This is a genomic window from Streptomyces sp. NPDC017448, assembly GCF_044330565.1.
Lineage (GTDB): Bacteria > Actinomycetota > Actinomycetes > Streptomycetales > Streptomycetaceae > Streptomyces.
This window is the reverse complement of record NZ_JBIRLM010000007.1, coordinates 212,187-300,457: the sequence shown is the minus strand read 5'-3', so window position 1 is coordinate 300,457 and position 88,271 is coordinate 212,187. Positions and strand designations below refer to the sequence as shown.

The 88,271-nt window shown below is 72.2% G+C and carries 72 protein-coding genes and 1 pseudogene (1 of these 73 only partly in view); 15 read left to right on the top strand and 58 right to left on the bottom strand.

Features of this window, described 5'->3' with window-relative positions:
• Positions 1-134: 134 nt before the first annotated feature.
• Entirely contained in the window at positions 135-1,508 is a 1,374-nt protein-coding gene (locus ACH4K1_RS15190; protein WP_398089655.1) for an NAD-dependent succinate-semialdehyde dehydrogenase, read from the bottom strand.
• Between the two features lie 239 nt (positions 1,509-1,747).
• Here ACH4K1_RS15190 and ACH4K1_RS15185 point away from each other — a divergent pair, with 239 nt between their 5' ends.
• Genes ACH4K1_RS15185 through ACH4K1_RS15175 form a run of 3 tightly spaced genes read left to right on the top strand, consistent with a single transcriptional unit; the run spans position 1,748 to position 5,279 of the window.
• Complete coding sequence (locus ACH4K1_RS15185; RefSeq protein ID WP_398089653.1) at positions 1,748-3,013, top strand: lycopene cyclase family protein; 1,266 nt, start codon at positions 1,748-1,750, stop codon at positions 3,011-3,013.
• Positions 3,010-3,726, top strand: a complete 717-nt coding sequence (locus tag ACH4K1_RS15180) for a class I SAM-dependent methyltransferase (protein ID WP_398089651.1) — start codon at positions 3,010-3,012, stop codon at positions 3,724-3,726. Before ACH4K1_RS15185 ends, ACH4K1_RS15180 begins: the two co-directional genes overlap by 4 nt.
• Positions 3,726-5,279, top strand: coding sequence for an FAD-dependent oxidoreductase (locus tag ACH4K1_RS15175; RefSeq protein WP_398089649.1), 1,554 nt, complete (start codon positions 3,726-3,728; stop codon positions 5,277-5,279). The genes ACH4K1_RS15180 and ACH4K1_RS15175 overlap by 1 nt, the downstream gene beginning before the upstream one ends.
• A 185-nt stretch (positions 5,280-5,464) precedes the next feature.
• Here the strand turns inward: ACH4K1_RS15175 and ACH4K1_RS15170 are convergent, their stop codons facing one another.
• The 4 genes from ACH4K1_RS15170 to ACH4K1_RS15155 are packed head-to-tail and all read right to left on the bottom strand — an operon-like array spanning position 5,465 to position 10,258.
• Positions 5,465-6,469 carry a DUF5914 domain-containing protein gene (locus tag ACH4K1_RS15170; protein ID WP_398089648.1) on the bottom strand — a complete coding sequence of 335 codons (1,005 nt, stop codon included), beginning with the start codon at positions 6,467-6,469 and terminating at the stop codon, positions 5,465-5,467.
• On the bottom strand, positions 6,466-7,476 hold the full coding sequence (locus ACH4K1_RS15165; protein WP_398089646.1) for a phytoene/squalene synthase family protein: 1,011 nt from the start codon (positions 7,474-7,476) through the stop codon (positions 6,466-6,468). Before ACH4K1_RS15165 ends, ACH4K1_RS15170 begins: the two co-directional genes overlap by 4 nt.
• Entirely contained in the window at positions 7,473-8,990 is a 1,518-nt protein-coding gene (locus ACH4K1_RS15160; protein ID WP_398089645.1) for a phytoene desaturase, read from the bottom strand. Before ACH4K1_RS15160 ends, ACH4K1_RS15165 begins: the two co-directional genes overlap by 4 nt.
• A complete protein-coding gene (locus ACH4K1_RS15155; RefSeq protein ID WP_398089643.1) occupies positions 8,987-10,258 on the bottom strand; it encodes a polyprenyl synthetase family protein in 1,272 nt (423 codons plus the stop codon). Before ACH4K1_RS15155 ends, ACH4K1_RS15160 begins: the two co-directional genes overlap by 4 nt.
• Before the next feature lie 439 nt (positions 10,259-10,697).
• Here ACH4K1_RS15155 and ACH4K1_RS15150 point away from each other — a divergent pair, with 439 nt between their 5' ends.
• Complete coding sequence (locus ACH4K1_RS15150) at positions 10,698-11,408, top strand: DUF5995 family protein (protein WP_398089642.1); 711 nt, start codon at positions 10,698-10,700, stop codon at positions 11,406-11,408.
• A gap of 139 nt (positions 11,409-11,547) precedes the next feature.
• Here the strand turns inward: ACH4K1_RS15150 and ACH4K1_RS15145 are convergent, their stop codons facing one another.
• The 5 genes from ACH4K1_RS15145 to ACH4K1_RS15125 all read right to left on the bottom strand — a co-directional run bounded on the left by ACH4K1_RS15145 (position 11,548) and on the right by ACH4K1_RS15125 (position 17,945).
• Positions 11,548-13,239 carry a flavin monoamine oxidase family protein gene (locus ACH4K1_RS15145; RefSeq protein ID WP_398089640.1) on the bottom strand — a complete coding sequence of 564 codons (1,692 nt, stop codon included), beginning with the start codon at positions 13,237-13,239 and terminating at the stop codon, positions 11,548-11,550.
• Between the two features lie 42 nt (positions 13,240-13,281).
• Positions 13,282-14,079 carry a carbon-nitrogen hydrolase family protein gene (locus ACH4K1_RS15140; RefSeq protein ID WP_398089638.1) on the bottom strand — a complete coding sequence of 266 codons (798 nt, stop codon included), beginning with the start codon at positions 14,077-14,079 and terminating at the stop codon, positions 13,282-13,284.
• A 183-nt stretch (positions 14,080-14,262) separates the two neighbouring features.
• Positions 14,263-14,721, bottom strand: coding sequence for an Lrp/AsnC family transcriptional regulator (locus ACH4K1_RS15135; RefSeq protein WP_073769908.1), 459 nt, complete (start codon positions 14,719-14,721; stop codon positions 14,263-14,265).
• 124 nt (positions 14,722-14,845) lie between these two features.
• Positions 14,846-16,303, bottom strand: a complete 1,458-nt coding sequence (locus tag ACH4K1_RS15130) for an aldehyde dehydrogenase family protein (RefSeq protein WP_398089636.1) — start codon at positions 16,301-16,303, stop codon at positions 14,846-14,848.
• Positions 16,304-16,478: 175 nt separating this feature from the next.
• Positions 16,479-17,945: a GuaB1 family IMP dehydrogenase-related protein gene (locus ACH4K1_RS15125; protein ID WP_398089634.1), complete on the bottom strand. Its 1,467-nt coding sequence runs from the start codon at positions 17,943-17,945 to the stop codon at positions 16,479-16,481.
• A 299-nt stretch (positions 17,946-18,244) separates the two neighbouring features.
• Between ACH4K1_RS15125 and ACH4K1_RS15120 the strand changes: the two genes are divergently transcribed.
• Positions 18,245-19,318, top strand: coding sequence for a terpene cyclase (locus ACH4K1_RS15120; RefSeq protein WP_398089632.1), 1,074 nt, complete (start codon positions 18,245-18,247; stop codon positions 19,316-19,318).
• Between the two features lie 61 nt (positions 19,319-19,379).
• Here the strand turns inward: ACH4K1_RS15120 and ACH4K1_RS15115 are convergent, their stop codons facing one another.
• The 4 genes from ACH4K1_RS15115 to fmt form a co-directional block, all read right to left on the bottom strand.
• Complete coding sequence (locus ACH4K1_RS15115) at positions 19,380-20,375, bottom strand: sugar-binding transcriptional regulator (protein WP_398089721.1); 996 nt, start codon at positions 20,373-20,375, stop codon at positions 19,380-19,382.
• 133 nt (positions 20,376-20,508) lie between these two features.
• Positions 20,509-21,192, bottom strand: a complete 684-nt coding sequence (rpe, locus tag ACH4K1_RS15110; RefSeq protein ID WP_398089631.1) for a ribulose-phosphate 3-epimerase — start codon at positions 21,190-21,192, stop codon at positions 20,509-20,511.
• A 221-nt stretch (positions 21,193-21,413) separates the two neighbouring features.
• Entirely contained in the window at positions 21,414-22,847 is a 1,434-nt protein-coding gene (locus ACH4K1_RS15105; RefSeq protein ID WP_398089629.1) for an RsmB/NOP family class I SAM-dependent RNA methyltransferase, read from the bottom strand.
• 125 nt (positions 22,848-22,972) lie between these two features.
• Entirely contained in the window at positions 22,973-23,905 is a 933-nt protein-coding gene (gene fmt / locus ACH4K1_RS15100) for a methionyl-tRNA formyltransferase (RefSeq protein WP_398089627.1), read from the bottom strand.
• Between the two features lie 267 nt (positions 23,906-24,172).
• Here fmt and ACH4K1_RS15095 point away from each other — a divergent pair, with 267 nt between their 5' ends.
• On the top strand, positions 24,173-24,739 hold the full coding sequence (locus tag ACH4K1_RS15095; protein ID WP_398089625.1) for a hypothetical protein: 567 nt from the start codon (positions 24,173-24,175) through the stop codon (positions 24,737-24,739).
• A 131-nt stretch (positions 24,740-24,870) separates the two neighbouring features.
• Here the strand turns inward: ACH4K1_RS15095 and ACH4K1_RS15090 are convergent, their stop codons facing one another.
• The 14 genes from ACH4K1_RS15090 to pyrR all read right to left on the bottom strand — a co-directional run bounded on the left by ACH4K1_RS15090 (position 24,871) and on the right by pyrR (position 41,513).
• On the bottom strand, positions 24,871-27,015 hold the full coding sequence (locus ACH4K1_RS15090; RefSeq protein ID WP_398089624.1) for a primosomal protein N': 2,145 nt from the start codon (positions 27,013-27,015) through the stop codon (positions 24,871-24,873).
• A 109-nt stretch (positions 27,016-27,124) separates the two neighbouring features.
• Positions 27,125-28,333, bottom strand: coding sequence for a methionine adenosyltransferase (metK, locus tag ACH4K1_RS15085; RefSeq protein WP_228992623.1), 1,209 nt, complete (start codon positions 28,331-28,333; stop codon positions 27,125-27,127).
• Between the two features lie 235 nt (positions 28,334-28,568).
• The gene (gene coaBC / locus ACH4K1_RS15080; protein WP_398089623.1) at positions 28,569-29,777 is read right to left on the bottom strand and encodes a bifunctional phosphopantothenoylcysteine decarboxylase/phosphopantothenate--cysteine ligase CoaBC; all 1,209 of its coding nucleotides are present in this window, start codon (positions 29,775-29,777) and stop codon (positions 28,569-28,571) included.
• Between the two features lie 174 nt (positions 29,778-29,951).
• On the bottom strand, positions 29,952-30,224 hold the full coding sequence (gene rpoZ / locus ACH4K1_RS15075) for a DNA-directed RNA polymerase subunit omega (RefSeq protein ID WP_003970369.1): 273 nt from the start codon (positions 30,222-30,224) through the stop codon (positions 29,952-29,954).
• Positions 30,225-30,288: 64 nt separating this feature from the next.
• On the bottom strand, positions 30,289-30,882 hold the full coding sequence (gmk, locus tag ACH4K1_RS15070) for a guanylate kinase (protein ID WP_398089622.1): 594 nt from the start codon (positions 30,880-30,882) through the stop codon (positions 30,289-30,291).
• A 38-nt stretch (positions 30,883-30,920) separates the two neighbouring features.
• Positions 30,921-31,244, bottom strand: coding sequence for an integration host factor (locus ACH4K1_RS15065; RefSeq protein ID WP_003970367.1), 324 nt, complete (start codon positions 31,242-31,244; stop codon positions 30,921-30,923).
• A gap of 236 nt (positions 31,245-31,480) precedes the next feature.
• On the bottom strand, positions 31,481-32,326 hold the full coding sequence (gene pyrF, locus ACH4K1_RS15060; protein ID WP_398089621.1) for an orotidine-5'-phosphate decarboxylase: 846 nt from the start codon (positions 32,324-32,326) through the stop codon (positions 31,481-31,483).
• Complete coding sequence (locus tag ACH4K1_RS15055) at positions 32,323-33,435, bottom strand: quinone-dependent dihydroorotate dehydrogenase (RefSeq protein WP_398089620.1); 1,113 nt, start codon at positions 33,433-33,435, stop codon at positions 32,323-32,325. The genes pyrF and ACH4K1_RS15055 overlap by 4 nt, the downstream gene beginning before the upstream one ends.
• Before the next feature lie 81 nt (positions 33,436-33,516).
• Positions 33,517-36,825 carry a carbamoyl-phosphate synthase large subunit gene (gene carB, locus ACH4K1_RS15050; protein WP_398089618.1) on the bottom strand — a complete coding sequence of 1,103 codons (3,309 nt, stop codon included), beginning with the start codon at positions 36,823-36,825 and terminating at the stop codon, positions 33,517-33,519.
• Positions 36,818-37,957 (bottom strand): glutamine-hydrolyzing carbamoyl-phosphate synthase small subunit, encoded by a 1,140-nt coding sequence (gene carA / locus ACH4K1_RS15045; RefSeq protein WP_398089617.1) that lies wholly within the window; start codon positions 37,955-37,957, stop codon positions 36,818-36,820. The genes carB and carA overlap by 8 nt, the downstream gene beginning before the upstream one ends.
• On the bottom strand, positions 37,954-38,562 hold the full coding sequence (locus tag ACH4K1_RS15040) for a hypothetical protein (RefSeq protein WP_398089614.1): 609 nt from the start codon (positions 38,560-38,562) through the stop codon (positions 37,954-37,956). The genes carA and ACH4K1_RS15040 overlap by 4 nt, the downstream gene beginning before the upstream one ends.
• Positions 38,559-39,845, bottom strand: coding sequence for a dihydroorotase (locus ACH4K1_RS15035; RefSeq protein ID WP_398089612.1), 1,287 nt, complete (start codon positions 39,843-39,845; stop codon positions 38,559-38,561). The genes ACH4K1_RS15040 and ACH4K1_RS15035 overlap by 4 nt, the downstream gene beginning before the upstream one ends.
• Positions 39,846-39,847: 2 nt before the next feature.
• Positions 39,848-40,834, bottom strand: coding sequence for an aspartate carbamoyltransferase catalytic subunit (locus ACH4K1_RS15030; RefSeq protein ID WP_398089611.1), 987 nt, complete (start codon positions 40,832-40,834; stop codon positions 39,848-39,850).
• Positions 40,835-40,928: 94 nt separating this feature from the next.
• Positions 40,929-41,513, bottom strand: coding sequence for a bifunctional pyr operon transcriptional regulator/uracil phosphoribosyltransferase PyrR (pyrR, locus tag ACH4K1_RS15025; RefSeq protein WP_228992602.1), 585 nt, complete (start codon positions 41,511-41,513; stop codon positions 40,929-40,931).
• Positions 41,514-41,735: 222 nt separating this feature from the next.
• Between pyrR and bldD the strand changes: the two genes are divergently transcribed.
• On the top strand, positions 41,736-42,236 hold the full coding sequence (bldD, locus tag ACH4K1_RS15020) for a transcriptional regulator BldD (protein ID WP_006123181.1): 501 nt from the start codon (positions 41,736-41,738) through the stop codon (positions 42,234-42,236).
• 519 nt (positions 42,237-42,755) lie between these two features.
• On the top strand, positions 42,756-43,493 hold the full coding sequence (locus ACH4K1_RS15015) for an IS110 family transposase (protein ID WP_398089609.1): 738 nt from the start codon (positions 42,756-42,758) through the stop codon (positions 43,491-43,493).
• A 256-nt stretch (positions 43,494-43,749) separates the two neighbouring features.
• On the opposite strand, the gene ACH4K1_RS15010 is transcribed toward ACH4K1_RS15015, so the two are convergent.
• From ACH4K1_RS15010 to ACH4K1_RS14995, 4 genes are all read right to left on the bottom strand, one after another.
• Complete coding sequence (locus tag ACH4K1_RS15010) at positions 43,750-44,592, bottom strand: MerR family transcriptional regulator (RefSeq protein WP_398089607.1); 843 nt, start codon at positions 44,590-44,592, stop codon at positions 43,750-43,752.
• A gap of 440 nt (positions 44,593-45,032) precedes the next feature.
• Complete coding sequence (locus ACH4K1_RS15005) at positions 45,033-45,866, bottom strand: alpha/beta fold hydrolase (protein ID WP_398089606.1); 834 nt, start codon at positions 45,864-45,866, stop codon at positions 45,033-45,035.
• Positions 45,867-45,973: 107 nt separating this feature from the next.
• The gene (locus tag ACH4K1_RS15000; protein ID WP_398089604.1) at positions 45,974-46,813 is read right to left on the bottom strand and encodes an alpha/beta fold hydrolase; all 840 of its coding nucleotides are present in this window, start codon (positions 46,811-46,813) and stop codon (positions 45,974-45,976) included.
• Between the two features lie 486 nt (positions 46,814-47,299).
• Positions 47,300-48,445 carry a serine hydrolase domain-containing protein gene (locus ACH4K1_RS14995; protein ID WP_398089603.1) on the bottom strand — a complete coding sequence of 382 codons (1,146 nt, stop codon included), beginning with the start codon at positions 48,443-48,445 and terminating at the stop codon, positions 47,300-47,302.
• 622 nt (positions 48,446-49,067) lie between these two features.
• Between ACH4K1_RS14995 and ACH4K1_RS14990 the strand changes: the two genes are divergently transcribed.
• On the top strand, positions 49,068-52,169 hold the full coding sequence (locus ACH4K1_RS14990; protein ID WP_398089602.1) for an AfsR/SARP family transcriptional regulator: 3,102 nt from the start codon (positions 49,068-49,070) through the stop codon (positions 52,167-52,169).
• A gap of 245 nt (positions 52,170-52,414) precedes the next feature.
• Positions 52,415-52,663: pseudogene (locus tag ACH4K1_RS14985) on the top strand (ricin-type beta-trefoil lectin domain protein); the annotation flags it as partial.
• A 147-nt stretch (positions 52,664-52,810) separates the two neighbouring features.
• Here the strand turns inward: ACH4K1_RS14985 and ACH4K1_RS14980 are convergent.
• Together ACH4K1_RS14980 and ACH4K1_RS14975 are read right to left on the bottom strand one after the other, a co-directional pair.
• Positions 52,811-53,284, bottom strand: coding sequence for a Dps family protein (locus tag ACH4K1_RS14980; RefSeq protein WP_398089600.1), 474 nt, complete (start codon positions 53,282-53,284; stop codon positions 52,811-52,813).
• Positions 53,285-54,312: 1,028 nt separating this feature from the next.
• Positions 54,313-54,894: a sigma-70 family RNA polymerase sigma factor gene (locus ACH4K1_RS14975; protein ID WP_398089598.1), complete on the bottom strand. Its 582-nt coding sequence runs from the start codon at positions 54,892-54,894 to the stop codon at positions 54,313-54,315.
• A gap of 529 nt (positions 54,895-55,423) precedes the next feature.
• On the opposite strand from ACH4K1_RS14975, the gene ACH4K1_RS14970 reads away from it, so the two are divergent.
• Positions 55,424-55,765 carry a beta/gamma crystallin domain-containing protein gene (locus ACH4K1_RS14970; RefSeq protein WP_398089596.1) on the top strand — a complete coding sequence of 114 codons (342 nt, stop codon included), beginning with the start codon at positions 55,424-55,426 and terminating at the stop codon, positions 55,763-55,765.
• Positions 55,766-56,912: 1,147 nt separating this feature from the next.
• Here the strand turns inward: ACH4K1_RS14970 and nusB are convergent.
• The 13 genes from nusB to ACH4K1_RS14905 all read right to left on the bottom strand — a co-directional run bounded on the left by nusB (position 56,913) and on the right by ACH4K1_RS14905 (position 70,259).
• Positions 56,913-57,344 carry a transcription antitermination factor NusB gene (gene nusB, locus ACH4K1_RS14965; RefSeq protein WP_228992600.1) on the bottom strand — a complete coding sequence of 144 codons (432 nt, stop codon included), beginning with the start codon at positions 57,342-57,344 and terminating at the stop codon, positions 56,913-56,915.
• Between the two features lie 2 nt (positions 57,345-57,346).
• Entirely contained in the window at positions 57,347-57,913 is a 567-nt protein-coding gene (gene efp / locus ACH4K1_RS14960) for an elongation factor P (protein WP_073769886.1), read from the bottom strand.
• Positions 57,914-57,963: 50 nt separating this feature from the next.
• Positions 57,964-59,070, bottom strand: a complete 1,107-nt coding sequence (locus ACH4K1_RS14955; RefSeq protein WP_398089594.1) for a M24 family metallopeptidase — start codon at positions 59,068-59,070, stop codon at positions 57,964-57,966.
• A gap of 102 nt (positions 59,071-59,172) precedes the next feature.
• A complete protein-coding gene (locus ACH4K1_RS14950; protein ID WP_398089592.1) occupies positions 59,173-60,078 on the bottom strand; it encodes a Pro-rich N-terminal domain-containing protein in 906 nt (301 codons plus the stop codon).
• A 141-nt stretch (positions 60,079-60,219) separates the two neighbouring features.
• Positions 60,220-60,660, bottom strand: a complete 441-nt coding sequence (aroQ, locus tag ACH4K1_RS14945; protein WP_398089590.1) for a type II 3-dehydroquinate dehydratase — start codon at positions 60,658-60,660, stop codon at positions 60,220-60,222.
• The gene (gene aroB, locus ACH4K1_RS14940) at positions 60,657-62,294 is read right to left on the bottom strand and encodes a 3-dehydroquinate synthase (RefSeq protein ID WP_398089588.1); all 1,638 of its coding nucleotides are present in this window, start codon (positions 62,292-62,294) and stop codon (positions 60,657-60,659) included. The genes aroQ and aroB overlap by 4 nt, the downstream gene beginning before the upstream one ends.
• A complete protein-coding gene (gene aroC / locus ACH4K1_RS14935) occupies positions 62,291-63,475 on the bottom strand; it encodes a chorismate synthase (RefSeq protein ID WP_398089587.1) in 1,185 nt (394 codons plus the stop codon). The genes aroB and aroC overlap by 4 nt, the downstream gene beginning before the upstream one ends.
• Before the next feature lie 146 nt (positions 63,476-63,621).
• A complete protein-coding gene (locus tag ACH4K1_RS14930) occupies positions 63,622-64,452 on the bottom strand; it encodes a shikimate dehydrogenase (RefSeq protein WP_398089586.1) in 831 nt (276 codons plus the stop codon).
• Positions 64,445-66,199 carry an endolytic transglycosylase MltG gene (gene mltG / locus ACH4K1_RS14925; protein ID WP_398089584.1) on the bottom strand — a complete coding sequence of 585 codons (1,755 nt, stop codon included), beginning with the start codon at positions 66,197-66,199 and terminating at the stop codon, positions 64,445-64,447. The genes ACH4K1_RS14930 and mltG overlap by 8 nt, the downstream gene beginning before the upstream one ends.
• Before the next feature lie 101 nt (positions 66,200-66,300).
• Positions 66,301-66,774, bottom strand: coding sequence for a Holliday junction resolvase RuvX (ruvX, locus tag ACH4K1_RS14920; protein WP_199876455.1), 474 nt, complete (start codon positions 66,772-66,774; stop codon positions 66,301-66,303).
• Positions 66,775-66,782: 8 nt separating this feature from the next.
• Positions 66,783-69,452 (bottom strand): alanine--tRNA ligase, encoded by a 2,670-nt coding sequence (gene alaS / locus ACH4K1_RS14915; RefSeq protein WP_398089582.1) that lies wholly within the window; start codon positions 69,450-69,452, stop codon positions 66,783-66,785.
• The gene (locus ACH4K1_RS14910; RefSeq protein WP_398089580.1) at positions 69,452-69,796 is read right to left on the bottom strand and encodes a DUF6167 family protein; all 345 of its coding nucleotides are present in this window, start codon (positions 69,794-69,796) and stop codon (positions 69,452-69,454) included. The genes alaS and ACH4K1_RS14910 overlap by 1 nt, the downstream gene beginning before the upstream one ends.
• A gap of 7 nt (positions 69,797-69,803) precedes the next feature.
• The gene (locus ACH4K1_RS14905; protein ID WP_398089719.1) at positions 69,804-70,259 is read right to left on the bottom strand and encodes a DUF948 domain-containing protein; all 456 of its coding nucleotides are present in this window, start codon (positions 70,257-70,259) and stop codon (positions 69,804-69,806) included.
• Between the two features lie 220 nt (positions 70,260-70,479).
• Between ACH4K1_RS14905 and ACH4K1_RS14900 the strand changes: the two genes are divergently transcribed.
• Positions 70,480-72,711, top strand: a complete 2,232-nt coding sequence (locus ACH4K1_RS14900) for an ATP-binding protein (protein ID WP_398089578.1) — start codon at positions 70,480-70,482, stop codon at positions 72,709-72,711.
• 17 nt (positions 72,712-72,728) lie between these two features.
• On the opposite strand, the gene rpsD is transcribed toward ACH4K1_RS14900, so the two are convergent.
• A complete protein-coding gene (gene rpsD, locus ACH4K1_RS14895) occupies positions 72,729-73,343 on the bottom strand; it encodes a 30S ribosomal protein S4 (protein WP_003970343.1) in 615 nt (204 codons plus the stop codon).
• Between the two features lie 191 nt (positions 73,344-73,534).
• On the opposite strand from rpsD, the gene ACH4K1_RS14890 reads away from it, so the two are divergent.
• Positions 73,535-74,236 (top strand): DUF2470 domain-containing protein, encoded by a 702-nt coding sequence (locus ACH4K1_RS14890; protein ID WP_398089576.1) that lies wholly within the window; start codon positions 73,535-73,537, stop codon positions 74,234-74,236.
• Between the two features lie 59 nt (positions 74,237-74,295).
• Here the strand turns inward: ACH4K1_RS14890 and ACH4K1_RS14885 are convergent, their stop codons facing one another.
• From ACH4K1_RS14885 to ACH4K1_RS14870, 4 genes are all read right to left on the bottom strand, one after another.
• Positions 74,296-75,666, bottom strand: a complete 1,371-nt coding sequence (locus tag ACH4K1_RS14885) for a replication-associated recombination protein A (protein WP_398089575.1) — start codon at positions 75,664-75,666, stop codon at positions 74,296-74,298.
• Positions 75,667-75,741: 75 nt separating this feature from the next.
• A complete protein-coding gene (locus ACH4K1_RS14880) occupies positions 75,742-76,380 on the bottom strand; it encodes a vitamin K epoxide reductase family protein (RefSeq protein ID WP_398089574.1) in 639 nt (212 codons plus the stop codon).
• Positions 76,381-76,754: 374 nt separating this feature from the next.
• Complete coding sequence (hisS, locus tag ACH4K1_RS14875) at positions 76,755-78,017, bottom strand: histidine--tRNA ligase (RefSeq protein WP_228992573.1); 1,263 nt, start codon at positions 78,015-78,017, stop codon at positions 76,755-76,757.
• 17 nt (positions 78,018-78,034) lie between these two features.
• Positions 78,035-78,724: an MBL fold metallo-hydrolase gene (locus ACH4K1_RS14870; RefSeq protein WP_398089572.1), complete on the bottom strand. Its 690-nt coding sequence runs from the start codon at positions 78,722-78,724 to the stop codon at positions 78,035-78,037.
• A 149-nt stretch (positions 78,725-78,873) separates the two neighbouring features.
• Between ACH4K1_RS14870 and ACH4K1_RS14865 the strand changes: the two genes are divergently transcribed.
• Together ACH4K1_RS14865 and ACH4K1_RS14860 are read left to right on the top strand one after the other, a co-directional pair.
• Positions 78,874-79,665: a peptidylprolyl isomerase gene (locus ACH4K1_RS14865; RefSeq protein ID WP_398089571.1), complete on the top strand. Its 792-nt coding sequence runs from the start codon at positions 78,874-78,876 to the stop codon at positions 79,663-79,665.
• 210 nt (positions 79,666-79,875) lie between these two features.
• Positions 79,876-81,105, top strand: a complete 1,230-nt coding sequence (locus ACH4K1_RS14860) for a DUF349 domain-containing protein (protein ID WP_398089570.1) — start codon at positions 79,876-79,878, stop codon at positions 81,103-81,105.
• A gap of 67 nt (positions 81,106-81,172) precedes the next feature.
• Here ACH4K1_RS14860 and ACH4K1_RS14855 read toward each other — a convergent pair whose 3' ends face one another.
• From ACH4K1_RS14855 to ruvB, 6 genes are all read right to left on the bottom strand, one after another.
• On the bottom strand, positions 81,173-83,719 hold the full coding sequence (locus ACH4K1_RS14855) for a RelA/SpoT family protein (RefSeq protein WP_398089717.1): 2,547 nt from the start codon (positions 83,717-83,719) through the stop codon (positions 81,173-81,175).
• Between the two features lie 217 nt (positions 83,720-83,936).
• Positions 83,937-84,488 carry an adenine phosphoribosyltransferase gene (locus ACH4K1_RS14850; RefSeq protein WP_398089569.1) on the bottom strand — a complete coding sequence of 184 codons (552 nt, stop codon included), beginning with the start codon at positions 84,486-84,488 and terminating at the stop codon, positions 83,937-83,939.
• Between the two features lie 3 nt (positions 84,489-84,491).
• Complete coding sequence (secF, locus tag ACH4K1_RS14845; protein ID WP_228992564.1) at positions 84,492-85,580, bottom strand: protein translocase subunit SecF; 1,089 nt, start codon at positions 85,578-85,580, stop codon at positions 84,492-84,494.
• Between the two features lies 1 nt (position 85,581).
• The gene (gene secD, locus ACH4K1_RS14840; protein ID WP_398089568.1) at positions 85,582-87,360 is read right to left on the bottom strand and encodes a protein translocase subunit SecD; all 1,779 of its coding nucleotides are present in this window, start codon (positions 87,358-87,360) and stop codon (positions 85,582-85,584) included.
• Positions 87,361-87,510: 150 nt separating this feature from the next.
• Complete coding sequence (yajC, locus tag ACH4K1_RS14835) at positions 87,511-87,981, bottom strand: preprotein translocase subunit YajC (protein ID WP_398089566.1); 471 nt, start codon at positions 87,979-87,981, stop codon at positions 87,511-87,513.
• A gap of 166 nt (positions 87,982-88,147) precedes the next feature.
• A protein-coding gene (gene ruvB / locus ACH4K1_RS14830; RefSeq protein ID WP_398089564.1) for a Holliday junction branch migration DNA helicase RuvB crosses the window boundary here: on the bottom strand, positions 88,148-88,271 show its final stretch. It continues 965 nt past the right edge of the window; 124 of the gene's 1,089 nt are visible here — the last part of the coding sequence; the start codon falls outside the window, past its right edge; it ends in the stop codon at positions 88,148-88,150.

Here is an 88,271-nt window from a genome sequence, read left to right as displayed (position 1 = left end):
GGCGCGGGGGGGGGGGGGGCGGGCGCCGCCCCGCCCCGCGCCCGGGGGGGGGGGGGGGGGGGGGGGGGGGGGGGGGGGGGGGGCGGGCGGGGGCGCCCCCCCCCCCCCCCCCCGCCGCTCCACCGCACGAGGCGTCAGCGCACCAGCCTGACCAGCTTGTGGTTGGCGAACTCCTCCATGCCGAACCGGCCCAGCTCCCGGCCGAAACCGGATCGCTTGACCCCGCCGAACGGCAGCTCCGCCGCGGTGCCGGAGGGCGCGCCGATGAACACCATGCCCGTCTGCAGCCGCTGGGCCACCCGCTCGGCCTGGGCGTCGTCGTCGGTCTGGACGGAGGCGCTCAGGCCGTAGGGCGAGTCGTTGGCGAAGTCGACCGCCTCCTCCTCGGAGCCGACCTTGAACAACAGGGCCACCGGGCCGAACAGCTCCTCCTTGTAGGCCCGCATGTCGGGGGTGATCCCCGCCAGCACGGTGGGCTCGTACCAGGCGCCGGGGCGGTCGATGCGCTTGCCGCCGGCCAGCACCGTGGCCCCCTTGGAGATCGCGTCCTGAACCTGTTCGTCCAGGGTTTCGAGCGCCTTCTCGGAGGAGAGCGGCCCCATGAAGGTGCCGGGGTCGGCGGGGTCGCCGACGGCGATGGAGCGGACCGCTTCGGTGAAGGCGGTCGAGAACCCTTCGTAGTGCTCGTCCAGGGCGATGATGCGCTTGGCGGCGTTGCACGCCTGGCCGGCGTTGCCCATCCGGCCGATCAGCGCGTTCTTCACCACCTGCTCCATGTTCGACGCGCCGAGGATCAGGTACGGGTCGGAGCCGCCGAGCTCCAGCACCACCTTCTTCAGGTTGCGGCCCGCGATCTCGGCGACGGCCGCTCCGGCCCGCTCCGAGCCCGTCAGCGAGACGCCCTGGATCCGGTCGTCCCCGATCACCGTCTCGATCTGCTCGTTGGTGGCGAAGATGTTGACGTAGGCGCCCTCGGGCAGGCCCGCGTCCCGGAACAGCCGCTCCATCGCCAGCGCCGACTCCGGGCACTGCGGGGCGTGCTTGAGCAGGACGGCGTTGCCCAGCATCAGGTTCGGCGCGGCGAACCGGGCCACCTGGTAGTACGGGAAGTTCCACGGCATGATCCCCAGCAGGGTGCCGACCGCCTCCTTGCGGACGACGGCCCGGCCGCCGGAGGCGACGTCGAGCTCCTCCGCCTCCAGGAAGCCCTCGCCCCGTTCGGCGTAGTAGCGGTAGATCGAGGCGACGGTGGCCAGCTCCCCGAGGGCCTGCTTGACGGGCTTGCCCATCTCGCGGGTGATGATGGCGGCGAGCCCGTCCTTGCGCTCCTCGTAGAGGTCGGCGACGCGTCGCAGGACGGCGGCCCGTTCCGCGGGCGCCCGGCCGGCCCAGGCGCGCTGCGCTTCGTCGGCCAGGGCGAGAGCCTCCCGCAGCTCCCCGTCGGTGGCGGTGGGGTACTCCTTCTCGGTCTCGCCGGTGGCGGGGTTGACGACTCGGTAGATGCTCATGGGTTCCTTCCGTGCGAGGCCCGGACGGGGCACGTGCGAGGGGGGGACGGGCCGCCGGGCGTCCGGGCGGACATTCGGGTACCCATCCGGCAGATGGGCACACCTCGACCATCCCTCTCTCCGCGGACGGCCCGCGGACCGGGCCGGTCCGCGCCGTCACGCCCCGAAGAGGCGACGGTCCGGAGTGTGCGGGCCGTCCGGGGGTACGGTCCTGCCAGTGGTGGAGCGCGCCCCACCCGATGTCCGACCGAGAGGGAGCCGTGCCGACCGACGTACCCGACTTCGATGTCGTCATCGTCGGCGCCGGAGCGGCGGGGCTGAGCCTGGCCCACCACCTGTGCGCGCCGGGCGGCCGTACGCCGCTGTCCGTCGCCCTCGTCGACGCGCCGCCGGGTCCGCTGAGCCCTCCCCGGCGGACCTGGTGCTTCTGGGAACGCGGTACGGGCCCCTACGACGGGTCGCTGACCGCCTCCTGGTCCCGGCTGCGGGTCCGCACGGCCGAGGGGGAGACCGTGACGGCGCGCCTGCCGGAGCTGCGTTACAAGATGCTGCGCTCCGACGACTTCGAGGCCCTCGTCGGCCGCCGGCTCTCCGGCTCCCCCGGGGTGCGCCGGACGACGGCGACGGTGGAGTCCGTGCGCGACCTGCCCGGCGGCGGGGCCGAGGTCCTCGGCCGGGACGCGGTGGGCGAGCGCGTCCTGCTCCGCGGGCGGCACGTCTTCGACTCCCGCCCGCCCCGGCTGCTGCCGCCCGCCCGCACCACCCTCCTCCAGCACTTCTCCGGCTGGTTCGTCCGGACCGAGCGACCCGTGTTCGACCCGGCCGTGCCGGACCTGATGGACTTCCGCACCCCGCGGCCCGCCCGGGGGCTCTCGTTCGGCTACGTCCTGCCCATGGACGCGCACACGGCGCTCGTCGAGTACACGGAGTTCTCCCCCGCGCCGCTGGACGCCGACGGCTACCGGCGGGCGCTGGAGCACTACACGCGGGAGGTCCTGCGGCTGGGCGCGTTCGAGGTGACGGCGCGCGAGTCCGGCGTCATCCCGATGACCGACGGCCGTTTCCCGCGCCGCGCCGGGCGGTCGGTGTACCGCATCGGCACCGCCGGAGGCGCGACCCGCCCCTCGACCGGCTACACCTTCGCCGCGGTGCAGCGGCAGAGCCGTGCCGTCGCCGCCCGGCTCCGGGCCGGGCGCCCCCTCAGGGTGCCGCCCGCCCACAGCCCCCGGTCGCGCGCGATGGACGCGGTCATGCTGCGGGCGCTGGACACCGGCCGGATCGACGGATCGGACTTCTTCGGCCGTCTCTTCCGCGGGGTGCCCGCCGAGCGGCTGCTGACCTTCCTGGACGGCGGCTCCCGCTGGTACGAGGACCTGCTCATCGGGGTGCGGACCCCGGTCGCCCCCATGGTGCGGACCGTCGCCGAACTCCCCTTCATCCCCCGCCGTCCCTCCTCCCGCCCCCTGCCTCCCCCGCCCTCCCGTCCGGAAGAAAGCAGCTCATGACCCTGTTGCGCGGCGCCGCACTGTCCGAAGCCTTCGACCAGGGCTCCGGGGCCTACGACCGCCTCGTCGCGGCCAGCCCCGGCTACCACGCGCATCTGCGCCGCTCCGCACGGCGGCTCGGGCTGCCGGACGGCGGGGCGGGGCTGCGCGTCCTGGACCTGGGATGCGGCACGGGCGCCTCCACCGAGGCGCTGCTCGCCGCCGCCCCGCTCGCCCGGATCACCGGCGTCGACGCCTCCGCGGGGATGCTGGAGCGGGCGGCGGACAAGCCCGGGCTGACCCATGTGGAGTTCGTCCACGCCCCGGTGGAGGAGCTGGCCGAGCGGCTGGCGCCGGGCTCCTTCGACGCGGTGTTCGCCGGCTACCTCTTCCGCAACCTGCGGGACGCCGACACGGCCCTGCGCCTGGTGCACCGCCTGCTGGTCCCGTCCGGCCGCCTGGCCGTGCACGAGTACACGCTCGGCGGGTCGCCGGTGCACCGCGCCGTCTGGAACGCGGTCTGCTCCACGATCATCCGGCCGGCCGGACGTCTCACCGGGGACGCGCGGCTCTACCGGCACCTCCAGGACAGCGTGAACACCTTCGACACCGCCCCCGAGTTCGCCGAGCGACTGCGCCGCGCCGGGTTCCGGGACGTACGCACCCTGCCGCTGCCCGGCTGGCAGACCGGCATCACGCACACCTTCGTCGGCCGCACCGCGAAGGAGGCGTGATGCCGCCGAAGAGGCACGGTGGAGCCCACCGGCACGGCCGGGACCGGCGGGCCGCCGTGGTCCGCGCCCCCGGAGGCCGGGACCGGTTCACCGGGGAGGCCCCCGCCGCCGCGGTGGTCGGCGGCGGCCTCGCCGGCATCGCGGCGGCCACCGGGCTGGCCGAGCGGGGCGTACGGGTCACCCTCTACGAGGGCGAGCGGAGCCTGGGCGGACGGCTGGCGGGCTGGCCGGCCCGGCTCGCCGACGGCACGAACGTCACCATGAGCCGCGGCTTCCACGCCTTCTTCCGCCAGTACTACAACCTGCGCGGCCTGCTGCGCAGGGTCGACCCGGCACTCGCCGGGCTCACCCCGCTGCCCGACTACCCGCTGAGGCACAGCTCCGGACTCCACGACAGCTTCGCCCGTATCCCGCGTACGCCTCCGCTCAGCGCCCTCGGGTTCGTCGCGCTGAGCCCGACCTTCGGCGTCCGCGATCTGGTCGGGATGAACCCCCGGGCCGCCCTGCCGCTGCTGGACGTGCGGGTGCCCGACGTCTACGAGCGGCTGGACGGCGTCAGCGCCCACGACTTCCTCGCCCGCATCCGCTTCCCCGAGGCGGCGCACCACCTGGCCTTCGAGGTCTTCTCCCGCAGCTTCTTCGCCGACCCGCGCGAACTGTCCGCCGCCGAGCTGGTCCTGATGTTCCACATCTACTTCCTCGGCTCCAGCGAGGGGCTGCTCTTCGACGTCCCCGCCGAGCCCTTCCCCACCGCCCTGTGGGACCCCCTCGCCGGCTACCTGGAGAGCCACGGCGTGGAGGTGCGCACCGGCACGCCCGTCCGCCGGGTGCGGCCGCTGCCCGACGGCGGCCTCGACGTCGCCACGGAGGAGCGCACCTCGCGTCACGACGCCGTCGTCCTCGCCCTGGACAGCGCCGGGCTGCGCGGACTGGTGCGCGCCTCCCCCGGACTGGGGGACGCCCCCTGGCGCGCCACGATCGACCGGTTGCGCTCCGCCCCGCCGTTCCTGGTCTCACGGCTGTGGCTGGAGAAGCCCGTGGCACGCGACCGCCCCGGCTTCCTCGGCACCAGCGGCTACGGGCCCCTGGACAACGTGAGCGTCCTGGAACGCTGGGAGGGCGAGGCCGCACGGTGGGCGCGGCGCACCGGCGGCTCGGTGGTCGAACTCCACGCCTACGCCGTCTCCCCGGACGCCGACCGGGCCGCCGTGCAGAGCGAAGCACGACGCCAACTGCACCGGATCTACCCGGAGACGCGCGGGGCCCGCGTCGTCGACGAGCGCCACGAGTGGCGGGCCGACTGCCCGATGTTCCCCGTCGGCGGCTACGGGGACCGGCCCGGGGTGCGCAGCCCCGACCCGGCGGTCACGGTGGCCGGGGACATGGTCCGCACCGGACTGCCGGTGGCGCTGATGGAGCGCGCGGTCACCAGCGGGTTCCTGGCCGCCAACGCGCACCTGGAGCGGTGGGGGGTGCGCGGGCAGACCCTGTGGACCGTCCCGCGCACCGGGCGGTCCCTGCCCCTGCGGAGGCTCGCCGCGCTCGGTCGCTGACCCCCGGGGCCGGGGGCTCGCCGCGCACGGCAGCGGGCGCCCGGGGCCGGGGGCTCGCCGCGCACGGCAGCGGGCGCCCGGGGCCGGGGGCTCGCCGCGCTCGGCAGCGGGCGCCCGGGGCCGGGGGGCCGCCGCGCACGGCAGCGGCACCCGGACCCGGAGGTCCGCCGCACCCCCGCGGCGCGTCAGCCGGGGAACCGCCCCTCGGCCCGCAGCTCCCAGCGCCGTTCCGCGTACGCCAGGTCGTCGCGCCACAACCGGCCGGCCGATGCCCGCATCAGCGGCCGGAGCAGCGGCGCGGCCGCCCGGGCGACCGCGAACCCCCGGCGGTCCGAGGCCGCGACGAGCGCCTCGACGACGGCGGTGCGGGGCCGCCCCCGCTCGTCCGGGGCCAGCGGGGTGGCGTGGGTCTCCACCACGGACCCCGCCCCCTCGCCCTCGACGATGTGCATGACGACCGTACGGGGCTCGGGCGCGGTGAACCGGGCCACGACCGGCACGACCAGCCGCCCGGCCACCTTGAAGGACACCTCCACCAGGAACCCGTCGTCCTCCCCCGCGCCGTCGTCCGGCGCGTCGGTCACGGTCAGGTCGACGAAGGAGTACGGGTGGAACCAGGCGCCGTGCCACGGGTCGAGCCGGTTGGCCACCACGTCCTCGGGCTCGCAGCGCCCCACACCGGCGTAGACCGCGTCGACGCCTTCCTCCCGGCGCGGCCGCACCGGGACGCGGGGCCGCTCGGTGGGGACCTCGCCGCCCGTGCGGTCCAGCCGCACCCAGAGCAGCACGCCGTCGTCGAAGGCCGGGTAGGGCTCCCAGCCGGCGAAGGCCCCGCCGTCCAGGGCGAGACCGTGCCAGTGGCAGACGAGCGTGCCGCAGCGCACGGGGCTCTCCCGCAGCGGCGCCCCGAGGTGGGGGCAGGCGCCCGGGCCGGCGCGCAGCCTGCCGTCGCCGTCGCGCCAGGCGACGATCTCCGTGGAGCCGACCGTGAGGCCGAGCGTCCGCCCCGGGGGAAGCGCGCGGGAGGCGCCGATGACGTACCAGTTTCCGGAGGGGCGGCTCTGCGCCCGCTTGAGGGCCTGGGCGATGAGGGAGGGCTTCGCGGCCCGCCAGGTCGGTTCCTGCCGGTCCCACGGCACGGGTGCGCGCCGCAGGCTCAACGGGATGCGCCGTCGTGCGAACGGGCTCATGCCGCCTCCTCCCGGACGGCCATGGCGGGGGCGGGGGCGGCGGGGCGCGGCCCGGCCCCGGTCCCCGTCCGGCGGTCCGCCCGGGCGCGGGCGGCGAGCGCGCGGGCCAGTCCGTCCAGCGCCACGGCCGCCCGGCGTCGGCGCGGGACGACGGCGCGGCGGTGCAGGACCGCGTAGCCGTCGGCCTCGATCGCGTCGAGGATGCCGCTGTAGAGGACGAACGCCGTACGGATGCAGGGCCGGGAGACCGGGTCCAGCATCCCGAGGCCGGGCAGGGCCTGCCGGTAGACCGCCCGGGTGTGGGCGGCGAACGCGCGCAGGGCGGCGGTGATCCCCGCGTCCCGCACACCGGTGCGCCGGCTCCACTCCAGGCGCGCCCGGTCCACGCCGTGGGCGCCGAGCAGGTCGGCCGGGAGGTAGACCCGGCCCCGGTCCAGGTCCTCGCCGACGTCCCGCAGGAAGTTGGTCAGCTGGAAGGCGACGCCCAGCGCGGCGGCGGGGCCGGCGGCCTCCTCGCGCCGGACGACGGTCCCGAGCACCGGCAGCATCTGGAGGCCGATCACCGCGGCCGACCCGTGCATGTAGCCGCCCAGCTCCTCGAACGAGGCGTATCCGGTGACGGTCAGATCGGCGCGCATCGAGGCCAGGAAGTCGGTGAAGTGCCGGGGGTCGATGCCGTGGCGTCCGGCCGTGTCGGCGAGCGCGCGGATCACCGGCTCGGTGGCCCGCCCGCTCCGCAGCCCGCTCTCCAGCTGCTGCTCCAGGGCCGCCAGTGCGGCGGCCCGCTGCCCGGTGGTGGCGGTGGAGGCGAGGTCGTCCACGATGTCGTCGGCGAAGCGGGCGAAGCCGTACAGGGCGTGGACGGCCGCCCGCCGGTCGACGGGCAGCAGCCGCGTCGCGAGGAAGTACGTCCTGCCGTGCCGGGCGTTGAGGTCGCGGCAGCGGGTGTAGGCGGCACGGAGGCCGGGCTCGTGGACGCCTGCGGCGTCCAGCTCACGGGCGGTCATACGGCGGTGCCTCTCGTGCGTCGGGACGGGGCGGCGGGTGGGCCGGTGATCCTCTGCGCCGCCAGCTTCCCGGAGATCAGCACGGTCGGCACGCCGACGCCCGGAGTGGTGCCGCACCCGGCGAGGACGGCGTTGGCGGTGCCCCGCACCAGGTTGCGCGGGCGGAACGGGCCGGTCTGGGGGAAGGTGTGGGCCACGGCGAACGGTGTGCCCGCGGCGTGCCCCTGGGCGGTCCAGTCGACCGGGGTGACCAGCCCCTCCTGCTCGATGGCCGCGCCCAGACCGGGCATCTCACGCCGCTCCAGCCAGGCGAGCAGCTCGTCCCGGTAACGCGGGCCCAGCTCCCGCCACTCCCTGACGCCGGGCCCGACCGTGGTGTTCGGGCAGGGCGCCAGGACGTAGTGGAGGTGTTTGCCGGGCGGGGCGAGGGAAGGGTCGGTGGCCGTGGGGCGGGTGATCAGGAGCGAGGGGTCCGACATCAGCTCGCCGGTGCGGGTGAGCTGGCGGAAGGTGCTCTTCCAGGCCGCGCCGAACGAGATGGTGTGGTGCGCGAGATCCGGCCAGGTACGGTCCGTGCCCGCGTGCAGGATCACCGCGGACGGCGAGTGCCTCAGCGGCAGCGGTCGGCGCGGCGCGTGGCCGAGGAGGCGGTAGGCGACCGGCAGGTCGGGCGTCAGGACCACCGCGTCGCACGGGATGCGCTCCTGGTCGGTGACGACCGCGGTGACCCGGTCGCCCGACCGCTCCAGCCGGGTCACCGCCTGCCCGTGGCGGAACTCGCCTCCCGCGTCGGCGGCGGCCCGGGCCATCGCGGTGGGCAGGGCGTGCATGCCGCCGCGCGGGAAGTAGACCCCGGCGACCGTGTCCATGTAGGCGATCACGGCGTACGCGGCCAGGGCCCTGGCCGGCGGGACGCCCGCGTACAGCGCCTGGAAGGAGAAGACCCGGCGCAGCCGCTCGTCGGAGACGAAGCGCCCGATCCGGGCGTCGAGCCGGCCGAACCCGCCGAGCGCGGCGAGCCGGGCGAGGTCGGGGTGGAGGAGTTGGAGGGGCGAGTCGAAGTTGGCGTCGATGAAGCGGCGCATCTGCACCCGGTACAGGCGCTCCAGCCAGCTCCGCAGCCGCCGGTAGCCGACCGCCTGGCGGGCTCCGGCGAACTGTTCCACGGCCGCCTCCATGGCCGCTCCGTCGGTGTGCACGTCGAGCTGGGAGCCATCGGCGAAACGGGCCCGGTAGGCGGGGTCCAGCCGGACGAGCTCCAGGCGGTCGGCCATCCGTTCGCCCACGGCGGCGAAGGCGTCCTCCACCAGGTCCGGCATGGTCAGCACGGTCGGTCCGGTGTCGATGCGGTAGCCGTCCCGCGCCAGCAGTCCGGCGCGCCCGCCGGGCAGCGGATCCCGTTCGACGACCGTCACCCTGCGGCCCGCGCCGAGCAGGTGCAGCGCGGCGGACAGGCCGGACAGCCCTGCCCCGACCACCACCACGTGGTCGGTACGCCCCTTGATCGTGATCACGGGAAACGGCCTCCTTCGGGTGTGGCCGGAGCGGAGGACGCCGCGGCTCCTGGGTACGGGGGGTGCGTGGCGACGGGAGCGGGGGGCGCGGCCGGCCGGCTGCCCGCCACCGTGCGCAGGAGGCCCAGCAGCCGGCCGCCCGCGTGCGTGTCGACGTCGACCGTCCGGGCCAGGCGCCGCGCCGCCCGCTCCCCCAGCCGTCGCGCCCTGTCCTCGACCTGGGCGCGAGCACCGGTGGCCTCCAGGACGGCGCGGACCTCCGCGAGGTCGTCGTCGCCGAGCTCCGGGTCGCCCACGGCACGGTCCAGCACGGCCAGGGCGCGGTGGTCGCCTGCGGCTGCGGAGCGGGCACGGGCGACCGCCAGCAGGTAGGTGGGCTTGCCCTCGCGGATGTCGTCCCCGGACGGTTTGCCGGTGGCCGCCGGGTCGCCGAAGACCCCGAGCAGGTCGTCCCGCAGTTGGAAGGCCGTTCCGGCGTACCGGCCGGCCGAGCGCAGCCCTTCGGTGGTCCGCTCGTCCGCTCCGGCCAGGGCGGCTCCCAGCGCCATGGGCCGCTCCACCGAGTACAGGGCGCTCTTGAGGCAGGCGGTGCGCAGCGCGCTCGCCGCCGAAGCGGTGCCGTCCGCCTGGCCGCGCAGGTCCAGGTACTGCCCGGCGACCATCTCGCCCCGCAGGGCCCGCCACAGGGCGCTGATCTGCCGCCGCCGGGAAGGCGGCAGGGACGTCTCGGCGACCGTGTCGTCGGCCCACACCAGTGCGAGGTCCCCCGCGAGTACGGCGGCCGAGGCGCCGAACGCCTCCCCCCGCCCGGAGCCGGCCGCACGGCCCAGGCGCTCGGCCAGGGCGAGGTGGACGGCGGGCCTGCCCCGCCGTGTGCGCGACCGGTCCATCACGTCGTCCTGGATGAGAGCGCAGGTCTGGATCAGCTCCAGGCCCACGCCGAGCCGCAACGCCGCCTCGGTCTCGGCCGCACCGCAGGCGCGCATGGCCCACCAGAGCAGGCGGGGCCGCATCCGCTTGCCGCCCCGCAGCGTGAAGTCGGCGACCCGGCGCGCCACCTCCTCGGAGAACACCGGGTCGTACGCGGTGGCCTCGGCGATCCGCTCCGCCAGAACGGCTTCGGCCATCTGCCGGACACCGCCGACCACGTCGTGGTCGACGACCTGTGCCTCCGCGGGGGAGGGATCGGAGCCCCGGGGTCCGGTCCGGACGGCGTCCCGTGGCACGGACTCGGCGGACGGGTGGCCCGCGGGCAGCGAAAGGCCCATCTCACGCCCTTGTCAGAGAAGAAGATGACCCATCTGGTCATCTGCAGCCACTGGTACCCCGTCAGCCCGTTTGCTACCGGCCGGACCGGCCTGAGGGATCGACGGCCGCGGGTCGCCTCCGGCAGGCGGCAGCGGCCCCCTCGTGAGCTGCGGCCCGTAGCCGGGGCCGGCCCGGCGGGAGGCGGGACCGGAATGTCCGGGGCCGGGTCGGCCTCACGCCGGGCCGGCCCGGCGTGAGGCCGGCCGGGCCGCCCGTGCGGCGGCCGGCAGGGCGTGACGGCCGCGGCAGCGGGTGGCGGCGGCGTGCGCGGTGAGCGGTACGGCGTTGGGGGGCGCCCGGCGCTGCTCGACCCCCTCCTCCGGCGCCGTCGTTCGTCCGTTCCGATGAATCTCCAGCCGGCCGGCGCCGCGGCGGACCCGTGGCTGGGACGCTCCGCGCATGACGCAGATCGAGCAGCCCCCGGCCCCGGCCGGGCCCGGCCACCCGCCTCCGGGCGGTCTCCCGGTGATCGAACGTATGCGGGAATGGCGCTCCCGCTGGCCTGCGGGCGGCGGGGCGGCCGTCTTCCACACGGTCTATCTGGACATCGTCGAGCGGCTGGCCCCGGCCCCCGGCCGGGTCGGCTTCGGCGACCGGGAAACCGCCGCCCTGCTGGGCGTGCGCTGCGCGGAGCGCTATCTGTGGGCGGTGGAGACGGCGGCGGCGGGCGGCCGGCCGCCCCTGTGCTGGCGCCCCCTCCTCCCGTACCGCCGGCATCCCGGCGTACGCCCCCTGCAGTTCGCGCTCAGCGGTCTGCAGGCGCACGTGGGCCACGACCTGGTGCTGGCGGTGGTGGACACCTGTCGCACGCTCGGTTGCGATCCGCCGGAGCTGGAAGGGGAGTTCGAGCGGGTGGGCGATCTCCTGGCGGTGCTGGAGGAGCGCGTCCACGAGGAGCTGATGCCGGACCCCGACGCCCTGGGGATCACGGACCCGCTGACCCACCTGGTGAGTTCCTGGAGTCTGGACCGGGCCCGGGAGGCGGCCTGGTCGGCGGCCCGGGTGCTCTGGCGGCTGCGGGCGTTTCCCGCGCTGGCCGAGGAGTTCAGGCAGCGGACCGACGCGGGAGCGGGCCTGGTGGGGCGGATGCTGCTCACCCCCTGCCGCTGACGCCCGCGACGGCGCCGGGGCCTCCCGCCGCCCCGCCGTCGTCGCCCGAAGAGCGGCCGGTCGCCGGTCGGCAGGCGAAAGGCGGCAGGCGGTAGGCGGCAGGCGGCAGGCGGCAGCTGGACGAGAGGCTCGGCCCGGGTCAGTCCTCCGGGAGCTCGACCGGTGCGATCTCGTCGAAGACGTCGCCGGGGCCGGGGTTGGTCGCGTCCGTCGCCCCGCCGAACTGGTGCATGACGCCCCACACCGCGTTCAGCGCGGTCTGCACGGCGCCCTCGGCCCAGCCGGCCGTCCAGGAGATGTCGTCCCCGGCGAGGAAGATGCCCCGCTTGTCCTCCGGCAGCCGGTCCTGCATGAAGTGGGTGAACAGCCGCCGCTGGTAGCGGTAGTGGCCGGGCAGGTTGGCCTTGAACGCGCCCATGAACCAGGGCTCGTTCTCCCAGGAGACGGTGACCGGGTTGCCGATGACGTGGCTGCGGATGTCGACGTTCGGGTAGATCTCGCCGAGCGACTTGAGCATGACCTCCATGCGCTCCTTCGGCGAGAGCGGCAGCCACTTCAGGCTGTCGTCGCACCAGGTGTAGGAGAGGCAGATGACGGCGGGCTTCTCCGGCCCGTCGTCCAGGAGGTACGTCCCCCGGGTCATCCGGTCGGTGAGCGTCATCGACATGGTGTCGCGGCCGGTGGTCTCGTCCTTGTCCAGCCAGAACGGCCGGTCGACCGGGACGAACAGCTTGGACGACTCCATGTAGTGGGTGCGCTCCATCGCCGTCCAGTGGTCGATCGGGAAGAGTGCGTCGTCGCAGTCGATCTTGGAGAGCAGCAGCCAGGACTGGCCCGTGAAGACGGCGGCCCGGAAGGTGCGGATGTCCCCGGTGGCGTCGGTGACCGTGATGCGGTTGCCCGCCGTACGGGTCAGCCGGGTCACCGCTCCGCGCGGCTCGCCCCCGTGCAGGGAGGAGAGCGAGGTGCCGAGCGGCCAGTGGACGATCTTCTGCGGCTCGCGCTCCCACAGGCGGAGCGGGAGCTGCTGGCTGCCGCCCACGATGCCGCGGTGGTGGTCGTCGGCCTCGGTGTAGACGACGCGCAGGATCTCCAGGATGGAGTTGGGGAAGTCGGTGTCCCAGCCGCCGGTGCCGAAGCCGACCTGGCCGAAGATCTCGCGGTGGCGGAAGGACTTGAAGGCCTCGGAGTCGCAGAGGAAGCCGTAGAAGGTCTGGTTGTCGAGCCGTTCGACGAGCTGGGACCAGATCTCCCGGATGCGCGGGACGTCGCGCTCGCGCAGCGCCCTGTTCATGTCGGAGAAGTCGGCCCCCTCCTCCAGGCAGGCCGCCCAGGCGTCGGCCACGTCGCGGTAGACCTGCGGCAGGTCGTCGATGGTCTCGGCGTAGTGCGACTCGCCCTTGAGGTCCACGACGGTGGAGGGCGTGGCCGGGGAGAGCGGGTTGGGGAAGGGCCGGGTCTCCAGGCCCACCAGGTCGATGTAGTGCTGGAGCGCGGTGGAGGAGGGCGGGAAGCGCATCGCGCCCATCTCGGCGGTGAGGCCGGGGTCGCAGCCGTCGAAGCCGACGGTGCGCAGCCGGCCGCCGATCCGGTCGGCCTCGTAGACGACGGGCCTCAGCCCCATCTTCATCAGCTCGTACGCGGCGATGATCCCCGAGAGCCCGCCGCCGATGACGGCGACCTCCTGGCCGTGCTCGGTCGCCGGTATCTGCCCGATCCCCGCCGGGTGGGCGAGGAAGTCGTCGTACGCGTAGGGGAAGTCCGGCCCGAACATGGTGATCGGCGGGGCGGCGTCGGTGTGCTGGACGGCGTTGGGCACCGTGGACGTCATGGGGTACGGACTCCTTGCGCGGTACGGGTGGGGGGGGCGGGCTCAGGCCAGGGAGCCGTACAGGCCGGGGCGGCGGTCGTGCAGATAGGGGTTGGCTTCGCGCGAGGCGGCCAGGAACTCCGGGTCCACCTCGCCGATCACCAGTTCCTCGCCGCGTCCGGCGCGGGCGCGCACGGTGCCGTCGGGACCGGCCAGGCAGCTGAGCCCGACGAACTCGAACTCCCCTTCGGGGCCGACCCGGTTGACGTACGCCACGTACATCTGGCTCTCGAAGGCCCGTACGGGGACGACGGATTCGGCGACGAACTGGAAGGGGTGCATCTGCGCGGTGGGCACCAGCAGCAGATCGGTGCCGGCCAGGGCGTGCGCCCGGACGTTCTCCGGGAACTCGACGTCGTAGCAGATCAGCAGGCCGATCCGGACGCCGTCCAGGTCGGCCTGGACGACGCTCTGCTCGCCGGGGGTGAACCACTCCTGCTCGAAGCAGCCGAAGAGGTGGGTCTTGCGGTAGTTCGCGAGCCGTGCGCCGTCGGGGCCGATGAGCTGGGAGGCGTTGAAGATCCGCTCCCCCTCGCGCTCCGGGTAGCCGTACAGGACGGCGAGCCCGTGGCGCCGGGCGATCTCCGCGACGGCCTCGGCGCCGGGCCCGTCGGCGGGCTCGGCCAGTTCGGGGACGGCGTCGCCGATGGCGTACCCGGTGAGGAACAGTTCGGGCGAGACCAGCAGCCCGGCCCCCGCCCCGGCGGCGCGCGCGGCGGCCTCGTCCAGCGCCTTCAGGTTCTCCTGGACGGCGCCGGGCCGTCCGGAACTCTGGAGCAGGGCGGTGCGCAACGACGGCATGGCTGACCTCGGGCGGTGCGGGCGGGGTGGGGAGACGTATCGAAGGTACGCGGCCCCGATCGACCCGGACAAGGCGCGAGTGTTGCGCATCGACCGTCGATTCGTTGCGCGGGAAGCCCCTCCGGCGACGAATCGTTGCGTCCGGCATCACCGCAGGTCAGCGGGGTGATGTGAGCCACTTCCTCAGACCGGCGGGGCCTCCGCCGAGTAGCGGCGCAGCAGCGGGGAGAGCACCAGGACGGACTTGGTGCGCTCGACGTACGGCTCGCCCGCGATCCGTTCCAGGACCTGTTCGAAGTGGCGCATGTCGGCGGCGAAGACCTGCACCACCGCGTCCGCGTCGCCGGTGACGGTGGAGGCGGAGGCGATCTCCGGGTAGCGGGCGAGGCCCTGCTTGATGGCGTCCGGCGAGGTGTTGCGGCTGCAGTAGATCTCGATGAACCCCTCGGTCTCCCAGCCGAGCGCGGCCGGGTCGACCCGCACGGTGAAGCCGGTGATCGCGCCCTCGGCGCGCAGCCGGTCCACGCGGCGCTTCACGGCGGGGGCGGAGAGGCCGACGACGGCGCCGATGTCGGCGTAGGAGCGCCGGGCGTCTTCGGCGAGGGCGTGGACGATGCGTTCGTCGAGGTCGTTCAGGCGCACGTCGGGCGGTTCACTTCTCTGCGGTGGGTCTGCTGCGGGAGGCGGCGCGTGCCGCCTCCCGCAGTAGACCACGAGCCGCCGGGCGGGCGTGCCCCGCGCAGTGCGGTGAACGGGTCGGAGGGGATCAGAAGGGGAACTGCGAGCGGCCGTGCTGGATGGAGATCCACTTCTGGGTGGTGAACGCCTCGATCATCGAGTCGCCGTTCAGCCGGCCCAGGCCGGAGCTCTTCTCCCCGCCGAAGGGGACGATCGGCTCGTCGTGGACGGTGCCGTCGTTGATGTGGATCATGCCGGTGTGGATGCGCTGCCCGATCCGCACGCCGCGCTCGATGTTGCCGGTGTGGACGGCGCCGCTGAGCCCGTACGGGGTGTCGTTGGCGATGCGGACGGCCTCGTCCTCGCCGTCGAAGGGGATCAGCAGGGCGACGGGCCCGAAGATCTCCTGCTGGAGGACGGGCGAGTCGGGGGCGAGGCCGGTGAGCACCGAGGGGCTGACCAGGTTGCCGTCGGCGCGGCCGTGCAGGAGGGCGGTGGCGCCGGCCGCCACGGTCTGGTCGACGAGCTTGGAGACGGACTCGGCCTGCGAGGAGTTGATCAGCGGGCCGATCTGGGTGGCCGGGTCGGCGGGGTCGCCCACGGTGAGCGAGGCGACCTTGGCGACGAACTTCTCGGTGAACTCCGCCTCCACGGCGCGGTCGACCAGGATGCGGTTGGCGGCCATGCAGACCTGGCCCTGGTGGACGTAGCGGCTGAAGACCGCCGCGTCGACGGCGTAGTCCACGTCCGCGTCGTCGAGGACGATCAGGGCGCTGTTGCCGCCGAGTTCGAGGACGGCGCGCTTGAGGTTGGTGGCGCAGACGGTGGCGACGTGGCGGCCGACCTTGTCCGAGCCGGTGAAGGAGATGACCTGCGGGACGGGGTGCTCCAGCAGGGTGTCGCCGATCTCCGCGATGTCGGTGATCACCACGTTCAGCAGGCCGGCGGGCAGCCCGGCGTCCTCGAAGACCTTGGCCAGCAGGGTGCCGCCGCAGATCGGGGTGTTCTGGTGCGGTTTGAGGACGACGGCGTTGCCGAGGGCCAGCGCGGGCGCGACCGACTTGAGGGAGAGCAGGAAGGGGAAGTTGAACGGGCTGATCACGCCGACGACCCCGACGGGCACCCGGTAGACGCGGTTCTCCTTGCCCTCCGTCGGGGAGGGGAGGATCTGTCCGGCGGGGCGCAGGGCCAGCTGGATCGCCTCGCGGAGGAACTCCTTGGCCAGGTGCAGTTCGAAGGCGGCCTTCAGCCGGGTGCCGCCGAGTTCGGCGACGATCGCCTCGCCGATCTCCGGCTCGCGCTCCTCGACGATGCGCAGCGCCTTCTCCAGGACGGCCCGCCTGCTGTACGGGTTGGTGTCGGCCCACGCCTGCTGGGCCCGCTCCGCCGCGCGGTACGCCTGGTCGACCTCGCCCGCGGTGGCCACCGGGATCGAGGCGAGCTTCTCCCCGTCGAACGGGTTGAAGTCGATGATGTCCCAGGAACCCTTCCCCGGCCTCCACTCGCCGTCGATGTACTGGTGGGCCAGGTCAGTGAAGAAGGACATGAGATCCCTTACCGCAGAGAGGGCGGGCAGCTGAGTGCGCTTCATATTACTTATATCGCACCAGAGTTGTAGCGCCTCCCCGGCCACCCGGGGCGCCGGGGGAAGCATCCGAAACGGCCCTGCCTCCCCCGGTGCGGAACACCGGCGGAGACAGGGCCGTCGAGGCCGGGCGGGATCAATTCCAGCTGGCGTGCAGCGGCTTGCCCTCGGCGTAACCGGCGGCGCTCTGCACACCGACGACCGCCTTCTCGGCGAACTCCGCGAGGGAGCCGGCGCCGGCGTAGGTGCAGGAGGAGCGGACCCCGGCGATGATCGAGTCGATCAGGTCCTCCACACCCGGGCGCGCCGGGTCGAGGAACATCCGCGAGGTGGAGATGCCCTCCTCGAACAGCGCCTTGCGGGCGCGGTCGTACGAGGACTCCTCCGAGGTGCGGTTCTTCACGGCGCGGGCCGAGGCCATCCCGAAGGACTCCTTGTAGTAGCGGCCGTCCGCGGACTGCTGGAGGTCGCCGGGCGACTCGTACGTGCCGGCGAACCAGGAGCCGATCATCACGTTGGACGCGCCGGCGGCCAGTGCCATGGCGACGTCGCGCGGGTGCCGGACGCCGCCGTCCGCCCAGACGTGCTTGCCGTGCTTCTTCGCCTCGGCCGCGCACTCCAGGACGGCGGAGAACTGCGGGCGGCCGACGCCGGTCATCATCCGGGTGGTGCACATGGCACCGGGGCCGACGCCGACCTTGATGATGTCGGCGCCCGCCTCGATCAGGTCGCGCACGCCCTCGGCGGCGACGATGTTGCCCGCCACGATCGGCACCCGCGGGTCGAGCGCGCGGACGGCCTTCACGGCGCTGATCATGGACTCCTGGTGGCCGTGTGCGGTGTCCACGACGAGGACGTCGGCCCCCGCCTCCAGCAGCTGTGCGGCCTTGCCGGCCACGTCGCCGTTGATGCCCACGGCGGCGGCGATGCGCAGCTTGCCCTCGGCGTCGGTGGCGGGGGTGTAGAGGGTGGCGCGCAGGGCGGCCTTGCGGGTGAGGATGCCGACGAGGCGGCCGTGCGCGTCGACGGCGGGAGCGAGCTTGCGGTTGGCGCCGTCGAGCTTGTTGAAGGCGTCGCGCGGGTCGATGTCCGCGTCGAGCACCACCAGGTCCTTGGACATGACCTCGGAGAGCTGGGTGAAGCGGTCGACGCCGGTGAGGTCGTGGTCGGTGACGACGCCCACGGGGCGGCGGTCGGCGTCCACGACGACGCCCGCGCCGTGCGCGCGCTTGGGCAGCAGCGACAGGGCGTCGGCGACGGTCTGGCCGGGAGCCAGCTCGATCGGGGTGTCGAGGACCAGGTGGCGCGTCTTGACCCAGGAGATGACGTCGGTGACGACCTCGATCGGGATGTCCTGGGGAATGACGACGAGGCCGCCGCGGCGGGCGACGGTTTCGGCCATCCGGCGGCCCGCGATCGCGGTCATGTTGGCGACCACGAGCGGGATGGTGGTGCCGGTTCCGTCGGGCGACGAGAGGTCCACACCCTGCCGGGAGCCGACCGCGGAGCGGCCCGGCACCATGAAGACGTCGTCGTACGTGAGGTCGTACGGGACCGCGGGGGACTCTGTGTAGCGACCGGTGCCCGGCTCAAGAAAGCGCATAACACTCATTTTTTCATACGAAACGGCGCAGGACGTTTCCACGAAGACACAGCAAAAGACCCCCGCGTTCGTATGTTCCTCCGAAGAGGCGGCCGGGGGCCCCGGGCAAGTGGAACCTGCCTTACCCGCGGACCTTACCCGAACGGGATTCGGATCATTCGTGATCACCATCCCTGGACCAGGTGACAAGGGCTCAGGTAGCTTCAAAGTCGCAGGTCTCGGGGGTGCCGGAAGCGTCGACGCCGACTCGTCGGATCCCCCGGGCACACCGTTTGACCGGAGAGGATCCCGATCCGCCTGTGGACAGCGAACTGCCGGACATCTACTGCCCGTTCCCGCAGCGGACCAACCCGCACGTGGCCCACACGCGGGAGCATCTGGACGCCTGGACCAGAGAGACCGGCCTGGTCCACCGCGAGTCCGCGAGGCGCCGGTTCGAACAAGCCGATTTCGGGGCGTTCGTCGGCATGGTCTACCCGACCGCCGACGCGGAGCACCTCGATCTGGTGGCGGACTGGTTCGTCTGGCTCTTCCTCGTCGACGACCAGCTCGACGACGGCCACCTCGGCCGGTCGCCCGAGCGGGTGCGGGACGTGGTGGAGCGGATGCGCGCGGTGGTCGACGGCTCCGCCCCCGAGCCGCTGCCCGGGGAGGAGGTCCCGGCCGCCGTGACCGCCCTGGCCGACCTGTGGAAACGTACGATCCCGAAGGCCGCCCCCCACTGGCGGACCCGGTTCGCCTGGCACCTGGTCTCCTACCTCACGACCACCACGACCTGGGAGGCGGGAAACCGCGCCGACGAGGTGGTGCCCTCGGAGGAGACGTACATCGCCAAGCGGCGGCACACCGGGGCCATTCACGTCTGCATGGACCTCATAGAGATCGTGGCGCGGATCGAGGCCCCGGAGTCGATCCACAACGACCCCCGCTTCATCACCGCCCTGGAAGCCGCCTGCAACCACGTGTGCTGGGCGAACGACGTCTACTCCTTCGAGAAGGAGCAGGTGCTCGGCGAGATCCACAACCTGGTCCACCTGGTCCGCCACCACCGGGGCCTCGGGGAGCAGCAGGCGCTGGACCACGTCGCGGAGCGCCTGGCGAGGGAGACCGAGCGGTTCCTGACCGCCGAGGACGAGCTGCTGGAGCTGTACCCGGAGCTGGCCGGGCTGCTGGTGCCCTACCTCGACGGGATGCGGAGCTGGATGCGGGGCAACCTGGACTGGTCGCGCCAGACGCCCCGGTACAACCCCGCCGACGTGGGCCAGTACGAGGAGCCCGAGGAGTACCTGGAGGAGACCGTGCTGGGCATCCCGCCGGCGCGCGGCGAGGCCGTCTCCGCTCCGTGCGCGGCCAAGGCGCCGCCGGCCGGCTGAGGGACCGCGTGCTGAGGGCCGGGCCCCCCCGGGGGGCCCGGCCCTCAGCACGTCCGGGACGTCACTCGCCGTCGGGGTCGGCGCGCTCCAGCGCCGGGCGGACGCCCGCCGGGGACTCGGTGAGCAGGTAGTCGGCCGCGGCCGTGTCGGTCACCAGGCTGGTGACCAGACCGGAGCGCAGCACCGCCCCGATCGCCGCCGCCTTGCGCTGGCCGCCCGCGATCGCGACCACCTCGGGGATCCGGCGCAGCCGGTCCGCCTCCACGGTGATGCAGCGCTCCCCCAGATCGCGGCCGACCCGGCGGCCCTCGGCGTCGAAGAGGTGCGCGGACATCTCGGCGGCGACGCCGAGCGAGGCGTAATGGGCGCGCTCCGCGTCCGAGAGCATGTCGTGGACGGTGGAGATGCCCGGCTCCCAGGAGCCGATGGAGACGGCGGCGACCGTCACCTTGTCGAAGTACTCGAAGGCGCGGGCGATCCCCGTCTGATCGCGCAGCGCGGCGGCCGTCGCGGGGTCCGGCAGCAGCATCGGGGCGTAGATGGGGTGCGCCTCCCCGCCGGAGACCTGGGCCGCCCTGCGGACCGCCTCGACCGAGCCGCGCTCGGCGGTCCCCGCGTCGTACACCCCGGTCAACTGGACCACCGTGCACGGCGGAAGCCTGTCCAGCGCGGCGGCCATGTGGATGGTGGAGCGGCCCCAGGCCAGGCCGAGCACATCGCCCTCGGCCACCAGTTCGCCCAGGAGGTCGGCCGCGACCTCGCCCAGGTTCTCCGGGTCGGCGGCGTCGTCCTGCTCCTCGGCCGGGGACTCCACGACCACTGCGTGGCGCAGCCCGTAGCGGGCGCGCAGGGCGTCGGAGCGTTCGGCGTCCAGCTCGGCCGGAACCCGGATCTCGATCCGTACGAGATCGCGTTCGAGCGCGGTCTCCAGGACCCGGGCCACCTTGAAGCGGCTCACGCCGAACTCCTCGGCGATCTGGATCTTGGACTTGCCCTCCAGGTAGAACCGGCGGGCCATGGCCGCCGCCTGCACCAGCTCCGCGGGCCCCATCCGCATGGCTGACCGACCCGCCGAGATGCCAGACACCGCGATCTCCTCACTGCTGTTCACACACCCGATACGCCGCTCATCCTGTCAGATCCGGCGGCCCTTGACCGGCCCTGTCGGACCGCGTTCATCTGCCCTTGGTTCAGTGGTCGCACGCCCAGGGGGCGACGGCCGTGACCGCCTCCGCCTGCGCCCGCAGCCCCCGTACCGCCGCCGCCGGGTCCGCCGCCCCGTAGACCGCCGATCCGGCCACGAAGACGTCCGCACCCGCCTCGGCGCACCGCTCGATGGTGGAGGCCGAGACCCCGCCGTCGACCTGGAGCCACATTTCGAGTCCGTGCTTGCCGATCAGCTCCCGCGTGCGGCGGATCTTCGGCAGCATGATGTCGAGGAACGCCTGGCCTCCGAAGCCCGGCTCGACCGTCATGATCAGCAGCATGTCCAGCTCGGGGAGCAGGTCCTCGTACGGCTCGATCGGCGTCGCGGGCTTGAGCGCCATCGAGGCGCGCGCCCCCTTCGCCCGGATCTCGCGCGCGAGGCGCACCGGCGCGGCCGCGGCCTCCGCGTGGAAGGTGACGGACCCGGCCCCGGCCTCCACGTACTGCGGCGCCCAGCGGTCCGGGTCCTCGATCATGAGGTGGCAGTCCAGCGGGGTGTCCGTGGCCTTGCCGAGCGCCTCCACGATCGGCACGCCGAGGGTCAGATTGGGCACGAAGTGGTTGTCCATGACATCGACATGGAGCCAGTCCGCGCCTTCGACGGCCTTCGCCTCCTCGGCGAGACGCGCGAAATCGGCGGACAGGATGCTGGGGTTGATCTGCGCCATGACCCAAGCCTGCCACGTTCGGACCCGGTTCCCCGCCTCGATGCGCCACGAAAACGCGCCCGGCCCTCACAGTCCGCGCATTCTGGGCATTTTGCCAGCGCTTTGCCGTTCTTTTCGCCCTCGGCGGGGCCGGGCCCGCGCGGCCTCCCGCCGGAGGCGCGACGAGATCCGGCCGTCCGGAAGGAAAGGACGGACGAGCGCGGCCCGGGACGGCCGGGGGCTCAGCCGGTCCGGCGCAGCAGGGCCAGGTACATCGCGTCGGTGCCGTGCAGATGCGGCCAGAGCTGGACGTCGGGCCCCTCCCCCAGGGCGGGCACGCCGGGGAGCAGCGGCCGGGCGTCGATCCACTCCGCCTCCACCGGCTCCCCGCCCCGCCCCTTGAGCACGTCCTCGACCACGACCCGGGTCTCCGCGAGATGCGGCGAGCAGGTCGCGTAGCCGACCGCGCCGCCGACCCGTACGGCCTTCAACGCCTCGCGCAGGAGGCCGCGTTGGAGCGGGGCGAAGGCTTCCAGATCCTCGGGCCGACGCCGCCAGCGCGACTCGGGCCGCCGCCGCAGCGCACCCAGGCCCGAGCAGGGAACGTCCATCAGGATCCGGTCGAAGCTGCCGGGCAGCCACGGCGGGCGGGTGCCGTCCGCGGTGATCACCTGGTACGGGCCGGGGTTGCCGGCGAGCGCCCGCTCGACCAGCCGGGCGCGGTGCGGCTGCTTCTCGGCGGCCAGCAGGACGGCGCCGCGTTCGGCGGCCAGCGCGGCGAGGAGCGCGGCCTTGCCGCCGGGGCCGGCGCAGCCGTCCAGCCAGCGGGTGTCGCTCCCCTCGACGGGGGCGGCGGCCAGCGCGGCGGCGACGAGCTGGCTGCCCTCGTCCTGGACGCCCGCCCGGCCCTCCTGGACCGCCGCCAGCGCGCCGGGCTCACCGCCCTCGGCCATCCGCACGGCGTACGGGGACCAGCGGCCCGGCAGGGAGTTGTCCTCCCCCAGCGCCGTGGCCAGCTCCTCGGTGGTGGCGCGGCCGGGGCGGGCGACCAGGGTCACCTCGGGGCGCTCGTTGTCGGCCTCCAGCAGGTCCTCGACGCCCGCCCGGCCGCCGCCCAGCGCGTCCCAGAGCGCGGAGACGATCCAGCGGGGATGGGAGTGGACGACGGCGAGGTGGTCCTCGGCGTCCTCGTCGTAGGGCGGGGCGACCTTCTCCACCCAGCCGTCGAGGTCGTGCGCGCTGACCTTGCGCAGGACCGCGTTGACGAACTTCGCACGTCCCTCCCCCAGCACCACCCGGGCCAGCTCCACGCTGGCGGAGACCGCCGCGTGGGTGGGGATACGGGTGCCGAGCAGCTGGTGGACGCCCATGTTCAGGACATCGAGGACCGGCGGGTCCACCTCGCGCAGGGGCCGGTCGATGCAGGCCGCCACGATCGCGTCGTACGTGCCCTGACGGCGCAGGGTGCCGTAGACCAGCTCGGTCGCCAGCGCCGCGTCCCGGCCGTCGAAGTCGCCCTTGGCGCGTGCCTTCTTCAGCAGCGGCGGCAGCACCAGGTTGGCGTACGCGTCGCGCTCGTCCACGGCCCGCAGCGCCTCGAAGGCGAGGAAGCGGACCGGGTCCTTCTTGGGCCGGCGGTGGGGCTTGGCGGGACGGCGACGCGGCTGGTCGTTCACGTGAAAGGTGCTCCGCTGGAGGTGAGGGGGCGAACGCTCCCAGCGTACGTCGCCGCTCCCGGCCCTTCGAACGAGAGGGGCCGGCGCCCGCCCGGGCGGGCGCCGGCCCCGGGGACCGCAGGCGGCTACGCCCCCAGCAGTTCGCCCTGGGCGATGCGGACGCCGCGCGCCCAGTCGGCGGCCCGCATCGGCTTCTTGCCCTGCGGCTGGACCCAGAGCAGCTCGACGGCGTGCGACCCGGTGCCCGCGTACACGTTGTTCTTGGCGGCCGACAGCTCGCCCGGCGCCAGATCGGTGCGCTCCAGCACCGGGACGGCCTGGACGAGCTTGAGCCGCTCGCCGCGGAACAGCGTCCACGCGCCGGGGGCCGGGGTGCAGCCGCGCACCACCCGGTCCACCCGCAGGGCGGGCGCGGACCAGTCGACCTGGGCGTCCTCCACCGTGATCTTCGGAGCCAGGGTGACGCCCTCGGAGGGCTGGGGCACGGCGTGCAGCGTGCCGTCCTCGATGCCGTCCATGGTGGCGGCGAGCAGCCCCGCACCGGCGAAGGCGAGCCGGGTGAGCAGATCGCCGCTGGTGTCGGTGGGACGGACCTCCTCGGTGAGGACGCCGTAGACCGGGCCGGAGTCCAGCCCCTCCTCGATCAGGAAGGTCGAGGCGCCGGTCACCTCGTCCCCGGCCATCACCGCGTGCTGGACCGGCGCCGCGCCCCGCCAGGCGGGCAGCAGCGAGAAGTGCAGGTTGACCCAGCCCCGGGCGGGCACGTCGAGGGCGACCTTGGGCAGCAGGGCCCCGTAGGCGACGACCGGGCAGCAGTCCGGGGCGATCTCGCGCAGCCGGGCGAGGAACTCCTCGTCCCGGGGCCTGGCGGGTTTGAGCACCTCGATCCCGGCCTCCTCCGCCCGCTCGGCCACCGGGCTCGCGACGAGCCTGCGGCCCCGGCCCGCCGGGGCGTCCGGACGGGTCACGACGGCGGCCACCTCGTGGCGGTCGGAGGCGATCAGGGCGTCCAGGGCGGGGACGGCGACTTCGGGGGTGCCGGCGAAGACGAGCTTCATGGGTGGCTGACTGCCTCTCGGGCCGAGACGTACGGTGACGAGCAGCACACCAGTCTAGGGTCTTCGGACGGACCGGACCCGGGCAGCCCTGCGGGCCGGCGACGACCCCGGGGGCGTACGCGCGCCGCGCGCGCCCCGCGCATATGTGCATACGCCCCGACAGCGTGACCACATACCCGGCTCGGGCGTTGGTCAAAGGAGATTGACCGAAGCGGGCCGCCCCGACGCGGCCCGATCCCTTTCAACGCCGGTTCGAGAGGCTTCTTCATGGCCGACCACGCAACGCACGACGCCCAAGCGCGGGCCAGTCTGCATCTTCTGGTGCGGGACATCGAGCGGGTCCGGCGGCAGGTGGACGCGCTGCGCACCCTCACCGCCCAGCTGGGCAACGTCTACCGCCCGCGCCGCTCCGGCCCCTCCGCGGGCTTCGTCGTCTACGGCAGGGCCCCGGCCCCCACCGTCCGTCTCGCGCAGGAGCTGCGGGACAGCGTCGAGACCCTGGTCACCGCCGCGGTGGACTTCGACCGTTCGCTGGGCTTCTCCTGGGACGCGGTGGGCTCCGCCCTCGGCGTCACCAAGCAGGCGGTGCACCGTCGTTACGGGGCGCGCCGCGCCACCCCTCAGCCCGCCGCCGAGGCGGGCGGCGAGACGGCGCCCGCGACGCGCCCGGTATCCGTCGCCACCGGTCTCTCCGGGACCTCCGCCGGGGCTCCCGGCTCCCCGGCGCCCTCGGTCCCCGCCGCCCGCTCGATGCCGCCGCAGCCTTCGACGGGCCAGCAGGCCGCCCGCGAGGAGCTGCGCCCCGGCGCCTTCCCGGGCCCCCGCAACGGCTGACCCCGTCCCCCTTTCCCTCCTGACCCGCCGTGCCGGTCGCGCGGCGGGCAGTCGTCTGTCCGGGGCCGGGGGGGGGAGAGCCGTCTCGGGCAGAGGGAGCCCTCCGGGGCGTCCGCTCCACCGCCTGCGCCTCAGCCGATGTCGGGCGGGTCGATCCTGATGCGGACCGGGTCCGTGGCGCCCTTGGCCATCCGGGCGGCGAGCGCGGTCTTCAGGGCGCGGGCGAGCGCTGCCCCCCGGCCCGGGACCACCCGGACCAGGGCGCGTTCCCAGCTCTCGCCCGGCGGGGCGTCGCCCGGTCTGCGGGGCCTGCCGGGCTCGGCCGCGGGGACCGGCACCGGCCCCAGGACCTCGGCCTCCGGGGGCAGTCCCGCGGCCTGGAGGAAGGCGGCCAGGGCCTCGGCCGGGCCGGTCACCGAGGCCATGCGGGAGACCGGCGGGAAGCCCAGTTCGGCCCGCTCGGCCAGCTCCCGCCGGGCGAACCCCGCCGGATCCCAGCGCACCAGCGCCTGCACCGCGCGCTCCGTCGGCTCGGCCACGATCACCACCGTGCCCCCCTCGTCCTGGCCGCGTACCAGGGCCGCCGCTGCCGTCCACCGGCGCAACGCCTCCTCCCCCGCCCGCAGATCGGGGCGGCCGAGCATGGCCCAGCCGTCCAGCAGCAGGGCCGCCGCGTAGCCGCCCTCGGCGACGGGCTCCGCGCCCGGCGTGGAGACGACCAGGGCCGGGGCGTCGGGCACCGCCTCCAGGATGTGGTCGCGCCCCGACGTGCGGACGGGCACGGCGGGGAAGGCCCGCCCCAGCTCCTCCGCCGTGCGACGGGCCCCGACCACCTGGGCGCGCAGCCGGGGGGAGCCGCACTCCGCGCACTGCCAGGCCGTCTCGGCCCGGCCGCACCACACACAGTCCAGATCCCGCTGGTCCGGAGCCTGGAGGGGCCCGGCACAGCGCCGGCACCGGGCGGGCGTACGGCAGCGTTCGCAGGCCAGGCGGGGGGCGTACCCCCGGCGGGGCACCTGGACCAGCACCGGACCGCTGCGCAGCCCGTCCCGCACGGTCCCCCAGGCGAGGCTGGGCAGCCGGGCCGAGCGGGCGGCCCCGTCCCGGGCCAGCTCGCCGTCCCCGACCGTACGGATCAGGGGCGCGGCCCGGCGCAGCCGCTCGCGGTCGGCGAGGAGGGGCAGCGCCCAACCGCTCTCCACGAGCTGGGCGGCCTCGACCGTGCAGCTGGTCCCGCCGAGCAGGAAGCCGCAGCGGCCCTGGGCCGCCCGCAGCTCCAGGACCTCCCGGACGTGCGGGAAGGGGGCGTTGTCGTCGCTGTGGCTGGAGTCTCCGTCGTCCCAGACGACCACGAGCCCGAGGTCGCGGACGGGGGCGAACATGGCGGCCCGGGTTCCCACGACCGCCCGTACCGAGCCCCGGCGCACCGCGAGCCACTGGCGGTAGCGCTTCTCGGGGCCGGACTCGGCGGTCAGCAGGGCGTGTCGGCCCGGGCCGAGGGCTTCGGCCAGGGCCGCGTCGACCCGTGCGGCGGCCCGTCCGTCCGGGACGACGACGAGGGCGCCGCGCCCCGAGGAGAGGGCCGCCGCGACGGCCCCGGCGATCTCGGCGGGCCAGTGCGGTCCCGGCAGGGCGGTCCACACGGCGCGCGGCGCCCCGCCCTCCGCCAGGGCGCGCAGGAAGGCCGGGCCCTGCGCGTACCGGCCCCAGGTGCCCGGCTCCGGGGGCGGGGGCGGCGGCAGCGGCTCCGGGGAGGGCTTGGACTCGGCACGGGCGTTGCGGGGCGGGACGGCGAGCTGGACCACGTCGGCGAGGCTGCCCGCGTACCGGTCGGCCACGGCGCGGCAGAGGGCGAGCAGGTCGGGTCCGAGCACCGGCTCCGGGGAGACCACGGAGGCGAGGGCGGCCAGCGCCCCCCGGTAGTCGGAGTCGGCGCGGCGCTCGACGATGAAGCCGTCGATCAGCCCGCCGCCCTCGCGCCGCCCGCCCTGGACGTTGCGCCCGCCGGCGCCGAAGCGGACCCGCACCCGGACGCCGGGCCGGGCGTCGGCGTCCAGCTCCTCGGGGACCGCGTAGTCGAAGAACTGGTCCAGGTGGAGCACGCCCTTGTTCACCAGGACGCGGGCGACGGGCAGTTCGCCGGCGAGGGCCGCGCCGCGCCAGGTCCGCGGCTTGGCGCGCGGCGCCTTCGCCCGGCGGACGGTCTCGCGGATCAGCGCCAGCTGTTCCGGCGCCCCGGCTCCGGGCTCGGCGGACGGCTCGTTCTCGCTGCTCACAGCTGCATTCCTACCAGAGGGGACGGACAGCGCCGGGGGACGGCAGCGGGGCCCGGACACCGCGTTCGGTGTCCGGGCCCCGCTGCCGTGTCCTGCCGGGGAGGCTCCCCTACAGCCCGGCGGCGGTGCGCAGGGCGTCCACGCGGTCGGTGCGCTCCCAGGTGAAGTCGGGCAGCTCACGGCCGAAGTGGCCGTAGGCGGCGGTCTGGGCGTAGATCGGCCGGAGCAGGTCGAGGTCCCGGATGATCGCGGCCGGGCGGAGGTCGAAGACCTCTCCGATCGCGTGCTCGATCTTCTCGGTGTCGACCGCGGCGGTGCCGAAGGTCTCGACGAAGAGCCCCACGGGCTCGGCCTTGCCGATCGCGTACGCGACCTGGACCTCGCAGCGGGCGGCGAGGCCGGCGGCGACGACGTTCTTGGCGACCCAGCGCATCGCGTAGGCGGCGGAGCGGTCGACCTTGGACGGGTCCTTGCCCGAGAAGGCGCCGCCGCCGTGGCGGGCCATGCCGCCGTAGGTGTCGATGATGATCTTGCGGCCGGTGAGGCCGGCGTCGCCCATCGGGCCGCCGATCTCGAAGCGGCCGGTCGGGTTCACCAGGAGGCGGTAGCCCTCGGTGTCCAGCTTGATGCCGTCCTCGACCAGCTGCGCGAGCACGTGCTCGACGACGAACTCGCGGATGTCGGGGGCGAGCAGCGAGTCCAGGTCGATGTCGGAGGCGTGCTGCGAGGAGACGACCACCGTGTCCAGCCGGACCGCCTTGTCGCCGTCGTACTCGATGGTGACCTGGGTCTTGCCGTCGGGGCGCAGGTAGGGGATGGTCCCGTTCTTGCGCACCTCGGACAGCCGCCGCGAGAGGCGGTGCGCGAGGTGGATGGGGAGCGGCATCAGCTCGGGGGTCTCGTCGCAGGCGTACCCGAACATCAGGCCCTGGTCGCCCGCGCCCTGCTTGTCGAGCTCGTCCTCATCGCCCTCGACCCGCTTCTCGTACGCGGTGTCGACGCCCTGGGCGATGTCCGGCGACTGCGCGCCGATCGACACCGAGACGCCGCAGGAAGCACCGTCGAAGCCCTTTTTGGAGGAGTCGTAACCGATCTCCAGAACCTTGTTGCGCACGAGGGTGGGGATGTCGGCGTAGGCCTTGGTGGTGACCTCGCCCGCGACATGCACCAGACCGGTGGTGATCAAGGTTTCGACGGCGACGCGCGAGGAGGGGTCCTCGGTCAGGAGCGCGTCGAGAATCGTGTCGCTGATCTGGTCAGCGATCTTGTCGGGGTGACCCTCGGTGACGGATTCCGAGGTGAAGAGACGGCGGGACACATCGCTCCCTGGGGTTGCAGCGGCTGCTGGCTGATCATGGGTGGCACGTCCGAGAGCTGCGCTCGGCGCGTGCCGTCCGCCAGCTTATCGGTCGCATCCGACGACCGGGCCAGGTGTCTCGCCCTTTGGGAGGTTCGTGACGTGTGCCACGCCTCGCACCGGTAGGACGATCCGTCCGCTCCGACCGCCGATTTGCACGGTACGGGAGGGTTTCGCTCGCCCGGAGGGGGGAGGGTCACCTCGTCCGGAACCTCTCCGAAACCAGATCCCACACCGTGTCGGCGAGGGCTTCCTTGGGGCCGTACGGCACCGGCGTCTCCCGGCCGTCGGCGGCGAGGACGACCGCCTCGTTCTCCTCCGCGCCGAAGGTCCTGCGCTCCCCCACCTCGTTGACCACGAGGAGGTCGCACCCCTTGCGGCGCAGCTTCGCCCGGCCGTTGGCCAGGACGTCGTCGGTCTCGGCTGCGAATCCGACGACCAGCTGCCCCGGCCGGGCCCGCTCGGCGGAGACCTCGGCGAGGATGTCGGGGTTGCGGACGAGGGTGACGGCGGGAGCCTCCTCGCCGTCCTTCTTCTTGATCTTGCCGGTGGCGTACTCGGCGGGGCGGAAGTCGGCGACGGCGGCGGCCATCACCACGACGTCCGCCCCGGGGGCGGCCTTCAGCACGGCCTCGCGGAGCTGGACGGCCGTGCCCACACGCACGACGTCTGCCCCGGCCGGGTCGGCCAGGCCGGTGTTGGCCTCGATCAGGGTGACCCGGGCGCCCCTGGCCACGGCGGTCCGCGCCAGCGCGTACCCCTGCTTGCCGGAGGAGCGGTTGCCCAGGAAGCGGACCGGGTCGAGCGGTTCACGGGTGCCGCCGGCGCTGATCACCACGTGGCGGCCCGCGAGGTCGGGCTCGGCGACCCCGCGCGTCAGCACCCGGCGGCAGACCTCGAAGATCTCGCCGGGGTCGGGGAGCCGGCCCTTGCCGGTGTCGACACCGGTGAGCCGGCCGACCGCGGGCTCGATGACGACCGCGCCCCGGCGGCGCAGGGTCGCCACGTTCTCCTGGGTGGCCGGGTGCTCCCACATCTCCGTGTGCATCGCGGGGGCGAAGACCACCGGGCAGCGCGCGGTCAGGAGCGTGTTGGTGAGCAGGTCGTCGGCGAGCCCGTGGGCCGCCTTGGCCAGCATGTCCGCGGTGGCCGGGGCGACCACCACGAGGTCGGCCTCCTGCCCGATCCGCACGTGCGGGACCTCGTGGACGTCCTGCCAGACCTCGTCGGAGACCGGGTGGCCGGAGAGCGCCGACCAGGTGGCCGCCCCCACGAAGTGCAGCGAGGCGGCGGTCGGCACGACCCGTACGTCGTGGCCGGACTCGGTCAGCCGCCGCAGCAGCTCGCACGCCTTGTAGGCGGCGATGCCCCCGCTGACCCCCAGGACCACCTTCGGCTTGTCCACTGCGTCTCCCCGCACTCGGCGCCGTCACGGCGACATGAGGGCGCAACGTCCTGTTGCGCCTGCCGGTCCATGCTGCCTCACCGCCCGCGGCGCGCTCATCCGGCCCCGGACACACCTCAGGCCCGGCGGACGGGCCGCCGGGCCTGGAGTGGGAGTGCGGTGGTGCCGAGGCGCTTACTGCGCGGGGCCCTCGATGGCCTCGGAGGTCAGCAGACCGGCGTTGATCTCGCGGAGCGCGATCGACAGCGGCTTCTCGTGCACGTGGGTGTCGACGAGCGGACCGACGTACTCGAGGAGGCCTTCACCGAGCTGCGAGTAGTACGCGTTGATCTGGCGGGCGCGCTTGGCCGCGTAGATCACCAGGCTGTACTTCGAGTCGGTGGCCTCGAGGAGCTCATCAATCGGCGGGTTGATGATGCCCTCGGGCGTGGTGATGGAAGAGGACACTCTCTGCCTTCCGAAGGGGGTGTAGATCAAAGATCAAGGAGATCGGAGAACGACCGCACGAGATCTAGGCCTGAAGCATCAAGGCTAGCAGCTCGCGTGCGACATCCTCGACGGAGGTGTTGACGAGCGTCGTATCGAACTCCGCCTCGGCGGCCAGCTCGACCTTGGCGGCGGCGAGCCGGCGCTCGATGACCTCGGGAGCCTCGGTGCCGCGGCCGGTGAGCCGGCGCACCAGCTCCTCCCAGCTCGGCGGGGCCAGGAAGACCAGGCGCGCGTCGGCCATCGACTGGCGGACCAGGCGCGCGCCCTGGAGGTCGATCTCCAGGAGGACCGGCTCGCCGGCCTCCAGGCGGTCCAGCACGGCGCGGCGCGGCGTGCCGTAGCGGTTTCCCGCGAACTCGGCCCACTCCAGCAGCTCGCCGTTGGCGATGAGCTTGTCGAACTCCTCGTCGTCCACGAAGAAGTAGTGAACGCCGTCGCGCTCCCCGGGGCGCGGCTTGCGCGTCGTCGCCGACACGGAGAGCCAGACCTCGGGGTGCACGGAGCGCATATGGGCGACGACCGTGCTCTTGCCGACCCCCGAGGGGCCGGAGAGCACGGTCAGCCGCGGACGTACGTCCGGGGGTGCGGGGGACGTCCCCCGGGATGTTGCAGCCATGGGGCGATTATCCAGGTTCTCAGGGGTGCCTGAGAACGTCAGGCGGGGCTGCCGCCGAACTCACGCTCCAGGGATGCGATCTGGTTGGAGCCAAGACCCCTGACCCGGCGGCTCTCGGAGATGCCGAGCCGCTCCATGATCTGCTTGGCGCGGACCTTGCCGACGCCGGGCAGGGACTCCAGCAGTGCGGAGACCTTCATCTTCCCGATGACGTCGTTCTCCTGGCCCTGCTTGATGACCTCGTGGAGGGAGGCGCCGGAGTGCTTGAGTCGATTCTTGACCTCGGCCCGCTCCCGGCGAGCCGCGGCGGCCTTTTCGAGCGCGGCTGCGCGCTGTTCAGGGGTAAGGGGCGGAAGAGCCACGCCTACGTCACCTCGGATGTCGATCTGTCGGATACGGACCGGCGGGAAGCTGGACGCCCCCACCAGGTGAGCGGAGAACACGCTGTGCTCCGCCGCTCTCGACGGAGACTAGCGCCCAGGGCCGCCGTAGTCAGCGAGAACAGGCGAAAAGTCCTGGTCAGCTGTGGCCGACCAGGATTTTTCCGACATATCAACCAGGTTTGCCGTCAGTAATTCGTCAACGCGTTGTAAACATGTCAGGGTCGGCTGCCGGAGACGGCGTCGCGGACCTCGTCCGCGAACCGTTCGGCTGCTTCGCGCAGCCCGGACACGTCCGGACCGTGGCGGAGCACGCCCCGGCTCACGCTGGGCACCACGTTGCCCACCGCGTCGCCGAAGACCGCCGGGAGATCCGCGGGGGTCGCTCCCTGGGCCCCGATGCCGGGTGCGAGGAGCGGACCGTTGACGGCCAGGTTCACCCCGGCGTCGCCGAGGGTCGCTCCGACCACCGCGCCGACCGAGCCGAGCGGGGTCGCCCCGGCGTTCTCGGCGGCCAGCTGGTCGAGCATCAGCTGGGCGAGCGAGCGGCCGTCGGCGGCGGTGGCCCGCTGGACCTCGGCGCCCTCCGGGTTGGAGGTGAGGGCGAGGACGAAGACGCCCGCGCCGGAGGCGGCGGCGGCGTCCAGCGCCGGGCGCAGCGAGCCGAAGCCCAGGTACGGCGAGACGGTGACCGCGTCCGAGAAGAGCGGCGAGTCCTTGTCCAGGTAGGCCGCCGCGTACGCGCCCATGGTGGAGCCGATGTCGCCGCGCTTGGCGTCCATCAGGACCAGCGCCCCGGCCGCACGCGCCTCCTCGACGGCCTTCTCCAGGACGGCGACGCCGCGCGATCCGAACCGCTCGAAGAACGCGGACTGCGGCTTGAGGACGGCGACCCGGTCGGCCAGCGCCTCCACGACGGTCCGGGTGAAGCGCTCCAGGCCGGCGATGTCGTCGTCCAGCCCCCAGGAGGCGAGCAGGGAGGCGTGCGGGTCGATGCCGACGCAGAGCGGCCCGCGGGTGTCCATGGCGTGGCGCAGACGGGCGCCGAAGGGGGCGGGGGTCACGGGGCGGCCTTCTTCCGGGTCTCGGCGCCGACGGCCTCGGCGAGGGTGGCGTACGGGGAGGCGGCGAGCCGGGCGGCGAGCCCCTTGTGGATCGCGCGGGCGTAGCAGGGGCCCTCGTAGATGAAGGCGCTGTAGCCCTGGACGAGGGTGGCCCCGGCGAGGATGCGCTGCCAGGCGTCCTCGGCGTTCTCGACGCCCCCGACGCCCACGAGTGTGATCCGGTCCCCCACGCGGGCGTACAGGCGGCTCAGGACCGCCAGCGAGCGCTCCTTGAGGGGCGCGCCGGAGAGTCCGCCGGCCTCCCCCACCAGCTCCGGGCCGGACTTCAGGCCCAGCCCCTCGCGGGCGATGGTGGTGTTGGTGGCGATGATGCCGTCCAGGCCCAGCTCCACGGCGAGGTCGGCGACCGCGTCGACGTCCTCGTCCGCGAGGTCCGGGGCGATCTTGACGAGCAGCGGGACGCGCCGGGTGGTGACGGTGCGGTCGGCGGCCTCGCGGACGGCGGTGAGCAGCGGGCGCAGCGACTCGGTGGCCTGGAGGTTGCGCAGGCCGGGGGTGTTGGGCGAGGAGACGTTGACGACCAGGTAGTCGGCGTGGGCGGCCAGCCGCTCGGTGGACTTCACGTAGTCGGCGGCGGCCTCGGCCTCCGGGACGGTCTTGGTCTTGCCGATGTTGACGCCGACGGTGGTGCGGAAGACCGGGTTGCGGGCGGCGAGGCGGGCGGCGACGGCGGCGGAGCCCTCGTTGTTGAAGCCCATGCGGTTGATCAGGGCGCGGTCGGCGACCAGCCGGAAGAGGCGCTTCTTGGGGTTGCCGGGCTGCGGTTCACCGGTGACGGTGCCGATCTCGATGTGGCCGAAGCCGAGCATCGCCATGCCGTCGATCGCGACGGCGTTCTTGTCGAAGCCCGCGGCGAGCCCGAAGGGGCCGTGCATCCGCAGGCCGAGGGCCTCGGTGCGCAGTTCCTCGTAACGGGGCGCCAGGGCGGCGGCGACGTAGGTGCGCAGGACGGGGACGCGGGCGGCGAGGCGGATCCAGCGGAAGGCGGCGTGGTGGGCCCGCTCGGGGTCCATCCGCCGGAAGACGAGCCGGAAGAAGAGCTGGTACATGGGGAGGTGTCCTCGGGTGCTGGGTGGCTCGGGGGCTCGCGGACAGGGGGACACCGTTTCCGGTGTCCCCCTGTCGGGCGGCTAGTCGCGGGCCGCTGTCAGACGCTCGGCGTGTTCCTGGAGGGAACGGACCCCCACGCCGCCGTGGTTGAGGGCGTCGATGCCCTGGACGGCGGCGGCGAGCGCCTGGACCGTGGTCAGGCACGGTACGGAGCGGGAGACGGCCGCGGTGCGGATCTCGTAGCCGTCGAGCCGGCCGCCGGTGCCGTACGGCGTGTTGACGATGAGGTCGACCTCGCCGTCGTGGATGTGCTGGACGATGGTCTTCTCGCCGTTGGGCCCGGGGCCCTCGGACTGCTTGCGCACGACGGTGGCGTTGATGCCGTTGCGCTTGAGGACCTCGGCGGTGCCGGAGGTGGCCATCAGCTCGAAGCCGTGGGCGACCAGCTCGCGGGCCGGGAAGATCATCGAGCGCTTGTCCCGGTTGGCGACCGAGATGAACGCGCGGCCCGAGGTGGGCAGCGGCCCGTAGGCGCCGGCCTGCGACTTGGCGTACGCCGTGCCGAAGACCGAGTCGATGCCCATGACCTCGCCGGTGGAGCGCATCTCCGGGCCGAGGACCGTGTCCACGCCCCGGCCGTGGATGTCGCGGAAGCGCGACCACGGCATCACGGCCTCCTTGACGGAGATCGGCGCGTCCAGCGGCAGGGTGCCGCCGTCGCCGGTCCTCGGCAGCAGGCCCTCCTCGCGCAGCTCGGCGATGGTCGCGCCCAGCGAGATGCGGGCGGCGGCCTTGGCGAGCGGGACGGCGGTCGCCTTCGAGGTGAAGGGGACCGTGCGGGAGGCGCGCGGGTTGGCCTCCAGGACGTAGAGGATGTCGCCGGAGAGCGCGAACTGGATGTTGATCAGCCCGAGCACGCCGACGCCCTTGGCGATGGACTCGGTGGAGGCGCGCAGCCGCTTGATGTCGAAGCCGCCGAGGGTGATCGGGGGCAGGGCGCAGGCCGAGTCGCCGGAGTGGATGCCGGCCTCCTCGATGTGCTCCATGACGCCGCCGAGGTAGAGCTCGCGGCCGTCGTAGAGGGCGTCCACGTCGATCTCGATGGCGTCGTCGAGGAAGCGGTCGACCAGGACCGGCCGGGTGGGGCTGATCTCGGTGGACTCGGAGATGTACGACGCCAGGCGCGTCTCGTCGTACACGATCTCCATGCCGCGTCCGCCCAGCACGTAGGACGGGCGTACGAGGACGGGGTAGCCGATCTCGTCGGCGATGGCCTTGGCCTCGCCGAAGGTGGTGGCGGTGCCGTGCTTGGGCGCGGGCAGTCCGGCCTCGGCCAGGACCCGGCCGAAGGCGCCGCGGTCCTCGGCGGCGTGGATGGCCTCCGGGGAGGTGCCGACGACGGGGACGCCGTTGTCCTTGAGCGCCTGGGCGAGGCCGAGCGGGGTCTGGCCGCCGAGCTGCACGACGACGCCGGCGATCGGGCCGGCCAGCGATTCGGCGTGCACGATCTCCAGGACGTCCTCCAGGGTGAGCGGCTCGAAGTAGAGCCGGTCGGAGGTGTCGTAGTCGGTGGAGACGGTCTCGGGGTTGCAGTTGACCATGACGGTCTCGTAGCCGGCGTCGCTCAGGGCGAAGGAGGCGTGCACGCAGGAGTAGTCGAACTCGATGCCCTGGCCGATGCGGTTGGGGCCCGAGCCGAGGATGATGACGGCCGGCTTGGTGCGGGGCGCGACCTCGCTCTCCTCGTCGTAGGAGGAGTAGAAGTACGGCGTCCTCGCGGCGAACTCGGCGGCGCAGGTGTCGACCGTCTTGTAGACCGGGCGGATGCCGAGTGCGTGCCGGACCTCGCGGACGACGTCCTCGCGCAGCCCGCGGATCTCGCCGATCTGGGCGTCGGAGAAGCCGTGCCGCTTGGCCTCGGCGATCAGGTCGGCGTCCAGGCGCTCGGCGGCGGCCAGCTCGTCGGCGATCTCCTTGATCAGGAAGAGCTGGTCGACGAACCAGGGGTCGATCTTCGTGGCGTCGAAGACCTCCTCCTGGGTGGCTCCGGCGCGGATGGCCTGCATGACGGTGTTGATGCGGCCGTCGGTCGGGCGGACCGCCTCGGCCAGCAGCTCGGCCTTGTCGCCGACCGGGCCGGTGAAGGCGAACTGGGAGCCCTTCTTCTCCAGCGAGCGCAGGGCCTTCTGGAGGGCTTCGGTGAAGTTCCGGCCGATCGCCATGGCCTCGCCCACCGACTTCATGGTGGTGGTGAGGGTGGAGTCGGCGGAGGGGAACTTCTCGAAGGCGAACCGCGGGGCCTTGACGACGACGTAGTCGAGGGTCGGCTCGAAGGAGGCCGGCGTCTTCTCGGTGATGTCGTTGGGGATCTCGTCCAGGGTGTAGCCCACGGCCAGCTTGGCGGCGATCTTGGCGATCGGGAAGCCGGTGGCCTTGGAGGCGAGCGCCGAGGAGCGGGAGACGCGCGGGTTCATCTCGATGACGATGACCCGGCCGTCGGCGGGATCGATGGCGAACTGGATGTTGCAGCCGCCGGTGTCGACGCCGACCTCGCGGATGATGGCGATGCCGACGTCGCGCAGCCGCTGGTACTCGCGGTCGGTGAGCGTCATGGCCGGGGCGACGGTGATGGAGTCGCCTGTGTGGACGCCCATCGGGTCGAAGTTCTCGATGGAGCAGACGACCACGACGTTGTCGTGTCGGTCGCGCATCAGCTCCAGCTCGTACTCCTTCCAGCCGAGGATGGACTCCTCCAGGAGGACCTCGGTGGTCGGGGAGAGCGTGAGGCCCTGTCCGGCGATGCGGCGCAGCTCCTCCTCGTCGTGGGCGAAGCCGGAGCCGGCGCCGCCCATGGTGAAGGAGGGCCGGACGACGACGGGGTAGCCGCCGAGGGTGTCGACGCCGGCGAGGACGTCGTCCATGGAGTGGCAGATCACCGAGCGGGCGGACTCGCCGTAGCCGATCTTCTCCTTGACGGCCTCGACGACGCCCTTGAAGAGGTCGCGGTCCTCGCCCTTGTTGATCGCCTCGACGTTGGCGCCGATCAGTTCGACGCCGTACTTCTCCAGGACGCCGTTCTCGTGCATGGAGATCGCGGTGTTCAGCGCGGTCTGGCCGCCGAGGGTGGGCAGGAGGGCGTCGGGGCGCTCCTTGGCGATGATCTTCTCGACGAACTCGGGGGTGATCGGCTCGACGTAGGTGGCGTCGGCGATCTCCGGATCGGTCATGATCGTCGCCGGGTTGGAGTTCACCAGGATGACGCGCAGGCCCTCGGCCTTCAGGACGCGGCAGGCCTGGGTGCCGGAGTAGTCGAACTCGGCGGCCTGGCCGATGACGATCGGACCGGAGCCGATGACCAGGACGGACTGGATATCGGAGCGCTTAGGCACGCTGGTCCTCCATCAGGGATACGAAGCGGTCGAAGAGGTAGGCGGCGTCGTGCGGGCCGGCGGCGGCCTCGGGGTGGTACTGGACGCTGAAGGCCGGCCTGTCCAGGAGCCGGAGGCCCTCGACCACCTGGTCGTTCAGGCAGACGTGGGAGACCTCGGCGCGGCCGAACTCCGTGTCGGAGACCTTGTCCAGCGGGGCGTCGACGGCGAAGCCGTGGTTGTGCGCGGTGACCTCGACCTTGCCGGTGGTGCGGTCCTGCACCGGCTGGTTGATGCCGCGGTGGCCGTACTTCAGCTTGTAGGTGCCGAAGCCGAGGGCGCGGCCGAGGATCTGGTTGCCGAAGCAGATGCCGAAGAGCGGGGTGGAGCGCTCCAGGACGCCGCGCATGAGGGCGACGGGGTGGTCGGCGGTGGAGGGGTCGCCGGGGCCGTTGGAGAAGAAGACGCCGTCCGGCTCCACCGCGTACACCTCCTCCAGGGTGGCGGTGGCGGGCAGCACGTGGACCTCGATGCCGCGCTCGGCCATCCGGTGCGGGGTCATGCCCTTGATGCCGAGGTCGATCGCGGCGACGGTGAACTTCTTCGTGCCGATCGCGGGGACGACGTAGCTCTCCTTGGTGGCGACCTCGGCGGAGAGGTCGGCGCCGGTCATCTCGGGGGCCTGGCGGACCTTGGCGAGCAGGGTGCCCTCGTCGGGGATCGCCTCGCCGGAGAAGATCCCGACGCGCATGGCGCCGCGCTCGCGCAGGTGGCGGGTGAGGGCGCGGGTGTCGACGCCGCTGATGCCGACGACGCCCTGGGCCGCCAGCTCCTCGTCGAGCGTGCGCCGCGAGCGCCAGTTGGAGGGCTTGCGGGCGGGGTCGCGGACGACGTAGCCGGAGACCCAGATGCGGGCGGACTCGGGGTCCTCGTCGTTGACGCCGGTGTTGCCGACGTGCGGGGCCGTCATGACGACGACCTGGCGGTGGTACGAGGGGTCGGTCAGCGTCTCCTGGTAGCCGGTCATGCCGGTGGAGAACACCGCCTCGCCGAAGGTCTCCCCCACGGCCCCGTAGGCGCGGCCGCGGAAGGCGCGGCCGTCCTCCAGGACGAGTACGGCAGGGGTGCGGGCCCCCCGGGTGGAGATCGTCATCGTGCGGTGCCTTCCGTAGTGGTGCTGGTGAGTTCCGTGGCGGCCGGGGCGCCGGCGATCCGGCCGACGGCGTCGACCCAGGCCTGGTGCTCGGCGGCGCGGTCGGAGCGGAAGCCGGAGTCGATCAGCGTCCCGCCGTGCGCCCAAGTGATGATCAGCAGGCCGCCCTCGGGGAGGACCTTGCCCGCGAGCGCCTTGTCGAGGCGGGCCTCGCGCAGGGCGTCGGCCGGGACGAAGAAGTCGGTGGCCCCGGGGCGCTCGACGCGCAGGCCGCGGGCGGTGAGCGTCAGCTCGGTACGGCTGCGGGTGCCCAGCCCGTGCGCGACGATCCGGTCGAGCCACTGCCCGGCGGTGGTGGAGGCGTGGTAGCGCCCCTGGAGCGTCAGCAGCGGCTCGTCGGAGGCGAAGTCCTCGGGGGCCTGCGGCAGCTCCGGCAGATCGGACTGGAGGCTGGCGCGCCACTTCCAGCCCTGGCGCATCAGCCAGTAGACGAGTGCGATGAGGACGAGCAGGCCGATCACCCAGGCGATGCGGGCGGCCCAGTCCGTCACTTCCGCCGACTTCTGCTCGGCGGCCAGGTGGTACAGGGGGGTCAGAGTAGTCACGCGAGCTTCCCGTCGACGACCGTGGCACGGCCCCGCAGGAAGGTGTGGGTGACGCGGCCCGGCAGCTCACGGCCCTCGTAGGGGGTGTTGCGGCTGCGGGACGCGAAGCCCGCGGGGTCCACGGCTCCACGGTATGCCGGATCGACCAGGGTGAGGTTGGCGGGCTCACCCGCCGAGACGGGGCGGCCGTGTCCCTCCAGCCGGCCGATGGCTGCGGGGCGGAAGGACATGCGGTCGGCTACGCCCGCCCAGTCGAGCAGTCCGGTGTCCACCATCGTCTGCTGGACGACCGAGAGCGCGGTCTCCAGCCCCACCATGCCCATGGCGGCGGCGGCCCACTCGCAGTCCTTGTCCTCGTGCGGGTGCGGGGCGTGGTCGGTGGCGACGCAGTCGATCGTGCCGTCGGCGAGCGCCTCGCGCAGGGCCAGGACGTCGGCCTCGGTGCGCAGCGGCGGGTTCACCTTGTAGACCGGGTCGTAGGTGCGGACCAGTTCGTCGGTGAGGAGGAGGTGGTGGGGGGTCACCTCGGCGGTGACGTTCCAGCCCTTGGACTTGGCCCAGCGGACGATCTCCACGGAGCCGGCGGTGGAGAGGTGGCAGATGTGGACGCGGGAGCCGACGTGGGCGGCGAGGAGGACGTCGCGGGCGATGATCGACTCCTCGGCCACGGCGGGCCAGCCGCCGAGCCCGAGTTCGGCGGAGACGACGCCCTCGTTCATCTGGGCCCCCTCGGTGAGGCGGGGCTCCTGGGCGTGCTGGGCGACGACGCCGTCGAAGGCCTTCACGTACTCCAGGGCCCGGCGCATGATCACCGCGTCGTCGACGCACTTGCCGTCGTCGGAGAAGACCTTCACCCCGGCGGCGGAGTCGTGCATGGCGCCCAGCTCGGCGAGCTGCTTGCCCTCCAGGCCCACGGTGACGGCGCCGACGGGCTGGACGTCGCAGTAGCCGGACTCCCTGCCGAGCCGCCAGACCTGCTCGACGACGCCGGCGGTGTCGGCGACGGGGAAGGTGTTGGCCATGGCGTGCACGGCGGTGAAGCCGCCGATGGCGGCGGCCCGGGTGCCGGTGAGGACGGTCTCGGAGTCCTCGCGGCCGGGCTCGCGCAGGTGGGTGTGGAGGTCGACCAGGCCGGGCAGCAGGATCCGCCCCTCGGCCTCGACGACGGTGGCGCCGTCGGCGTCGAGGCCGGCGCCGACCTCGGCGATGGTCTCGCCGTCGATCAGGACGTCCGCGGGCTCGCCGCCGAGGATCCGCGCACCGCGGATGATGGTCTTGCTCATGGTCACTTGTTCTCCTCGGTACGGGCGGGGGCGGCGGACAGCGCGGTGTCGGAGCCGCCGAGCAGCAGGTAGAGCACGGCCATGCGGATGGAGACGCCGTTGGCGACCTGCTCGACGACGGTGCAGCGGTCGGAGTCGGCCACCTCGGCGGTGATCTCCATGCCGCGGACCATCGGGCCGGGGTGCATGACGACGGCGTGGTCGGGCATCCTCGCCATCCGCTCGCCGTCCAGGCCGTAGCGGCGGGAGTACTCGCGCTCGGTCGGGAAGTAGGCGGCGTTCATCCTCTCGCGCTGCACACGCAGCATCATCACCGCGTCGGACGCCGACAGCACGTCGTCCAGGCTGTAGCTGACGTCGCAGGGCCACTGCTCGACGCCCACGGGCACGAGGGTGGGCGGGGCCACCAGGGTGACGTGCGCGCCGAGGGTGGTGAGGAGGTGGACGTTGGAGCGGGCGACGCGGCTGTGCAGGATGTCGCCGACGATGGTGATGCGGCGGCCTTCGAGGTCGCGGCCGAGGCCGGCGTCGGCGCCGATGAGGCGGCGGCGCACGGTGAAGGCGTCCAGCAGGGCCTGGGTGGGGTGCTCGTGGGTGCCGTCTCCGGCGTTGACCACGGCTCCGTCGATCCAGCCGGAGGTGGCGAGGCGGTAGGGGGCGCCGGAGGCGCCGTGCCGGATGACGACGGCGTCGGCGCCCATCGCCTCCAGGGTCAGCGCGGTGTCCTTCAGGGACTCGCCCTTGGAGACCGAGGAGCCCTTGGCGGAGAAGTTGATGACGTCGGCGGAGAGCCGCTTGGCGGCCGCCTCGAAGGAGATGCGGGTACGGGTCGAGTCCTCGAAGAAGAGGTTGACGACGGTACGGCCGCGCAGGGTGGGGAGCTTCTTGATCGGCCGGTCCGCGACCCGGGCCATCTCCTCGGCGGTGTCGAGGATCAGGACGGCGTCGTCGCGGGTGAGGTCGGCGGCCGAGATGAGGTGGCGCTTCATCTGGGGTACTCCGGGTGGCTGGAGGGAGTTTCAGGCATGCGGGCGCGCGGGAGCCGCCGTACGGCCCCCGGAAGGGCGTACGGGAGGGTTCGGGCTACCGCGGGTCCGCGGGGGCGGCCTGCTTGACGCCGAGCAGCACGGCGTCGCGGCCGTCCTCCTCGGCGAGCTGGACCTTGACCGTCTCCCGCAGCGACGTGGGGAGGTTCTTGCCGACGTAGTCCGCGCGGATCGGGAGTTCCCGGTGGCCGCGGTCGACGAGGACCGCGAGCTGCACCGCGCGCGGGCGGCCGATGTCGCCGAGCGCGTCGAGGGCGGCGCGGATGGTCCGGCCGGAGAAGAGCACGTCGTCGACCAGGACGACCAGGCCGCCTTCGATCCCCTCGCCGGGGATGTCGGTGCGGGCCAGGGCGCGCGCCGGGCGGAGCCGCAGGTCGTCGCGGTACATGGTGATGTCGAGCGATCCGACCGGCGTCTTCCGGCCGGTGATCTGCTCCAGCTTGTCGGCCAGCCGGCGGGCGAGGAAGACCCCGCGCGTCGGGATGCCGAGGAGCACCACGTCGTCGGCGCCCTTGGCGCGTTCGACGATCTCGTGGGCGATCCGGGTCAGGACACGGGCGATGTCGGGGGCCTCGAGAACGGGGCGCGCCGCGTTGCCGGTGTCGTCGTGCTGTGCGTCCATGGGAACGGACCTCCTTCTCCGCCTCACGGGACGGATCGTTAAAGGACGTCGAAATTGCGTCATCCACGCTACCAGGGCTTGTGCCCGGCCCTGGCACCGCCCCCGGGAGGCCGCCGGTCCGGACCATTCGGCTTGACGCATCCAAGTAACGCTGCGTAACCTCACAGTGAGTTACCAGCCACGCGGCGGAGCCGCACACTGTTCCAGCGTCCGGGGAGCCATATGTCCAGCGAATACGCAAAACAGCTCGGGGCCAAACTCCGTGCCATCCGCACCCAGCAGGGCCTCTCCCTCCACGGCGTGGAGGAGAAGTCCCAGGGCCGCTGGAAGGCCGTCGTGGTCGGCTCGTACGAGCGCGGTGACCGTGCCGTGACCGTGCAGCGCCTCGCCGAGCTGGCGGATTTCTACGGGGTTCCGGTGCAGGAGCTGCTGCCCGGCACGACGCCGGGCGGGGCCGCCGAGCCGCCGCCGAAGCTCGTCCTGGACCTGGAGCGCCTCGCCCACGTCCCGCCGGAGAAGGCCGGTCCGCTGCAGCGCTACGCGGCGACCATCCAGAGCCAGCGCGGTGACTACAACGGCAAGGTGCTCTCGATCCGCCAGGACGACCTGCGCACCCTCGCCGTGATCTACGACCAGTCGCCGTCCGTTCTGACGGAGCAGCTCATCAGCTGGGGCGTGCTGGACGCGGACGCGCGCCGCGCGGTCTCCCACGACGAGAGCTGAGCGAGCGGGGAGAGCCCCCTCGCAGAAACGTGCCGCCGGGTGGGCGGGGCCTCCGGGCCCCGCCCACCCGGCGTTTCCGTGCCCGATGCCGCGGCGGTGGGGCCCGCTCCCCCGCCCGAGGGATGACGAGTCCTGAAACGGACGCGCCGGAGGCTGACGCCTGATGCCGGAACGCCCCGTTTCGCCTGTTCAGAGGGCGCGTCCGCCCTCGCCCCCGTGCGGGCCCCGCACCGGCCCGTTCCGGTGCGTCCGTGACCACCGCTGTGACCCCGTGGCCGTCGGAACACTCCTTGCCTTGTGGGCGGGTGGATTCCGGTCCTTCGTACGATCGGGAGACCCAGGGGCCTGGGTGTGGCCAGGAGCGCTCATGCCGTGGTTGTGGCTTTGACTGGTTGGCCGCCCAGTGCCCCGCGACGACACGGCCACTCATGGGGATGAGCGAACACAGATCGCTTCGTAAGGACACGTTGGCGTGGTCGCCTGCAGGGACCAGTCAACCGGACGACGAGGGAAGCTCGGGTGCCCGAGCTCTGGGCGGGAACGGATGCCGGCAAGGCCGCGCACCACTGCCCGGTGATCGACACGGGCGGGGCGAAGGTGCTCTCGCGCCGGGTGCCGAACAACGAGCCGGAGCTCCTGGAGCTGATGGGCGGCGTCCTGGCACTGGCCGAGGACGGCCCGGTGACCCGGGCCGTCGACCTGAACGCCGGCGGGGGCGCACTTCTGATCGCTCTGCTCACCGGCCATGGTCAGCGGCTGCTCTACATTCCCGGCCGCACCGTCCACCACGCCTCCCGTGGCTACCGCGGAGACGGCAAGACCGACGCGAAGGACGCCTACGTCATCGCCGACCAGGCCCGGATACGTCGGGACCTGCAGCCCTTGCAGGAGTGGGACGAGATCGCGGTGGACCTGAAGATCCTCACCGGCCGCCGCTGCGACCTCGTCGCAGAACGAACCCGCGCCATCAACCGGATGCGGGCACAGCTGCCGGAGTACTTCCCTGCCCTGGAACGGACCTTCGACTACGCCGCCTCCAAGTCCGCACTCATCCTGCTGACCGGCTACCGGACTCCGGCTGGTCTGCGCCGGGTCGGCCCAAGCCGCCTCGCGACCTGGCTGAAGAACCGTAAAGTTCGTGGTGCCCAGGCCATCGCCGATGGACAGCCCAGCCGCCTCAACCGGAACCGGCCGCGGCATGACGACCACGTGCTTGTCAGCGGACGCGGAACGCACACCCGTCGGAGTCGTTCCTGAGAGCCTGCCGTAGGTTCCCGGCCATGGAGACGAACACACTGCCCGAGGCGATTGAACTGATCCGTCGACGTGGCTAGGCGTCGGGGGCGCCTCCTTCCCGCTGCTGCTCGGCGGCGAGGGTGAGCAGCAGGCGGCGGATGCCGTCGGGTTCCTCGGGGGGCCAGACGGTTGATCGTCACGAGGAGGATCACGACGTAGCTCCCCCGGCGCAGCGTCCCGGGCAGCTCCCGCAGGGACAGCGACGGCGGTCCTGGGGTCACTCGACGGCGTCCGGCTCACGGAACTCGCACACGGCCGTGGCGGTTTCGACCCCGTCGGGGTGAAGCAGGTGACGCATACGGGAGGTGTCGACGTAGGCGGCGTCCAAGGGGTGCGCGAGGAGACGCGAGAGCGCAGTGCCGTGCTTGACCATCGAGCTCTTGCCCGGCATGAAGATCGACAGCTCGTCCCGGGGTTCGAACGTCTCCACCTCGATGTCGGCAGGTAGAGACGTCAACGTCCTTTCGTCCGCCACAACGGGGACTTTGACCAGCCATTGCGGCTCCTCGCCCGCGAGGATTCGGCTCTTCTGCTCCGGGGTCTCGGCGGCCAGGGTTCGCCAAGACGTCCCGGCCACCACGGCTCCGTACGACTCCACGGTTTTCACCACATCCTGAACAGCGGCGGTGACCGCGGCGTCGGCCGCATGCCAGTCGTACCGGTTGCGCCCGGAGGGCGGGCGCGGTACCGCCTTCGACGCCACGGTCATCTTGTCCACGCGGCGCAGGACCGCCTCGGGGGGTGAGGTGAGCAACTCGCGTGCGTCTCTCATGGCCTCGTCCTGGGTTCGGCGCTGTTGTCGGACCTCCGCCACGTGCTGCCGCAAGAGGACCAGCGCCTCGTCAGGTTGGTCGAGAGCCCGTCGGACGAGCGTCACGCTCATACCGGCGCCGCGCAGGACAGTGATCAGCATGGCCCGTTCGACCTGCCCGAACGTGTAGGAGCGGTAGCCGGTCCGCTGATCGACATCGGCCGGAACGAGCAGGCCTTCGGCGTGGTAGTACCGAAGTGTCTGCGGCGGCAGGTCACACATCTCGCTGAAATCGCTGATCGACAACATGCTGCCATCCTCGGCCTTGCAGCAACTGCAAGGTCCAGCACCGAGCCCGTGCCATGGGGAACGTGCACGGGCCTGTCGGCCCGCCACGTCGAAGTCCCACGGGCGAACGGGCCCTCTCCCGTGGCCCCCGTTCCGAGACCTGCTGTTCTGTGCGGCGCCCGCTGCGGTACCCCGCCCGCGGCTGGCGCCGTCCCCGGCGAGACGCCCGCCCAGCCGCGTGGGCGGGCATCTCGTGTCGGAGAGTCCGGCAGGACAAAGCCCCTGCCCGGCTGCCCGGTCGTGCTGCTGCCGCGATGTGCGGCGACCACTGTCGTCGGCTCGACGGCATGTTCCGCGCGGCTCAGGCTCCTGCCTGCGGCAGCGCGGGTACGGCTCGGCTTCCCGCCCGGTACGTAGCCGTCCGGGCGCCACCTCGCGACAGGTGAGGCATCAGCCGCTGGTCACTTGGCGAGGAAGGCGAGGAGGGCGTCGGTGACTTCCTGGGCATGGGTCCACAGCAGGCCGTGGGGGGCGCCGTCGATGACGACGTAGTCGGCCTGCGGGAGCGCCTGGTGGAAGCGTTCTCCGGTTGCTTCGATGGGCAGGATGCGGTCGGCGGTGCCGTGCAGGATCAGCGCCGGGACGTCGATCTTGGACACGTCAGCACGGAAGTCGGTCGACCAGGTGGCCACGCAGGCCAGCGAGGCGTACGAGGAGGCCCCGGCGGCGACGTTCCAGCTGTTACGGACGGCCTCCTCGCTGATGCGGGTGCCCAGGTTCTCGTCGAGGTTGTAGAAGTTCTCGTAGAACTCGGTGAAGTAGGCGTAGCGGTCGGCGGTGACGGCACCTTCGATGTCCTTGAAGATGGTGCCGTCGACGCCGCCGGGGTTGTCATCGGTCTTGAGGAGGAAGGGTTCGAGGGAGGCGAGGAAGGCGGCCTTGGCGATCCGGTCGGAGCCGTAGGTGCCCAAGTAACGGCCGACTTCACCGGTGCCCATGGAGAAGCCCACCAGGACGGCGTCGTTGAGGTCGAGGGTCTCCAGTACCACGTTCAGGTCGGCGGCGAAGGTGTCGTAGTCGTAGCCGGTGGTGGGCTGGCTGGAGCGGCCGAAACCGCGCCGGTCGTACGTGATCACTCGGTAGCCGGCCGACAGGAGTGCGGCGGACTGCTTCTCCCAGGAGTGGCCGTCGAGCGGGTAGCCGTGAATCAGCACGACCGGCTGCCCCGTGCCGTGGTCCTCGTAGTACAGCTCGATGCTGGTGGAGTTTTCCTGGTCGACGGTGATGAACGCCATGGTGGTTTCTGCCTTCCGGTGTGAATGCGTCTGGTGGTGCGGTGCACGATCGGGCACGGCTGTGCGGGTGCGGTGAGGTGTGTCGGGTGACAGGCCGGGACCGTCGGTCATCGGACCGTGCGGGCCGCCTGCTCGACGATGCGGGTGACTGCGTCGGGGCGGGACACGGATACCGCGTGCGACGCGTCGATGGTCGTCGTGCGGGCCTTGGCGCGGGCCGACATGAAGCGCTGGGCGGCCACGGGGATGTTGCGGTCCTCCGTAGTGACCAGCGACCAGGAGGGGATCCTCTTCCATGCGGCCTCGGTGGACTTCTCCTCCAGGGCGGCGGCGGCGACCGGGCGCTGGCCGGCAGCCATGAGCCTTGCCTTGCCCGCCGGCACGTCCGCGGCGAACTGGTTGCGGAACTTCTCCGGCTTGATGTACACGTCCGCGCCTTGACCGCCTTCGGGCAGGGCGTAGTTGACGGACTCGACGGCCTCGCCGAGGGTGCTGCCGGGGAACTTGTTCGTCAGTCCGATCGAGCTCTCGCCCGTGTCCGGCAGGAACGCCGCGATGTAGACCAGGGCCTTCACCTTGTCCTCGAGGCCCGCGGCGGCCTGGCTGATGACGGTGCCGCCGTAGGAGTGGCCGACCAGGACCACGGGCCCGTCGACGTGATCGAGGACGCTGCGCAGGTAGGCGGCATCGGTCGCCGGACCGCGCAGGGGGTTGGCGGCGGACACCACCGGATAGCCGGCGCGCTGAAGCCGGGCGACGACACCGTCCCAGCTCGCGGCGTCGGCGAACGCTCCGTGTTCCAGGACGATCGTCGGGCGTACGGGCGGGTGGGGAGCCGCTCCTGCTGAGGTGGGCAGGGTGACGGCAGCGACGGAAAGTCCTACGGCCGCGGTGACACCGAGGAGCGCGGATCTGCGGCTCGGACGGACGAGGCGGGTGTTGCGCATGCGTGAAATCCCTCTTGGCTGGTTGATGGCCCTGGACGGACCGTGCAGGCGATGGGGGCGGGTGAGTTCCAGGAACGGGGCACCGCGCCACTTCGCCGGTGGCTGAGTTGACGTGCGTCCGTCGGCGCCGTGCGCGGAACGGAACTGGTGCGGGCCAGATGCGGCAGCGGCCCGAAGAGGCCGCCGGGCCGCCGCCCGACGTGGTTCTGAAGCAACGCCTCCACCCGGCTGTCGGGGGCGGAGCGTCCTTCGTCCTGTCCTACGGTGAGGAGACCGGACCGGTTCACCCGATAACCGGCCACTCACGTTCACCCGATGACGGGCTGTTCCCGGACTGCCCGTACACGGACGTTGGATGACGTCCGGGGCCGCGCCGCGAGCACCCTGCAGCCCGGACTCACGTCATGGTCTGCGGCGGGGGTTCGCCGTAGCGCTCCGCACCGTCTCCGAGGGGCACAGGGCGCCTCCGACCGGGCCGAGACGGGCTCAGGAGGTGGATTCGAGGACGTCGTAGACATGCTTGATGTAGCTGTGGGTGCGCTCGGAGCCGAGAATTCCGTCGCCCACCCGGTTCATCGTGTACGAGAACGTCACGCGCCGGTCGAGGTCCATCATGACGATCGAACCGCCCCGACCGACCCAGAAGCAGATCTTCCCGGTGGGCATGTGCGGCATCGTCCTCGGGTCGGCGAGCGCGTAGCCCATGCCCCAGCGGACAGGTACGCCCAGGAACAGATCGATGCCGTCGGCCTGTACGTCGAACACCTTCTCCACCGTTTCCGCGGAAAGAAGCCGGGAACCGTTCACCAGGCCGCCCCGCGAGATGGCCGAGAGAGCACGGGCCATGCCTCGGGCGTTGCCGTGTCCGTTGACGGCTCCAAGTTCGGCGGAGCGCCACTGCGGGGTGTCCACGTGCTCGTCACGGGCGGGGCTCCCGAGCAACGTCCTGGTGAAGATCCCCTCGGGGTCGAGGCCGGTGGGTATACCGGAGAGCTGCGAGGGGGGCACCAGTCCAGCGATCCGCGGCCAGTCGCTTCGGCGCGCACCGATCTGGACATCGGCGGCTGCCGGTTCGGCGATCTCGGTGTCGACGAACTCCTTCAGAGTACGACCGCTGACGCGCCGGACGAGCTCCCCCACCAGTTGCCCTTGGGTCTGCACGTGGTAGCCCGAAGCGGAGCCCGGCTCCCACCAGGGCGCCTGCGCGGCCAGCCGGGCACTCGCGGTAGACCAGTCGTAGAGACCCTCCATGGAGAAGGGCTGCTCCCAACCGGAGAGTCCCGACGTGTGGGCCAGGACGTGCCGCACCTCGATGTGCCCCTTTCCCCGGGCGGCGAACTCTGGCCAGTAGTGCGCGACCGGCCGGTGCAGATCCAGTGCGCCCCGGTCGACGAGGACGAGGGCCGCGAGGTTGGTGAGGGTCTTCGTGGTCGACCACATGCTCACCAGCGTGTCCCGGTCCCACGGCACGGTACGCGCCTGGTCCGCGTGACCGCCCCACAGATCGACTTCCATGACCCCGTCCACATCGACGGCGATCGACGCTCCCAACTCCTCGCCGGTTTCGAGGTGCGCTGCCAGCGCCGCTCGTACCGGTTCGAACCGGGCAGTGCTGGTTCCCTCGACGACCATGTTCTTCTCCCCTCCAGACGACAACCGTTCGATCACTCAACGGGCCGGACGTCACAGCGGTTCACGCATCCCCGCACGTCATGACATTTGTTCACATGCCGCTCCCCCACAGCCCGGAAACGGATCCCGTGCGCACGTCCTCTCGCTCCGCCGTACCGGACGGGTGCTGGACGTGCCGGGCGCGAGCCGTCGGACCCGGACGATGCGGACGCCCGGTCTGCGGGGTGGAGAGCGGCCGCGCCGGACCGGGGCACCCGGTACGTCCAGACGATGGCGACGGCACGGGACCGGGAACGGTGTTCCTGCCCACGCCGCGACCCTCCACTTCACCCCCCTGCCCCGGGGCCGGGTGCGCCCTTGTCCGGGCGGCCCGTCGCGCAGCTGACGAAGGCTGCCGCCGGACAAGGCCCTGCTAATGTCCTGTCCGATATGCGGGAAGTGGACAACGGTGTCCTCGTCACTCCTGGACCAGGGCCGCCGCGACACGATTCCTGTCGGCGCCCGGTGGGTCGAGACCCCTTTCGATCGCTGCGCGAACAGGTCATCCGTGTGCCGGGCCCTGGCCAGGTGTGCACCAGGAGTGACGCCGTGAAGTGAGATTCGGCTGGGTACGGTGAGAGCTGTGGGGCAAGGCCTTGACTTCGGAGTGCTGGGCCCGCTGGAGGTGCGACGGGCGGGGACCGTACTGGACCCGGGTCGACGGAGGCAGCGGCTGCTGCTGATTCGCCTGCTGCTCGCCGACGGCCGGGCGGTCTCGCCGCAGACGCTGTACGAGGAACTGTGGCCGCAGCAGCCGGGGCGGGCACCGGGCGCAGCGCTGGGTTCCCTGCACGCCCACATCAGCAAGGTACGCGCGGTCCTGGAACCTCAGCGTCTTCGCCGACAGGGCGCCTTCGAGACGCTGGTCACCGAACCCCTGGGCTATGCCCTGCGTGTGGCGCCCGAGAACCGTGACACTGCGCGCTTCGAGCGCTCCGCCGCCCAAGCACACCGGTTCCTGGACCAAGGCAGACCTGATCGCGTCGTGGACGAGTCCGACAGGGCCCTGGCCATGTGGCGCGGCGCGGCGTTCGCCGACGCCGCGCACCACCTGTTCGCCGCCCAGGAGACAGCACGGCTGGAAGAGCTTCGGCAGACCACTCGCGAAATCCGTGCCACCGGCCTCCTTCTGCTGGGCCGGATCACCGAAGCCCTCCACGCGGCGCAGGAGATGGTCGCACAGCACCCCCTACGGGAAACCGGCTGGGCCCTGCTGCTGCGAGCCCTGTACCTGGCCGGAAGACACCCCGAAGCGCTGCAGTGCTACAACGACGTGCGCCGACACCTGGCCGACGAGCTCGGCCTCGAACCGGGTCCGGCACTGCGCGCCCTGCACCAGGGCATCCTCCACCACGACCTGCCGCCCCTGCTCCCGGACGACCGGACGACCGGCACGGCGCCCCAGGACGGTCGCCACCTGAGCGGGACCATCACGACCGGGGCGCCGGACGCAGGCGAGGCAACCTCGCCGACCGTGCCGGGCGCCGACCGGCCCGACGACGTGGAGGGCGGATCCGGCGCACGTGGGGCAGCGGACGCGGACGGCGGGAGAACAGCGTCCCTCCCTCTGCCCTCGGCACGTCCGTCCCAACTACCGCGTAGCCTGCCGGTGTTCGCGGGACGGGCGGCCGAAGGTGCGTGGCTGTCCGCCGTCAGCGGTGCACCGGGCCGCCCCGGGCCCGCCGCTTCCCCCGCCGTGGTCATCAGCGGTACGCCCGGCGTCGGCAAAACAACTTTCGCCGTGCACCACGCACACCGCGTCGCCTCCTCTTTCCCCGACGGGCAGCTCTTCGTCAACCTGCGCGGTTTCCACCCGCACGCGCCCGCCGTCGAACCCGGTGCCGCCCTGCACGGCTTCCTCACCGCCTTGGGCGTCCCCGCCCCGCGCATCCCCGAAGACACCGCCGACCGCAGCACACTCTTCCGCAGCCTCCTCGCCGACAGGCAGATCCTCCTCGTCCTCGACAACGCCCGCGACGAGCAGCAGGTACGCCCTCTGCTTCCCGCAGGAGCGGGCTGCCTCACCCTGATCACCAGCCGCAACCAACTTCCCGGTCTCATCACCACCGACGGCGCCAAGCCCCTCCGGCTCGCGCTGCCCTCACCTACCGAGGCGCACGAGGCACTCGAACGACGTCTGGGAACCGAACGGCTCGCCGCCGAGCCCACCGCCGCAGCCGACATCATCCGTCTGTGCGGACGGCTTCCCCTGGCCATGGCCGTGGTCGCGGCCCGGGCCGAACTCGACCCCTCGCTCCCCCTCCACGCGGTGGTAGACGACCTCCACCACGCCCACGGTGGACTCGAAGCTTTCACCGGCTTCGACACCACCACCGACGTGCGGGCCGTCTTCTCCTGGTCCTACCAGTCACTGGATGAGCACGCCGCCCGGCTCTTCCGCCTGCTGGCCCTGCATCCCGGCCCCCACATCACCGTCCCCGCCGCCGCCAGCCTCGCCGGCCTTCCCCCGGCCCGGACCCGCCGTGCACTCGCCGAACTGCTCAGCTCGTGCCTCGTGGAACAACCGCTGCCCGGTCGCTACAGCCTGCACGACCTCCTACGCGGCTACGCCACCGAGCTCGCCCACACCCACGACACCAGCGAGGGGCGTCATCACGCCGCCCTCCGGGTCCTGGACCACTACATGTTCACCGCCTGCGAGGCCAACCGGTTCCTCAAGCAGGACATATCGCATGATCTCGAACTCGATACCCCCCACCCGGGTGTCAGGCCGGAAGAACTCACCACCCTCACGCAGGCGGCCCGATGGCTCACCGCCGAGCAGGCCGTACTGACCGGCCTGCTCCACACCGCGGTCGGTCAGAAGCTCGACGATCACACCACCGGGCTCGCCTGGTCGCTCAAGGAGCACCTCAACCGCCAGGAGTTCTGGCCCGAAGCCATCAGCGCCCTGACCCCCGCCCTCGAAGTGGCCCGACGTCGCAACGACCTCCTCGAAGAGGCCCGCTGCCTGCGGCACCTGGGTGGCATCCACGGCTACCTCGGCCATCAGGAGCAAGCCCTGCACCAACTGCACCAGGCGAAAACGATCTTCGAGAAGCTCGGCGACATCGGTGAACAGGCACGAGCCCACTACGTCACGGCGTGTGCGCTGTTTCTGTTCGGGCGGACGGCGGAAGCTGTGGCGGCCTCCGAGCGGGGACTGGAACTCTCCCGAGAGGCAGGGGAAGAGTTGTGGCTGGCCGAGTGCCTCCTCGAGCTCGCCTGGTTCCACTCCAACCTGGGAAACCTCGACAAGAGCCTTCTGTACAGCGAGGAGGGCATCGCCTTGTTCCACCGTCTCGACGCCCCCTGGCAGCTCGCCCAGGGGTGGGACATCCTGGGACACAACCTTCGCCTGCTCGGCCGTTACGAGGACTCGGTGACGACGTACCAGCGGGCCTCAAGGGCGTTCGGGGAACTCGGAGACCACAGGAATGCCATCGGCACGCTGATGCGGCTCGGCGACACCCGGTTTTCCATGGGCGACCGGGAAGGCGCACGGACGGACTGGGCCGACGCCCTCGAAGACGCGGAGGCACGGAAGATGACACACAGCGCTCAGCAGGTCCGTGACCGGCTCACCGCCCTCGACATGGATGAGGACCCCACGCCCACCGTGCCGGAGCGAGCGGTCGGGAAGCACAAGCTCCCCGTTCCGAGGAGCAAGGGCCCTGCGCTCTGAGCCCTGGCATTGATCGCGGAGACTCCTCATTCGTCGCGTCACCGGCGCACTCGCCGGGGCGGCGGGTTCGGGCCCTCCCGGGGGGCGGAGCGTCCGGCGCGGAGCTGCGCGCCAGGGTCACCGAACGTGTGCCCCTCTGCTGTGACCAACCGGGACAAGGAACCGGTTCACCTGCGCGTGGGGACTCCCTTGACCATCCGGGCCTGTGAGGGGCCCGCCGGTCAGCGGGGGAGTTCCGCCCGGACGGGACGGTCCGTTCGCAGGGACTGTGCATGGATCTCGTCGGCGCCTCGAAGGACAACGGCACGGCCGTCCGGATGGCGTCCTGCACTGGAGCGGCCGCTCAGCGGTTCCATCCGAACGCGACCGACGGCCTGGTGTCCCGCTTCGCCGCCCCGTGCGTGAATGTCCACGACAGCCGGTCCGGCGACGGAACCCGAGCCGTCCTGTGGCCATGCACCGGCGCCGCGACCCGGACCTGGACCCGCTCATGACCCGGACCACGAAGCGACCTCCGCCCGACACCAGGTGCGCAGGGCGAGGGCCGCCTCGCAGGAACCACCCGCGGGCCGCGTGCGGATGCCACGCCGTGCAGGCCCGGCTCACGGAACGGTACGCCGGGCGGTCAGCCGCAGGACCGGTCAGGCTCGGTTCTCCGCCTGGAACATCCAGCTCTGCTTCTCCAGATCGGCCGTGAGTCCGATGAGGAGGTCCTCGGTGACGACGTCCACCGGGCCGATCTCGACGAGGCGCTTGCGCAGCCTCCCGGTCACTGCCGAGAGCGCGTGTGCCAGGGCCTCCACCGCGTCGCTGTCCTTGGTCCAGCCCGGCGGGAAAGCGGGCACCCCGCTGGTTCCCGCTACGGTCGCGGCCCGTCCGTCCGGGCTGCTGCCCAAGGCGGCCGCACGCTCGGCCACCGTGTCGGCGTGGTTCCTGGCGATGGTGGCGGCCTCGTCGAGCTGGACGTGAACCGAGCGGAAGCGCGGGCCGTACAGGTTCCAGTGGGCCTGCTTGGCCACCAGGGACAGGTCGAGAAGGTCGGCCAAGGTCGCCTGCAGCACCGCACCGGCGGTCTCGCGGTCGCGCTTCGGCAGAGAGTTGTTGATGACCGGCATGAAGGTGCGGTCCTTTCGTGAGTGGCACCGGCGCCCCGGGCGCGGACGTCGGTGGGGCGTGAGGAGCCCGAGGCTAGGAACGGCGGGAGCCCTCCGTGGGTTCAGCTCGTCCGACACGTGATTCCGGATCGAGCACGCGGGGTTCTGCCGGCGGGAGTGCCGGGCCCGGCTCGGGCCCGAACGTATCCGCATCGACACCGTCGACACCGGCGCCCTCGCGGGAGACCTGGACGAGGTCGCCGTGAGGGCGGGAGAAGACGCGGGCAAACCGCCCGTCTTCTCTCCTCGATAACACACGCGGTACGCGGCGACAGTCACCTCGCGAGGCGTACGCCTCCCACGAGAACCGCGCTTACCTGCGCCGCCGTGGCATCCGCCGCACCCTCCCGGACAAAGCCGACCAGGCGCACAACCGCAAGAAACGTGGCTCCCGCGGTGGCCGGCCACCCGAGTTCAAAGCCGAGGACCACCAGGCTCGGCATGCCGTCGAGTGCGGCATCGACCCTCCCAAAAGGAACCGGGCCGTGGCCACGAGATACGGCAAGCTCGCGAACCCCTACGAGACCGCTTTCCTTATCGCGGTCATCAACGAGCGGCTGTGACCGGCCCATTCAGGAATGGCGGACGAACAGTCCGTGGCGCCTTGGCGGTTCAGGGGGTGGTGGGACTGCCGTGCTGCCGGTGTTCCATAATCCGCGCCAGCCCTCCAGCAGGCGTCGGGCTTGACCAAAGCGCCAGGTCACCATCCATTCTGGAGAGAAGCGAGGTTAAATCCCGAGCTAAGGGCTGTCCGGCAATCCCCGGTGGATCAGCGCGCGGCGCCGGATGCGGTGCATCGCAAGGCGGAGGGACGTCCGCATACTGGATGTATTCGGGCGTTCCGACAACGCGGCGAGGTGCCGTAGCTGTCGTCGTGCGCCCGCCGGGGATGGTGGGACAGCCCTTGGGCGCGTACTTCAGGCCCGTCGTGCTTCCCAGCCTGGACTACAGGCCTTCTTGACGACCGTACGTCCGGGGCCGCGCCGTGGTCACACTCCCAGGATGCCTTGCTTCTCCAGCGCTTTGCGCAGCGCCCGTACGGCGTAGAAGGCACGGCTCTTGACGGTGCCGGCCGGTATGCCGAGGTGCTCGGCCGCTTGGGCAACGCTGCATTCCAGGTAATACATGAGACCGATGACGGATCTCTGCTGCTCGTTCAGATCCGCCAGGGCCTTCGACACCGCGTGGGCGTCGATCGCGGATGCCGTGCTGTCTCTTGAGGCGTCCAACTCCTCGACGGCCATGTGCTCCGCCGGTCTCACCTGGCGTGCCCGGTGGTGGTCGATGACGAGATTCCTCGCCACGGTGAACAACCACGGTCGAAGGCTCTCGTGGCGGGTGCCAAGGAACCGGGCGTGTTTCCAGGCGCGGGCCGCGGTCTCCTGGAAGATGTCCTCCCCCTTGTGCCAGTCACCATCCAGCAGGCGCGCGGCGTACCGGACGAGCAGCGGACCGTACTGGTCGTAGATGTCTCTGACGAAGGCCTCGCAGTCGACATCGGATGCGGGGTTCCGGTCATGCGACCCAGCCGGAGCGGAGGCGGTGGTCCGCGTTTCCATGATCTCGTTCATGCGTGGCGCTCGATCCTGTCCGAGTGTTCCGTGGCGCGTTCGGCCGCGTACGCGGCCGAACGGCTCACACACTCGCCGGAAGCCCTTGGCGAGACCTTGTCGCTTTCTTGCCGTTCCGTAAGGGCCGGAGCGCTGCTCCGGTCCCGGAAAGAGTGGGATGACCACTCGGGATACGCCTTACGCCGTGTCGGCACTGCGGGAATCCCGTGGCCGCCGACAGCGGCCGAGGAACCACGTTGCTCGGCAGGACGGTCCCGCCGATCAGGGTGCTGGAGCCGCCCGGATGCAGCCGCCCTCCCACCGCAGGAGCACGACACCCAGCGTTCGCTGGGGCCGATCCTGCCTGTCTGGATCGGGCGCGTGAACGGCTGAGGAAGATCGCGACCGCGTCCGAAGTGAGGAGCTCAAGTAGTGAACGGGAGCACCCTTTTCCACGTTGCGCTGATCGGACGTGCATGCGTCCCTGCGATGCCGCCGTGCGCTGCGGCCCTCGGCGGCACCACACCACCATGGAAGGAACAACTCACCAGTGAAGCGCTTCATCACACGTCTCGCGGTAGTCGCGGCGGCCGGGGCCATGGCCGCCGTGCTGCCTGCCTCGTCGGCGTCCGCCATCAACCGCACTGATTGCAATGGACTGGGTCTCCTGTCGCTTCACAACGCAGGCGGCTCCCTCTGCTTCGCCAACGCGGGCGTGCAGAGCGTGGCCATCTACGGCGTGGACCGGATCTGGACCGGAGACAACAAGGTCACCTTGGAGTACGTGCCGAGGCTGGGTGCGCCGGCGACCAGCGCGACCGTGGACAAGTGGCATTTCGGCAACGTCCCCGGCGAGCCCATCCACAAGATCACGAAGATCAGGATCTGGTAGGCCCGCCGGTTGCGAACGCCATGACAGCGGGCCCTCGCCAGTGAGGACGTCGCTGCGCCGGGTCCATTGAGGCTCTTCGGCGTCGCCTCTCCAGGGCGGGCGCCGTGGCGGCGATGTCCGTCGCGCGGCTCGGGCTGCGGCAGTTCCGGTCGGGAAACCGCCGGGGCTTCCGGCGGGCGACGCGTCGTTTCGACAGGAGTGCGGGCTTGGGCGAGTGCTCGGTTCAGCGTCCTTTCGGTCGGTGGCAGTTCACCGTTGAGCGGGCGGAGGCGGCCCGGGAGTCGGCACCGGTGCAGGTGCGGTCGCCAACGATCGGGCCGCCCTGGCGATCACAGTTCCGGACGAGGCGGTGCATGCGCGCGGCGGTCAGTCGGTGAGCGCGGCCCGGCAAGGTCTGCGAGATCCGCGGAAGGCCGGTCTTCGGGACCGGTGACGATCCGCGCGCCCACGCCGTGGCGCCGGTGCTCGTGGGCGCGATCGGCGCGTCCGTCGCCCAGGCGGTCGCACCCGCCGAGGGCGTCGTCCGGCAGCACGTAGTCCGGGTCGTGCTCGCGCGATATCTGAGCAGGGCCGGCGTCCGATCGGCGAGGAGCCGCAGGACGGCGGTGGCATATCCGTGGGCGGTGCCCACGGATATGCCGAAGCCGGCGGCGCTCTGTGCGAGAGCGTCGTGCTGCGCAGGTGGGCGAGAGCACGAGGGCTCGCTTGTACGGAGGGATCCCGCCGCGGCGTTCACCCTCGCGGGTGCGATAAGCGACGCCTCCCCCTTAGGCGCTACTTCGCTGCGCCAAAACCGGACAGCCGCGGCCTGGCGGGCCGGTGGACGGATCCGGGTGATGTCGCCACAGGCGGTGCGTCTGAGGCGTAGGCCCTGCCAAGGGCGGGATGAGGGGCGCAATGGCGAGGTCGACTCGATTCCCCTCATCGACCGCGACGCCTTCGACCACCACAACGCCTTCCGCGCCCCGGCGCCGCTACGCACGACACTCTGCGGGAACGCCCCCTGAAGGCCGGGGGGACTCGAACCCACAGCCGACGGATGATGAGTCCGCTGCTCCGACCGGCCCGGCACCCGGGTACCCCGAAGGGCCCGCGGTCGACCGCGGGCCCTTGGGGTGTCCGTGCGACCGAACCGTCGCGGCCGGGGCTACTGGGCCCGGCGCAGGTTCGGCTTGAGGTCCTTGAAACGGGCCAGCAGGCCGTTCACGAAGGACGGGGAGTCATCGGTGGAGAACTCCTTGGCGAGCTGGACGGCCTCGTCGATCACCACGGCGTCCGGGGTCTCGTCCAGCCAGATCAGCTCGTACGCGCCGAGCCGCAGGATGTTCCGGTCGACGACCGGCATGCGGTCGATCTCCCAGTCCACGGCGTAGGTGACGATGAGGTCGTCGATCCGGTCCGCGTACTGCGCGTACCCCTCGACCAGCTCCATCGTGAATTCACCGACCGGCGGCTGACGGTCGTCGGTCCGCGAGAGCCGAACCCAGTCCGCGAGCACGGTCTGCACGGACTCACCGCGCTGGTCGGCCTCGAAGAGGATCTGGAAGGCGCGCTTGCGGGCCTTGTTCCGGGCAGCCACGGTTAGCTGTTCACCCGGCCGAGGTAGTCGCCCGTGCGGGTGTCGACCTTGATCTTCTCGCCGGTGCTGATGAAGAGCGGCACGCCGATCTCGTAGCCGGTCTCCAGAGTGGCGGGCTTGGTGCCGCCGGTGGAGCGGTCGCCCTGCACGCCGGGGTCGGTGTGCTGGATCGTCAGCTCGACGGCCGCGGGCAGCTCGACGTAGAGCACCTCGCCCTCGTGCTGCGCGACGGAGGCGGTGAAGCCCTCGATCAGGAAGTTGGCGGCGTCGCCGACGGCCTTGCGGTCGACCATGAGCTGGTCGTACGTGTCCATGTCCATGAAGACGAAGTACTCGCCGTCCATGTACGAGAACTGCATGTCGCGCCGGTCGATGGTGGCCGTCTCGACCTTCACGCCGGCGTTGAACGTCTTGTCGACGACCTTCCCGGAGAGCACGTTCTTGAGCTTGGTGCGCACGAAGGCAGGGCCCTTGCCGGGCTTGACGTGCTGGAACTCGACGACGGACCAGAGCTGGCCTCCGTCGAGCTTGAGCACCATGCCGTTCTTGAGGTCGTTCGTGGAAGCCACGGTTGCGGAATCTCCTGGACTGAAGCTGGTGGAACGACCGAGGATCCGCGCTAGAGCGCGAGCAGCTCCTTGGTCGTCATGGTGAGTAGCTCGGGTCCGCCGTCCGCCTCGGGGCGCACGACGAGCGTGTCATCGATCCGGACACCGCCCCGGCCCGGGAGGTGGACCCCCGGTTCGACGGTGACCGGCACACAAGCGTCCAGTTTACCCATGGCCGCCGGTGCCAGTTGCGGGTCCTCCTCGATTTCGAGCCCCACCCCGTGCCCGGTCCTCGGCTGAAGGCCCTCCGCGTACCCCGCCGCCTCCAACGGCTGGCGGGCGGCGCGGTCCACCTCCCGGTAGGCGGCACCCGGCGCCAACGCCTCCCGGCCGGCCCGCTGAGCGGCGAAAACAAGGTCGTACAGCTCGATCTGCCACTCGGCGGGGGCGGTTCCGATGACGAAGGTGCGGCCGATCTCGCAGCGGTAGCCGCGGTAGCTCGCGCCGAGCCGGACGGAGAGGAAATCCCCCTCCTCCACCCTGCGGTCCGAGGGCCGGTGGCTCCCCCGGCCGGAGTTGGGGCCGGTGCCCACGGAGGTGGCGAAGGCGGGGCCGTCAGCGCCGTGGTCGACCAGGCGGCGCTCCAGTTCGAGGGCGAGGTGCCGCTCGGTGCGGCCGACCAGGATCGATTCGAGGAGTTCACCGAGGGCCTGGTCGGTGATCTCGGCGGCGATCCGGAGGCAGCCGATCTCCTCCTCGTCCTTGACGATCCGCTGCTGCTCCACGGTGAAGCCCAGATCGGCCAGTCTCAGACGCGGCGCGGCCTCCCCCATGGCGCGGTGCCGGGCCACGGTCAGATCGTGCTCCTCGACGGCGAGCGACTCCGCTCCCGAGGCGGCGGCGAGGCCGGCCGCGACGACCACCGGGTCGCCGTCCGGCGGGGGCAGCAGATCGACCCTGAGCGCCTCGTCGGGCCGCGCGTGGGCGGACTCCCCGGCCGGGGCGGGGGGGCAGAGCAGAACGTCCTCCCCGGGGCCGAGCAGCAGCACGGCGCCGGGGGGCGCTCCGCCCGCCAGGTAGCGGACGTTGGCGGGGCGGGAGACCAGGGCGGCCGCGGAGCCCGCGGCGGCGCACCGGTCCCGGAGCAGCCCGCGTCGGACGGCGTGCACCTCAGACATGGTCCGAGCGTACGAGCGGGAGCGGCGGGCCGCCCGGCGGGCGCATCCGACCGGGGCACCGCGGGCGGCGGAGCGTACGCCGAGGCCGGTGGGGCCGGGCGGCTACCAGGCGGGCGGGCTCGCGATGGAGCGGGCCAGCACGTCGTCCAGGACGCGGGCGGTGGTCTCGACGTCGTACGTGGAGTTGTCGATGATCGGGAGGCCGGAGCCGTACCAGCCGGCCATCCTGCCGTGGATGCGGGCGACCTCCTCGTCGGAGAGCCGGCGGTTGCCGCTGCGTTCCGCGTTGCGCTCCAGGACGACCTCCAGGCCGGGCAGCAGGACCACGGGCAGCAGGCCGGGGCCCACGTGGCGCTTCCAGCCGCCGAGGCCGACGACCGGGCGGTCGGGGAAGACGGCGTCGTCGAGGATGCAGGAGATGCCGTTGGCGAGGAAGTTGCGGGCGGCGAAGCCGCAGGTGCGGCGGGCCAGCCGGTACTGGGCCTCGGAGTGGTCGTTCCAGCCGGCCTGCGGGTCGGCGAAGCCGGAGCGGACCCACTCGCGCACGTCGTCGAGGGAGACATGGGCCGTGGGCACCCGGCGGCGGGCCGCCCAGAGCTTGGCGACGGTGGTCTTGCCCGCCCCGGCCGGGCCGATGAGCAGGACGGCGAGCGTCGCGCCGCCGGTGCCGGCCTCGGCGGGCGGCGCGGGCAGCGGAACGGGGCCGCCCGGGGGCAGCTGGACGTGTCCGGTGCGGCCGGCGGCCTCCCCGGCGGGGGGCGTGGGGCCGGTGCCGCTCCAGCCGGCGCCGGGGGGCCGGCCGTGCGCGGGGGGCGGCTGCTGGGCGTGGCCGGGAGGCGGGGCCTGGCCGTGCGGGGGCGGAGGCGGGGCCTGGCCGGGGGCCGGGTGCGGCGGGGGTATCGGGGGCGGGCCGGGGTGGCCGGGGTGCTGGGCCTGGTACGGCCGTCCGACGTGCCCGATGCCGGGTCCGTGGGGCGGTGGCAGCGGGGCCCCCACTGCGTGCTGCATCCGGTGCCACTCCGTCTCGTAACCGCGACTGACGCTGATGGGAGGGCTACCGTACCTTCCCGGGCCCTCCCGGGGTGAACGGCCCGGAAGGCCGCGACGTGCCCGTCGGCCGCGAAAAGGCCGACGGGCGCCGTCCCGGTGTCAGCCCGTCAGTTCGTCGGCCAGGGCCCGCAGGGCGAGCCGGTAGGAGCCGACGCCGAACCCGGCGACCGTGCCCGTGGCCACCGCGGCGACCACGGAGGTGTGCCGGAACTCCTCGCGGGTGTACGGGTTGGAGATGTGCACCTCGATCAGCGGGGCGGTGCGCTGGGCCGCCGCGTCCCGCATGCCGTACGAGTAGTGCGTGAAGGCGCCCGGGTTGAGGACGACCGGGGTCGCTCCGTCCGCGGCCTCGTGGAGCCAGCGGATCAGCTCGCCCTCGTCGTTGGTCTCCCGCACCTCGACGTCGAAGCCGAGCTCCTTGCCGAGGGCCGTGCAGCTCTCGACGAGTCCGGCGTAGGAGGTGGCCCCGTAGACGTCGGGCTCGCGCGAGCCGAGCCGGCCGAGGTTGGGGCCGTTCAGGACGAGGACCCTGCGGGTCACGCGGAGACCTCCCCGTACGCGGCGAGCAGGACGGCCGGGTCGGGGCCCTCCAGGACGGTGGGCTTGCCGATGCCGTCCAGGACGATGAAGCGCAGCAGGTCGCCGCGCGACTTCTTGTCGACCTTCATGTTCTCCAGCAGCTTGGGCCACTGGTCGCCGCGGTAGGCCAGCGGCAGGCCCACCGACTCCAGGACGGTGCGGTGCCGGTCGGCGGTGGCGTCGTCGAGGCGTCCGGCGAGCCGCCCCAGCTCGGCGGCGAAGACCATCCCGATGGAGACGGCCGCGCCGTGGCGCCACTTGTAGCGCTCGTTCTTCTCGATGGCGTGGCCCAGGGTGTGGCCGTAGTTGAGGATCTCGCGCAGGCCCGACTCCTTGAGGTCGCTGGAGACGACTTCGGCCTTGACCCGGATGGACCGCTCGATCAGTTCGGCGGTGTGCGGCCCCGCGGGCGTACGGGCCGCCTCGGGGTCGGCCTCGATCAGGTCGAGGATGACCGGGTCGGCGATGAAGCCCGCCTTGATGACCTCGGCCAGGCCGGAGACGTAGTCGTGGACCGGCAGCGACTCCAGAGCGGCGAGGTCGCACAGGACCCCGGCGGGCGGGTGGAAGGCGCCCACCAGGTTCTTGCCCTCGGCGGTGTTGATGCCGGTCTTGCCGCCGACGGCCGCGTCGACCATGCCGAGCACGGTGGTCGGGATCGCGATCCAGCGGACCCCGCGCAGCCAGGTGGCCGCGACGAACCCGGCGACGTCCGTGGTGGCGCCGCCGCCGATGCCGACGACGACGTCGGTGCGGGTGAAGCCGGTCTGGCCGAGCGCCTTCCAGCAGTAGGCGGCGACCTCGACGGTCTTGGCCTCCTCCGCGTTGGGGAGCTGGACGGCGATGGCCTCGTACCCCTGGTCGGCGAGGTCCTGGCGGACCGCCTCGCCGGTCTCCGCCAGCGCCTCGGGGTGCAGCACGGCGACCCGCCGGGCGCGGTCGCCGATCAGCTGGGGCAGCTCGCCCAGGAGCCGGTGGCCGACGAGGACCTCGTACGGGTCGGAGCCCGCCGAGCCTGCGACCTGGATGCGGGTGGGTTCCTGCTGCGTCATGCCGGTGCTCTCCACGCCGGGGGCGGCTGGGCCCTCCGGCAGTTCCAGTGCGTCGATGATCGCCTGGGCGACCTCTTCGGGGGTGTGCCCGTCGGTGGCGACGACGGTACGGGCGACCTCTTCGTACAGGTGGCGGCGGGCGTCCATCAGCTCGCGCCACTGCCGGCGCGGATTGACCGCGAGCAGCGGGCGGGCGGTGTTCAGGCCGACGCGCCGCACGGCCTCGTCCACGTCCATGGAGAGGTAGACGACCGGGCGGCCGGCCAGCAGCTCCCTGGTCGCCCCGTCCAGGACGGCCCCGCCGCCGAGGGAGAGGACGCCGGTGTGGTCGGCGACGGCCGCGGCGACGGCCCGGCGCTCCAGGGCGCGGAAGTGCTCCTCGCCCTCGTCGTAGAAGATCTCCGCGATCGGCTTGCCGGCCTCGGCGACGACGTCCGCGTCGGTGTCCCGGTGGGTGGTGCCGAGCCGGGCGGCGAGCAGTTCGCCCACCGTGGACTTGCCGACGCCCATCGGGCCGACGAGGACGACCAGGGGCCCGCTCATCGGATCTGGAGGTGGTCGAGGTACGACTGCACGTTGCGATGGGTTTCGGCCACGCTGTCGCCGCCGAACTTCTCCGCGACGGCGTCGGCCAGGACCAGGGCCACCATCGCCTCCGCGACGATGCCCGCCGCCGGGACGGCGCAGACGTCGGAGCGCTGGTGGTGGGCCTTGGTGGCCTCGCCGGTGGTGACGTCCACGGTGGCGAGCGCGCGCGGCACGGTGGCGATGGGCTTCATGGCGGCGCGCACGCGCAGCAGCTCACCGGTGGTCAGACCGCCCTCGGTGCCGCCGGAGCGGCCCGAGGCGCGCTTGATGCCCTCGTCGGTGGCGACGATCTCGTCGTGCGCCTTCGAGCCGGGAACCCGGGCCAGTTCGAAGCCGTCGCCGACCTCGACGCCCTTGATGGCCTGGATGCCCATGAGCGCGGCGGCGAGCCGGGCGTCCAGCCGCCGGTCCCAGTGCACGTGCGAGCCGAGCCCGACCGGCACGCCGTACGCCAGCACCTCGACGACGCCGCCGAGGGTGTCGCCGTCCTTGTGGGCCTGGTCGATCTCGGCCACCATCGCCTTGGACGCGTCCGCGTCCAGGCAGCGGACCGGGTCGGCGTCCAGCTTCTCCACGTCGCCGGGGACCGGGAGGACGCCGTACGGCGCCTTGGCGGCGGCCAGCTCGACGACATGGCTGACGATCTCGATGCCCGCGGTCTCCTTGAGGTAGGAGCGGGCGACGGCCCCGAGGGCGACGCGCGCGGCGGTTTCCCGGGCGCTGGCGCGCTCCAGGACCGGCCGGGCCTCGTCGAAGCCGTACTTCTGCATCCCCGCGAGGTCGGCGTGGCCGGGGCGGGGGCGGGTCAGCGGGGCGTTGCGGGCGAGCTGGGACAGCTCCTCGGGGTCGACCGGGTCGGCCGACATGACCTGCTTCCACTTGGGCCACTCGGTGTTGCCGACCATGACGGCGACCGGGGAGCCCATGGTGAGGCCGTGCCGTACGCCGCCGAGGAAGGTGACCTCGTCCTGCTCGAACTTCATCCGCGCACCGCGGCCGTAACCGAGCCGTCGCCGGGCCAGCGCCTCCGCCACCATCTCCGTGGTGACCGGGACACCGGCGGGAAGACCCTCCAGCGTCGCCACCAGTGCGGGGCCGTGCGACTCCCCCGCGGTCAGCCAGCGCAACCTGCTCAACGGTGCTCCTCTTGCTCGCGCCTGAAATCCAACGGCGCCACCGGGTGCGCGGCCCTGGCCCGCCGCCCCCGATCCTCCCACGACCGGGGGCACGATCCGGCCGCCGGTCCAGCAGACGGACGGGGCGGTCGCGGCGGGCGGGCCGGTCAGCGGGCCGCGAGCGCCGCTTCCCCGGCCTGCCGCATGGCGGCCAGCGGCGCCGGGGCCCGGCCGGTCATCTGCTCGACCTGGAGCAGGGCCTGGTGCACGAGGAGGTCGAGTCCGCCGACCACCGCCCCGCCCTGCGCCGACCAGGCGGCGGCGAGTGCGGTGGGCCACGGCTCGTACAGCACGTCGAAGAGGATGCCCGGGACCGTCGGCACAGAGCCGGCCAAGGCGTCGGTGGCGCCCGCCGGGGTGGTGGCGATGACGAGCGGCGCGGTCAGCGCCGCTGCCGCGTCCGCCCACTCCCCGATCGCGACGTCGACGCCGAGCCGCTCCCCCCAGGCCCGCATCTCCGCCGCCCGCTCCGGGCCCCGCACATAGGCGGTGACCGGGCCCGCACAGACCGCGGTGAGCGCGGCGAGCGCGGAGGAGGCGGTGGCTCCGGCGCCGAGGACCGCGGCGGAGTCGACCTTGTCGACGCCGCGCTCCCGCAGGGCGGCGACCATGCCGGGGATGTCGGTGTTGTCCCCGACCCGTCGGCCGTCCTCGGTGAGCACGACCGTGTTGACGGCCTCCACGGAGGCCGCCGTCGCGCTGATCTCGTCGAGCAGCGGGATGATCGCCCGCTTGAGCGGCATGGTCAGCGACAGCCCGGCCCAGGAGGCGTCCAGCCCCGCGACGAATCCGGGCAGCCCCGCCTCGTCGACCTCGAACCGGTCGTAGGACCAGTGCTCCAGGCCGAGCTCGGCGTAGGCGGCGCGGTGCAGGACCGGGGAGAGGGAGTGGTCGATGGGCGAGCCGAGGACGGCGGCTCGGCGGCGCATATCAGCCAAGACCCTGCTGCTCCTTGAACTTGTCGTTCAACTTCTCGTGCTCCTCGACAGTCTTCGTGAAGTCGGTCTTCTTGCCGTCGAGCGAGATGAAGAACATCCAGCCGTTCGTCGTCGGGTTGAGCGACGCCTTGATGGCGTCCATGCCCGGGTTGCTGATCGGCCCCGGCGGGAGACCCGCGTGGTAGTAGGTGTTGTACGGATCCGGGTTGGTCCGGATCTCCTTCGAGCTGATCTTGATCCTGCTCTGGTTGTTGAGGTAGTTGAAAGCAGAGTCGAATTCGAGCTTGCGGTTGGTGATGGTGTTGTCGGGTTCGAGCCGGTTGTAGACGACTTCGGCCATCTTGCGGAAGTCGTCGTGCGTAAGGCCCTCCGCCTGCACCAGGCTCGCCACCGTGAGCACCTGCCACGGCCCGTCCAGGTTGAACTTCTTGGCCGTGGCCGCGAAGTCGATGTCCGCGTACTCCTTGTTGGCCCGCGCGACCATCCGCTTCAACGCGTCTTCGGGCTTCGATCCCTTGGAGAGCGGGTAGGCCGCCGGGTAGAGGAAGCCCTCCAGCGGGTCCTTCACATCGGGGTTGTCGTCGGCCCAGTCGGGCAGGCCCAGAGACTCCGCCTTGGCCTTGGCGATCTTCGACGTGGTGCCCTTCTCCAGCTTCAGCCGGGCGTCGATCATCTCGTAGACCTTCGCGTTGCGGGTTCCCTCCGGGATCACGAACGCGTTCTGGCTCTTCGGGTCGAGCATGAGCGTGATCGCGCCGGCCGCCGACATCTCCTTCTTCAGGAGGTAGACCCCGGCCTGGAGCGACTTGCCCTTCGGGTTGTCGTTCTGCGCCGCGACGAACGCGTCGGAGGACTTGATGACGCCCTTCTTGCGCAGGATGTTGGCGATGTCGTACCCGAAGGCCCCTTCGGGGATCTCGACCTCGACCTGGCCGGTGCCCGGCCCCGCGTAGTCGGCCGGGGCGCCGAACTGTTTCTGCCAGAAGGTGTAGCCGACGTACCCGACGCCGCCGAGGCCGCCGATCAGGACGACGGAGACCACCAGGCAGGCCACGCCGCTGCGGCTCTTCTTCTTGCCCTTGCCGCCGCGGCGGTCGCTGCCCCCGCGGTCGCGGCGCGAGGCGCGCGCTCCGTCGTCGTCGGGTTCATCGTCGTCGTCCCGCGGCGCGCGGCCGGCCGGTTCGTCCGCACCGGTGAAGAAGGGGTGCGTCTCCTGCTGCGGCTCGTCCGCGTCCCAGTCCGCCGACTGCTGCTGTCGCTGTTCGGCTGGGGCGTCCCGGCGGCCGGGGGGCTGCGGCGGGGGGTACGCCTCGGGCGTGCCGTAGTAGTCCTGCGGGGCGTCGTAGCCGCCGGGCTGCTGGGCGTACGGGTCCTGGGGCTCGACCCCGTACGGCACGGCGGCCGGCTGCCCGGCGTCCCAGCCGCCGTTGTACTGCGGCTGGGCACCGGGCTGCTGGGCATACGGGTCGTGCTGGGGCGTTCCGTACTGCTGGTGGTGGGGCGGCTGCTGCTCGTACTGCTGATACTGCTGGTCGTACGGCTGCTGTGCGTACTGCTGGTGCTGCTGGGGCGCGTGCTGCGGGTCCTGGTACTGCTGGGCGTACGGGTCCTGCGGGTAGGGCTGCTGCTGGTCGCCGTACTGGCCCTGGCCGTGGGCGGCCTGCCGGCCCCCCCATCCCTGGTCCCCGTACAAGGGGTCTTCGGGATGCCACGGTTCGGAGCCGGGGCCCCGGCCATACTCAGTCATCGATCCCCTAGAGCCGCGAGACGCCGTTCCGTCTCTTCGCTTCGCTGAGCAGTGATGTGTTCGACCACCGCCGCATCGCGCGGAACGTTACCGTATCGCGATCAGACAACCACTTCGACGCCCTCGCCGGGGGGGTTGCCTGACGCCCGTTCGGACTCCAGAGCGTTCTGGAGGATGACCACAGCGGCAGCCTGGTCGATGACAGATCGGCCTTTCCTGGACTTCACGCCCGAGGCGCGCATCCCCTGGGCGGCCGTCACTGTGGTCATCCTCTCGTCCACCAACCGCACCGGAACGGGCGCGATCGAGCGGGCGAACTCCTGGGCGAAGGCCCGGACCTTGGCGGCGGCGGGGCCCTCGCCCCCGCCGAGCGAACGCGGCAGGCCGAGGACGACCTCGATCGGCTCGTACTCCTCGACGAGTGCGCGGAGCCGCCGGTGGGCGGCCGGGACGTCGCGTCCCGGCACGGTCTCCACCGGCGTGGCCAGGATCCCGTCGGGGTCGCACGAGGCGACCCCGATCCGGGCGTCCCCGACGTCGACGGCGAGCCGCCGGCCTCGGCGCATCCGCGTCATCCCGCTCGTCACGCCGTCTCGGTGACGAGGCGTTCGACCGCGGCGACGGCGTCCCCGATGGCGGCCGGGTTCGTACCGCCCCCCTGGGCCACGTCCGGCTTGCCGCCGCCGCCTCCGCCGAGGGTCTTGGCGGCGGCACGCACGAGGTCACCGGCCTTGAGGCCGCGCCCGCGGGCGGCCTCGTTGGTGGCGATGACGGTGAGCGGGCGCCCGTTGGCGGTGGTGAACAGGGCCACGACGGCCGGGCGGTCGCCCTGGATGCGGCCGCGGACGTCCAGAACCAGCTTGCGCAGGTCGTCGGCGGAGGTGCCGTCGGGGACCTGGCCGGTGACCAGGGCGACGCCGCGGACGTCCTTGGCGGACTCGACCAGGCCGGCGGCGGCCGCGAGGACCTTCTCCGCGCGGAACTTCTCGATCTCCTTCTCGGCGTCCTTCAGCTTGCCGAGCATGCCCGCGATCTTCTCGGGAAGCTCCTCGGGGCGGCCCTTGACCAGCTCCTGGAGCTGGGCGACGACCGTGTGCTCCTTGGCGAGGAAGTTGTACGCGTCCACGCCGACCAGGGCCTCGATACGCCGCACGCCGGAGCCGATGGAGGACTCTCCCAGCAGCTTCACCAGACCCAGCTGGGCGGTGTTGTGGACGTGGGTGCCGCCGCACAGCTCCTTGGAGAAGTCGCCGATGGTGACGACGCGGACCCGCTCGCCGTACTTCTCGCCGAACTCCGCGATGGCGCCCTGCTTCTTGGCCTCGTCGATCGACATGACCTCGGCCTGGACGTCGAGCTCCCGCGAGAGGACCTCGTTGATCCGCTGCTCCACGTCGGTGAGGACCGTGCCGGGGACGGCGGCGGGCGAGCCGAAGTCGAAGCGGAAGCGGCCCGGCGAGTTCTCCGAGCCGGCCTGGGCGGCCGTCGGGCCGAGGGCGTCGCGCAGCGCCTGGTGCGTGAGGTGCGTGGCGCTGTGGGCGCGGGCGATGGCGCGGCGGCGGGTGGCGTCGATCGAGGCGAAGACGGGGGCACCGACCGTCACCTCCCCGACCTGGACGACGCCCTTGTGGACATGGACGCCCGGGACCGGCTTCTGGACGTCGCGGACCTCGATCACGGCGCCGGTGTCGAGCCGGATGCGGCCGGTGTCGGCGAGCTGGCCGCCACCCTCCGCGTAGAAGGGGGTGCGGTCGAGGACGACCTCGACCTCGTCGCCCTCCAGGGCGGCGGGCGAGGGCACGCCGTCGACCAGCAGGCCGACGATGGTGGACTCGCCGGCCACGCTGGTGTAGCCGGTGAACTCGGTGGCGCCGGAGGTGTCGGCGACCTCGCGGTAGGCGGACAGGTCGGCGTGGCCCGTCTTCTTGGCGCGGGCGTCGGCCTTGGCCTTGTCGCGCTGTTCCTGCATGAGGCGGCGGAAGCCGTCCTCGTCCACGGAGAGCCCCTGTTCGGCGGCCATCTCCAGGGTCAGGTCGATCGGGAAGCCCCACGTGTCGTGGAGCAGGAACGCCTTGTCCCCGGCGAGGACCCTGCCCCCGGCGGCCTTGGTCTCGGTGACCGCGGTCTCCAGGATGTTGGTGCCGCCCTTGAGGGCCTTGAGGAAGGCGGCCTCCTCGGCCAGCGCGACCGTCTCGATGCGCTTGCGGTCGGTGATCAGCTCCGGGTACTGGAGGCCCATGGTGTCGATCACGACGTCGACCAGCTCCTTGACGACCGTGCCGGTGGCGCCCAGGAGGCGCATGTTGCGGATGGCGCGGCGCATGATGCGGCGCAGCACGTAGCCGCGGCCCTCGTTGCCGGGGGTGACGCCGTCGCCGATGAGCATCACCGAGGTACGGATGTGGTCGGCGACGACGCGGAGCGAGACGTCCGTGGACTGCTCGGCGCCGTAGCGGACGCCGGTCAGCTCGGTGGCCTTGTCCATGACGACGCGCAGGGTGTCGGTCTCGTACATGTTCTGCACGCCCTGCAGGATCATCGCGAGGCGTTCCAGGCCGAGACCGGTGTCGATGTTCTTGGACGGCAGCTCCCCGAGGATCGGGAAGTCCTCCTTGCCGTCGCCGGCGCCGCGCTCGTACTGCATGAAGACCAGGTTCCAGATCTCCACGTAGCGCTCGTCGTTGACGGCCGGGCCGCCCTCGACGCCGAACTCGGGGCCGCGGTCGTAGTTGATCTCGGAGCAGGGTCCGCAGGGGCCGGGGACGCCCATGGACCAGAAGTTGTCCTTCTTGCCCAGGCGCTGGATGCGCTCCGCGGGCACGCCGATCTTGTCGCGCCAGATGGACTCGGCCTCGTCGTCGTCGAGGTAGACGGTGATCCAGAGCTTCTCGGGGTCGAGGCCGTAGCCGCCGTCCTCGACGGAGGAGGTCAGGGCCTCCCAGGCGAGCTTGATGGCCCCTTCCTTGAAGTAGTCCCCGAAGGAGAAGTTGCCGCACATCTGGAAGAAGGTGCCGTGGCGGGTGGTCTTGCCGACCTCTTCGATGTCCGGCGTGCGCACGCACTTCTGCACGCTGGTGACGCGCGGGGCGGGCGGCTTGACCTCGCCGAGGAAGTACGGCTTGAAGGGGACCATGCCGGCGGGGACCAGCAGCAGAGTCGGGTCGTCCGCGATGAGCGACGCCGAAGGCACGGCGGTGTGACCGCGCTCCTCGAAGAAGCTCAGCCAGCGGCGGCGAATTTCAGCCGACTCCATCAGTGGTCCTCATTCCGGTTGTTCGAGTTGGAGGGGAGGGTGCGGGACGGGGCGTCCGCGGGCGGACCGGCCGCCTCGACGGCCCAGTGCCGCCGTACGGGAAGGTCCTGGTCGACCGGGGCCTGGAGGCCCAGCGCGCCGCCCAGTTCGGCTTCGCGCCGGACCATGCCCTCCCGTACGTCGAGGGCGAAGTCCTTGAGGCGGTGACCGGTCTCGATCGCCTTGTCCGCGGCCTGGGCCGCGAGGCTCTCCGGGGTCAGCTGCTTGAGCTTGCGGTTGACCTTGGCGGTGGCCCATACGCCGGCGGCCGCGCCGGCGGTGAACCAGAAAGTGCGGCGGAACATCGCTCGATCAGTCCTTCTGTCCGCGGGCGTTTCGGCGTTCGCGCCTGCGTCCGCGTGCCGAGGGTACGGTCCGGCCGACGATCACCGTACGGCGGCCGGAGCCGCGGCCCCGCGCCGGTTCCGGTTCGGGGGCGGCGCGGCGGCCGAGCGCCTGCCGTACGCCGTAGCCGAAGGCGGCGACCTTGACGAGGGGGCCGCCGAAGGTGGAGGCGACGGTGGTGGAGAGCGCGGAGGCGTTGGAGGTGACCTCCTGGACGTCGCTCGCGATGGCGTCGACCTTGTCCAGCTGGGTCTGGGCGGAGCGCACCGTCGCCGAGGCGTCCGCGAGCAGCGGAACGGCCTGATCGGTCACGTCCGCCACGAGCTTGGTGGTCGCCTTCAGCGTCTGGGCGAGCCTCACCAGCACCACGGCGAGGAACGAGACCAGGATCGCCCAGAAGACGGCCACGATGATCCCGGCCACCTCTCCACCGGACACAGTGCACCGCTCCCTGCTCGTCGATCGACCCCTTCGGGGGCTTGTCCGCGTCGGTGCGGCCGGCTGCTGCCGGCCGCGCCCGATCGTCGTCCTTCGAGCCTATCGCGCCGTGCATCCCCTCCCCTACCGCATTCCCCGCGGGCCGGGCGGTAGTTGTCCGACGAGATTGTACGGAGAGCTTTCAAGCCAGTACGCTCCGTGTCTCATGCGACGCCTGCAGGACCCTTCCCCGAATCCCGGCGATCCGGCCGCCCGCCCCTCCGCGTCACCCCGCGGCCTCCCGGCCGAGCTGAACTCCTTCGTGGGCCGGGAGGGCGAACTGGCCGAAGTGGGCGCGCTGCTGGCGGCACAGGCCCGGGTGGTCACCGTCGTCGGGGTGGCGGGCGTGGGCAAGACCCGGTGTGTCATCCGGGTCGCGGCGCTCCAGGAGAAACGGTACTGCGACGGGGTCCTGCTGGCCGAGCTGCCCGCCGTACGCGATCCCGGTCTGCTGGAGCACGCCCTGATCGACGCTCTGGGGCTGACCGACCACACCAACCGGCCGCCGCGCACCGTCCTCGTCGAACATCTCCGCGAGCGCCGGACCCTGCTGGTGATCGACGGTTTCGAGCACCTCGTGGACGCGTGCGCCGGTCTCGTCACCGAGCTGCTGCGCCGCGCTCCGGGCCTCCAAGTGCTCGCGGCCGGGCGCTGCCCGCTGCGGATGGACGGGGAGCGGACGTTCCCCCTCGCGCCGATGTGCGACGGGGAGGCGGTGGAGCTGTTCACCGAACGGGCGCGCGGCGTCCGGCCGGGCTGGGAGCCGACGGAGGGCGAACGCGGAGCGGTGCTGGAGCTCTGCCGCCGTCTCGACGGGATTCCGCTGGCGCTGGAGCTGGCGGCCGGGCGGCTGCGCGCCCTGTCGGTGGAGCAGGTGCTCCTGCGGCTGGACGACCGGTTCCGGCTGCTGACCGGAGGCCGCCGGGGCGCCCCGCCGCGCCATCAGACGCTGCGTACGGCGATCGGCTGGAGCCATGAGCTGTGCACGCCCGAGCAGCGGCTGCTGTGGGCGCGGCTCTCCGTCTTCGCCGGGCAGTTCGACCTGGAGGCCGCCGAGTACATCTGCGGCGGGCCGGATCTGCCTGCCGAATCGGTGCTCGACGTGCTGGACGAGCTGTTGGCCCAGTCGGTGGTGGAGCGCGAGGAGGGTCCGGCCGGGGCCCGCTACCGGCTGCTGGACACGGTGAGCGAGTACGGGGCGCAGTGGCTGACGGCGGCCGGCGACGCCCAGCGGCTGCGACGACGGCACCGGGACTGGTTCCTGGGGCTCGCGACCTGGTGCGAGCTGGACTGGTTCAGCCCCCGGCAGGCGGAGGTGGCGGCGCGGATCGACGGCGAGCTGCCCAACCTGCGCCGGGCGATGGAATGTTCGATGGAGGACCCCGAGGAGGTGCATCTGGCGCAGTACCTGGCCGGCACCCTGTGGTTCTACTGGGTCGGCTGCGGGCGGCTCTCCGAGGGGCGGTACTGGCTGGAGCACGTGCTGGAGGAGCCGTCCCCGCACGACGCGGCACGGCTGAAGGCGCTGTGGGTACTGGGCTACGTGGCGGTGCTCCAGGGCGACGCGGTCGCGGCGGTCGCGGCGCTGCGGGAGTGCCGGGAGGAGGCCGAGCGTTCCGGGAACGCGAGGGCCCTGGCGTACGCGGTGCACCGCATGGGCTGCCTGGCGATCGTGACGGACGACATGCCGCGCGCCGAGGAGCTGCTGCGCGAGGCGCTGGGCCGCTACCGCGAGGTCGGCGAGTTGAACAGCAATGTGCTGATGGCGCAGGTCGAGCTGGCCATGGCGGTGGCGTTCCTCGGCGATCCGGACGCGGCGGCGGCGATCTGCGACGAGGTCCGGGAGGTCTGCGAGGACCACGGGGAGCGGTGGGCGCTGGCGTACGCGCTGTACGTCCTGGCGTACGCGGCGGTGCGCCGGGGGCGGCCGGGGGCGGCGCGGCGGATGCTCGGGGAGTGCCTGACGATCGGTCGGACGTTCAACGACCTGCTGGGCACGGTGCTGTCGCTGGAACTGCTGGCCCTGGTGACGGCGGTGGAGGGGGACGCCGGGGAGGCCGCCGTGCTCCAGGGGGCGGCGGAGGCCATCTGGCCGTCGGTGGGGCTGCCGTTGTTCGGCTCGGTTTTCTACGGGCGGCCGCGGGCGGAGTGCGAGGAGCGGGCGCGCCGGGAGCTGGGGAACGCGGCGTACGAGGAGGGGCTGCGGGCGGGCCGGCGACTGGACCCGGCGGCCGCGGTGGACCGGGCCCTGGCGGGAGGCGGCCCCGACGCGGGGCGGGCCGCGCCGGATGCGGCCGGTCCGCCCGCCCCGGGCGGGCCGGGCGCGGGCGGAACCGGGGGAACGCGAAGGCCCGCCGCCTCCCCGATGACGGGGAGGGGCGGGCCGGAGCGCTGGTGAGAGCGGCTACGCCTGGATCAGCGGGCGTAGTACTCGACGACGAGCTGCTCGTCGCAGATCACCGGGATCTCCTTGCGGTTCGGGTCCCGGTCCAGGCGGAAGGCCAGGGCCTTCAGGTTCACCTGGAGGTAGCGCGGGGTCTCGCCGTCGGTGTCGTAACCGCCCTCGCGGGCCACCTGGAAGGGGACCTTGGAGCGGCTGCGCTCGCGGACCTGGACGATGTCGTCCGGGCGCACGCGGAAGGAGGGCTTGTCGACCTTGCCGCCGTTGACCTCGATGTGGCCGTGGACGACCATCTGACGGGCCTGGTAGATGGTGCGGGCGATGCCCGAACGCAGGACCAGGGCGTCGAGACGGCGCTCGAGCTCGACGACCAGCGCCTCGCCCGTCTTGCCCTCGGCCTTCTTGGCGCGGTCGTAGGCACGCGCCATCTGGCGCTCGCTGATGTCGTACTGCGCACGCAGGCGCTGCTTCTCCAGCAGACGGACCTTGTAGTCCGAGTTCTGCTTGCGGCCACGGCCGTGCTCGCCCGGCGGGTACGGACGCGCTTCGAAGTACTTGACAGCCTTGGGCGTCAGGGCGATGCCGAGGGCACGCGACTTCTTGACCTTGGGACGCGACTGGTTAGGCACGTTCTCCAGACCTCCGTTGTAGGTTAGGTTAGGCTTACCTTACTCAAGGAGATCGCATGTCTCGCCCTGGGAACACCACTCACGTCACGGACAGCACAGACAGCGGCAGCACCTCGAAGGAGGATGCTGCTACGACGGAAGGCCGATCAGATCGTGGTCAGCCGCGTCCCAGCGGGCCAGAAAACACTCGGATGCCGTCAGCAGCCGAGCGCACACGAACTCTCGTACAGAGTACCTGCTCCGCGCTGCTCGTCGTACCGGGGCTGGATCCGGCCCGTGCGGAACCGCTGCTCCCGGAGAGCAGGCACGTAGGACCCGAGGGCGACGTGTTCCTCGAATTCCCGGCGAATTCCCCGGCCGTGCGGGCGGCGACGCATGCGCAGGACGACGACGTGGCCGCCGTGCTGGAGATCACGGACGTCGCCCCGGTCTCCGTACCGCACCGCATCCGGGGACGCGCCTGGGTCTCCGGCTGGCTCACCTGCGTCCCCGGCATCGCCGGGCCCGGCCGGATGGTGCTGCGCCTGGAGTTCGGCGAGGCGTACGTGGACGACCTCTGGGGCGCCGAGGGCATCGAGGCGGAGGACTTCCGGGACGCGGTCCCCGATCCGCTGGCCGCCCACGAGGCGGAGCTGCTCCAGCACCTGGCCTCCTCCCACGACGAGCAGATGGGCGCCCTGCGCGGGCTGCTGGGCGAGCGCGACACCGGCGCCTGCGGCGGCCACCCGCCCCGGGCCGTGCCGGTCGCCCTGGACCGCTTCGGGCTGCGGGTCCGGTTCGTCGAGGGCCGGGACTCCTGCTTCGACGCCCGCTTCGAGTTCCCCGAGCCGGTGCGCGACGTCACGGAGCTGCGCCGCGCCCTGCACACCCTCTTCGAGGCGGCGGCGCTCTGAGCCGGTCCTCCCCCGGCCGCCGGGCGGGCGGGGGCGTCACGAGGGGTGAGCCGGTCGCCCTACGCCGGGCCCGACCCGTCGCCGACGCGGCCGAGGCGTTCGCGGACCCGCTCGACCACGTCCGCGTACCGCGCCTCCGCGCCGTAGCGGGTGGGGGTGTAGTACTGCCGGTCGCGGACCGCGTCCGGCGCGTACTGCTGGGCGGCGATACCGCCCTGCACGTCGTGCGGGTAGACGTACCCCTGGGCGTGGCCGAGCTTGGCCGCGCCCTTGTAGTGACCGTCGCGCAGGTGGGCCGGGACGGGCCCCGCCAGCCCCCTGCGCACATCGTCCTGCGCCGCCGAGATCGCCAGCGTCGCCGCGTTGGACTTGGGGGCGAGCGCCAGGGCGATGGTGGCGTGGCTGAGGGTGAGCGCCGCCTCGGGGAAACCGATCATGGCCACCGCCTGGGCGGCGGCCACCGCGGTCGGCAGCGCGGTGGGGTCGGCCAGGCCGATGTCCTCGCTGGCCGAGATCATCAGCCGCCGGGCGATGAACCGCGGGTCCTCCCCCGCCTCGATCATCCGGGCCAGGTAGTGCAGGGCCGCGTCCACGTCGGAGCCGCGGATCGACTTGATGAGCGCGCTGGCCACGTCGTAGTGCTGGTCGCCGTCGCGGTCGTACTTCACGGCCGCGCGGTCGACGGTCGCCTCGACCGTCTCCAGGGTGATCTCCGCCTCCCCCGTGGCGATGGCCGCGCCCGCCGCGGCCTCCAGCGCCGTCAGGGCGCGGCGGGCGTCGCCGCCCGCGATGCGCAGCAGATGCGCCTCGGCCTCCTCCGGCAGGGCGACCGCACCGCCGAGGCCCCGCTCCTCCGTGAGCGCCCGGCGCAGCAGGGAGCGCAGGTCGTCGTCGGTCAGCGGCTCCAGGGTGAGCAGCAGGGAGCGCGAGAGCAGCGGGGAGATGATCGAGAAGTACGGATTCTCCGTGGTGGCGGCGATGAGGGTGACCCAGCGGTTCTCCACGGCGGGGAGCAGGGAGTCCTGCTGGGCCTTGGAGAAGCGGTGGATCTCGTCCAGGAAGAGGACGGTCTCCTTGCCGAAGCCGCCGGTGGCGCGGCGCGCGCCCTCGATGACGGCCCGGACCTCCTTGACGCCCGCGGTGATCGCGGAGAGCTCGACGAACCGCTTGTTGGTGGCCTTGCTGACCACGTACGCCAAAGTCGTCTTGCCGGTGCCGGGCGGGCCCCAGAGGATGACGGAGGACGCCCCGGCGGGGCCGCCGACGCCCTCGCCGACGAGACGGCGCAGGGGCGAGCCCGGCTTCAGCAGATGCTGCTGGCCGACCACCTCGTCGAGGACGCGCGGACGCATCCGGACGGCGAGAGGACTGCTGGACGGGTCCTTCTCCTGGCGGTCTTCGGCTGCTGCGGTAAAGAGGTCGGGCTCCACGTCATGAAGCGTAAGCGACCCCGCCGACAGAACCACCTACGGATTTTCGTAGGCGGTTAGCCCCACATCCCGTCCTCAGCTGGTCCAGAAGTCCCACCAGCGGGTCAGGATCAGCATGCCGATGATCCCGATCCACAGCACCGGAAGCACCCACGGGAACTCGGTGAGCCCGTTCCGCAGCCAGGCCGGGGCCGGCAGGACGCGGTTCCTGACGTTGTGGGTGGTGACGTAGCAGAACATGACGATGGTGGCGACCCAGGCCAGGCAGCACCACAGGCAGAGCGAGTTGATGTTGTACAGCGACTGGTACTGGAGCCAGGTGCAGAAGCCGACGCCGAACAGCGTCCCGGCGTTCAGTCCGAGCCAGAACCAGCTGCGGAAGCGCGCTCCGGCGAGCAGCCCCATCCCGATCGCGACGACCATGCCGTACGTGACCAGGCCCAGCATCGGGTTGGGGAACCCGAACACCGACGCCTGCTCGCTCTTCATGATGTTGCCGCAGGCGACCACGGGGTTGAGGCTGCATCCCGGGGTGAAGGAGGGGTCCTCCAGCAGCTTGAACTTGTCGATCGTGATGACCCAGGCGGCCAGCACTCCGGCCGCACCGGTGATCACCAGGAGCAGGGCGAGACCGCGGCCGGCCCCGAAGGCGCGCTTGCCGCCGTCCTCGTCCTGGTCGGAGGAGAGGGGGTGGTCTACCGCTGCAGTCGTCATATCGCCGTTCCATCACCGAGTGGTCAGCCGGGCAAGGTCATTGTGCCGCACCCCCGCCCGGCACAACCGTTCGGTGAACATAAAGATGTACGCCGATGAACGCCCGCAACGGCCGGCCACCGGCGGTGCGGGGCCCCGACGACGGACGATGCGCGGCTCCCCCTCACCGGACGCACGCCACCGGCCCCGTGCGCGTCCCCCGAGGAACCACCCCGTCAAGGATGAACGGGCGCTCACCGGGTTGACGGCAGGCAGGAAGGCGCTGCCGCCGGGACCCGATGGTCCCGGCGGCAGCGCCCCGTGCACGGCCCGGTCGGCCGAACCGCTCGGCCCCGGGGGGGCCGAACCGCTCCGCAGGCCGGGCGGCCCGGTCCTCAGCCGAGCCGCTTCGTCAGCTCCGCCACGGCCTCGGCCAGCGGCACCGCGCTCTGCTCGCCGGACTCCATGTCCTTGAGCTGGACGATTCCCTCGGCGAGATCGCGCTCGCCCGCCACCAGGGTGTAACGCGCGCCCGACCGGTTGGCGCTCTTCATCGCGCCCTTCAGCCCCCGGCCGCCGAACGCGAAGTCCGCGGCGATCCCCGCCCGGCGCAGCTCGGTGACCACGCCGAAGAGCGCCCGGCGGGCCTCCTCGCCGAGCGGGACCGCGTACACGCTGGTGGGGGCGGGCAGGTCGAGCTCGACGCCCTCCGCCTCCAGCGCGAGGACCGTGCGGTCCACGCCGAGCGCCCAGCCCACGGACGGCAGCGCGGGGCCGCCGATCATCTCGGAGAGGCCGTCGTAGCGGCCGCCGCCGCCCACCGCCGACTGCGAGCCGAGACCGTCGTGGACGAACTCGAAGGTGGTGCGGGTGTAGTAGTCGAGGCCGCGGACCAGCTTCTCGTCGTCCTCGAACGCGACCCCGGCCGACGTGAGCAGGGCACGGACCTCTTCGTGGTACGCCTTGCACGCGTCGCACAGGTGGTCGCGGAGCTTGGGGGCGTCGGTGAGCTGCTTCTGCACGTCGGCCCGCTTGTCGTCCAGGACGCGCAGCGGGTTGATCTCGATGCGGCGGCGGGTCTCCTCGTCGAGGTCGAGGTCGCGCAGGAAGGTCTGGAGCGCCTCGCGGTAGACGGGGCGGCACTCCTTGTCGCCCAGCGAGTTCAGCAGGATGCGGAACCGGCGCAGGCCCAGAGAGCGGTACGCCTGGTCGGCGAGGATGATCAGCTCGGCGTCCAGGACCGGGTCCTCGGTGCCGATGGCCTCCGCGCCGACCTGCGAGAAGTGGCGGTAGCGGCCCGCCTGCGGACGCTCGTAGCGGTAGTACGAGCCGGAGTACCAGAGCTTGACCGGGAGGTTTCCGGCCTTGTGGAGGTTGGACTCCAGGGCGGCGCGCAGGACGGACGCGGTGCCCTCCGGTCGCAGCGCCAGCTGGTCGCCGCCCTTGGTGGTGAGGGTGTACATCTCCTTGGTGACGATGTCGGTGGACTCGCCGACCCCGCGCGCGAAGAGCTCGACGTTCTCGAAGCCGGGCGTCTCGATGTACCCGTAGCCGGAGTCGCGCAGGGGCGCGGAGATGGCCTCGCGCACCGCCAGGAACGTCGCGGAACGGGGCGGGGTCAGGTCGTACGTGCCCTTGGGGGCCTGAAAGGTGCTCACGTGGTTACGTCTCTCGTCTACAGTCCTCGGCGCGGCGAAGCGTCCAAGCCGTTCAGGAACGGGTTGGCGACGCGCTCGCGGCCGATGGTCGTCTGGGGGCCGTGGCCGGACAGCACCACGGTCGAGTCGTCGAGCGGCAGGCACACACGGGCCAGCGACTCGAGCAGCTCGGCGTGGTCGCCGCCGGGCAGGTCGGTGCGTCCGACGGAGCCGGCGAAGAGCAGGTCGCCCGAGAAGAGGACCGGCGGAACGTCCGCGGCCTCGGGCATCCCGAACGTCACCGACCCCTTGGTATGGCCGGGCGCGTGCGAGACGCCGAACTCCAGACCGGCCAGGGTCAGCTTCGCGCCGTCGGCCAGCTCCTTGACGTCGTCCGGCTCCCCCACGGTCAGCTCGCCCATGAGCGGCATCCCGATGGAGCGGCCGAGCGCCTTCTCCGGGTCGCTCATCATGTAGCGGTCCTCGGGGTGGATCCAGGCGGGGACGTCATGGGCGCCGCAGACGGGGACCACCGAGGCGACGTGGTCGATGTGGCCGTGGGTGAGCACGACGGCGACGGGCTTGAGCCGATGTTTCCTCAGCGCTTCCTCGACGCCCTGGGCGGCCTGGTGGCCCGGGTCGATGATCACGCACTCCTCACCGGCGGCGGGGGCGACCAGGTAGCAGTTGGTCCCCCAGGCCCCGGCGGGGAACCCGGCAATGAGCACGATCGTCCTTAATGTTCGGCGGAGGATGCGGCCGCGGCGGAGGATGCGGCGGATCAGAGCCTACCGGCGCTCCTCATCACACAGGTAACCCATATACGGTACGGGCAGCTCACGCCCTCATTCCCACGACGTAACAAGGAGCCCAACCGGTGTCCAGCAGCGAACAGCGGCGGCGGCAGCTCGCCCGGGAGAAGTTCGAGCGCCAGCAGAAGCGCAGGGAGGAGGCCCGCCGCCGGACGAAGCGCATCACCGCGATCGTCGCCGCCTCCGTGGCCGTGATCGCCGTCGTGGGTGTGAGCGCGTTCGTCGTGGCGGGCAAGGACGACGACAAGGACGCGAAGAGCGACACGGCGTCGAGTCAGAGCCCGGCTCCGGAGCCCTCGGAGAGCGAGAGCAAGGCTCCGCTGCCGCCGATGAAGATCGACAAGAAGGCTTCGTACACGATGTCGCTCACGACGAGCCAGGGCGACATCGGGTTCTCGATGGAGGCGGCGAAGACCCCGCAGACGGTGAACTCCTTCAAGGCGCTCGCCGACAAGGGCTACTTCGACGGCACCAAGTGCCACCGCCTGACCACCCAGGGCATCTTCGTGCTCCAGTGCGGCGACCCCAAGGGCGACGGCACCGGCGGACCGGGCTACACCATCCCGGACGAGAACCTGGACGCGCTCGGCAAGGCCGGCGGCGACGGCTCCGTCGTCTACCCGCCCGGCACGGTGGCGATGGCCAACACCGGCCAGCCGGACTCCGGCGGCAGCCAGTTCTTCCTGGTCTACAAGGAGACGAAGCTCCCGCCCACGTACACCCCGTTCGGCACGATGGACGACGCCTCCCTCAAGGCCGTCCAGAAGGTCGGCGAGGCCGGTGTCGAGGGCGGGGCCGGCGACGGCGCCCCGAAGAAGGCCGTGACGGTGGAGAAGGCGACCGTCGAGAAGAGCTGAGCCGTGCGGGACGGCGACCGGCGGGAGGGCTCCGGCAGGACGGGGCCCTCCCGGGCCGGGGCGGATAATTTCAGCCGCGCTGAGTGCGGACAGCCGGGCGGCCGGTCGCCTAGATTGACGTTGTGCAGGGCGGGCGGTGCCCGCCCCAGGAAACTGTGGACGATGCCCGGGGGGCGAACCCCCTCGCAGGCATCAGGTGGAGGAGGCGCTGTGAGCAGCGACCCGTGGGGCCGCGTCGACGAGACGGGCACCGTGTACGTGCGTACAGCCGAGGGCGAGCAGGTCGTCGGATCGTGGCAGGCCGGTTCCCCCGAGGAGGCTCTGGCCTATTTCGAGCGCAAGTACGACGGCATTGTGGTCGAGATCGGCCTCCTCGAACGGCGGGTGAAGACCACCGACCTGTCGGCGAAGGACGCGACGGCTGCCATCGACCATCTGCGCCAGCAGGTCGACGAGCACCACGCGGTGGGCGACCTGGACGCGCTCCGCACCCGGCTGGACGCGCTCGTCGCGACGGTCGAGGCGCGGCGCGAGGAGCGCAAGGCCCTCAAGGCCAAGCAGACCGACGAGGCCAAGCAGGCCAAGGAGGCGCTGGTCGCCGAGGCCGAGGAGCTGGCGAAGAGCGAGCAGTGGCGGTCGGCCGGTGAGCGGCTGCGGGCGCTGGTGGACAGCTGGAAGGGTCTCCCCCGCCTCGACCGCAAGTCGGACGACGAGCTGTGGCACCGCTTCTCGCACGCCCGCTCGGCGTTCTCCAAGCGGCGCAAGGCCCACTTCGCCGCACTGGACGCCCAGCGCGAGGAGGCCCGCAAGGCCAAGGAGAAGCTGGTCGCCGAGGCCGAGGCGCTCTCCGGTTCGACGGACTGGGCGGGCACGGCGGCGCGCTACCGCGACCTGATGACCGAGTGGAAGGCGGCGGGCCGCGCCCAGCGCGAGGCCGAGGACGACCTGTGGAACCGCTTCCGCGGCGCCCAGGACGTCTTCTTCGCCGCCCGCAGCGGGGTCTTCGCGGAGCGGGACGCCGAACAGGGCGAGAACCTCAAGCTGAAGGAGGAGCTCGCCGACGAGGCCGAGAAGCTGGTGCCGGTGAAGGACCTGAAGGCGGCCCGCGCCGCGTTCCGGTCCATCAACGAGCGCTGGGAGGCCATCGGCCACGTCCCGCGTGACGCCCGCCCCAAGGTCGAGGGCCGGATGCAGGCGGTGGAGCGGGCGCTCCTGGAGTCCGAGGAGGCCGAGTGGCGCCGGACCAACCCGGAGGCGCGGGCCCGCGCCGAGGGACTGACCGGTCAGCTGCAGGCCGCCGTGGACAAGCTGCGCGGCCAGATCGACACCGCGCGCGCCCGGGGCGACAACGCCCGCGCGGACAAGCTGGCCAAGGAGCTGGAGGGGCGTCAGGCGCTGCTGGACCAGGCGCTGAAGGGCCTGGAGGAGTTCGGCGGCTGAGGAAAGAAGCCCGCTGACGCGGAGGCCCCGGTACGCGATGCGTACCGGGGCCTCCGCGTCGTGCGTGTCAGGGCCGGCGGGCCGAGGTGACCCGGTAGACGTCGTAGACGCCCTCGACGCCGCGCACGGCCTTCAGGACGTGGCCCAGGTGCTTGGGGTCGCCCATCTCGAAGGTGAAGCGCGAGGTGGCCACCCGGTCGCGGGAGGTCTGGACGGCCGCCGACAGGATGTTGACGTGCTGGTCGGAGAGGATCCGGGTGACGTCGGAGAGCAGCCGGGAGCGGTCCAGCGCCTCGACCTGGATGGCGACCAGGAAGACCGAGGACTGGGTGGGGGCCCACTCGACGTCGAGGATGCGCTCGGGCTGCTGCGACAGCGACTCCACGTTGACGCAGTCGGCGCGGTGCACGGAGACGCCGCTGCCCCGGGTGACGAAGCCGATGATCGGGTCGCCGGGCACGGGCGTGCAGCAGCGGGCGAGTTTGACCCAGACGTCCTCGACGCCCTTGACGACGACGCCGGGGTCGGCGTTGGCGCGGCGCTTGCCGCGACCGCCGTGGGAGGGCGGGGTGGACTCGGCGATGTCCTCGTTGGCCTCGTCGTGGCCGCCGAGCGCCTGGACCAGCTTCTGGACGACGCCGGCCGCCGCGACATGGCCCTCGCCGATCGCCGCGTACAGCGAGGAGATGTCGGGGTAGCGCATCTCGTGGGCGAGGGTGACCAGGGAGTCGCCGGTCAGGATGCGCTGGATCGGCAGGTTCTGCTTGCGCATGGCGCGCGCGATGGCGTCCTTGCCCTGCTCGATGGCCTCGTCGCGGCGCTCCTTGGAGAACCAGGCGCGGATCTTGTTGCGGGCGCGCGGCGACTTGACGAAGCCGAGCCAGTCCCGGGAGGGCCCGGCGCCGGCGGCCTTGGAGGTGAAGACCTCGACCAGGTCGCCGTTGTCGAGCGTCGATTCGAGCGGGACGAGCCGCCCGTTGACGCGTGCTCCTATGGTCCGGTGGCCGACCTCGGTGTGGACCGCGTACGCGAAGTCGACCGGGGTCGCGCCGGCGGGCAGCGCTATCACGTCGCCCTTCGGCGTGAAGACGAAGACCTCGTTGCGCGAGAGGTCGAAGCGCAGGGACTCCAGGAACTCGCTGGGGTCCTCGGTCTCCTTCTGCCAGTCCAGGAGCTGGCGCAGCCACGCCATGTCGTTGACGGTGTCCTGGCCGCGCCCGGTGTTCCTGGGGACGTCGGTGCGCACCTTGGAGGCGCCGGCGACGGCCTCCTGCTTGTACTTCCAGTGGGCGGCGATGCCGTACTCGGCGCGGCGGTGCATGTCGAAGGTGCGGATCTGCAGTTCGACGGGTTTGCCGCTGGGACCGATCACCGTGGTGTGCAGTGACTGGTACATGTTGAACTTGGGCATCGCGATGTAGTCCTTGAACCGCCCCGGGACCGGGTTCCACCGGGCGTGGACGGTGCCGAGCGCCGCGTAGCAGTCGCGGACGGTGTCGACGAGGACGCGGATGCCCACCAGGTCGTAGATCTCGGCGAAGTCGCGGCCCCGCACGATCATCTTCTGGTAGACGCTGTAGTAGTGCTTGGGGCGGCCGGTGACGGTGGCCTTGATGCGAGCGGCGCGCAGGTCGGCCTGGACCTCGTCGGTCACTATGGCGAGGTATTCGTCGCGCTTGGGGGCCCGCTCGGCGACGAGGCGGACGATCTCGTCGTACATCTTGGGGTAGAGGATCGCGAAGGCGAGGTCCTCCAGCTCCCACTTGATGGTGTTCATGCCCAGCCGGTGCGCCAGCGGGGCGTAGATCTCCAGCGTCTCGCGGGCCTTCTTCTCCTGCTTCTCCCGCTTGAGGTAGCGCATGGTGCGCATGTTGTGCAGCCGGTCGGCGAGTTTGATGACCAGGACCCGGGGGTCCTTGGCCATGGCGACCACCATCTTGCGTACGGTCTCGGCCTGGGCGGCCTCGCCGAACTTGACCTTGTCCAGCTTGGTGACGCCGTCGACGAGGAGGGCGACCTGGTCGCCGAAGTCGCGCTTGAGCGTGTCGAGGCCGTACTCGGTGTCCTCGACGGTGTCGTGCAGCAGGCCCGCCATCAGCGTCGCCGGGTCCATCCCCAGCTCGGCGAGGATCGTGGTCACGGCCAGCGGGTGGGTGATGTAGGGGTCGCCGCTCTTGCGCTTCTGGCCCCGGTGCCACCGCTCGGCGACCTGGTAGGCCTTCTCGATCTGGCGGAGCGTGGCCGTCTCGATCTTGGGGTCGTTGCCCCGGACGGTCCGCAGGAGGGGCTCCAGGACCGGGTTGTACGGGCTGGAGCGCTGTACGCCCAGTCGGGCGAGGCGGGCCCGTACGCGGTTGGAGGAGCCGCCGGAGCGGGAGCCGGCGGAGGCTCCGGACTTCGCGGGGGGTCCGGGGGGCGGGGGCTTGGGCGCGGCGGGGGCGGGCTTCCTGGCCGGCGGCTGCACCGGGCCCGTCGTCCCGGCCGGGTTCGGCGGGGCTTCGGGGGCGGCGGGCTTCGCCGGCTGCAGCGTCCCCGGGGGGCGCGCGGCGTCGGCGGGCGCGGGCTCCGGCGCGTTCGAGGGCGCGGCCTTGTCCGGCGTGGCGGGAGCCGCCACGGGCTTCTCGGGCTGCGGGGCGGCGGCTGACTGGGCCTCGTCTGGCAAGAGCGCTCCTCGTGCGGATCCGGGGTACCCGGAGAGCCCATGGTATCGATCCCCCGGCGGGACCTCGCCCGGGGACGGCGGGAGACCGGACAACGAGGAACGGGCACCCGGTGTTCCCGGGCGCCCGTTCCGGCGTGGCCGGTCTCCGTCGCCGGAGTCCGGCCACGGATCAGACGGTGATCAGGGCCTCCAGCGGGGCGCCGTCCAGGCCCGGCTCCAGCCGTGCCCGCCCGGCGAGGAAGCCGAGCTCCATGAGGACCGCGACGCCCGCGACCCGGGCGCCGGCCCGCCGGATGAGCTCCAGCGACGCCTCGGCGGTGCCGCCGGTGGCCAGGACGTCGTCGATGACCATGACCCGGTCCGCCGGGTCGAGGTCCTCGGCGTGGATCTCGATCTCGGCGCTGCCGTACTCCAGCTCGTAGGACTGGCTCAGCGTGGCTCCGGGGAGCTTCCCGGCCTTGCGGACCGGGATGAAGCCGAGGCCCGCCCGGACCGCGACGGGCGCGGCCAGGATGAAACCGCGCGCCTCCAGCCCGACGACCTTGGTGGCGCCGTGGCGTACGCACAGCTCCGCGAGGGCGTCGGTGAGCGCCGTGAAGGCGACCGGGTCCGCGAGCAGCGGGGTGATGTCCTTGAACATCACGCCCGGCTTCGGGTAGTCCGCGACATCGCGGATCCGGCTGAGCAGCAGCTCGCGGAGGGGTTCGGTGGTGCTCGTCATCGCTCAGTGCTTCCCGGGGGTGCGGCCGTGGGACCGGGGGCGGCCGATCGCCGCTGCGCCCGCCGTCTCGGCGGCGTCGCGCGGGTCCTCGGTCCCGTCGTCCGGGGACTCGCCCCTGGCGGCCGCGGCGGCCCGCTTGGCCAGCACCCGCTTCTTCAGCGCCTTCATCTGCGGGTCGCGTTCCTTGAGGTCGGCGACGAGCGGCGTGGCGATGAAGATCGAGGAGTAGGCGCCGGCGGCGAGGCCGACGAAGAGCGAGAGCGAGATGTCGTTCAGCATGCCCGCGCCGAAGACGCCGCCGCCGATGAACAGCAGACCGGCCACCGGCAGCAGCGCCACCACGGTGGTGTTGATGGAGCGGACGAGGGTGCTGTTGATCGACCGGTTGGCGATCTCGCTGTACGTGAAGCGGGTCTGCTTGGTGATGTCCTTCTGGCCCTCCTTGAGGCTGTCGAAGACCACCACCGTGTCGTACAGGGAGTAACCGAGGATGGTCAGCAGACCGATCACCGTGCCCGGCGTGACCTCGAAGCCGACGAGGGCGTAGACGCCGACCGTGATGGTGATGTCGTGGATCAGCGCGATCAGGGCGGCGACGGCCATCCGCCACTCGAAGGCGATGGCCAGGTAGATCACCACCAGGACCATGAAGACCCCGAGACCGGTCCACGCCTTGTTCGCGATCTGCTCGCCCCAGCTGGGGCCGACCAGGTCCGCGTTGATGTCGTTGGCCGGGATGCCGAGTTCGTCGGAGAGGGTCTCCTTGATCTCGTTGGCCTTGGCGGTGTCGACCTCGGTGATCTGGATGCGCAGACCGCCGTTGCCGAGTTCCTGGACGATCGCCATGTGGCCGGACGCCTCGGTCGCCACGTCGGTGGCCTGGGCGGTGGAGATCCGGGCCTTGGTGTCGGTCGTGAAGACCGCGCCGCCCTTGAACTCGATGCCCATCCGCAGCCCGCCGACCGCCACGCCGATGATGGCCGTGATGGTGATCAGGATCGAGATGCCGTACCAGATCTTGCGGTTGCGGATGAAGTCGTAGCCGACCTCGCCGCGGTAGAGCCGGGCGCCGAGATTGCCGAGTCGCGACATCTCACGCCTCCTTCGGTTCGGTGGGGGCGTTGACACGGCGCGAGCGGCGCAGCGGCGGCTGGGCGCCGAGCCGCTTCGGGTCCAGTCCGGACCACGGGCCGCCCCGGGAGAAGAACTTCGTCCGTCCCATGAGCGTCATGAGGGGCTTCGTGAAGAAGAAGACCACGACGACGTCGAGCAGGGTGGTGAGGCCGAGGGTGAAGGCGAAGCCCTGCACCTTGCCGACGGTGACGATGAAGAGCACCGCGGCGGCCAGGAACGAGACGAAGTCGGAGACCAGGATGGTGCGGCGGGCGCGCGGCCAGGCGCGCTCGATGGCCGGACGGAGCGTGCGTCCCTCGCGGATCTCGTCTCTGACGCGTTCGAAGTAGACGATGAACGAGTCGGCTGTGATGCCGATGGCGACGATGGCACCGCAGACCGCGGGGAGGTTCAGCGCGAAGCCGATGGCCGGGCCCAGCAGAGCCATGATCGTGTACGTCAGGACGCCGGAGACCAGGAGGCTCAGGAGCGCGATGAACGCGAGGCCCCGGTAGTAGACGACCAGGTAGACGACGACGAGTGCCAGGCCGATGGCGCCGGCGATCAGCCCGCCCTTGAGCTGCTCGCTGCCGAGCGCCGCGGTCACCGTGGTGACGCTGACCTCCTTGAAGGTCAGGGGCAGGGCGCCGTACGACAGGATGTTGCCGAGGTCCTCGGCCGACTGCTGCGTGAAGCTGCCGGAGATCTGGGCGTTCTTGCTGAGCGCGGTGCGGACCGAGGGAGCGGAGACGACCTCTCCGTCGAGGACGATCGCGAACTGGTTCATCGGCGGCTGCTGCTGCGAGAGCCGGCCGGTGATCGTCTGGAACTTCTTGGCGCCGCCGGAGGTGAACTCCATCGACACGATCCACTCACCGGTCTGCTGGTCGATGGCGCCCTTGGCGTCGTCGACGTCGCTGCCGGAGACCTCGGCGGGGCCGAGGATGTACTTCTCGTAGCTGCCCGGAACGTTGGAACCGCAGGCGACGATGGAGTCGGTGGCCTTGGCGTTCTTGCCCGCCTCGGACCGCTGCTTGGGGTCCGTGCAGTCGAGCTTGGCGAACTCCTCCTGGAGCTTGGCCGTCGCCGGGTCCGCCGGCGGCGTCGCCGCGGGGGTCTCGGACGCCTTGGGCTTGTCGGAGGCGCCGGGCGTCGGGTCGTCCTTGGTCAGGGCGCCGGTGACCGCGCGGCCCTGGGTGGTGGCGCTCGCCGAGGGGGTGGCCTCCGTGCCGGTGGCCTCCTCGCCCTCGGGCTTGTCCTTCTCCCCGCCCTGGGCGGACTCGCCGGTCTTGGGGGTGGCGCTGCCCGAGGGGGTGGCGGAACCGGAGGGCGTGGGCGCCTCGGGGCCGCTCGCCTGCACCGTCAGAACAGGCCGGAAGTAGAGCTGGGCGGTGGTGCCGACCTGCTCCTGGGCCTGCTTGGAGTTGGTCCCCTTGGGGATGTTGACGATGATGTTCTTCGAGCCCTGGGTCTGAACCTCAGCCTCGGAGACGCCCAGCCCGTTGACTCGCCGCTCGATGATCCCGACCGCTGTGTCCATATTGGTCGGGTTGATCGCGTTCGGCTTGCCGGGCTGGTTCTGCGCCTCCAGCGTGATCGACGTACCGCCGGCGAGGTCGATGCCCAGCCGGGGCGTGGTGTGCCCGGACAGGAACATCCCGCCGACGAGCGCAACCATGGCGATGAGGATCAGAGCCAGGGCACGCCCCGGTCGGCCATGACCGCCGGACGGCCCTCGGCCCTTCTTGGGTGCTGCCACCTTCTCGTTTCTCCCTGTCCAACCGCCCCGCGCCGGGTACGCGTCGGAACGGCCACGAAATGTAGTGGGGACCCTGCCCCCGCAGACGACCGCACGGTCCCGGGGACGCCGCGCGCCGTGGGGCGCGCGACGTCCCCGGGATCGTGAGAACTACTTGGTGTCGGCTTCGCCGTCGGTCTTGCCCTCGTCCTTGGCGTCCTTCACGTCCTTGACGTCCTTGGCCGGGGCGTCCTCGGAGGCGTCGTCCTTGCCCAGGTCGATCTTGGCGACCTCCGCGTCACCCGTCAGCGAGGACGCGTCGTCGGGAACGACGGCGTCGTCCGTGTCCAGCTCCGGGTCGTCGCCGTGCACGATGCGGTTGTACTCCGCGTCGTCCAGGACGGCGCCGATGGAGTTCTTCGCGTAGACGGCGTGCACGCCCGGGGCGACCTCGAGGAGGACGGTGTCGTCGTGGACTTCCTTCACGGTCGCGTACATGCCCCCGATCGTCCGGACGCCGGTGCCGGGCTGCATGTCATTGCGCATCTGCGCGGCCGCCGCCTGCTTCTTCTTGGCGGAGCGGGTCATCAGGAACATGGCCCCGATGAGCACGATGAAGGGGAGGAAAGTCAAGATATCCACGGGACGGGAATTCCTTCGCACGACCGCGCTGGAATGCGGCCTGTATATACGGGGGTGGGTACACCGACCGGTAAGGGCGGCGTCGGCGGAGTCTAAGCGAGTCCGCATCGTTGGAACAACGCCCAGCATGGCACCCGGGTTCCCCTGCGGGCGAACCCGTGACGGCTCACGCCCCGAACAAACCCTGTTGTCCCTTTGCTCCATGGGCCGGCGGGACCAGCCCCAGGTGTGCCCAGGCCGCGGGGGTGGCGACCCGGCCGCGCGGTGTCCTGGCCAGCAGCCCTTCCCGT

What these genes read in the sequence shown, in the direction of transcription:
- ACH4K1_RS15190 (WP_398089655.1), bottom strand. Translation starts at nt 1,508, where the DNA reads ATGAGCATCTACCGAGTCGTCAACCCCGCCACCGGCGAGACCGAGAAG.
- ACH4K1_RS15185 (WP_398089653.1), top strand. Translation starts at nt 1,748, where the DNA reads ATGTCCGACCGAGAGGGAGCCGTGCCGACCGACGTACCCGACTTCGAT.
- ACH4K1_RS15180 (WP_398089651.1), top strand. Translation starts at nt 3,010, where the DNA reads ATGACCCTGTTGCGCGGCGCCGCACTGTCCGAAGCCTTCGACCAGGGC.
- ACH4K1_RS15175 (WP_398089649.1), top strand. Translation starts at nt 3,726, where the DNA reads ATGCCGCCGAAGAGGCACGGTGGAGCCCACCGGCACGGCCGGGACCGG.
- ACH4K1_RS15170 (WP_398089648.1), bottom strand. Translation starts at nt 6,469, where the DNA reads ATGAGCCCGTTCGCACGACGGCGCATCCCGTTGAGCCTGCGGCGCGCA.
- ACH4K1_RS15165 (WP_398089646.1), bottom strand. Translation starts at nt 7,476, where the DNA reads ATGACCGCCCGTGAGCTGGACGCCGCAGGCGTCCACGAGCCCGGCCTC.
- ACH4K1_RS15155 (WP_398089643.1), bottom strand. Translation starts at nt 10,258, where the DNA reads ATGGGCCTTTCGCTGCCCGCGGGCCACCCGTCCGCCGAGTCCGTGCCA.
- ACH4K1_RS15150 (WP_398089642.1), top strand. Translation starts at nt 10,698, where the DNA reads ATGACGCAGATCGAGCAGCCCCCGGCCCCGGCCGGGCCCGGCCACCCG.
- ACH4K1_RS15145 (WP_398089640.1), bottom strand. Translation starts at nt 13,239, where the DNA reads ATGACGTCCACGGTGCCCAACGCCGTCCAGCACACCGACGCCGCCCCG.
- ACH4K1_RS15140 (WP_398089638.1), bottom strand. Translation starts at nt 14,079, where the DNA reads ATGCCGTCGTTGCGCACCGCCCTGCTCCAGAGTTCCGGACGGCCCGGC.
- ACH4K1_RS15130 (WP_398089636.1), bottom strand. Translation starts at nt 16,303, where the DNA reads ATGTCCTTCTTCACTGACCTGGCCCACCAGTACATCGACGGCGAGTGG.
- ACH4K1_RS15125 (WP_398089634.1), bottom strand. Translation starts at nt 17,945, where the DNA reads ATGCGCTTTCTTGAGCCGGGCACCGGTCGCTACACAGAGTCCCCCGCG.
- ACH4K1_RS15115 (WP_398089721.1), bottom strand. Translation starts at nt 20,375, where the DNA reads ATGCGGATGGGGCCCGCGGAGCTGGTGCAGGCGGCGGCCATGGCCCGC.
- rpe (WP_398089631.1), bottom strand. Translation starts at nt 21,192, where the DNA reads ATGGCGCAGATCAACCCCAGCATCCTGTCCGCCGATTTCGCGCGTCTC.
- fmt (WP_398089627.1), bottom strand. Translation starts at nt 23,905, where the DNA reads ATGAAGCTCGTCTTCGCCGGCACCCCCGAAGTCGCCGTCCCCGCCCTG.
- ACH4K1_RS15095 (WP_398089625.1), top strand. Translation starts at nt 24,173, where the DNA reads ATGGCCGACCACGCAACGCACGACGCCCAAGCGCGGGCCAGTCTGCAT.
- gmk (WP_398089622.1), bottom strand. Translation starts at nt 30,882, where the DNA reads ATGGCTGCAACATCCCGGGGGACGTCCCCCGCACCCCCGGACGTACGT.
- ACH4K1_RS15055 (WP_398089620.1), bottom strand. Translation starts at nt 33,435, where the DNA reads ATGTACCAGCTCTTCTTCCGGCTCGTCTTCCGGCGGATGGACCCCGAG.
- carA (WP_398089617.1), bottom strand. Translation starts at nt 37,957, where the DNA reads ATGACGATCTCCACCCGGGGGGCCCGCACCCCTGCCGTACTCGTCCTG.
- ACH4K1_RS15035 (WP_398089612.1), bottom strand. Translation starts at nt 39,845, where the DNA reads ATGAGCAAGACCATCATCCGCGGTGCGCGGATCCTCGGCGGCGAGCCC.
- ACH4K1_RS15030 (WP_398089611.1), bottom strand. Translation starts at nt 40,834, where the DNA reads ATGAAGCGCCACCTCATCTCGGCCGCCGACCTCACCCGCGACGACGCC.
- pyrR (WP_228992602.1), bottom strand. Translation starts at nt 41,513, where the DNA reads ATGGACGCACAGCACGACGACACCGGCAACGCGGCGCGCCCCGTTCTC.
- bldD (WP_006123181.1), top strand. Translation starts at nt 41,736, where the DNA reads ATGTCCAGCGAATACGCAAAACAGCTCGGGGCCAAACTCCGTGCCATC.
- ACH4K1_RS15010 (WP_398089607.1), bottom strand. Translation starts at nt 44,592, where the DNA reads ATGTTGTCGATCAGCGATTTCAGCGAGATGTGTGACCTGCCGCCGCAG.
- ACH4K1_RS15005 (WP_398089606.1), bottom strand. Translation starts at nt 45,866, where the DNA reads ATGGCGTTCATCACCGTCGACCAGGAAAACTCCACCAGCATCGAGCTG.
- ACH4K1_RS15000 (WP_398089604.1), bottom strand. Translation starts at nt 46,813, where the DNA reads ATGCGCAACACCCGCCTCGTCCGTCCGAGCCGCAGATCCGCGCTCCTC.
- ACH4K1_RS14995 (WP_398089603.1), bottom strand. Translation starts at nt 48,445, where the DNA reads ATGGTCGTCGAGGGAACCAGCACTGCCCGGTTCGAACCGGTACGAGCG.
- ACH4K1_RS14980 (WP_398089600.1), bottom strand. Translation starts at nt 53,284, where the DNA reads ATGCCGGTCATCAACAACTCTCTGCCGAAGCGCGACCGCGAGACCGCC.
- ACH4K1_RS14975 (WP_398089598.1), bottom strand. Translation starts at nt 54,894, where the DNA reads ATGAACGAGATCATGGAAACGCGGACCACCGCCTCCGCTCCGGCTGGG.
- ACH4K1_RS14955 (WP_398089594.1), bottom strand. Translation starts at nt 59,070, where the DNA reads ATGTCTGAGGTGCACGCCGTCCGACGCGGGCTGCTCCGGGACCGGTGC.
- ACH4K1_RS14950 (WP_398089592.1), bottom strand. Translation starts at nt 60,078, where the DNA reads ATGCAGCACGCAGTGGGGGCCCCGCTGCCACCGCCCCACGGACCCGGC.
- aroB (WP_398089588.1), bottom strand. Translation starts at nt 62,294, where the DNA reads ATGAGCGGGCCCCTGGTCGTCCTCGTCGGCCCGATGGGCGTCGGCAAG.
- mltG (WP_398089584.1), bottom strand. Translation starts at nt 66,199, where the DNA reads ATGACTGAGTATGGCCGGGGCCCCGGCTCCGAACCGTGGCATCCCGAA.
- ruvX (WP_199876455.1), bottom strand. Translation starts at nt 66,774, where the DNA reads ATGACGCGGATGCGCCGAGGCCGGCGGCTCGCCGTCGACGTCGGGGAC.
- alaS (WP_398089582.1), bottom strand. Translation starts at nt 69,452, where the DNA reads ATGGAGTCGGCTGAAATTCGCCGCCGCTGGCTGAGCTTCTTCGAGGAG.
- ACH4K1_RS14910 (WP_398089580.1), bottom strand. Translation starts at nt 69,796, where the DNA reads ATGTTCCGCCGCACTTTCTGGTTCACCGCCGGCGCGGCCGCCGGCGTA.
- ACH4K1_RS14900 (WP_398089578.1), top strand. Translation starts at nt 70,480, where the DNA reads ATGCGACGCCTGCAGGACCCTTCCCCGAATCCCGGCGATCCGGCCGCC.
- ACH4K1_RS14890 (WP_398089576.1), top strand. Translation starts at nt 73,535, where the DNA reads ATGCCGTCAGCAGCCGAGCGCACACGAACTCTCGTACAGAGTACCTGC.
- ACH4K1_RS14880 (WP_398089574.1), bottom strand. Translation starts at nt 76,380, where the DNA reads ATGACGACTGCAGCGGTAGACCACCCCCTCTCCTCCGACCAGGACGAG.
- ACH4K1_RS14850 (WP_398089569.1), bottom strand. Translation starts at nt 84,488, where the DNA reads ATGACGAGCACCACCGAACCCCTCCGCGAGCTGCTGCTCAGCCGGATC.
- secF (WP_228992564.1), bottom strand. Translation starts at nt 85,580, where the DNA reads ATGTCGCGACTCGGCAATCTCGGCGCCCGGCTCTACCGCGGCGAGGTC.